General features: G+C 36.7%; 118 protein-coding genes, 2 pseudogenes, 4 riboswitches and 1 other annotated feature (2 of these 125 cut by a window edge). Of the genes and pseudogenes, 96 read left to right on the forward strand and 24 right to left on the reverse strand.

Annotation, left to right across the window (positions count from 1 at the left end):
• The 15 genes from leuB to QUF99_RS10325 all read left to right on the forward strand — a co-directional run.
• Positions 1 to 617, forward strand: partial view of a 3-isopropylmalate dehydrogenase gene (leuB, locus tag QUF99_RS10255; RefSeq protein WP_289369868.1) — the 3' portion only. 448 nt of this gene lie to the left of the window's left edge; the window shows 617 of its 1065 coding nt (coding positions 449–1065); its start codon lies beyond the left edge, outside the window; its stop codon occupies positions 615 to 617.
• Entirely contained in the window at positions 617 to 2011 is a 1395-nt protein-coding gene (gene leuC, locus QUF99_RS10260) for a 3-isopropylmalate dehydratase large subunit (RefSeq protein WP_289369870.1), read from the forward strand. The genes leuB and leuC overlap by 1 nt, the downstream gene beginning before the upstream one ends.
• Positions 1989 to 2567, forward strand: a complete 579-nt coding sequence (leuD, locus tag QUF99_RS10265; RefSeq protein WP_289369871.1) for a 3-isopropylmalate dehydratase small subunit — start codon at positions 1989 to 1991, stop codon at positions 2565 to 2567. Before leuC ends, leuD begins: the two co-directional genes overlap by 23 nt.
• Positions 2568 to 2922: 355 nt before the next feature.
• Positions 2923 to 4185: an ATP phosphoribosyltransferase regulatory subunit gene (hisZ, locus tag QUF99_RS10270; protein ID WP_289369873.1), complete on the forward strand. Its 1263-nt coding sequence runs from the start codon at positions 2923 to 2925 to the stop codon at positions 4183 to 4185.
• On the forward strand, positions 4161 to 4796 hold the full coding sequence (gene hisG / locus QUF99_RS10275) for an ATP phosphoribosyltransferase (protein ID WP_289369875.1): 636 nt from the start codon (positions 4161 to 4163) through the stop codon (positions 4794 to 4796). The genes hisZ and hisG overlap by 25 nt, the downstream gene beginning before the upstream one ends.
• A gap of 13 nt (positions 4797 to 4809) precedes the next feature.
• Entirely contained in the window at positions 4810 to 6099 is a 1290-nt protein-coding gene (hisD, locus tag QUF99_RS10280) for a histidinol dehydrogenase (RefSeq protein ID WP_289369876.1), read from the forward strand.
• Entirely contained in the window at positions 6099 to 6683 is a 585-nt protein-coding gene (gene hisB / locus QUF99_RS10285; protein WP_289369877.1) for an imidazoleglycerol-phosphate dehydratase HisB, read from the forward strand. The genes hisD and hisB overlap by 1 nt, the downstream gene beginning before the upstream one ends.
• Positions 6684 to 7313 (forward strand): imidazole glycerol phosphate synthase subunit HisH, encoded by a 630-nt coding sequence (gene hisH, locus QUF99_RS10290; protein WP_289369878.1) that lies wholly within the window; start codon positions 6684 to 6686, stop codon positions 7311 to 7313.
• Complete coding sequence (hisA, locus tag QUF99_RS10295; protein ID WP_289369879.1) at positions 7286 to 8005, forward strand: 1-(5-phosphoribosyl)-5-[(5-phosphoribosylamino)methylideneamino]imidazole-4-carboxamide isomerase; 720 nt, start codon at positions 7286 to 7288, stop codon at positions 8003 to 8005. Before hisH ends, hisA begins: the two co-directional genes overlap by 28 nt.
• Positions 7999 to 8757, forward strand: coding sequence for an imidazole glycerol phosphate synthase subunit HisF (gene hisF / locus QUF99_RS10300; protein ID WP_289369881.1), 759 nt, complete (start codon positions 7999 to 8001; stop codon positions 8755 to 8757). Before hisA ends, hisF begins: the two co-directional genes overlap by 7 nt.
• Positions 8754 to 9059 carry a phosphoribosyl-AMP cyclohydrolase gene (gene hisI, locus QUF99_RS10305; protein WP_289369884.1) on the forward strand — a complete coding sequence of 102 codons (306 nt, stop codon included), beginning with the start codon at positions 8754 to 8756 and terminating at the stop codon, positions 9057 to 9059. The genes hisF and hisI overlap by 4 nt, the downstream gene beginning before the upstream one ends.
• Before the next feature lie 12 nt (positions 9060 to 9071).
• Positions 9072 to 9395 carry a phosphoribosyl-ATP diphosphatase gene (gene hisE / locus QUF99_RS10310; RefSeq protein WP_289369885.1) on the forward strand — a complete coding sequence of 108 codons (324 nt, stop codon included), beginning with the start codon at positions 9072 to 9074 and terminating at the stop codon, positions 9393 to 9395.
• A gap of 87 nt (positions 9396 to 9482) precedes the next feature.
• The gene (locus tag QUF99_RS10315) at positions 9483 to 10505 is read left to right on the forward strand and encodes a histidinol phosphate phosphatase domain-containing protein (RefSeq protein WP_289369886.1); all 1023 of its coding nucleotides are present in this window, start codon (positions 9483 to 9485) and stop codon (positions 10503 to 10505) included.
• A 71-nt stretch (positions 10506 to 10576) separates the two neighbouring features.
• A complete protein-coding gene (locus tag QUF99_RS10320) occupies positions 10577 to 10741 on the forward strand; it encodes a DUF4025 domain-containing protein (RefSeq protein WP_289369887.1) in 165 nt (54 codons plus the stop codon).
• 162 nt (positions 10742 to 10903) lie between these two features.
• The gene (locus tag QUF99_RS10325) at positions 10904 to 11875 is read left to right on the forward strand and encodes an NAD(P)-dependent oxidoreductase (protein ID WP_289369889.1); all 972 of its coding nucleotides are present in this window, start codon (positions 10904 to 10906) and stop codon (positions 11873 to 11875) included.
• Between the two features lie 100 nt (positions 11876 to 11975).
• On the opposite strand, the gene pssA is transcribed toward QUF99_RS10325, so the two are convergent.
• Together pssA and QUF99_RS10335 are read right to left on the reverse strand one after the other, a co-directional pair.
• Positions 11976 to 12683 carry a CDP-diacylglycerol--serine O-phosphatidyltransferase gene (gene pssA / locus QUF99_RS10330; protein ID WP_289369891.1) on the reverse strand — a complete coding sequence of 236 codons (708 nt, stop codon included), beginning with the start codon at positions 12681 to 12683 and terminating at the stop codon, positions 11976 to 11978.
• 354 nt (positions 12684 to 13037) lie between these two features.
• Positions 13038 to 14924 carry an LTA synthase family protein gene (locus QUF99_RS10335; RefSeq protein ID WP_289369893.1) on the reverse strand — a complete coding sequence of 629 codons (1887 nt, stop codon included), beginning with the start codon at positions 14922 to 14924 and terminating at the stop codon, positions 13038 to 13040.
• 376 nt (positions 14925 to 15300) lie between these two features.
• Here QUF99_RS10335 and QUF99_RS10340 point away from each other — a divergent pair, with 376 nt between their 5' ends.
• The 12 genes from QUF99_RS10340 to QUF99_RS10395 all read left to right on the forward strand — a co-directional run bounded on the left by QUF99_RS10340 (position 15301) and on the right by QUF99_RS10395 (position 26926).
• Positions 15301 to 15696: a DUF3888 domain-containing protein gene (locus QUF99_RS10340; protein ID WP_289369894.1), complete on the forward strand. Its 396-nt coding sequence runs from the start codon at positions 15301 to 15303 to the stop codon at positions 15694 to 15696.
• An 88-nt stretch (positions 15697 to 15784) separates the two neighbouring features.
• Positions 15785 to 15966: riboswitch (Lysine riboswitch) on the forward strand.
• 177 nt (positions 15967 to 16143) lie between these two features.
• Positions 16144 to 17460: a diaminopimelate decarboxylase gene (gene lysA / locus QUF99_RS10345; protein ID WP_289369895.1), complete on the forward strand. Its 1317-nt coding sequence runs from the start codon at positions 16144 to 16146 to the stop codon at positions 17458 to 17460.
• Positions 17461 to 17580: 120 nt separating this feature from the next.
• Positions 17581 to 17688: riboswitch (SAM riboswitch) on the forward strand.
• A gap of 70 nt (positions 17689 to 17758) precedes the next feature.
• Complete coding sequence (locus QUF99_RS10350; protein WP_003196202.1) at positions 17759 to 17902, forward strand: YezD family protein; 144 nt, start codon at positions 17759 to 17761, stop codon at positions 17900 to 17902.
• Between the two features lie 83 nt (positions 17903 to 17985).
• A complete protein-coding gene (locus QUF99_RS10355; protein WP_289369898.1) occupies positions 17986 to 18687 on the forward strand; it encodes a phosphoadenylyl-sulfate reductase in 702 nt (233 codons plus the stop codon).
• A gap of 45 nt (positions 18688 to 18732) precedes the next feature.
• A complete protein-coding gene (sat, locus tag QUF99_RS10360) occupies positions 18733 to 19869 on the forward strand; it encodes a sulfate adenylyltransferase (protein WP_289369900.1) in 1137 nt (378 codons plus the stop codon).
• A gap of 12 nt (positions 19870 to 19881) precedes the next feature.
• Complete coding sequence (gene cysC, locus QUF99_RS10365; RefSeq protein WP_289369901.1) at positions 19882 to 20481, forward strand: adenylyl-sulfate kinase; 600 nt, start codon at positions 19882 to 19884, stop codon at positions 20479 to 20481.
• A 157-nt stretch (positions 20482 to 20638) separates the two neighbouring features.
• Positions 20639 to 22261 carry a nitrite/sulfite reductase gene (locus tag QUF99_RS10370; RefSeq protein ID WP_289369902.1) on the forward strand — a complete coding sequence of 541 codons (1623 nt, stop codon included), beginning with the start codon at positions 20639 to 20641 and terminating at the stop codon, positions 22259 to 22261.
• Between the two features lie 12 nt (positions 22262 to 22273).
• Positions 22274 to 22486: a DUF3906 family protein gene (locus QUF99_RS10375; RefSeq protein ID WP_289369903.1), complete on the forward strand. Its 213-nt coding sequence runs from the start codon at positions 22274 to 22276 to the stop codon at positions 22484 to 22486.
• Positions 22487 to 22570: 84 nt separating this feature from the next.
• Positions 22571 to 23347 (forward strand): uroporphyrinogen-III C-methyltransferase, encoded by a 777-nt coding sequence (gene cobA, locus QUF99_RS10380; protein WP_289369905.1) that lies wholly within the window; start codon positions 22571 to 22573, stop codon positions 23345 to 23347.
• 1 nt (position 23348) lies between these two features.
• Positions 23349 to 24101 (forward strand): sirohydrochlorin chelatase, encoded by a 753-nt coding sequence (locus tag QUF99_RS10385; protein ID WP_289369907.1) that lies wholly within the window; start codon positions 23349 to 23351, stop codon positions 24099 to 24101.
• Positions 24076 to 24690, forward strand: coding sequence for an NAD(P)-binding protein (locus QUF99_RS10390; protein WP_289369908.1), 615 nt, complete (start codon positions 24076 to 24078; stop codon positions 24688 to 24690). Before QUF99_RS10385 ends, QUF99_RS10390 begins: the two co-directional genes overlap by 26 nt.
• Before the next feature lie 518 nt (positions 24691 to 25208).
• Positions 25209 to 25457: a binding site (T-box leader), on the forward strand.
• Positions 25458 to 25567: 110 nt separating this feature from the next.
• Entirely contained in the window at positions 25568 to 26926 is a 1359-nt protein-coding gene (locus QUF99_RS10395; RefSeq protein ID WP_289369909.1) for a sodium-dependent transporter, read from the forward strand.
• 101 nt (positions 26927 to 27027) lie between these two features.
• Here QUF99_RS10395 and QUF99_RS10400 read toward each other — a convergent pair whose 3' ends face one another.
• Both QUF99_RS10400 and QUF99_RS10405 read right to left on the reverse strand, forming a co-directional pair.
• Positions 27028 to 27192, reverse strand: coding sequence for a hypothetical protein (locus tag QUF99_RS10400; RefSeq protein ID WP_289369911.1), 165 nt, complete (start codon positions 27190 to 27192; stop codon positions 27028 to 27030).
• A gap of 129 nt (positions 27193 to 27321) precedes the next feature.
• Positions 27322 to 28596, reverse strand: a complete 1275-nt coding sequence (locus QUF99_RS10405) for a murein hydrolase activator EnvC family protein (RefSeq protein ID WP_289369912.1) — start codon at positions 28594 to 28596, stop codon at positions 27322 to 27324.
• A 423-nt stretch (positions 28597 to 29019) separates the two neighbouring features.
• On the opposite strand from QUF99_RS10405, the gene gltP reads away from it, so the two are divergent.
• The 3 genes from gltP to QUF99_RS10420 all read left to right on the forward strand — a co-directional run bounded on the left by gltP (position 29020) and on the right by QUF99_RS10420 (position 32543).
• Positions 29020 to 30291: a glutamate/aspartate:proton symporter GltP gene (gltP, locus tag QUF99_RS10410; RefSeq protein WP_289369914.1), complete on the forward strand. Its 1272-nt coding sequence runs from the start codon at positions 29020 to 29022 to the stop codon at positions 30289 to 30291.
• Between the two features lie 64 nt (positions 30292 to 30355).
• The gene (locus QUF99_RS10415) at positions 30356 to 30883 is read left to right on the forward strand and encodes a ribonuclease FAU-1 family protein (protein WP_289369916.1); all 528 of its coding nucleotides are present in this window, start codon (positions 30356 to 30358) and stop codon (positions 30881 to 30883) included.
• Between the two features lie 143 nt (positions 30884 to 31026).
• Positions 31027 to 31131, forward strand: a riboswitch (SAM riboswitch).
• Positions 31132 to 31226: 95 nt separating this feature from the next.
• On the forward strand, positions 31227 to 32543 hold the full coding sequence (locus QUF99_RS10420; protein WP_289369918.1) for a Na+/H+ antiporter NhaC family protein: 1317 nt from the start codon (positions 31227 to 31229) through the stop codon (positions 32541 to 32543).
• A gap of 77 nt (positions 32544 to 32620) precedes the next feature.
• Here the strand turns inward: QUF99_RS10420 and QUF99_RS10425 are convergent, their stop codons facing one another.
• Positions 32621 to 33043 carry a GNAT family N-acetyltransferase gene (locus tag QUF99_RS10425; protein ID WP_289369919.1) on the reverse strand — a complete coding sequence of 141 codons (423 nt, stop codon included), beginning with the start codon at positions 33041 to 33043 and terminating at the stop codon, positions 32621 to 32623.
• Positions 33044 to 33391: 348 nt separating this feature from the next.
• On the opposite strand from QUF99_RS10425, the gene QUF99_RS10430 reads away from it, so the two are divergent.
• From QUF99_RS10430 to QUF99_RS10455, 6 genes are all read left to right on the forward strand, one after another.
• Entirely contained in the window at positions 33392 to 33751 is a 360-nt protein-coding gene (locus QUF99_RS10430; protein ID WP_286124183.1) for a lmo0954 family membrane protein, read from the forward strand.
• Between the two features lie 42 nt (positions 33752 to 33793).
• Entirely contained in the window at positions 33794 to 34456 is a 663-nt protein-coding gene (locus tag QUF99_RS10435) for a PspA/IM30 family protein (protein WP_289369921.1), read from the forward strand.
• Positions 34457 to 34562: 106 nt separating this feature from the next.
• The gene (liaF, locus tag QUF99_RS10440; protein ID WP_289369923.1) at positions 34563 to 35303 is read left to right on the forward strand and encodes a cell wall-active antibiotics response protein LiaF; all 741 of its coding nucleotides are present in this window, start codon (positions 34563 to 34565) and stop codon (positions 35301 to 35303) included.
• Positions 35303 to 36343: a sensor histidine kinase gene (locus QUF99_RS10445; RefSeq protein ID WP_289369924.1), complete on the forward strand. Its 1041-nt coding sequence runs from the start codon at positions 35303 to 35305 to the stop codon at positions 36341 to 36343. Before liaF ends, QUF99_RS10445 begins: the two co-directional genes overlap by 1 nt.
• A 257-nt stretch (positions 36344 to 36600) precedes the next feature.
• Positions 36601 to 37233, forward strand: a complete 633-nt coding sequence (locus tag QUF99_RS10450; protein ID WP_289369925.1) for a response regulator — start codon at positions 36601 to 36603, stop codon at positions 37231 to 37233.
• A 264-nt stretch (positions 37234 to 37497) separates the two neighbouring features.
• Positions 37498 to 37761 carry a DUF3992 domain-containing protein gene (locus QUF99_RS10455; RefSeq protein ID WP_289369927.1) on the forward strand — a complete coding sequence of 88 codons (264 nt, stop codon included), beginning with the start codon at positions 37498 to 37500 and terminating at the stop codon, positions 37759 to 37761.
• Between the two features lie 30 nt (positions 37762 to 37791).
• On the opposite strand, the pseudogene QUF99_RS10460 reads toward QUF99_RS10455, so the two are convergent.
• Positions 37792 to 38129 (reverse strand): annotated as a pseudogene (locus QUF99_RS10460) (branched-chain amino acid transport system II carrier protein); the annotation flags it as partial.
• 132 nt (positions 38130 to 38261) lie between these two features.
• The gene (locus QUF99_RS10465) at positions 38262 to 39764 is read right to left on the reverse strand and encodes a bifunctional metallophosphatase/5'-nucleotidase (RefSeq protein ID WP_483298624.1); all 1503 of its coding nucleotides are present in this window, start codon (positions 39762 to 39764) and stop codon (positions 38262 to 38264) included.
• A 279-nt stretch (positions 39765 to 40043) separates the two neighbouring features.
• On the opposite strand from QUF99_RS10465, the gene QUF99_RS10470 reads away from it, so the two are divergent.
• Complete coding sequence (locus QUF99_RS10470) at positions 40044 to 40253, forward strand: hypothetical protein (protein ID WP_286124191.1); 210 nt, start codon at positions 40044 to 40046, stop codon at positions 40251 to 40253.
• A gap of 35 nt (positions 40254 to 40288) precedes the next feature.
• Here the strand turns inward: QUF99_RS10470 and QUF99_RS10475 are convergent, their stop codons facing one another.
• Positions 40289 to 41065 (reverse strand): class I SAM-dependent methyltransferase, encoded by a 777-nt coding sequence (locus QUF99_RS10475; protein ID WP_289369930.1) that lies wholly within the window; start codon positions 41063 to 41065, stop codon positions 40289 to 40291.
• A gap of 112 nt (positions 41066 to 41177) precedes the next feature.
• Between QUF99_RS10475 and QUF99_RS10480 the strand changes: the two genes are divergently transcribed.
• Positions 41178 to 42035, forward strand: a complete 858-nt coding sequence (locus tag QUF99_RS10480) for a YhfM domain-containing protein (protein ID WP_289369931.1) — start codon at positions 41178 to 41180, stop codon at positions 42033 to 42035.
• Positions 42036 to 42088: 53 nt separating this feature from the next.
• On the opposite strand, the gene QUF99_RS10485 is transcribed toward QUF99_RS10480, so the two are convergent.
• Complete coding sequence (locus QUF99_RS10485) at positions 42089 to 42286, reverse strand: hypothetical protein (protein ID WP_289369932.1); 198 nt, start codon at positions 42284 to 42286, stop codon at positions 42089 to 42091.
• Between the two features lie 116 nt (positions 42287 to 42402).
• On the opposite strand from QUF99_RS10485, the gene QUF99_RS10490 reads away from it, so the two are divergent.
• The 3 genes from QUF99_RS10490 (at position 42403) to hmpA (ending at position 45528) form a co-directional block, all read left to right on the forward strand.
• Positions 42403 to 43500, forward strand: a complete 1098-nt coding sequence (locus QUF99_RS10490; RefSeq protein ID WP_289369933.1) for a site-2 protease family protein — start codon at positions 42403 to 42405, stop codon at positions 43498 to 43500.
• A gap of 123 nt (positions 43501 to 43623) precedes the next feature.
• Positions 43624 to 44142, forward strand: coding sequence for a hypothetical protein (locus QUF99_RS10495; protein WP_289369935.1), 519 nt, complete (start codon positions 43624 to 43626; stop codon positions 44140 to 44142).
• A 180-nt stretch (positions 44143 to 44322) separates the two neighbouring features.
• Positions 44323 to 45528, forward strand: coding sequence for an NO-inducible flavohemoprotein (gene hmpA, locus QUF99_RS10500; protein ID WP_289369937.1), 1206 nt, complete (start codon positions 44323 to 44325; stop codon positions 45526 to 45528).
• A 103-nt stretch (positions 45529 to 45631) separates the two neighbouring features.
• On the opposite strand, the gene QUF99_RS10505 is transcribed toward hmpA, so the two are convergent.
• A complete protein-coding gene (locus QUF99_RS10505; protein ID WP_289369939.1) occupies positions 45632 to 46144 on the reverse strand; it encodes a Crp/Fnr family transcriptional regulator in 513 nt (170 codons plus the stop codon).
• 541 nt (positions 46145 to 46685) lie between these two features.
• Here QUF99_RS10505 and QUF99_RS10510 point away from each other — a divergent pair.
• Positions 46686 to 46910, forward strand: coding sequence for a hypothetical protein (locus QUF99_RS10510; protein ID WP_286124199.1), 225 nt, complete (start codon positions 46686 to 46688; stop codon positions 46908 to 46910).
• A 291-nt stretch (positions 46911 to 47201) separates the two neighbouring features.
• Here QUF99_RS10510 and QUF99_RS10515 read toward each other — a convergent pair whose 3' ends face one another.
• The 3 genes from QUF99_RS10515 to QUF99_RS10525 all read right to left on the reverse strand — a co-directional run bounded on the left by QUF99_RS10515 (position 47202) and on the right by QUF99_RS10525 (position 49750).
• The gene (locus tag QUF99_RS10515) at positions 47202 to 48002 is read right to left on the reverse strand and encodes a sulfite exporter TauE/SafE family protein (RefSeq protein WP_289369940.1); all 801 of its coding nucleotides are present in this window, start codon (positions 48000 to 48002) and stop codon (positions 47202 to 47204) included.
• A 117-nt stretch (positions 48003 to 48119) separates the two neighbouring features.
• Positions 48120 to 49118, reverse strand: coding sequence for an inorganic phosphate transporter (locus QUF99_RS10520; protein WP_289369941.1), 999 nt, complete (start codon positions 49116 to 49118; stop codon positions 48120 to 48122).
• Between the two features lie 11 nt (positions 49119 to 49129).
• Positions 49130 to 49750, reverse strand: a complete 621-nt coding sequence (locus QUF99_RS10525; protein WP_289369943.1) for a DUF47 domain-containing protein — start codon at positions 49748 to 49750, stop codon at positions 49130 to 49132.
• A 313-nt stretch (positions 49751 to 50063) separates the two neighbouring features.
• Here QUF99_RS10525 and QUF99_RS10530 point away from each other — a divergent pair, with 313 nt between their 5' ends.
• On the forward strand, positions 50064 to 52082 hold the full coding sequence (locus tag QUF99_RS10530) for a transglycosylase domain-containing protein (RefSeq protein ID WP_289369945.1): 2019 nt from the start codon (positions 50064 to 50066) through the stop codon (positions 52080 to 52082).
• Positions 52083 to 52184: 102 nt separating this feature from the next.
• Here the strand turns inward: QUF99_RS10530 and QUF99_RS10535 are convergent, their stop codons facing one another.
• Together QUF99_RS10535 and QUF99_RS10540 are read right to left on the reverse strand one after the other, a co-directional pair.
• Positions 52185 to 52622 (reverse strand): hypothetical protein, encoded by a 438-nt coding sequence (locus QUF99_RS10535; protein ID WP_289369946.1) that lies wholly within the window; start codon positions 52620 to 52622, stop codon positions 52185 to 52187.
• A gap of 145 nt (positions 52623 to 52767) precedes the next feature.
• Positions 52768 to 54024 carry an ATP-binding protein gene (locus QUF99_RS10540; RefSeq protein WP_289369948.1) on the reverse strand — a complete coding sequence of 419 codons (1257 nt, stop codon included), beginning with the start codon at positions 54022 to 54024 and terminating at the stop codon, positions 52768 to 52770.
• A gap of 151 nt (positions 54025 to 54175) precedes the next feature.
• Between QUF99_RS10540 and QUF99_RS10545 the strand changes: the two genes are divergently transcribed.
• From QUF99_RS10545 to QUF99_RS10555, 3 genes are all read left to right on the forward strand, one after another.
• A complete protein-coding gene (locus tag QUF99_RS10545) occupies positions 54176 to 55021 on the forward strand; it encodes a DUF72 domain-containing protein (RefSeq protein ID WP_289369949.1) in 846 nt (281 codons plus the stop codon).
• A 266-nt stretch (positions 55022 to 55287) separates the two neighbouring features.
• The gene (locus QUF99_RS10550; protein ID WP_289369950.1) at positions 55288 to 57348 is read left to right on the forward strand and encodes a hypothetical protein; all 2061 of its coding nucleotides are present in this window, start codon (positions 55288 to 55290) and stop codon (positions 57346 to 57348) included.
• A 230-nt stretch (positions 57349 to 57578) separates the two neighbouring features.
• Positions 57579 to 59537, forward strand: coding sequence for a beta-propeller fold lactonase family protein (locus QUF99_RS10555; RefSeq protein ID WP_289369952.1), 1959 nt, complete (start codon positions 57579 to 57581; stop codon positions 59535 to 59537).
• A gap of 14 nt (positions 59538 to 59551) precedes the next feature.
• Here the strand turns inward: QUF99_RS10555 and QUF99_RS10560 are convergent, their stop codons facing one another.
• From QUF99_RS10560 to deoD, 4 genes are all read right to left on the reverse strand, one after another.
• A complete protein-coding gene (locus tag QUF99_RS10560) occupies positions 59552 to 59746 on the reverse strand; it encodes a DUF3924 family protein (protein ID WP_289369953.1) in 195 nt (64 codons plus the stop codon).
• Between the two features lie 291 nt (positions 59747 to 60037).
• On the reverse strand, positions 60038 to 60568 hold the full coding sequence (locus QUF99_RS10565) for a tyrosine-type recombinase/integrase (protein ID WP_289369954.1): 531 nt from the start codon (positions 60566 to 60568) through the stop codon (positions 60038 to 60040).
• Positions 60569 to 60675: 107 nt separating this feature from the next.
• Positions 60676 to 62493 carry a HAMP domain-containing sensor histidine kinase gene (locus tag QUF99_RS10570; protein WP_289369955.1) on the reverse strand — a complete coding sequence of 606 codons (1818 nt, stop codon included), beginning with the start codon at positions 62491 to 62493 and terminating at the stop codon, positions 60676 to 60678.
• Between the two features lie 225 nt (positions 62494 to 62718).
• Positions 62719 to 63426 (reverse strand): purine-nucleoside phosphorylase, encoded by a 708-nt coding sequence (deoD, locus tag QUF99_RS10575; RefSeq protein ID WP_289369957.1) that lies wholly within the window; start codon positions 63424 to 63426, stop codon positions 62719 to 62721.
• A 304-nt stretch (positions 63427 to 63730) separates the two neighbouring features.
• On the opposite strand from deoD, the gene QUF99_RS10580 reads away from it, so the two are divergent.
• On the forward strand, positions 63731 to 64516 hold the full coding sequence (locus QUF99_RS10580) for a hypothetical protein (RefSeq protein ID WP_289369959.1): 786 nt from the start codon (positions 63731 to 63733) through the stop codon (positions 64514 to 64516).
• Positions 64517 to 64521: 5 nt separating this feature from the next.
• On the opposite strand, the gene mprF is transcribed toward QUF99_RS10580, so the two are convergent.
• Positions 64522 to 67101 (reverse strand): bifunctional lysylphosphatidylglycerol flippase/synthetase MprF, encoded by a 2580-nt coding sequence (gene mprF / locus QUF99_RS10585; protein ID WP_289369961.1) that lies wholly within the window; start codon positions 67099 to 67101, stop codon positions 64522 to 64524.
• Between the two features lie 221 nt (positions 67102 to 67322).
• On the opposite strand from mprF, the gene QUF99_RS10590 reads away from it, so the two are divergent.
• From QUF99_RS10590 to QUF99_RS10650, 13 genes are all read left to right on the forward strand, one after another.
• Positions 67323 to 67712: a hypothetical protein gene (locus QUF99_RS10590; protein WP_286124214.1), complete on the forward strand. Its 390-nt coding sequence runs from the start codon at positions 67323 to 67325 to the stop codon at positions 67710 to 67712.
• A gap of 23 nt (positions 67713 to 67735) precedes the next feature.
• Positions 67736 to 68227 (forward strand): DUF3907 family protein, encoded by a 492-nt coding sequence (locus tag QUF99_RS10595; protein ID WP_286124215.1) that lies wholly within the window; start codon positions 67736 to 67738, stop codon positions 68225 to 68227.
• Positions 68228 to 68387: 160 nt separating this feature from the next.
• Entirely contained in the window at positions 68388 to 69302 is a 915-nt protein-coding gene (locus QUF99_RS10600) for a superoxide dismutase (protein ID WP_289369962.1), read from the forward strand.
• 727 nt (positions 69303 to 70029) lie between these two features.
• Entirely contained in the window at positions 70030 to 71151 is a 1122-nt protein-coding gene (locus tag QUF99_RS10605) for a D-alanyl-D-alanine carboxypeptidase family protein (protein WP_289369963.1), read from the forward strand.
• Positions 71144 to 71740 carry a spore maturation protein SpmA gene (gene spmA, locus QUF99_RS10610; RefSeq protein ID WP_289369964.1) on the forward strand — a complete coding sequence of 199 codons (597 nt, stop codon included), beginning with the start codon at positions 71144 to 71146 and terminating at the stop codon, positions 71738 to 71740. The genes QUF99_RS10605 and spmA overlap by 8 nt, the downstream gene beginning before the upstream one ends.
• Entirely contained in the window at positions 71737 to 72267 is a 531-nt protein-coding gene (gene spmB, locus QUF99_RS10615; RefSeq protein WP_289369965.1) for a spore maturation protein SpmB, read from the forward strand. Before spmA ends, spmB begins: the two co-directional genes overlap by 4 nt.
• A gap of 288 nt (positions 72268 to 72555) precedes the next feature.
• Complete coding sequence (gene rluB / locus QUF99_RS10620) at positions 72556 to 73284, forward strand: 23S rRNA pseudouridine(2605) synthase RluB (RefSeq protein ID WP_289369966.1); 729 nt, start codon at positions 72556 to 72558, stop codon at positions 73282 to 73284.
• A gap of 212 nt (positions 73285 to 73496) precedes the next feature.
• The gene (resA, locus tag QUF99_RS10625; RefSeq protein ID WP_289369968.1) at positions 73497 to 74018 is read left to right on the forward strand and encodes a thiol-disulfide oxidoreductase ResA; all 522 of its coding nucleotides are present in this window, start codon (positions 73497 to 73499) and stop codon (positions 74016 to 74018) included.
• A 150-nt stretch (positions 74019 to 74168) separates the two neighbouring features.
• Positions 74169 to 75809, forward strand: a complete 1641-nt coding sequence (locus QUF99_RS10630) for a cytochrome c biogenesis ResB family protein (protein WP_289369970.1) — start codon at positions 74169 to 74171, stop codon at positions 75807 to 75809.
• A 14-nt stretch (positions 75810 to 75823) separates the two neighbouring features.
• Positions 75824 to 76981, forward strand: a complete 1158-nt coding sequence (ccsB, locus tag QUF99_RS10635; protein ID WP_289369972.1) for a c-type cytochrome biogenesis protein CcsB — start codon at positions 75824 to 75826, stop codon at positions 76979 to 76981.
• A 374-nt stretch (positions 76982 to 77355) separates the two neighbouring features.
• Positions 77356 to 78072 (forward strand): response regulator transcription factor, encoded by a 717-nt coding sequence (locus tag QUF99_RS10640; RefSeq protein ID WP_289374616.1) that lies wholly within the window; start codon positions 77356 to 77358, stop codon positions 78070 to 78072.
• Entirely contained in the window at positions 78072 to 79847 is a 1776-nt protein-coding gene (locus QUF99_RS10645) for an ATP-binding protein (RefSeq protein WP_289369974.1), read from the forward strand. Before QUF99_RS10640 ends, QUF99_RS10645 begins: the two co-directional genes overlap by 1 nt.
• 183 nt (positions 79848 to 80030) lie before the next feature.
• Complete coding sequence (locus tag QUF99_RS10650) at positions 80031 to 80645, forward strand: peptidoglycan DD-metalloendopeptidase family protein (protein ID WP_289369975.1); 615 nt, start codon at positions 80031 to 80033, stop codon at positions 80643 to 80645.
• 34 nt (positions 80646 to 80679) lie between these two features.
• Here QUF99_RS10650 and QUF99_RS10655 read toward each other — a convergent pair whose 3' ends face one another.
• Positions 80680 to 81363 (reverse strand): hypothetical protein, encoded by a 684-nt coding sequence (locus tag QUF99_RS10655; protein WP_289369976.1) that lies wholly within the window; start codon positions 81361 to 81363, stop codon positions 80680 to 80682.
• Between the two features lie 338 nt (positions 81364 to 81701).
• A riboswitch (FMN riboswitch) is annotated at positions 81702 to 81838 on the forward strand.
• Between the two features lie 164 nt (positions 81839 to 82002).
• Here QUF99_RS10655 and QUF99_RS10660 point away from each other — a divergent pair.
• Positions 82003 to 82581, forward strand: coding sequence for an ECF transporter S component (locus QUF99_RS10660; protein ID WP_289369978.1), 579 nt, complete (start codon positions 82003 to 82005; stop codon positions 82579 to 82581).
• 342 nt (positions 82582 to 82923) lie between these two features.
• On the opposite strand, the gene QUF99_RS10665 is transcribed toward QUF99_RS10660, so the two are convergent.
• A complete protein-coding gene (locus tag QUF99_RS10665; protein WP_286124228.1) occupies positions 82924 to 83172 on the reverse strand; it encodes a ferredoxin in 249 nt (82 codons plus the stop codon).
• Between the two features lie 229 nt (positions 83173 to 83401).
• Between QUF99_RS10665 and QUF99_RS10670 the strand changes: the two genes are divergently transcribed.
• From QUF99_RS10670 to QUF99_RS10725, 12 genes are all read left to right on the forward strand, one after another.
• Positions 83402 to 84463, forward strand: coding sequence for a YpbB family protein (locus QUF99_RS10670; RefSeq protein ID WP_289369980.1), 1062 nt, complete (start codon positions 83402 to 83404; stop codon positions 84461 to 84463).
• The gene (locus tag QUF99_RS10675) at positions 84453 to 86000 is read left to right on the forward strand and encodes a RecQ family ATP-dependent DNA helicase (RefSeq protein ID WP_289369982.1); all 1548 of its coding nucleotides are present in this window, start codon (positions 84453 to 84455) and stop codon (positions 85998 to 86000) included. Before QUF99_RS10670 ends, QUF99_RS10675 begins: the two co-directional genes overlap by 11 nt.
• Positions 85981 to 86544, forward strand: coding sequence for a CPBP family intramembrane glutamic endopeptidase (locus QUF99_RS10680; protein WP_289369983.1), 564 nt, complete (start codon positions 85981 to 85983; stop codon positions 86542 to 86544). Before QUF99_RS10675 ends, QUF99_RS10680 begins: the two co-directional genes overlap by 20 nt.
• 22 nt (positions 86545 to 86566) lie before the next feature.
• Positions 86567 to 87061, forward strand: coding sequence for a LysM peptidoglycan-binding domain-containing protein (locus QUF99_RS10685; RefSeq protein ID WP_289369985.1), 495 nt, complete (start codon positions 86567 to 86569; stop codon positions 87059 to 87061).
• Positions 87062 to 87358: 297 nt separating this feature from the next.
• Positions 87359 to 88135, forward strand: coding sequence for a metallophosphoesterase (locus QUF99_RS10690; protein WP_289369987.1), 777 nt, complete (start codon positions 87359 to 87361; stop codon positions 88133 to 88135).
• Between the two features lie 29 nt (positions 88136 to 88164).
• Positions 88165 to 89070, forward strand: coding sequence for a MerR family transcriptional regulator (locus QUF99_RS10695; RefSeq protein ID WP_289369988.1), 906 nt, complete (start codon positions 88165 to 88167; stop codon positions 89068 to 89070).
• 76 nt (positions 89071 to 89146) lie between these two features.
• On the forward strand, positions 89147 to 89749 hold the full coding sequence (locus QUF99_RS10700) for a genetic competence negative regulator (protein ID WP_289369989.1): 603 nt from the start codon (positions 89147 to 89149) through the stop codon (positions 89747 to 89749).
• Positions 89750 to 90189: 440 nt separating this feature from the next.
• Positions 90190 to 91473, forward strand: coding sequence for an NAD-specific glutamate dehydrogenase (gene gudB / locus QUF99_RS10705; RefSeq protein ID WP_286124236.1), 1284 nt, complete (start codon positions 90190 to 90192; stop codon positions 91471 to 91473).
• Between the two features lie 100 nt (positions 91474 to 91573).
• The gene (locus tag QUF99_RS10710) at positions 91574 to 91795 is read left to right on the forward strand and encodes a hypothetical protein (RefSeq protein WP_289369991.1); all 222 of its coding nucleotides are present in this window, start codon (positions 91574 to 91576) and stop codon (positions 91793 to 91795) included.
• A gap of 141 nt (positions 91796 to 91936) precedes the next feature.
• A complete protein-coding gene (locus QUF99_RS10715; RefSeq protein ID WP_289374617.1) occupies positions 91937 to 92173 on the forward strand; it encodes a DUF3961 domain-containing protein in 237 nt (78 codons plus the stop codon).
• Between the two features lie 78 nt (positions 92174 to 92251).
• On the forward strand, positions 92252 to 92782 hold the full coding sequence (locus QUF99_RS10720) for a peptidoglycan recognition protein family protein (protein ID WP_289369992.1): 531 nt from the start codon (positions 92252 to 92254) through the stop codon (positions 92780 to 92782).
• Between the two features lie 112 nt (positions 92783 to 92894).
• Positions 92895 to 93878: a YpdA family putative bacillithiol disulfide reductase gene (locus QUF99_RS10725; protein WP_289369994.1), complete on the forward strand. Its 984-nt coding sequence runs from the start codon at positions 92895 to 92897 to the stop codon at positions 93876 to 93878.
• Between the two features lie 36 nt (positions 93879 to 93914).
• Here QUF99_RS10725 and QUF99_RS10730 read toward each other — a convergent pair whose 3' ends face one another.
• Entirely contained in the window at positions 93915 to 94889 is a 975-nt protein-coding gene (locus QUF99_RS10730; protein ID WP_289369997.1) for an asparaginase, read from the reverse strand.
• Positions 94890 to 95122: 233 nt separating this feature from the next.
• Here QUF99_RS10730 and QUF99_RS10735 point away from each other — a divergent pair, with 233 nt between their 5' ends.
• The 4 genes from QUF99_RS10735 (at position 95123) to fni (ending at position 98853) form a co-directional block, all read left to right on the forward strand.
• Positions 95123 to 95296 carry a YpfB family protein gene (locus QUF99_RS10735; protein WP_286124242.1) on the forward strand — a complete coding sequence of 58 codons (174 nt, stop codon included), beginning with the start codon at positions 95123 to 95125 and terminating at the stop codon, positions 95294 to 95296.
• Positions 95297 to 95585: 289 nt separating this feature from the next.
• The gene (gene cmk / locus QUF99_RS10740; protein WP_289369998.1) at positions 95586 to 96263 is read left to right on the forward strand and encodes a (d)CMP kinase; all 678 of its coding nucleotides are present in this window, start codon (positions 95586 to 95588) and stop codon (positions 96261 to 96263) included.
• A gap of 379 nt (positions 96264 to 96642) precedes the next feature.
• A complete protein-coding gene (gene rpsA / locus QUF99_RS10745) occupies positions 96643 to 97791 on the forward strand; it encodes a 30S ribosomal protein S1 (protein ID WP_289370000.1) in 1149 nt (382 codons plus the stop codon).
• 12 nt (positions 97792 to 97803) lie between these two features.
• Entirely contained in the window at positions 97804 to 98853 is a 1050-nt protein-coding gene (fni, locus tag QUF99_RS10750) for a type 2 isopentenyl-diphosphate Delta-isomerase (RefSeq protein ID WP_289370002.1), read from the forward strand.
• A 261-nt stretch (positions 98854 to 99114) separates the two neighbouring features.
• Here the strand turns inward: fni and QUF99_RS10755 are convergent, their stop codons facing one another.
• Complete coding sequence (locus QUF99_RS10755) at positions 99115 to 99249, reverse strand: YpzI family protein (protein WP_003206535.1); 135 nt, start codon at positions 99247 to 99249, stop codon at positions 99115 to 99117.
• Positions 99250 to 99364: 115 nt separating this feature from the next.
• Between QUF99_RS10755 and QUF99_RS10760 the strand changes: the two are divergent.
• The 19 genes and pseudogenes from QUF99_RS10760 to hisC form a co-directional block, all read left to right on the forward strand.
• Positions 99365 to 99975 (forward strand): annotated as a pseudogene (locus tag QUF99_RS10760) (YphA family membrane protein).
• Positions 99968 to 100861 (forward strand): YIEGIA family protein, encoded by an 894-nt coding sequence (locus QUF99_RS10765; RefSeq protein ID WP_289370005.1) that lies wholly within the window; start codon positions 99968 to 99970, stop codon positions 100859 to 100861. Before QUF99_RS10760 ends, QUF99_RS10765 begins: the two are co-directional and overlap by 8 nt.
• Positions 100858 to 101043: a capping complex subunit for YIEGIA gene (locus QUF99_RS10770; RefSeq protein ID WP_289370006.1), complete on the forward strand. Its 186-nt coding sequence runs from the start codon at positions 100858 to 100860 to the stop codon at positions 101041 to 101043. Before QUF99_RS10765 ends, QUF99_RS10770 begins: the two co-directional genes overlap by 4 nt.
• A gap of 125 nt (positions 101044 to 101168) precedes the next feature.
• Complete coding sequence (gene der / locus QUF99_RS10775) at positions 101169 to 102479, forward strand: ribosome biogenesis GTPase Der (RefSeq protein ID WP_289370007.1); 1311 nt, start codon at positions 101169 to 101171, stop codon at positions 102477 to 102479.
• Between the two features lie 18 nt (positions 102480 to 102497).
• Positions 102498 to 103520 (forward strand): NAD(P)H-dependent glycerol-3-phosphate dehydrogenase, encoded by a 1023-nt coding sequence (locus tag QUF99_RS10780; protein WP_289370008.1) that lies wholly within the window; start codon positions 102498 to 102500, stop codon positions 103518 to 103520.
• Positions 103521 to 103794: 274 nt separating this feature from the next.
• Positions 103795 to 104046, forward strand: coding sequence for a stage VI sporulation protein F (locus tag QUF99_RS10785; RefSeq protein WP_286124250.1), 252 nt, complete (start codon positions 103795 to 103797; stop codon positions 104044 to 104046).
• A gap of 337 nt (positions 104047 to 104383) precedes the next feature.
• Positions 104384 to 104587, forward strand: a complete 204-nt coding sequence (locus tag QUF99_RS10790) for a DUF2768 domain-containing protein (RefSeq protein WP_286124251.1) — start codon at positions 104384 to 104386, stop codon at positions 104585 to 104587.
• 111 nt (positions 104588 to 104698) lie between these two features.
• Positions 104699 to 105409, forward strand: coding sequence for a hypothetical protein (locus tag QUF99_RS10795; protein WP_289370010.1), 711 nt, complete (start codon positions 104699 to 104701; stop codon positions 105407 to 105409).
• A 260-nt stretch (positions 105410 to 105669) separates the two neighbouring features.
• The gene (gene spoIVA / locus QUF99_RS10800; RefSeq protein ID WP_286124253.1) at positions 105670 to 107148 is read left to right on the forward strand and encodes a stage IV sporulation protein A; all 1479 of its coding nucleotides are present in this window, start codon (positions 105670 to 105672) and stop codon (positions 107146 to 107148) included.
• A 353-nt stretch (positions 107149 to 107501) separates the two neighbouring features.
• The gene (locus tag QUF99_RS10805; protein ID WP_286124254.1) at positions 107502 to 107774 is read left to right on the forward strand and encodes an HU family DNA-binding protein; all 273 of its coding nucleotides are present in this window, start codon (positions 107502 to 107504) and stop codon (positions 107772 to 107774) included.
• A 121-nt stretch (positions 107775 to 107895) separates the two neighbouring features.
• Positions 107896 to 108465 (forward strand): GTP cyclohydrolase I FolE, encoded by a 570-nt coding sequence (gene folE, locus QUF99_RS10810; protein ID WP_286124255.1) that lies wholly within the window; start codon positions 107896 to 107898, stop codon positions 108463 to 108465.
• A gap of 322 nt (positions 108466 to 108787) precedes the next feature.
• Entirely contained in the window at positions 108788 to 109540 is a 753-nt protein-coding gene (locus QUF99_RS10815) for a heptaprenyl diphosphate synthase component 1 (RefSeq protein ID WP_289370012.1), read from the forward strand.
• A 30-nt stretch (positions 109541 to 109570) separates the two neighbouring features.
• Complete coding sequence (locus QUF99_RS10820; protein WP_289370013.1) at positions 109571 to 110284, forward strand: demethylmenaquinone methyltransferase; 714 nt, start codon at positions 109571 to 109573, stop codon at positions 110282 to 110284.
• Positions 110285 to 110315: 31 nt separating this feature from the next.
• On the forward strand, positions 110316 to 111278 hold the full coding sequence (hepT, locus tag QUF99_RS10825; protein ID WP_289370014.1) for a heptaprenyl diphosphate synthase component II: 963 nt from the start codon (positions 110316 to 110318) through the stop codon (positions 111276 to 111278).
• 123 nt (positions 111279 to 111401) lie between these two features.
• Entirely contained in the window at positions 111402 to 111848 is a 447-nt protein-coding gene (gene ndk / locus QUF99_RS10830) for a nucleoside-diphosphate kinase (protein ID WP_289370015.1), read from the forward strand.
• A gap of 168 nt (positions 111849 to 112016) precedes the next feature.
• The gene (aroC, locus tag QUF99_RS10835; RefSeq protein WP_289370016.1) at positions 112017 to 113189 is read left to right on the forward strand and encodes a chorismate synthase; all 1173 of its coding nucleotides are present in this window, start codon (positions 112017 to 112019) and stop codon (positions 113187 to 113189) included.
• Positions 113189 to 114280 carry a 3-dehydroquinate synthase gene (gene aroB, locus QUF99_RS10840; protein WP_289370018.1) on the forward strand — a complete coding sequence of 364 codons (1092 nt, stop codon included), beginning with the start codon at positions 113189 to 113191 and terminating at the stop codon, positions 114278 to 114280. Before aroC ends, aroB begins: the two co-directional genes overlap by 1 nt.
• Positions 114277 to 114639 carry a chorismate mutase gene (aroH, locus tag QUF99_RS10845; protein WP_289370019.1) on the forward strand — a complete coding sequence of 121 codons (363 nt, stop codon included), beginning with the start codon at positions 114277 to 114279 and terminating at the stop codon, positions 114637 to 114639. The genes aroB and aroH overlap by 4 nt, the downstream gene beginning before the upstream one ends.
• Positions 114640 to 114653: 14 nt before the next feature.
• A protein-coding gene (gene hisC / locus QUF99_RS10850; RefSeq protein ID WP_289370021.1) for a histidinol-phosphate transaminase crosses the window boundary here: on the forward strand, positions 114654 to 115343 show its 5' portion. Its footprint extends 423 nt past the window's final position; 690 of the gene's 1113 nt are visible here — the first part of the coding sequence; it begins with the start codon at positions 114654 to 114656; its stop codon lies beyond the right edge, outside the window.

A 115343-nucleotide genomic window follows, 5' to 3' on the forward strand; every position in this document is an offset into this window, starting at 1 on the left:
CGGATACGCTCACCTATCATCGCCATGAAATTGAGCGAATCGTTTCTTACGCATTTCAATTGGCAAGTAAACGTTGTAAAAAAGTCACTTCTATTGATAAAGCAAATGTTTTAGAGTCAAGTAAACTTTGGAGAGAAGTAACAGAAGAAATAGCACTGCGCTATCCAGCTGTTGAACTTGAACATCTTTTAGTAGATGCAGCAGCAATGGAATTGATTTGTAATCCAGGTCGATTTGATGTCATTGTGACGGAAAATTTATTTGGTGATATTTTAAGTGATGAAGCATCTGTACTAGCAGGTTCGTTAGGTATGTTGCCATCAGCGAGTCATGCAGAGAACGGTCCTTCATTGTATGAACCTATTCATGGATCGGCACCAGATATTGCAGGGAAAAATAAAGTGAACCCAATTGCGATGATGCGTTCGGTTGCGATGATGCTTGGGCAGTCATTTGAATTAAGAAAAGAAGGAGAAGCGATTGAAGAAGCAATTTCTGCAGTTCTTCGCTCCGGAAAATGTACAGCAGATATAGGTGGGAATGAAACGACATCTTCGTTTACAAAATGTGTTTTGCAAGAAATGGAAGAGCAGGCGTTAGTAGGGAGAGGGAGATAATGAAGAAAAGGTTACTAGATAAACTGTGGGAACGACATGTTGTTGCAACAAACGAGAATGGATTAGACCTGCTATATATCGATCTTCATCTCGTACATGAAGTTACATCACCGCAAGCCTTTGAAGGCTTGCGGCTTGCCAATCGAAATGTACGAAGACCTAACTTAACGTTTGCAACGATGGATCATAATATTCCAACAAAGGATGTTTGGAATATTACAGATCGTATCGCAAAACAGCAGCTAGACACGCTTCGTGCAAATTGTAAGCAATTCGAAGTCCCATTAGCAGATATAGGTGATGAATCACAAGGAATTGTGCATGTAATTGGTCCAGAGCTTGGACTTACGCAACCAGGAAAGACAATTGTATGTGGTGATAGCCATACGGCAACACATGGAGCGTTTGGAGCACTTGCATTTGGAATTGGAACGAGTGAGGTTGAGCATGTGTTAGCGACCCAAACACTATGGCAGCGAAAACCAAAAGCGATGGGCATCGAATTGAAAGGGAAATTACCAAAAGGTGTATATGCAAAAGATATTATTTTACATTTGCTAGCTACACATGGGGTAGCAATGGGAACAGGATATGTGATGGAGTTTTATGGAGAAACAATTATAGAAATGGAAATGGAAGAGCGTATGACACTCTGTAATATGGCGATTGAAGGTGGAGCAAAAGCTGGAATTATCGCACCAGACGAGAAGACGTTTGCTTATGTAAAAGGGCGTCAATATGCACCGAAAGATTTTGATCTGGCGGTAGCGAAATGGAGTGAACTTTATACAGATCAGGATGCAATATACGATACTGTTTATTCTATAGATGTTGCCACGTTAGCACCTTATGTAACGTGGGGAACCAATCCTAGTATGGGAATGCGCATTGATGAACGCTTACCGGTCATACGAAATCAAAATGATGAACGAGCTCTTACATATATGGGGCTTCAGCCAGGACAAAGTGTATTTGAAATTCCAGTTCAGCATGTATTTATCGGTTCATGTACAAATTCTCGTTTATCAGATTTGGAAATTGCAGCAGCTGTTGTAAAAGGGAAAAAGGTAAAAGAAGGTGTGCGGGCACTCGTTGTACCAGGATCAAAACGAGTGAGGGAAGCAGCGATGAAAAAAGGGCTGCACTATATTTTTGAAGAAGCCGGATTTGAATGGAGAGAGCCAGGGTGTTCCATGTGTCTTGGAATGAACCCAGATCAAGTACCAGAAGGAGAACATTGTGCATCCACTTCCAATCGTAATTTTGAAGGGAGACAAGGGAAGGGTGCGAGAACTCATCTTGTGAGTCCAGCGATGGCAGCAGCAGCTGCACTATATGGTCATTTTGTTGATGTGAGAAAGGAGAGTTATGATGGAGCCATTTCGTATTCATAAGGGTACTGTTGCTGCATTAATGAACGATAATATTGATACAGATCAAATTATCCCAAAACAATATTTAAAGCGGATTGAACGAACTGGTTTTGGACAGTTTTTATTTGATGAATGGCGCTATCAGAACGATCGTCAAGAAAATCCAGATTTCCCGCTAAATGCGCCGGAACGAAAAGGCGCAAGTATTTTGATTACAGGTGAGAATTTTGGTTGTGGTTCTTCGAGAGAACATGCCCCGTGGGCTCTTGCTGATTATGGATTTCGTGCTATTATTGCTGGGAGCTTTGCTGACATTTTTTATATGAATTGTACGAAAAATGCGATGCTTCCTATCGTAATGGAAAAAGAAATACGTGAGAAGTTAGCTGCGGTAGGTCCAAGAGAAATCATAGAAGTAGATTTGGAAAATGAAGTAATAACAACCGAGGCAGATCGCTTTCATTTTACGATTGAAAAAATGTGGAAAGATAAACTATTGAGTGGTTTAGATGACATCGGAATTACCCTTCAATATGAACAAAAAATTCAAGAGTATGAACTAGAAACAGCTCGCTAAACAAATTTGGCGAGCTGTAATTTTAAAAGTAAATATAATAATTTTAATTTTGTTTACATTCTGAATTTAATGGTATATACTATGTGAAAACAAGAGGAGAAAGGGAGTAATGACAATGTTTACATTACAATCAGTCACTTTACTTACACAACTACATCATCATACATAACCCTTGAACCTAGCGTGAACAACGTGTAGGTACAAGGGTTATTCCCATTGTACCTACACTCTTACTAAGAGCCTTGTAGGTATTTTTTCTACAAGGCTCTTTTTATTTTGTTCGTGGTCGCGATCAAGGGCATACATTAGAAAGGAAGAGTTTGAATGATTGAAGTTGAAAGGAGAGTGAAACTGCGTGACGAAGTGGAAGCGAGCAAATCCAAATGGAACAAGGGATTATGTATTTGAAGAATGTACGTTAATAGAAGAGGTTGAACAAAAGTTACGACGAACGTTTTTAGAAAGAGGCTATGAGGAAATACGAACACCGACGATTGAGTTTTATGATGTCTTTTCTTTTCGTAATCGGCCGATAGATGAAGAGAAAATGTATAAGTTCTTTGACCAGCAAGGGCGTATTATCGTGTTAAGACCGGATATGACAATTCCGCTTGCAAGGGTGATGGGAACGCATGGCGGGAGAGCACCTGTGAAATTAACATACAGCGGGAATGTATTTCGGGCAAATGAATCGTTATCTGGAAAATATAATGAAATCATTCAAACAGGTATTGAGATTATCGGTATTGATAATATACGTGCTGAAATTGAATGCATCGTAAGTGCGATACAAGCACTTCTGGGAGTAGGAATTCAGTCCTTTACAATTGAACTGGGGCAAGTTCAATTGTATAAATGTATCGTTAAAAAGCTAGCACTTGAAGAAGACGATGAGTCAACGTTGCGCACGCATATTGAAAGTAAAAATGATGCTGCGTTATCCCATTTTTTAAAAGAGAAGAAATTAGATCGAAATGATAGGGCGGTACAGTTACTCGAACGATTGCCGCGGTTATTTGGAAAGTTAGAAGTCATTGAGGAAGCTGAAAAACTTGCCTCAAACAATGAAATGAAGGAAGCAATCGCAAGGGTAAAAGAAATCTATGAAACAATTGAAAGATTGGGCTATGGTTCCTATATTTCGATTGATTTTGGGATGATTCAACATCTTCATTATTATACGGGAGTTATTTTTAGGGGATATATATGTGATGTTGGAGAAGAAATTGTCAGTGGTGGCAGATATGATGAGTTAATTGGAAATTTTGGAGAGCCAATGCCGGCAGTTGGGTTAGCTGTACAAGTAAATCAAATTGTACGTACGTTGCAAGAACATCAAGCGGTTGACGATAGAAAGAAATTAGATATACTTATCCATTATTCACTCCATATGGTTGCGGAAGCAGAAAGATTATGTGGTTTGCTTCGGAAAGATGGCCGTAAAGTAGAATTATCTATGTTTGAAACATTGCAAGATACATTTCAGTTTGCGAGGGAAAATGAGATTAGGGCAGTAGTTGAAGCATCTCGGGAAACGTTAGTAGAGTACGTGTGGGACGAAAAATGGATTAAGCAGAAAGAAGGGGAAACCTCATGCGTAACATTCAAATTGCGTTAACGAAAGGAAGGTTGGAGAAGCATGTTATTCCACTTTTTGAAAAGATTGGAATTGATTGTTCAGAGCTAAAGGATAAAGGAAGAAGGCTTGTTTTTCAAAGTACAAATGCCAATATTTCATTCATTCTTGTTAAAGCGGTTGACGTTGCAACTTATGTAGAACATGGTATTGCTGATATTGGAATTGTTGGGAAAGATATTTTACTTGAATATGAGAAAGATATATATGAAATGGTTGATTTAGAAGTAGGTTGTTGTAAGTTTTGTGTTGCTTCTATTCCGACATATAACCCGAAAAGTTATCGAAAAAAGAGAATTGCTACAAAATATCCACATATTACTTCCGCGTATTTTCGTGATAAGGGAGAAGATGTAGAGATTATTAAAATAGAAGGTTCTGTCGAGATTGCTCCGCTTCTCGGATTAGCAGATGCAATTGTTGATATTGTAGAGACGGGCACAACATTAAAAGAAAATGGATTACGTGTATTTGAAGAAATGTATACAATATCTGCACGAATGATCGTCAATAAAGCTGCCTTAAAAACAAAAAAAGACGAAATATTCAATATTATAAATAAGATGGAGCGTGCAATCGCTGCAGGTAAATAAAGGGGAGAGTGTAATGGAGGTTATGTATGAAAACTACGCGCAAGCACTGCGGAGAATAAAGCAGTTAAGAGAACAGGCTAATATAATAGAAGAAACTGTGCAATTACGTGTAAGAGAAATTGTTGAACAAGTGAGGGAAAGGAAAGATGAAGCGTTAATTTCTTATACAAAAGCTTTTGATGGCGTAGAAGTAACAAAGTTCTGTGTTACAAAGGAAGAAATAAAAAAAGCAAGCGGATATGTGGAAGCTTCATTTCTAGAAGCGCTGCAAGAAGCAAAGAAAAATATTTTATCATACCATGAAAGGCAACAAAGACAATCATTTTTGGATTGTGAAAAGGAAGGCGTGATTCGTGGACAGCTGATTCGGCCACTTCAAACGGTTGGTGTATATGTACCGGGAGGAACTGCGTCGTATCCTTCATCTGTATTGATGAATGTACTACCTGCCAAAATTGCAGGCGTTCAGAAAGTTGTGATGGTTACACCGCCAGGAAGAGAGGGAATCGATCCGCATATTCTAGCTGCAGCTGAAATTGCTGGTGTAGATGAAATATATACAGTAGGCGGAGCCCAAGCCATTGCGGCATTAGCGTACGGGACGGAATCGATACCAAAAGTTGATAAAATTGTTGGTCCTGGAAATATATATGTGGCTTTTGCAAAACGTGAGGTATTTGGAGCAGTTCATATCGATATGATTGCTGGACCATCTGAAATTGTTGTAATTGCTGATAAAACGGGGAAGGCATCTTTTATTGCTGCCGATTTATTGTCTCAAGCAGAGCATGATGTTAGAACAACAGCTATTTGTATTACAACTTGTGTAGAACTTGCGAAAGAAATAGAAAGAGAACTAAAGCAGCAACTTGTAACATTGCCAAGAAGTGAAATAGCGCGTGAATCGATAGAGAGAAATGGAGCCATTCTCGTTGTTCCTTCGTTAGAGCACGCGTTTCAATTGTCAAACGAAATCGCACCGGAGCATTTAGAATTACATATACATGAACCGATGAATGCTTTGTCATTTATTCAGCATGCGGGTTCAATCTTCATTGGTCCGTATGCACCAGAGCCGCTCGGAGATTATTTTGCAGGACCGAACCATGTACTCCCAACAAGTGGAACGGCACGTTTCTTTTCACCATTATCTGTGGATGATTTTGTGAAAAAATCGAGCTTCGTATCGTATACGAAAGAGGCGTTGCAAAACGTACAACATCATATTACAACGCTCGCGGATAAAGAAGGATTGCATGCACATGCCAGGGCTATTCAAATTCGGTTTGAGGAGGGGAAATAATGCGTAAGGCAAGTCAAACGAGGAGAACAGCCGAAACAAAAATCGAACTTTGTTTACAGTTAGATGAAAGTGAAAATATTTCGATTCAAACAGGTGTTGGTTTTTTTGATCATATGCTTACTTTGTTTGCAAAGCATGGCCGATTTGGTTTGCAAATTGAAGCGGAAGGTGATGTTTTCATTGATGCGCATCATACAGTTGAGGATGTCGGTATTGTACTCGGTAATTGTTTAAAAGAAGCACTGCAAAATAAAGAGGGGATTAACCGTTATGGATCGGCATATGTACCGATGGATGAAGCACTTGGTTTTGTAGCCATTGATATAAGTGGAAGGTCTTATCTCGTTTTTCAAGGTGAATGGACAAATCCGAAGTTAGGAGATTTTGATACAGAACTGACAGAAGAGTTTTTCAGAGCAGTTGCTCATGCGGCGAATATAACGTTACATGCTCGCGTTTTATATGGAAGTAATACACATCACAAGATTGAAGCACTATTTAAAGCATTTGGCCGTGCATTACGCGAAGCAGTAGATAAAAATGACAAAATTGTCGGTGTAAACTCTACGAAGGGAATGTTGTAATTGATTGCAATTGTAGATTATGGGATGGGGAACATTCGTAGTGTGGAACAAGCGTTAACACGCATTGGAGCAGAGCATATTGTAACGGATGATAGAGAGAGAATATTACGAAGTGATGGCGTGATTTTACCAGGAGTAGGTGCTTTTCCGAAAGCAATAGATGCTTTACAGGAAAAAAAACTTATTTCAGTACTTCAAGAAACGACGGTACAAGGAAAACCATTCTTGGGGATTTGTTTAGGGATGCAGCTTTTATTTGAAAAAAGTGAAGAGATACAGAGTACAAAAGGGCTATGTTTATTACCGGGAGTCATTCGAAAACTCAAAGTACCTTATAAAATACCACATATGGGTTGGAATCCATTAAAGAAGAAACAGGAAATCCCATTATGGAATGATGTGGGAGAAGGTTCATTTGTGTATTATGTTCATTCTTATTATGCGGATTGTCCAAGTGATATTGTATGCGGTGTGAGTGATTATGGTATTGATATTCCAGGTCTTGTTGCAAAAGAAAATATATTTGGGGCACAGTTTCATCCCGAAAAAAGCGGTGATATCGGGATACAAATGTTAAGAAATTTTAAAGGAGTGGTAGAAGCATGGAGATCTTCCCAGCTATCGATTTAAAACAAGGACGTTGTGTTCGGCTGTATCAAGGAGAATTTCAAAAAGAAACGGTTATGAATGAAAATCCAGTTGCCCAGGCATTATTATTTGAAAAGTTAGGAGCACGAAAGTTGCACATTGTTGATTTGGACGGAGCGGTTTCCGGTCAATCAATGAACCTTTCTGTAATTGAAGCTATATGTAAAGCAGTTCGTATTCCAGTCCAAGTGGGCGGAGGGATACGCTCTCTCGAAACTATTGAAATGTTACTGTCTGTAGGCGTAGAAAAAGTCATTTTAGGTACGGCAGCATTGTATGATCGTTCTTTTTTAGAACATGCAGTTCGCTTATATGGAGAAAAGATTATCGTTGGCATTGATGCGAAAAATGGCTACGTGGCAACGAGAGGTTGGTTGGATATATCTGAAGTTTCTTACATTAATCTTGCGAAGAAGATGGAAAGCGTCGGCGTACAAACAATCATTTTTACGGATATTGCAAAAGACGGTACGCTTGCGGGGCCGAATTTTGAACAATTACAGTCACTGCAAGAGGCGGTGGCACTCCGTATTGTTGCATCAGGCGGAGTATGTTCGCTTCAAGATGTACAGAGGCTGAACGATATGAATGTGTATGGCGTTATTATTGGAAAAGCGCTATATGAAAAAACAATTGATTTAGAAGAGGTATTGCAGGTGACAAAGATATGTTAACGAAGCGAATCATTCCTTGCTTAGATGTGAAAGCAGGCAGGGTTGTAAAAGGTGTGAATTTTGCCCAGTTACAAGATGTTGGTGATCCTGTTGCAATTGCATCATTGTACGATAAAGCCGGTGCTGATGAACTTGTTTTTTTAGATATTACAGCGACGCATGAAGGAAGAAAAACAATTTTGGACGTTGTGGAACGAACAGCATCACAAGTTTTTATTCCACTTACAGTAGGAGGTGGTATCTCATCTGTTCAAGATATGTATGCATTGCTGAGGGCTGGTGCAGATAAAGTATCCCTCAATTCTGCTGCAGTTCAGAATCCAGATGTAATTCGAGAAGGGGCAGAACACTTTGGTTCGCAATGTATGGTTGTAGCAATTGACGCAAGAAAAGTAGCGGAAAAGAAGTGGCATGTATATGTAAATGGTGGGCGGATTGATACGGGAATCGATGTTATCGAATGGGCAAAACGTGCGGAACAGTTAGGTGCCGGTGAAATTTTACTTACAAGTATGGATGCAGATGGAACAAAGGATGGTTATGAACTTTCGTTAACAGAAACGATGTCGCACGCTGTTTCTATTCCGGTCATTGCTTCAGGTGGCTGCGGCAGTGCAGAGCATATTGTAGAAGTGTTTCAAAAAACATCGGCAAGTGCGGCATTGGCGGCTTCCATTTTCCATTATGGTGAAACGACCGTGCAGAAGGTAAAACAAAAGTTACAAGCAGCGGAAATTGAGGTGAGATTATGACGCCGGATTTTTCAAAGGGATTGTTGCCAGCTGTTATTGTAGAAGAAGATACAAAAGAAATTTTGATGTTAGCATATATGAATGAAGAGGCGTATCAAAAAACGTTAGAGACGAAGAAAACATGGTTTTACTCGCGCTCTAGGCAAGCGTTATGGAATAAAGGAGAAACATCCGGCCACGTACAGTATGTTCAATCACTATATTTAGATTGTGACCAAGATTCGATTGTTATCGTTGTAAAACAGGTAGGACCTGCGTGTCATACAGGAGAAAAAACATGCTTTCATTACAAAATTATGTAGGGGGAATAAGTGATGGAGAGCGTTCTTCGGTCTTTATATGAAACGATTCAGCAGCGTAAAGAAAATCCGCTTTCAGAATCCTATACAAATTATTTATTTGCAAAAGGAGAAGATAAAATTTTAAAGAAAATAGGAGAGGAGTGTACAGAAGTTGTAATTGCTGCAAAAAATGATCACAAAGAAGAGCTTGTAAAAGAAATGGTTGATGTCATATATCACTGCTTCGTTCTACTTGCTGAAAAAAATATTCCGTTAGAAGATGTGTTAGAAGAAGTAAAGGAGCGGCAAGGAAAGCTATCAAAAACAGGGGACCGAAAAGAAATTGATACGTTATAAGAGCTTGTTCAAAAAGGAGGATAAAGAAATACGACAGTTATCTTTACCGGACTTTTTGAACATCTTCTATAAGGGGGAGGTAGGAGAATGAAAGTAGATTATCATCTTCATTTAGAGGAAGGACCATATTCGATGCGCTGGTTGGCAAGAACGAATGAAGCGCTAGAACATTATATACCGCTCCAAGAGGAACGACATTCTGTAGAATGGATGATGAAAACACAAGAACGTCTGCAAAAGCGAGTAAAGGAAGGACCTTTTACAGCAGACTGGATTGATTTATATTTAGAGGAAGCAGTGCGAAAAGGAATAAAAGAAGTGGGAATTGTTGACCATTTATACCGTTTTCATGAGGCGAAGGCGTATTATGAGAAGTATGTAGATATTGGAAACACACAACTTGGACGCTTGCAAAAAGAATGGTTAGATCAAGTACGAGTCACATCTATTCATAACTTTACTAGAGCCATCCAAGAAGCGAAAGAACGCTGGGCAAAACAAGGAGTTATATTACGGCTGGGCATTGAAGCTGATTATTTTATTGGCGGAGAACGAGAACTGCAAGAATTATTAGCATTGGGCGACTGGGATTATGTAATTGGTTCTGTGCATTTTATCGATGGATGGGGTTTTGATAATCCAGATACGAAAGCGTATTTTGAAGAACATCAGTTACATACGTTGTATCATACATTTTTTACAACAGTTGAAAAGGCAGTTCGTTCTAAATTATTTGATATTGTAGCTCATCTTGATAATATAAAAGTATTTAATTATCGTTTAGATGAGAATATACAGCTCCCTTATTACGAAACAATTGCAAGAGCATTAGTGGAAACAAATACAGCAACAGAAATAAACGCGGGGTTATATTACCGTTATCCTGTGCAAGAGATGTGTCCAAGTCCACTTTATTTACATGTATTAGCACAGTATCAAGTGCCAATTACACTTTCATCAGATGCTCATTATCCAAATGACTTAGGAAACTATGTAGAGGACAACGTGGAAATATTACGTAATCATAGTGTTTCTCATGTTGCTACATTTGAAAAACGGATTAGAAAAATGCAATTACTTGAACAGGTGTCAACAATTGTTTCGAAGTAGAGGAATGATTTTGTGATGAAAACTTTTCTTTTTGCTCAAAATAAGGAGGAGTGAAAAAAGGAGGGTTTAAAATGATAAAACAACAACATAAAGAAAATGCGAAAATAACGAATCAAAGTAATGTAACGCAGAAACAAGATGAAAATCAGTCTGTAACACAGGAGCAAATTAGCGATACGGTAGCAGAAGGAACGATCGATGTAAAGTTAGAACAACAATCTATCGAAGAACAATAAAAAAGGACGAGATGAACGTGTTCATCTCGTTCTTTTTTATTGGAAAGAAGTGCCGATTTTCAAAACTGTAATCAAATATCTTGGCTTTTTGGGCGTGGATTTTTTACAATAAAGCGTAAGGAAGTTCTCATTTTTAGATAGAAGATGAAAGGGTGCTTGTTCATGGCGAAAATATTAGTAGCAGGAAACATTCCAGAAATCGGATTACAATCATTACAAAATCATGATGTAGAGATGTATGACAAAGAAGAATTAATTAGCACAGAAGAATTAGCCCAGTGTGTAAAGGATAAAGATGCTCTTTTAAGTTTACTTTCTACAAAGGTAACAAAAGAAGTAATCGATGCAGCACCTCATTTGAAAATTATTGCAAATTATGGTGCAGGTTACGATAATATTGATTATGCATATGCAGCAGAAAAAGGAATTGTTGTTACAAATACCCCGAAAGTTTCAACAGAAGCAACGGCAGAATTAACGTTTGCGATCTTACTAGCAGCCGCAAGAAGAGTTCCTGAAGGAGACACATTGTGTCGTACAGTTGGCTTTAATGGCTGGGCACCGCTCTTTTTCCTTGGACGAGAAGTATACGGAAAAACAATTGGAATCATTGGTCTTGGAGAAATTGGAAAAGCGGTGGCAAAACGTGCAAAAGCGTTTGGTATGAATATTGTATATACAGGACCAAGCCGTAAGCTTGAGGCAGAGCACGAATTAGAAGCATCCTATGTAACATTAGAAGAGCTATTACAAACAGCCGATTTTATTACAATTAACTGTGCGTATAACTCAAGTCTTCATCATATGATTGATGAAGAACAATTTAAAATGATGAAAGAAACAGCTTATATTGTAAATGCGGCACGCGGTCCTATTATGAATGAAGAAGCACTTGCTCATGCACTAGAGACAAATCAAATCGAAGGAGCAGCTCTTGATGTATTTGAGTTCGAACCGAAAATTACAGAGCGACTAAAAGGATTAAAAAATGTTGTCATGACTCCGCATATTGGAAATGCAACATTTGAGACACGAGATGCAATGGCAGAAATGGCAGTGCGTAATATTTTATCTGTATTAGAAAGCGAAGAGCCATTAACGCCTGTGAATAAAAAAGAATTGGTAACAAAATAAAGTAAAACTTTCATAAGTGAGGTATATGGATTTGTTTCCAAAAACTATGTTTTACTTATTATTAGCAAAAAGAAACCTTCCTGCGTAGGAAGGTTTCTTTTTATTCTTCTTTATTTGCTCGTTTTTTGTGAGAGGGTCTTTGTCTAATAAACTGAGATAACATATACAAAATATAAAGCGGGATGGCAATAAACAGAAATTCAGAAATGTTGCCAAAGCTTGTTTTATACAGTGTATAAATAACTCCAATTAAAAATAGTGTAATAATAATACTATACCGTGGAATTGGTACATCTTTTAAACTTGGAATACGAACGCGGCTTACCATCAAAAATGCAAACGTTACAAATATTGTAATCAGAACAATTTTTGGAATGGTGTGTGAAAATAATGTTAAGAAGGCAACGAGTCCTCCTGCCGCGGTAATGGGAACGCCAGTAAAATATTTCATGGAAGTAGATGAAGGCGTCACATTGAAGCGTGCTAAGCGATATGCCCCGAAAAGCGGGAATAGTCCTGCGATATATAGTCCAATAATTCCGTAATTAGAAAAAGATGTATAGTACATTAAAACTGCAGGAGCAGCACCGAATGTGACAACATCCGCCAATGAGTCAAGTTCTTTTCCCATTTGTGAATCGACACGTAGTAAGCGAGCAACTCGACCATCGAGACTATCTAGCATCATCCCGATTAGTACTAAAATGGCAGCTGACTTATAATAACCTAAAGATGCATAGCCGATTGATAAAAAACCACTATATAAATTTCCGAGCGTAAATAAGTTTGGAATTGCTGCTCTGTACAAAATCTGATCCCTTGCTTTCTGTTATAAATTCTTAATTAGTGTATGAAAGTTTATGTATTTTATCATAACATAAATTTCCTCCTCCCGTACGAAAAAATTCCCATTTTGTGAAAGATTTCATAGGCTAGTTTGGAAAGAAAATCGATATAAGTGTTTGTTCAAAAAGGAGGATAAAGTGAGCCAAGTAGTTCGAGGCGCGAAAGCTAGGAGGATACGAAGTGTAGATTGAACTACATGAGTACCGGAGTGGTGACGTAACGAAGAAATAGGGCAGCTATCTTTACCGGGATTTTTGGACAGCCTCTATAAGAAAAAAGAACCTCGAATGATTATCATTCGAGGTTCTTGGTTATATTATTCAAATTTTGTTATCATCGTTCCCGTTTTATATTTATTGTGTGAATCAAAACGTAATAAATCACCATAGATGAGCTTGTCAGAGTAATTTAATTCCGTTTTGGCTTTTTCTATATACGGCTGGCAAATCGTTGTATCGATAGGTTCGCCTTTGCTTTTGTTGTAACACATATTCTTTGTATAAATGTAATCGTTTGTTACGAAACTACCATCACGCATAATCATGAGCGGATTATCATTTTTCGTAAATAAGTCTGTACCAAATTCAATAGAATGATTTGTTTTAATGCCAAGTAAATGAAGCAATGTTGGCTTTAAATCAATTTGTCCAGATACTTTGGAAATGACTTCTCCTTCTTGACCTGGAACATGAATAATGAGTGGTACCCGTTGTAATTGCATGGAATCGAATGGAGTTATGGATTCTTTGCCGAGAAATTGTGCCATAGCAGCATTATGATTTTCAGAAATTCCATAATGATCTCCATAAATAACAATAATTGAATTGTCGTATAATCCTTCTTCTTTCAAACGATTGATAAACTGTTTGAGTGCTTCATCTGTATAACGTACAGTTGGGAAATAGCGATTTAGGACTTCGCTATCGGAATTATATTCATCGATATATTGATCTTCTGGATTTAAAAGAAATGGGAAATGATTCGTTAACGTAATAAATTTAGTATAGAATGGCTGCGGTAAAGATTTTAGTTTTGAAATAGATTGATCAAAGAACTCTTTATCTTTTAAGCCCCAGCCGACAGACATTTGTTCAGTACCTGTATAATCTTGTAAATTAAAATAGCGATCGTATCCGAGTGCCGGATACATCAAATCACGATTCCAAAACGTTTTATCGTTAGAATGAAAGACCGCAGAATAATAGCCATACTTTTTCAGTTGTTCGGGTGTCGCAGTATACTCATTGTCTGCATGAGTAAAGAATACAGAGCCACGGTCCAATGGATATAATGAATTTTCAACAATGAATTCTGCATCGGATGTTTTTCCTTGTCCAGTTTGATGATAGAAGTTATCAAAGTAATAGCTATCTTTTATAAACTGATTTAAAAAAGGTGTGATTTCTTTTCCATTTATCTTTTTGTTTATAACAAAATTTTGTGTTGACTCCATTGAAATTAAAATCACATTTTTTCCTTTTGCAGCACCAAATAAATCTTTGTTACTTTTTTTATCTTTTGTTTGTACATAATTTTCAATTTCAGTAAAGCTATCTCCACTTGCGAAAACACGTTGCGCGGAAGATTTGGACTGCAGCGCAATATCGTATAGATGATACGTGTATAAACCTAAATTTTTCACAACTGTTTGGCGATCAAAAGAATGTGAAAACATCTGTGGCTTATGAATGACCGAAACGATAATTTGTAATGCTAATAGAGCTGTTATACCGCCAAAGAATGTCCGTTTTTCTGAGCGAGATAATGGTGTATTATCACAAAAAATTGGAAATTTACGTGAAATAAACATTAAAATAATCGCATCTGCAAATAGAAGCAACGTCTTATACGTAAATAATTCTTTAATACTTGTTCCTAAATCTGCCATGTTATTTGTTTGGAATAAAACCGGGAACGTGACAAAGTCATTATAAAATCCGTAAAACATCGCATTTCCAAATAAAATAAATGATAGAACAAAGCTGACTCCAATAATAATTCGATTTCGATATTTGGAAGCCAATAGAGCTAGGCCAAAAAATAAAAGTAACGAAGCGAGTGGATTAAATAATAGCATGATTTCTTCGGAAATGTTATCAATTTTGATATCGAAGGCTAGCTTGTACACAATATATGTTTTTATCCATAATAAAACGACTGCAACAAGTGCAAATCGCAGTTTTGGAAATAAATGTTGTAGCATAATAGACTCCTCTCCTACTAAATGTGACGGTTCTAGTGACTTTATCCCGCTATTTGCGGGCAGCAATACCTCCACTTCAAAATTCGGCAGAAAGTAAAGAAGTTAGGTGGGGAATAAACTGCCCGTAAAAGCCCGATTGGTGAAGGTTAATGATCAGTGGAGGATGAAAAAACACCCACTGATCAAAGTTTCACTTTATTTCTACTGATAGAAGTCTCACTTTATATATACGAACTGTCGTGTATCTTTATGATTATTATACTATGTGTACTATTATACGAAAACAAAACAGAGTTGTGGACGGTTTTTATAAGAATGGGTTAGAAAAATTGAAAAAGGAGACAATAACAATATCGTATTAGATACGGAGGTTATGATGAAAAAGTTATTTTGTTTCATATGTAGCGGTTTCTTTTTATTTTCTACTCCTACAGTTTTGGCTGCACAATATACTCCGCCATTATTGGAAGATGCTCTTTATTCTGTGTTGTTTCCACAAATAAACGCAGCGATTCAAAAGCAATATGGGAAACAAAAACCATATGATTGTCCAAAGATTATTAGTATGAAAAAATTGTATAGCGGTACATATTTATTTCGAACAGTAATTGAAGTAACGAAATATGAATCAGGTACAGGGGGGAAGATACTCCCGCCATTTGAAAAAGTAAGTATTACATTTGAAAATGATGAGGGAGAGTGGACCGTAAAAAAAATAGATGTAAAACGCTTACCAAACGATACGAAGTTAAAGTGCAAAAAAGTAATTTGAAAAATTGTTTGACAAATAATTTATTCGTTTGGTATTCTTAAAAGCAACAAAAGATGTTTGAAAATTAAATAGACTTACCTCATCTACTCTCAAAGGTAGAGGCCGCAATAGGAAAGAGTATGCTATAGGAGATTCAGTGGAATCCATGATCATAGTTTGAAAGGGACTATTGCCGAAATATATGGGTGACCACATCATTCATATATTGGGACTATGTTGAATAAATGTAGTACTGTCATAAGGTTAATCTTATGGAGAGCTATTTGGAGATGTTGATGCGGTTTCTTATTTGAGAAGATGACAACTCGTTTATTTTTTCATAATTATTCCTAATAAGAAACGCGTGTGAACATTGTTCCGCGCGTTTTTTGTTTATCTAAAAGCGTGCTGCAATGATAGAAGAAGATTGGGGTAATAAGTTTTTGAGGAAATAAGGGAGGAATTTAAATGTATTTACACGGCACAAGTCGAATCAATGAGCAAGGACACTTAGAAATTGGGGGATGTGACACGACACAGTTAGCAAAAACATATGGGACACCACTTTATGTATACGATGAGGTTTCCATTCGTGAAAAATGTCGTGCATTTCACCGCGCTTTCCAGGAAAGCGGGTTCTCTTACCAAGTAGCATATGCAAGTAAGGCGTTCTTGTGCATGGAGATGTGCCGAGTAGCTCATGAAGAAAAAATGTCGCTAGATGTTGTTTCTGGAGGAGAGTTATATACTGCATTGCAAGCTGGTTTTCCAGCAGCACGCATTCATTTTCATGGCAATAATAAAACAGAAGAAGAAATGGTTATGGCTTTGCAAGCAAATATTGGTTGTTTTGTTGTAGATAATTTCTTGGAATTAGAAATTTTACATGATTTAGCGGAGCAGCATGGGAAAACCGTAAATATATTAATTCGTGTTACACCAGGAGTGGAAGCACATACACATGAATACATTACAACGGGGCAAGATGATTCGAAATTTGGTTTTGGTGTTTCAACAGGTCAAGCTTGGCAAGCGATCAAAATGGCACTAGAAAAATCAAATTATAACGTGTTAGGTATTCATTCGCATATTGGCTCGCAAATTTTTGAAACAGCAGGGTTTGTTCGTGCAATTGAAGTATTGCGTAGTTTCCTAGAAGAACTAAGAGAACAAACTGGCTATACGGTGAATGTATTAAATGTTGGTGGCGGTTTTGGTATTCGATATACGGAAGGAGATACACCACTTACACTTGAGACGTATGTGCGAGCTGTAACAAATGCGGTGCGAGAACAATTTACTGCATGTGAGTATCCGCTGCCTGAAATTTGGGTTGAGCCAGGACGTAGCATTGTTGGGGATGCAGGAACGACGCTTTATACAGTAGGGGCGGTAAAAGATATTCCGGGAATTCGTAAATATGTGTCAGTCGATGGTGGAATGACAGATAATTTACGACCTGCTTTATATGGTGCACGTTATGAGGCAATGCTCGCAAATCGAGGAAAAGAAGAAGATGAAGAGGTTGTTTCGATTGCTGGAAAGTGTTGTGAGAGCGGAGATATGCTCATTTGGGATATAGAATTACCGAAAGTTGCTTCAGCGGATTTGTTAGCAATATCTTGTACGGGAGCATATGGATATTCAATGGCTAATAATTATAACCGAATCTGTCGTCCAGCCGTAGTCTTTGCAAAAGGTGGGAAATCACAAGTTGTCGTTGACCGTGAAACATATGAAAATATAATTGGAAACGATCGCATACGTATTAAAGAACTTGTATAATGGGAAAAAGGAGCTGTTTAAAGTGAACAGCTCCTTAAAAAAAATAAAAAAATATAAAATATATCGGAAAACTAGGAATGAAAAAAATCTGAATTATGATAAAATACAAATACAAAGAATAGCTTATCAAGAGAAGCGGAGGGAACTGGCCCAACGAAGCTCGGCAACCTGCTTATAGAAGCAAGGTGCTAATTCCAGCAAAATGGCATCCATTTTGAAAGATAAGGTAAATATATTACCGAACAGTCTTTTCGAAATGGAAAAGATTTTTTTTATGAATGAAAAAGGGGGGCTGTTCGTGGGAGTGCGTGGACATTTTGACGAAGTAGCTGAGAAAATTCAAACAATGCTTGCGGATATGAAATATGGCTCAATTACAATTGTTGTGCAAGATGGCAAAGTGATTCAACTTGAGAAAAGTGAAAAAGTACGCTTAAAATAAAAGCGCTGACTAGAAAAACTAGAGGCGGTTTTAACCTATTACATAGGTTAAAACCGTCTTTTTGCGTTACAGGGGGAAAAACAATGTTAACGTACGAAGCATGGAAAGAAGATTTCATTTCTTTTTCTGAGGAAGACGAAACAAAAGGCGCATTACAAGTATTACGTTGGGCGTATGAACAGTATGGAGAGGAAATCGTGTATGCGTGCAGCTTTGGAGTGGAAGGGATGGTGCTGTTACACCTTATAAACCAAGTAAATCCATCTGCGAAAGTTGTATTTTTAGATACGAACGTTCATTTTCAAGAAACGTACGATTTAATTCAGCGAGTGAGAGAAAGATTTCCTGATTTGAAAATTATTGAAAAGCAACCTGCTTCTACACTTGAGGAACAAGCAAAAGAGCATGGAGAAAAGTTGTGGGAGCGCAATCCGAATCTTTGCTGTAAATTAAGAAAAATTTTACCGCTAGAAGAATCCTTAAAGGGGGGAAAAGCGTGGATATCAGGATTAAGAAGAGAGCAATCTGAAACGCGTAAACATACACAATTTATAAACCAAGATCATCGCTTTCAATCTATTAAAATATGTCCGCTTATTCATTGGACATGGAAGGAAGTATGGCGCTATGTATATAAGCATAGTTTGCCATATAATCCGTTACACGATGTTGGATATCCAAGTATTGGGTGTGAAACATGCACATTACCTGTGGGAGCGGGAGGAGATTCAAGGGAAGGTCGATGGTCTGGACAGATGAAAATGGAATGTGGCCTTCATGATTAATAAGGCTATGAACGTTCCTAATATAATAAGAAGGAGTACAGAAAAATGAGTGATACAAAGGGATTAGTAAATCGAGTTGATGAAACATATGAAACAGGACATATTGTAAAGGAAATTGAATTAGACAAAATTTCTTTAAGTGATTTAAACCTTCTTGCAACAGGTGGTTATACTCCGCTCGTAGGGTTTTTAGGAAAAAATGATTACCAATCTGTTGTAGAAAAGATGCGTTTGACAAGCGGTGATGTATGGAGTATCCCCATTACACTGCCAGTAACAGAGGAAAAAGCAAAAGAATTACAAACTGGGGAAGAAGTTCGCCTTGTAAAAGAAGGACTCACATATGGTGTGATTCAAATAGAAGATATTTTTGTTCCAAATAAAGAGAAGGAAGCGTTGCTTGTCTATAAAACAACTGACACTGCACATCCAGGAGTAAAAAAATTATATGACCGTCCGAATGTTTATGTTGGAGGAACAATTATACTTGTGAAGCGTTTCAAAACTGGGAAATTCGCTTCTTATCATTTAGATCCAAGTGAAACACATGCAGAATTTGCAAAGCGTGGTTGGAAAACAGTAGTCGGCTTCCAAACAAGAAATCCGGTTCATCGTGCACATGAATATATCCAAAAATCAGCGCTTGAGATTGTAGATGGACTCTTTTTAAATCCACTTGTTGGTGAAACGAAATCAGATGATATTCCAGCTGATGTTCGTATGGAAAGCTATGAAGTACTTTTGAAAAATTATTATCCAAATGATCGTGTCTTTTTGAGTGTTTTTCCAGCCGCGATGCGCTATGCCGGGCCACGTGAAGCAATATTTCACGCGCTGGTCAGAAAAAATTTCGGTTGTACACACTTTATCGTTGGTCGTGATCACGCCGGGGTAGGTGATTATTACGGTACGTATGAAGCGCAGGAAATCTTTGCGAATTTTACAGTAGAAGAGTTAGGGATTACACCGCTCTTTTTTGAACATAGCTTTTATTGTACGAAGTGTGAAGCGATGGCTTCAACGAAAACATGTCCGCATAGAAAAGAAGATCATGTCATTTTATCAGGTACGAAGGTGCGAGAATTATTAAGAAATGGTGAGATTCCACCAAGTACATTTAGCCGGAAAGAAGTAGTGGAAGTACTAATTCGCGGTTTACAAAAAGAAACTGTTACAAAGTAGGGAGAGAATAGAATGGATTCAAATATTACTTGGCACACTGCATCCGTTTCAAAGGAAGAGCGTAGGAAACAAAATGGGCATTATAGTTTTGTCCTTTGGTTTACAGGATTATCAGCTTCTGGAAAATCAACGGTAGCAAATGGAGTTGCCCGAAAATTGTTTGAAAGAAATATTGGGAATTATGTACTGGACGGTGATAATATTCGTCACGGTTTAAATAAAGATTTAGGATTTTCCGAAAGTGATCGTACAGAAAATATTCGCCGCATTGGTGAAGTGGCAAAATTATTTGTAGATCAAGGAACGATTGTATTAACAGCATTTATTTCACCATTTCGAGAGGATCGCGGGCAAGTGCGAGATGTTCTTGAACAAGGCGAATTTATAGAAGTATTTGTAAAGTGTCCAATAGAAGAATGTGAGAAGCGTGATCCGAAAGGTCTTTATAAAAAAGCGAGACAAGGAGATATTAAGCAATTTACCGGTATAGATTCGCCTTATGAAGAACCTATTCAAGCGGAAATCATTGTAGAAACGCATCTTCATTCCATCGAGCAATGTGCGGAACAAATTATCAGTTACTTACAAGAACGTAGCTTTATCCCGCTCTAACGGGCAGTAAGACTCCCACCTTAAGATTCTGCGGAATTAAAGAAGATAGGTGGGAGGTAACTGCCCGTAAGAGCCCGATTCGTTCAACTAACCATCAGTGGGGAATGAAGAGACCCCCACTGATGGAAGTTTCACTTTATATAGGGGGGAATAAACGATGAGTTATGAAAAAGTATGGGCAAACAATGAAAAAATAAATACAACAGAGAAAAAGAAGTTGGCAAAAGATGGTTTAGAAATTTTTAAAGATATTCCGTATTATGCTGAAAATGGATTCGACTCCATTCCGAAAGAAGAATGGGATTCGTTTAAATGGGCAGGGCTATATTTACAGCGGCCGAAAGAGGCAGGGTATTTTATGATGCGTGTTAATATTCCTTCTGGTATTTTAACGAATGAACAAGTGGAAGTATTAGCTTCTATTGCGGAAGATTATGGTCGTGATGTTCTTGATATTACCACAAGACAGGCTATTCAATTCCATTGGCTTGAAATTGGTCAAATACCAGATATTTTTAACCGCTTAGAAAAAGTGGGATTATCATCAGCGGGAGCTTGTGGCGACATTACAAGAAATATTATTGGAAACCCTCTCGCTGGTATTGATGGTGATGAACTATTTGATACAGCACCAATTGTCAAAGAGGTATATGAGTTCTTCCAACATAATGAAGAATTTTCGAATTTGCCTCGAAAGTTTAAAATGTCAATTAGCACAAACGTATATAATGCAGCAAATGCTGAGATTAACTGTGCTGCTTTTATTCCTGCTATAAAAGAAATGGATGGGAGGTTAGTGGAAGGCTTCCATTTACGAGTAGGCGGGGGACTATCTGCCCGTCCGTATTTAGCGCAAGAGCTAGATTTATTCATACTTCCTAAGCAAGTAAAATCGGTCGCAATCGCAATTGCTACAGTCTTTCGTGATTTTGGATATCGTGAAAAACGACATTTAGCACGTTTGAAATTCTTAGTTGCCGATTGGGGTCCGGAAAAATTTAAAGAAAAATTATTAGAATATACAGGGTCTTTACATGATAAAGGAAAGGATGCTTTAAAAGGATGGAATGCAGGTTATTTCTACGGTGTTCATAAACAAAAGCAAGGTGATTTATCATACGTTGGTTTTAACGTACCTGTTGGTCGTTTGCACTCTCAGGAGTTCTTTGAAATTGCTAGAATTGCGAAACAGTACGGAAATGGGGAAATTCGTACATGTAACTCACAAAACTTCATTATTCCGAATGTTCCGGAAATAAACGTAGAATCTCTGTTAAAAGAACCTTTATTTGAATCTATTTCTGCAAGCCCAAAATCTTTCATAGGATATGCAGTATCATGCACAGGTATTGAGTATTGTAATCTTGCGTTAGTAGAAACGAAAGAAAGACTGCGCAATATCGCGGATTATTTAGATACACAGCTTGTTCTAGACGTTCCTGTTCGTATTCATATGGTAGGATGCCCAAACTCATGTGGCCAACGTCAAATTGCTGACATTGGCTTACAGGGAGTGAAATTGAAAACAAAAGAAAAAGGAATTGTTGAAGCGTTTGAGATCTATGTAGGTGGGACCCTCTTAGATGGCGGAGCGTATAATCAAAAATTAAAAGGGAAAATTGATGGGGCAGATTTGCCGAATGTTCTTACATCGTTTTTAACGTACTTTAAAGAGAATAAACTTCCAGCAGAAACATTTTATGAGTTTGCTGGACGTGTGGGTATTGAAAGCTTACAAGCGGTATTAAACACAATTTTAGAAGAAGTGATTGCATCATAGGGAGGGAACAATATGGATATATATCGTTTTGAAGCTGTGTTAGAAAATGCTGTTGTTCCTGTAGTGGTAGTTGCACAAAGTGAAGAACAAGCATTTAGGCTTGTGGAAGTCGAATTAGAGAAATATTTTTTACCGTTGCCAGAAGTGAAAGAAATCTCTCTATATGAAAAAAAGAAGATTCGAAAAGGTGCGGCATTTGTCATTCATGAACAGGAGACATTGTAATACGAAATGATGCTGGTTTGAATATTAACTTCCATTCGTAATATGAATGGAAGTTTCACTTTATCGTAGAAATGAGGAGAGATGATGGGAAAAGTATATATTGTTGGGGCGGGGCCAGGGGATCCGGATTTAATTTCTGTAAAAGGAGTAAAGTGTATTCAGCAAGCTGATGTCATTTTATATGACCGTCTTGTCAATAAAGAGCTGCTTGCGTACGCAAAACCAGAAGCAGATTTAATTTATTGCGGAAAACTACCAAATTATCACACGATGAAACAAGAAACAATTCACGCTTTTCTAGTGAAATATGCAAAAAAAGGAAAAGTTGTTACAAGGTTAAAAGGCGGGGATCCATTTGTGTTTGGTAGAGGCGGTGAAGAAGCAGAAGTGTTAGCAAATCAAGGCATTCCTTTTGAAATTGTGCCTGGTATTACAGCGGGAATAGCCGCTTCAGCATATGCGGGAATCCCTGTAACCCACCGAGATGCGAGCGCGAGTTTTGCTGTTGTGACAGGGCATCGTAAAGAAGGTGCTGAAGAAGAGGTGAAATGGGAAAATTTAGCGAAAGGTGTGGATACACTTGCTGTTTATATGGGAGTAAGCAATCTTCCTTACATATGTGAGCAGCTTTTGAAATATGGAAAAGGAGAAGAAACACCAGTTGCTATTGTTGAGTGGGGTACTACCTCATCTCAGCGAACAATTACAGGAACGCTAGGAACAATTGTTGCGATTTCTGGAAAAGAGAACATTCAAAATCCGAGTATGATTGTAATTGGGGAAGTTGTCCGTTTTCGTGAAAAAATTCATTGGTTTGAACAAAAGATTGAAAATACGTATCCAGTAAGTGGAGTACTATAAAATGAAGGCAGTGTTATATATATGCCATGGAAGTAGGTTGCGAGCGGCGAAAGAGGAAGCGGTAACTTTTGTATCTTCTTGTATGAAACAGGTATCAGCTCCTATTCAAGAACTATGTTTTTTAGAGTTAGCAAAGCCTTCTATTAGTGAAGGCCTTGCTGCTTGCATCAGAGGAGGAGCAACAGAAGTTATTGTTGTTCCTGTCTTTTTATTAGCAGCAGGTCATGTGAAAGAGGACATACCGCAAGAGTTAAAAAGATTCCAAAGCAGTTATCCTCATATTTCTATTACATATGGAAACCCATTTGGTGTGTCACAATCACTTGTGTCGGCTACGTATGAAGGAAGTGGTATCAACGAGTTTGAAAATGGAGTGGCCCTCCTGCTCGTTGCGAGAGGAAGTAGTGATCCACAAACGTTACAGGATATGCAGCATATTGCTTCACTGTTTGAAAAAGAAGAGAAAATTAAAAGGGTAGAAGTATGTTATTTAGCGGCGGCAGAGCCAAGGTTTGAGGAAAAGTTAAAAGAAGTTGTAGAACGAAAAGAGGAGAATGTTGTCGTTCTACCTTATTTATTATTTACAGGGTTATTAATGAAACATATTGAAAAGGAAGTGCGCGGATATCAGTCTGCGAATATAAATATAGGTCCTTATTTAGGAGAAAACTATGTATTTCAAGAGATGTTAATTCAGAAAACAGAAGAAATATTAAGGGGAGATGAGCGTGTATCCACTTACAGTACGAATTGAAAATAAACATGTCGTTGTAATTGGCGGTGGTCGAGTCGCGGCGTTTAAAATAGCTCCTTTATTAAAAGAAGGAGCGAATATAGTTGTAGTGAGTCGTGAACTAGATGCAAGTTTAGTAAAGCTTTTCGAAGCGAAACAGATTAGTTGGTTTCAAAAAGAGTATGCAAAAAGTGACTTAGAAAGCGCATTTTTAGTAGTGGCAGCTACAAGCGATCCATTATTAAATGAACGTATCGCACAAGAGGCATCGTCAAATCAGCTCGTCAATGTAATTACCAATCCAGAAAGCGGGAATGTGCATTTTCCTGCGGCTATCCATCGCGGAAAGCTAAATGTAGCAGTTTCTACAGGTGGTGCAAGTCCCAAGCTTGCAAAAAAAATCCGTGATGATATCGCGACAAAATATGATGAGGCATATGAAGAATACCTTGATTTTTTATATGAAGTAGGAATGAAAGTGAAGCAATTGTCTCTAGAAAAAAGCCAACAGAATATTTTATTACAAGAAGTTTTGAAGTATGAGTATATCCAAAATCAGCAAAAAAGAGAAACTTTTTTACGCCAATTAGATGAAAGAATTATCGTATAATAGAAGGATGTTACATGTATATGATATTTGATGCATTAAAAATGTACACTTGTTTATGTATTTAAATGCAAATTAAAAAACCGACATAAAACCCTTCTTTTTAGGTGGGAGAGAGCATCTGGCCATGCATAGAAGCGGTCAGATCCTTTTCCTGCCCCAGACACAGTGAAAACAAAGAGAGAAAACGAGTGCAGGTCACCGTTTGTTATCCATAGCCGCGGTTTATATGTAGAAAAATCAAAATGGATTTATATATATAAATGCAAATTAAAAAACCGACATAAAACCCTTCTTTTTAGGTGGGAGAGAGCATCTGGCCATGCATAGAAGTGGTCAGATCCTTTTCCTGCCCCAGACACAGTGAAAACAAAGAGAGAAAACGAGTGCAGGTCACCTTTTGTTATCCATAGCCGCGGCTATATGTAGAAAAATCAAAATGGATTTATATAGGAAATATAAATGAAATTCTTCTTTACAAATATAACAATCTACTCTATAATCACAAGTAACTTCAATACATGAAATCGATGAGCAAGAAAAGTACGTATATTGGATGCGTTCAGAGAGCTGGGATAAGGTGTGAGCCCGGTACGATAAAATATACTGAATGGGCTTGCGAGAGGTATGCTGAACTGTTTAGTAGGCAACCCGGGTTCCGCCGTTAAAAGGATAGGGTATCGGACTTTTTCCCGTACCTGAAAAAGTGGGATTATTTTTATCCAATTGAGGTGGTACCACGGTATTATATTACATATATCGTCCTCTACATGCAGAAATGCGTGTAGGGGACTTTTTTATTTTTAAAGGAGGTGGGCGAGTATGAAATGAAAGTGTATAATTGTGAAAAGTGGAAAAATTCAGAAAAGGAGAATGAACAATGAAAGAAACACAGCAATGGACGTCGAAAATTGGTTTTGTACTCGCAGCAGCCGGAGCCGCAGTAGGACTTGGTGCAATATGGAAGTTTCCATATGTTGCAGGTAATGGTGGAGGGGGAGCGTTTTTTCTAGTCTTTTTATTATTAACTTTATTTATCGGTATGCCCCTTCTTTTAGCAGAGTTTGTCATTGGCCGTAGTACGCAGAAAGAAGCAGTTACTGCATATAAAATGTTAGTACCGAATAGCAAATTATATCCATGGATTGGTCGTATGGGTGTTGTAACCTGCTTTAGTGTATTATCATTTTATAGTGTTGTTGGTGGTTGGATCTTATTATATTTATATTATAGCGTGACAGGTAATTTCTGGAGTGGAACAGTTGAATATGGAAAATTGTTTGAGCAAACCATTTCAAATCCGGTTAGTGCAGTAGGGGCGCAACTGATCTTTATGCTTTGTACTATCTTTGTTGTAAGTAAAGGTGTAGAAAAGGGAATTGAAAAAGCTAGTAAGTATATGATGCCGCTCTTATTTATTTTATTTATTGCGATCATTATTCGTGCCCTAACATTAGAGGGGGCATGGGCCGGAGTTGAGTTTTTCTTAAAACCTGATTTTACGAAGTTAACAGCTGATACTATTTTGTATGCGATGGGACAATCCTTCTTCTCACTGACGGTGGGAGCTTCGGTAATGGTAACATATAGTTCGTATTTAAAGAAAGAAGAGCATTTAGCAAAATCTGCAACATCTATTGTAAGTTTAACAGTGTTTATTACAGTGCTTGCAGGATTAGCAATCTTCCCAGCTATTTTTGCTCTAGGTGTGAAGCCGACAGAAGGGCCTGGTTTACTATTTATTGTTCTTCCGGCTGTGTTTGCAAAAATTCCATTTGGACAATTTTTCTTTATTATGTTTTTAATTTTATTCTTCTTTGCAACATTAACTTCTGCAATTTCTATGCTTGAAATTGTTGTAGCTTCTGTAGCGAAAGATAATGAGAAGAAACGTCCTTCTGCATCATTTATCATTGGATTACTTATTTTCGCTGTTGGAATTCCGGCTGCATTATCCTTTGGTGTGATGAGTGATGTAAAAGTATTCGGAAAAACATTTTTTGACTTAGTAGATTTTACGGTGAGTAATGTATTGCTTCCACTAGGCGTATTAGCAATTTCGTTATTTGTACCGAATAAAATGAGTAAAACATTATTAATGAAGGAATTAGAAGTTACAGAAACGAAGGGAAAAACATTATTTAACATTTGGTTTTTCTTACTACGTTATATTATTCCGATAACAGTAGTCATTGTATTTTTAAATGCGATTGGTATATTTAAGATTTTCGCAAAATAAAAAGGCGAGGGGGATTCCCTGCCTTTTTATTTTATCCCGCTATTCGCGAGGGCTAATAATCAGTGGGGTATGAAGAAATTCCAACTGATTAAAGTTTCACTTTATTGTGATGTAGGTGTTTTTAATAAACGATTATATGTTTTATAAGCTGTAACAACTGCGATAAAGGAACCGATTAAAAATATAGCTGAACCACTAAACGTAAATAGTCGGCCGATATATGTTTCTCTTGCCTCTTCTATTATTTCTTGTAGTTCTGTATTCATGTGTCTCCCTCCCAGATGAATAGGCATTTTGTTTTAGTCTATGTAAAATGCCTACAAAGTGTTAAAAAATGATGGGGGTTGAAAACTTTGGTGCAAATAAAAAAACTCGGTGTGCACCGAGTTTTTTATTTATAATCCGATATAAGGAGAAGGATCAACTGCGTTTGTTTTACCTACATTCCATTCTCCGATATGAAGTTCAAAATGCAAATGTTGTCCGAAAGATTGACCAGTATTCCCCATAAACCCTAATTGCTGACCTTGTTTCACGGTTTGTCCATTAGATACAGAGCGGCTACTCATATGAGCATATACCGTTGTGTAAGTTTTACCATTTACACGATGCGATAAGTATACAACATTTCCGTAACTGGATGATAACTCAGAGCGAATGACAACGCCATCGGCAGCCGCCATAATTGGAACTGTTCCAGGAGCAGCGATATCAATACCTTTATGATTATCTAAAGAACGAGCGCCGAATCCAGACGTTTTTTGACCAGCTGCTGGTTTGATAAATCCGCTTTTGTTTGTATCTTGCGGTGCTGGAGCAGCTTGTACGACTTCTTTAGCGGAGGCAGTAGCTTGCTTTTGTGCTTCTTCTGCTTTGCGCGCCTCTTCTGCTTTACGAGCTTCTTCCACGCGTTTTTCTTCTTCAATTGCTTTTTGAACGGCTTGACGTTGATTTTCTAAAATGTCTTTTGATTCTTCTAAACCTTCAATCTCAGAATCTACTTTTAATACTTTGGCGTGCAAATCGTTAATTAGTGTTTGTTGTTGTTGTTGATTTGTTTGTAGTTCTTGTTGTTTTTGTTGTAATTTTTGTTCGGATTCTTTCAGTTGTTGTTCTTTCTTTTCAACAGCTTCTTTTTCTGTTTTTACAGTCTCTTGATCATCTGCTTGTTTTTTTACAATGTCTGTATCGTTATTTAAAATTAAACTGACAGAATACATATTTTCAATGAGGTCTGCGAAGTTATTTGAGTTTATCAATACTTCTGTCACGATATTTGTACGTGGCTTTTCTTGCATGGATTGTAAGCGTTGTTTGATTACATCTTGACGTGTTTCGATTTGTGTTTGTAATTGCTCGATATGTTTCTTTTTCTCGGCAATTGTTTCCTGTGTTTTACTAATTTCTTTTTTTGTAGCGTTCAAATCCGCTTCATTTTTATTAATAGAATTTGTTAATTCGTCAATTTGTTTCTGTAATTCTTGTATTTCTTTTTCGATCTGTTCTTTCTCTGCTGATTTAGTATGTAATTCTTGTTGATTGCCCTCTAATTCGGTTTGAATGTTCGATAATTTATCTTGACTTGTTTCTGCGTATGCTGGTGAAAGCAATGGAGAAACAAGAAGAGTTCCTGCTGCCAATACACTAAAAGCTGCAAATTTCTTTTTCATAGGTGTCTAGCTCCTTTCCCTATGATGTATATATCATAAGAAGAAGAACGATGTCTATTGTTGTAATAATAATGTAAAGAAAACTTTATAAATATACTGTGAATTGTTGGAATTACGGTTATTTCCGCATATTGTGTTGATTGCTGTGTTAGAATTGAATGGATGAAAAAAAGTTGATATATAACACATGGAACCGTTCTCATGTTAGGTTTTCTGACATGAGGTTTATCTTTGTCAAGAAAATTATTTGTATTCAGACAAACTTATTTTGTTGTCAGATTTCATTTTTTGATTTATCATTTTTAACAGGGGAGAAAATGTAGGGAATTGTCGAATAATATACAATACTCTTATTTTCTTTATTTCATAATATCTTTAAAAAATATAGAGATATAAACATCTGAGAAGGGGGTTGCTGCAAGTATGAAAAGAATTGGACTTGCGTGGCAAATTTTAATAGGGCTTGCACTTGGTATTGCAGTGGGAGCAATCTTTTATGGCAATGACACAGTTGCAGGGTATTTACAACCAATTGGTGACATCTTCATTCGTTTAATTAAAATGATTGTTGTACCGATTGTGGTAGCTAGTATCGTTGTTGGTGTAGCTGGCGTAGGTGATGTAAAGAAACTTGGTCGATTAGGTGGAAAAACGATCCTTTATTTTGAAATTATTACAACAATTGCCATCGCTCTTGGTTTATTGATAGCGAATATTTTCCAACCAGGAAAAGGCGTGAATATGGATGAATTAACAAAGACTGATATTTCTAAATATACAGCGACAACAGAGCAAGTGCAGAGTCATTCATTTGCAGATACATTTGTGAATATTGTCCCAACGAATATTATGAAGTCGTTAGCAGACGGTGATATGCTTGCTATTATTTTCTTCTCCGTATTATTTGGTTTAGGAGTTGCAGCGATTGGGGAAAGAGGAAAACCAGTTCTTCAATTTTTCCAAGGTGTAGCTGATTCGATGTTTTATGTTACAAACCAAGTGATGAAATTTGCACCGTTTGGTGTATTTGCGTTAATTGGTGTAACGGTTTCTAAGTTTGGTATAACATCATTAATTCCACTTGGAAAGTTAGTTATTGTGGTGTATGGATCAATGATTTTCTTCGTTGTTGTTGTATTAGGGCTGACAGCGAAACTATTTGGAATTAATATTTTCCAATTCTTTAAGATTTTAAAAGACGAGCTTATTTTAGCATATTCTACAGCAAGCTCAGAGACGGTTTTGCCGAAGATTATGGAAAAGATGGAGAAATTCGGTTGTCCGAAAGCCGTAGCATCTTTCGTTATTCCAACAGGTTATTCATTTAACTTAGACGGATCAACATTATATCAAGCAATTGCGGCTATTTTCTTAGCGCAAATGTATGGCATTGATTTGTCCATTACAGAGCAAATTACATTAATGCTTGTGTTAATGGTAACATCTAAAGGAATTGCGGGTGTACCGGGTGTATCGTTCGTTGTATTATTGGCAACGCTTGGTACAGTAGGTATTCCAGCAGAAGGTTTAGCATTTATCGCTGGTATTGACCGTATTCTCGATATGGCACGTACAGCAGTTAACGTAGTTGGTAACTCATTAGCAGCTGTTGTTATGTCTAAGTGGGAAGGTCAATATGATGAAGCAAAAGGACAAGCTTATTTAAAAGAAATTTCAGAGAAGCAAGCAGCTTAATGAACGATAAAGCCCTCACGTAATACGTGGGGGCTTTTCTGTATAGAAAAGGGGTTGTAGCGTGATGAAAAGGAAATATGGAGACGGATCTTCATGGGAACGGTTAATAGATAAAACATATTCGGTGAAACAGGTACAAGAGGGTATGTTAGGTATACTACATATGAATGAAGTGAAAGCTCCTAGCTATAAGCAATATAATGATCGGAAGCTTTGTATTGTAGATGCAGGTTATACTTGGATGCAGTATTTTATAAACGGGAAAAATTTTGCGATTACAGCGATGTTGAATGAAAAAAAAGAGCTTGTGCAGTATTATATTGATGTTGCAAAAGAGTATCAAATCGATGAAAGGGGAATGCCTTATTTCGATGATTTATATTTAGATGTTGTGTTATTGCCAAATGGTGATATATATTTACTTGATGAAGATGAGTTAGAGGAAGCATATAGGAATGAAGATGTTTCCAGAGAAGAATATGAGGTAGCTTGGACTACGGCAAAATGGCTGATGGAAACGATTGGAAAGGAAAAGCTTTCCTGGTTTGCGATTTTAGAAAAAGAAATTCAAAAAGTGAAATGTAGAGTTTAATTCTTTGAAATGCTTGATGTATTCGTATTTTTGTATAAATATCAAAAAATACCAACTATTTTTATGGAAATAATAATTGACTTTTAATTTGTAAACGAGTAAAGTTAGGAAAGAATTCTTTACAAAAAATAAAATATGAAACCTTCTTATAAAGAGAGGCGGAGGGACTGGCCCTACGATGCCTCGGCAGCGGACTCATCATAGAGTGCTGTGCCAAATCCAGCAAGTGTATGCTTGAAAGATGAGGAGAGTGTTTCTTATAGATGTATAAGACCTCTTCTCTTCGGAAGAGGTCTTTTGTTATTAAAAAGAAAAGGTTTAGAAATAGGGAGAGGATGTTATTTTGAAACAAACGAGAGGAAATGGGTGGGCATTATTACCACTTGGGATATTTTTAGCGCTGTTTATTGGCTCTGGAATTATTACTGGTGATTTTTATAAATTACCAATACTTGTAGCAATTTTAATTGCTGTAGCGGCTGCACTAGCGATGAACCGAAAAGAAAGCTTTACAACAAAAGTAGAGCGGTTTGCCAAAGGAGCAGGTAATCCAGATATTATGATTATGGTGTTAATCTTTGTACTTGCTGGCGCATTTTCTGAAACAGCAAAAGGAATGGGCGGCGTAGAATCGACGGTAAATCTAGCACTTTCTGTTTTACCGCAAGGGTTTATTGTTGCCGGAATCTTTATTATTGGGGCGTTTATCTCACTAGCGATGGGAACATCGATGGGAACAATTGCTGCGTTAGCGCCAATTGCAGTCGGGGTAAGTGGGCAAACGGATATTTCGTTGGCACTCGCGATGGCAACAGTTGTTGGTGGAGCGATGTTTGGTGACAATCTTTCATTTATTTCAGATACAACGATTGCTGCTGTTCGTTCACAAGGAACGGAAATGAAAGATAAGTTTAAAACAAACTTTTTAATTGTATTACCAGCTGCGATTATTACGATTGTACTGTTGGTTGTTTTAACAATTGGAAATAATACAGAAATAAAAGCTCATGCATTCGATTGGGTAAAAATTTTACCGTATGCAGGTGTACTGATAACAGCGTTACTTGGTTGGAATGTACTTATTGTATTAACGGGTGGAACAGTTTTATCAGGTATTATCGGTCTTATTGATGGTAGCTACACATTGGCAAGCTTCTTTAAAAGTGTAACAACGGGAATTAATGGCATGATGGAGCTCGTTTTATTAGCAATCCTAATTGGCGGAATGGTAGAGATTATTCAATATAACGGTGGCATTCAGTTCTTAATGAATACATTAACACGTAATATTCGTTCGAAAAAAGGTGCTGAATTTGGAATTGCTGGCTTAGTTAGTATGACGAATATGTGTACAGCAAATAATACAATCTCTATTATTTTCACTGGACCTCTTGCTAAAAATATTGCGAATCAATATGAAATTGATCCGCGAAAATCAGCGAGTGTATTAGACCTATTTTCATGTTGTATTCAAGGATTAATTCCATATGGAGCTCAAATGTTAACGGCAGCAGGATTTGCGGCGTTGTCTCCAATTGAATTGTTGCCATATTCGTTTTATCCAATCTTAGTTGGAGTGTGTGGTATAGTTTCAATCTTAATAGGTTTTCCACGGTTTTCAAAGGTAGCGGAAAAAAAGCAGTATCATAAAACAGCTTGATTTCAACATAAATAGTTAGATTTTACTATAAGTAGAATGAAAAACGCTCAGAGAATAAACACTGAGCGTTTTTTTACTTATAAATCCTTTTTTAAATAGTAGTGTTTATAATTTCTTCCTACATTCTCAAGGATACCAAACTCTTTATAGCCGCGTTTTTTATAGAAGTCTAGTGCTTGAAAGCTTAAAGTATCAACTTTTATAAAATTGCAATTTTTCTCTAAAGCGATTTTTTCCACTTCTAACAATAATTTAGATCCGTATCCTAATTTACGGATGTCTTCATCAATCATAAGAGTATGAATCTCTAACCAATTCCAGCAAACTTCACCTAATAATCCCCCGAGAGCTTTTCCATTTTCATCTTTAAGAAATAAATGAATCTCTGAGTACCTTCCTCTTAAATCTGGTGGGAAATGCTTTAAATTATATTCATAAAGCTGATTGTTTATATAGTTTTTATCAGTGGTATTGATTTCTTTCGTAATATGTAAATTCATGATATAGGTCTCCCTTTATTTGAATATAGCCTTCTAATTCATTTCAACATAATTTTCTTAATAGTCACTTTTCGTTTAGCGACTATTATTTATTGAAGACCTGTATGGATGTTTTTTTATCTTTTTCAGTTCCAGTTTTTTTGAACTTTTAGATCGAACATGATCATTCAGAGTGATATGAGAATGCTGTGTTTCTATATAGCGCCTTTGCACATATAGACGAAATCTACAAAAGTCTGAATACTACTCAGCCTTAAGTCTGAGATGAAAACGGTTCTTAAGCTCGTTATGGAAAGTTAAAAAAATAGTTAAGATAAGAGTATCAAATCGAAGGGAGGCAAGCACAAGATGAAACAATTTCTAGCGTTTATCGCAGCCGGTATTTTGGCTTTAATTGCTCTTGGTAGTCTTGCTGGTATTGTAGGATTCGCAATTGGAGCAGGGATTGTGTACTGGAGCTATAAATCATTTGTGCGAGCACAATCATTTTTTGGAAAGTTAGCTTGGGGTATTGTCGGTTTAGTTGGCTTGTCAATTGCCTTATCTCATTCCCCAGCATTAATCGGTATCGCAGCATTAGTAGTTTTATACTACGGATACCGTGAGTGGAAAAAAGGAAAAGATACAGTAGTAAATTCTACTTCAGAAGGTTCTAAACCATATAGCAACTTTGAAGACGAGTGGAACAAATTAATGAAAAATAACTAATATCAAATAACTAATAATATAGTAGAAGAGAGGAAGATTATAATGAAACAATCTTTATTCGGACGTGTACGCGATGCCATACTTGCAGATTTTCACAATGTGTTAGATGAAAAAGAGAGAAAAAATCCAATTGCGATGCTAAATCAATATTTACGCGATAGTGAGCGTGAAGTAACGAAAATTGAAAAGTTAATCGAGCGACATAAAACTTTAAAATCTAACTTTGCTCGTGAGCTTGAGCAGGCTCGTTATTTCGTAAATAAAAGATCAAAGCAAGCTGTAATTGCACAAGAAGCAGGGGAAATTCAATTGTATGAACGTGCACTAGAAGAAGTAGCATACTATGAGGGGCAAGTTGCTCGCTTAGAAGAAATGTATGCAGGGGTTGTGGAGCAAATTGATGAATTAGAGCGCAGACTGTTTGAAATGAAAAATAAATTAAAAGAAATGAATGCGAAACGTATGGAGTTAATGGCGCGCGAAAATATGGCGCATGCAAACCGCCGTATGAATTCAGCACTTCATAAAATGGATGAGAATAATCCATTCTTACGATTTGAGGAAATTGAAGATCATATTCGTGACCTAGAGCTTCGCATGAATGGAGAGCATGAACGTGATACATTTGATATGAAAATTGCAAAGCTTGAGCGTGAAATGAAAGAAAATGCTGAAGTATCTTTAACAAAAGAAGTGATAAAATAATTGTAGTACATTATAAAATGAGCTTATGATATAGTGATAGAAGAAAAGGTGTTGGAAAGCAATACCTTTTTCTTCTATGTAAAGTGATGAAGAAGGGGGAGCTGCAATGAAGAAACAATTTTCAAAAACACAATTAGTGGGGATGCTCCTCATCATATTTGGATTTGGTCTTTTTCTTGATATGATTCTCGGACGTTTTGAACCGGGTGCCCTTATTTTTGCATTTTTTATGATTATGTTTGGAAGACATTATCGAAAAAAGAACCGATATGTGAGAGGGAATGTATTTTTATTTGTCGGAGGAATTATTTTCTTATTCTTTCTGTTTTCATCAGCAGCCTTCGTTCTCGTTTTATTTGCTTGTTTAGCTTTCATTGGTTATGAGCTTATTCAAGGTCAGCAGAAGCCAAAAACTGTACAGGTGGAGATTAAAGAAAAGGGATATATAGATGAAGAAAAACAAATCTATCGAACAGAACCGTATCTTAAGAATATGATGGTTGGTAACGTACGAGTGATGGATCATATTTATGAGTTAGAAGATATTAATGTCCAGTACGGGGCCTGTGACGTTGAAATTGATTTGACGACGGCAATGGTTCCGGAAGGAGAAACCGTTATTATCATTCGAGGTGTTATTGGTAATATTCGTTTGTATGTTCCGTATGATATTGAACTATCTTTAAATCATTCTGTTATTATTGGGAGAGTTTTGCTTCCTGGTCATGAAGAAACAGGCTTTAACCGCAATGTGACGTTTAAAACAGCACAGTATAAAGAAGCGCCTCGCCGCATTAAAATTATTTCTTCGCTTATCGTAGGCGATACGGAAGTGAGGAAAGTATAATGAAAAAGCAAAAGAGTATTTCATGGATGTATATTCGCTACTCTATGTTATCTTCTGTTAGCATTGCACTCATTTGTACCATTATATATGTATGGAAAAGCGGGCAGCATGTATATGATTTGTTATGGAAAGAATCCATTGCTTCTGTTCCAATTGGCTTGTTTATTATAAGTACGAGTCTTCTCATTGGGGGAATTGTTGGGTATGCAATCGGCTATTATATGCAGCAGCGTATTCAAGGTTTAACCACCTTTTTATTTGAAGTAGAACGAGGGAATTTCCCAAAGGATGTTTCTTTTACGTCAGAAGATGAATTTCATGAAGTAGAGCGAAAGGTGATTGTGCTTGCTAGGCGATTAGAGGAGCAAGCGGGATTATTTCAAAAGGTAACGAACGAACGAGCACATTGGAATGAAGAGATGAGACAAGAGGCCATTTCTCAAGAGCGACATAGATTAGCTAGAGAGCTTCATGATTCAGTCAGTCAACAGCTTTTTGCAATGTCTATGATGATGTCAGCTATTAATGAGCAGAGGGTCCATATACCAGAAACAACGCAAAAACAATTGCAACTTGTTGAAAATATGGTCGTAAATGCGCAATCAGAAATGAGGGCATTGTTGCTGCATCTACGCCCGGTACAATTAGAAGGCAAAAAATTAACAGAAGGTATCGAAGAATTATTAACAGAGCTTTCAAGAAAACAACATATGAAAATTGAATGGTTAATTGAGCCAATTCAATTGAAAAAAGGTGTAGAGGATCACTTATTCCGTATTGTACAAGAAGCGTTGTCCAATACATTACGACATGCGAAAGCGAAGAAAACAGAAGTGCGGCTACGCCAAATTGATAAATATGCGATTTTAAAAATTATTGATGATGGCGTTGGGTTTGAAGTAGGTGTCAATAAGGCTGGATCATATGGTCTTCAGTCTATGCAAGAGCGCGTCCATGAAATTGGTGGAACTTTAAAAGTACTAAGTTTCCCGAATAAAGGAACGCAAATTGAGGTCAAAGTACCATTTATCCCGCATTAACGGGTATATAAATCCATTTTGATTTTTCGACATATAAGCCGGGGGTATGGATAACAAAAGGTGATCTGCACTCGTTTTCTCTCATTGTTTTCACTGTGTCTGGGGCAGGAAAAGGAACTGACCGCTTCTATGCATGGCCGGATGCTCTCTCCCACCTAAAAAGAAGGGTTTTATGTCGGTTTTTTAATTTGCATTTATATAGTAAGATCCAAAATTATTAACGTTTTACTTTATGATAGAAAGAGAGGGGGAATAACATGATTAAAGTATTGCTTGTTGATGATCATGAGATGGTTCGTATGGGTGTATCCGCTTATTTATCAACGCAGCCGGATATTGAAGTTGTAGGAGAAGCGGAGAACGGGAGAAAAGGTTCAGAATTAGCATTAGCATTAAAACCAGATATTATTTTAATGGACCTTGTCATGGATGATATGGATGGTGTTGAGGCGACGCGTGCGATTATTCAAGAGTGGCCGGAAGCAAAAATTGTTGTTGTGACAAGCTTTTTAGATGATGAAAAACTATACCCAGTCATTGAAGCAGGTGCAACCAGTTATTTATTAAAAACATCAAGAGCAAGCGATATAGCTGATGCGGTGCGGGCAACATACGACGGAGAAACAGTGCTAGAGCCGAAAGTTACCGGAAAAATGATGTCACGTATGCGTCAAAAGAAAGAGCAGCCTCTACACGAAGATTTAACAGAACGAGAGTCTGAGATTTTATTATTAATTGCAGAAGGAAAGAGCAACCAAGAAATTGCAGATGAGTTATTTATTGCATTAAAAACGGTGAAGACACATGTAAGCAACATTTTAAATAAATTAAACGTAAGTGATCGTACACAGGCGGTTATTTATGCATTTCGTCATCAGTTAACGAAGTGAGGCAAAACTTCCATCGAATGTCTATGTACGGGTGGAAGTTTTTTTATCCCGCATTAACGGGCTGTAAAACTCCCACCTCAAAACTTGAGGATTACAAAGAAGTTTAGGTGGGAGATAAACAGCCCGTAAAAGCCCGATTGGTAGGGGCTAATAATCAGTGGGGATGAAGAAAACCCCCACTGATTAAAGTTTCACTTTATTGACGCACCCTTTTGAAAGCGTTATCATTTAATTGAAAGCAGTACATACAAAGGGGGAAATTGTATGTTAGTTCAAACAATATTTGAAACGAGTAAAAAAGAAACGTTAGGAAATTATGTGAACGTGTTGCAAGCACTTAAGAAGCAATATGATGTAGAGACAGATTGTATTGCAATTATTGAAGCAACAGAAGAGCATTATTTATTTCTAGTAAAACAAACGGATGGCTATGATGTTGTAAAGGTAGAAATGGTTGATACAAATCTAGAGTATTATACAAAGGCATATAAAGTAGGCAGTTTTACGAATAGTTCCTATCAAATATAAAAAAACTCCCGAACTCGGGAGTTTTTTATATTAAGAAGCCTTGAATTTAGAAGCTTCTTCCGTCAAGGGGATTGGTTTTGCACCCGTTACTTTTGCAATTGAAAAACCGATTACTGCTCCACCTAGTGCTGGTAAAAGCCAGCCAATACCTTCATTATAAAATGGGATAGATTCAAAGTAAGAAGTAACGAATGCTACTGGTAAATTTGCTTGTTTTAAGTCATCAAACACACTGGTTACTGCTACACCAATTAAAGCTAAACAGAGCGATAACCACTAAAGTATTTATGCAGTAGTGATAATAGTACAAGTACGATAGCAATTGGATAGATAACAAGTAAAATTGGAACAGAGATTACGATGATTTTCGGTTCCGCACTGAACGTTGGCTTTCAGCAAAGCGTCAACTCTCTGGGGAACAGCTTTATAACGTACTCGTTCACGTCAATAAATTTTGTTTAAGTATTTTGACAAAAATTACACATGTTTTTTTACGAAAGTTAATAGATTTTTTGAATATAATTTTGAGGAAGTGTATCTATTCGTGAAATGGAGCGAATGAAATTTGCGAATGCTTCTTGATCTGTTGGGCCTTCAGTACGATTTCTCCCGGTTTTAAAAGTCATAAATTTATCTCCTCCATTTGCTAAAAAAGAATTGACTGTAACAGAATATATTCGATCTTCTTGGAGAGGCGTCCCATCTTCTAATGAAATGGATTGGATTATTTTATTTTTCCAAGTATAGCGGATTCCAGAAATTTGTAGCATACGCGTTTCTTCTTTCCATTGTTCTTGCAGGATATTTCGAATCTCCTTTCCAGACAGGTCCATTTTAATTAATGTATTTCCGAATGGTTGAATCAGGAATGTATCCTCCCATGTAATCAGACCTTTTTTTAAGTTGTGACGAATGCTCCCTGGATTTACAAAAGCAATATCAGTTTTCATAATTTGACGCTGAGCGATAGCTAGAAGCGTACCTAACTTTGTTTCTCCATCGTCATTTTGATCTCGTGTTAACGTATGTTCCGTTTCTCCTAACGTTTCTTCCGTAGTAGAGCGAATTTTTGAAGCGTAAGACTCCATCCATGTTTGTATGTGAGAATCAGGAAGGATTGCATCTTGATAGATGGGAACGATGTTTGTTTCTTTTTTTGTAATCTCTTTCGTTTTTCGATTCAAGGTAACGGTAACATTGGAAAAAGCCTTTCCGTATGAATAAGCTTGAACAAGTAGCTTACCGTTAACGTTCCCGTTCATATAAGAGTGAGAATGGCCACCGAAAATAATATCGACGTCATCATCTAACTGACGTGCTAAATCAGCTAAGGGTCCGTTTGTTTCCATATGGTTTGTTGTACCGCCAAGATGTGCAAGAACAACAATTGCATGAATGCCTTGCTTTTGTAGCTGTCGTACATATGTATGAATAGAAGAGACCTCATCTAAAAAAAGAACGGATGACATGTTGCTTTGCATTGTAAGAAAAGGAGTATCTTTTGTGACAACACCAATAAAAGCGATGGGAACACCATCTACCCATTTAATGGTATAGGGAGGGAAGAGGAGTTGTTTTGTTTTTGAATCAATTACATTTGCACATACGTAAGGAAAAGAGCTACCAGAAAACATCGTTGTTTGTGTGATTGAATCACCACCGATTAATTGTTGTAGTGTGGCAGGCCCTTTATCAAATTCATGATTTCCAACTGTTCCAACATCAAACTTGAGATAGTTCAAAAATTCCATCGTTGGTTCATCATGAAAAAGTGCCGAAATTGGCGGACTTCCGCCGATCATATCACCTGTATGAACAAGCAGTGTATTAGGTTGTTTTTCACGATACAATTGAATATAGGCAGCTACATAATCAGCACGTCCCACCGCTTTTCCATGCAACTTTGACGTTGTATTTAGCTGACCATGGAAATCATTAAGACCAATTATTTGTACTTGTACTTCGGTAGATGGGGAAGGGGAAAAAAGAACGGAAATGACCATATAAACAAGCAAAATGATAAATGAGAAACGATATGGCATATTGTCACTCCTCTATTTCATAAATTTAGGTTAAAGAGATTTTTTATTTATGATGTCATGTTCATTGTATGAGGAGGACAACTTATTCTTTTGTAAAGAGTACGTAAAGAGTATGTGATGATGATTTTAATTTTTTGATAAATATGACAATTTGCGCAAAAAAGCAGGGATTTCTGTTCACTTTAGAGAATAAGACAACAATCCACTTGCTGGAATAACAAACCAAAAGAGGTGACGGAAATGCTTGCGATGGGTGTATTGTTTGGAATTATGGCTATTTGTGGCTTTATATGGTTATATTATTCTCGTTCGTTTAAACAAGCAGAAGTGTTACTCTTTCATAAAGGTAGTTTGTTGACAAGTAAATCTAGATTTCTAGTATGTTCAAAGTGTGGAAGTGCACAGGCTAGAAGTGGAGGCTATCAAGAGTGTTGTAAAGTTAGATTATGAGACAAGGAAGCCTCACGATATAATGTGAGGCTTCCTTACTCTTTTATAGCTGTCCAAATGGTCCAGCGATCTTTCTCGGCAATAGGACCTGTTGTTGTAAGCTTAGAGCGAATGTGATGTAAAAGAGAAGAAAGTTCATTGTCGGATAATTCGTGTAGAATAGATCGGCCCGTCCGTGGGGATAAATCTTGTAATAGTGCTTCAATGGAATCGTGAATTTTTCGAACTTCCCACATCGTTTGAACCGGAAGTGGTTGCAGCCCGATTTGCTCTAATAACAGCTGTATATGTTCCATTTTTGGTCTTCGTTTTTCTTCTGTATGAATAAGCTGCGGATAGATGGAAAAGAAATACCCACGAATATGTTCTGGGCTTCCTGGAATCGTACAATCTTCAATTGTACGGTCTTGGAGAATAAGCAACCCCTCTTTCTTTAAGATGCGAGAGGCTTCTTGCAAAAAAATTGGGATGTTTTGTAAATGATGAATAACAGCGCGAGAAATGACAACATCGAATGTCTCATTCTTAAAATTAATATGCTGGGCATCGCCGTGAATAAAAGAAATGTTTTGTAGTGTTGCACAATTTTCTTCTGCTACTTGTAGCATTTCTTTCGAAAAATCAAGCCCAACGACTTTCTGAGCTCCCATAAGTGCGAGTTCTTTTGTATAAATACCGCCACCGCAGCCAATATCAATTATATTTTTACCGTTCATATCAATTATTGCTTGAATTATTGTACGCCAAGATGGATCCGCCTTACGCGATGCATACGTATACTTATTGTTGGCATCATGAAAATTAATAGGCATGTGAAAAGCCTCCTTTCATATGTAGTATATCTCATTACAACATGGATTACGTTTTTGTTTTTTTTGAAAGACCAATAAGGTTTTCTTATTGGTAGATAGGAGGAAAAAAGAAATGAAAAAAAAGTGGCTCCTTTTCTTGTTGCTTTTTGTATTGGCATCGTGTAACCAAGTAGGAAAGGAAAAAGAACAACCGAAAAAACAAGTAAAAGAGACGGTGAGTGTAATGGAAGAAGATTTACAAGTAAGTATATGGAAAAAGGGAAAAGTAGAAAAAGTATTAAAAAATGAAGAAGCGAAAACGGTGGTAGAGCTAATAAAGAAAGCTGAAAAGCAAAATGTGACAGGAAGTTTTGGCGAACCAGAATATGAAATTCAAATTCAGCAAAATGGAAAGAAGGAAATGTATCGAGCATGGCTGCGCGGAGAATCTCGTCAAGGATGGTTACAGGACGAAAATGGGATGTATATGTTGACGAAGTCAGATACGGAAAAAATACTTTCTTTCCTTCCACTAGTTTCTCCAGAGTCAAGTGATGATGAAAAAGTTATGCCTTTAACAGAAGTTACAAAAAAAGACCTTCAAATCACTCGTTTTCATATTAAAACAAATGAAAATAAGCTGAGTTACACCGTATTTTATACCATTTCGGATCTTTTATATAAAACATTAGAAAAAGAAGAAGCGTATTATTTTCAATTAACCTTTCCTTCGAAAGTACAAAAGATGATTGGAAAGGAAAAAAGTGAGCTTATACGTGGCGAACCAGTAAAAGAGGGGTATAAACAATATGAAGTGAATATTGTTGTGCCTGTAAGTGATGCATCCACTTCACAAATAAAAGCACTAGAAACCTATTATGATGAATATGATTTAAAAGTATTCAATCAGAAAAGGGAAGAAGTAGGGGCGTTTCGAAATATAATCCAGATTGTAAAAGATTACGGTGAAAAAATGAATTTGCAGCGATAGTCAAACTTTTTCCTCGGAAATGAAAAATAGAGTGAACCAAAAGGTTCACTCTATTATTTTGTTTTTGCAGACGGTTCACTCATCGATTTTCGTGTAATAAGATAGGAAATCATAAGAGCAGAAAGAACAATAAGACCGATAAACATATGATTTGGTAACCAATCTACTAGCAATACGTAGCCAACTGTATAAAAAATCAGTGTAGAAGCTAGAAATGAAAGGGCACCGATCATGAAAGATTGTAATGTCATTGTTTGCACCTCCTTTCACAGTTAGTTTTGGCTGAAATTGGATAAAATAAACATCATTTCCAATAAACTAAAAAAATATGGCATAATAGAAGAAAAGATAATATGGGGAGATGAACATGAAAAAAAACACAAAAGGGTTATGGGGAATATTAGCAGCAGTTGGAGTCTTCCTGCTTTCAAAATTAAAATGGGTGTTTGCTATTTTTAAACTAGCGAAATTTTCCATGGTCTTTAGTATGCTACTTTCACTAGGAGCGTACGCTGTAATATATGGATGGAAATTTGGCGTAGCGCTTATCTATTTGCTTTTTATACATGAAATGGGACATTTATGGGCGGCGAAACGAAAAGGGATTCCAACGTCTCCTGCAATTTTCATTCCGTTTATGGGAGCTGTTATTGGAATGAAAGAGATGCCAAAAAATGCAAAGGATGAGGCTTTTATTGCCTATATGGGTCCTCTATTTGGACTGCTTTCATTCCTGCCAGCCATTCCACTTTACATCATGACAAATGAACCGTTTTGGGCTCTTGTGATTTTACTTGGAAGCATGTTGAACTTTTTCAATTTAATCCCGGTTTCTCCGCTCGATGGAGGTCGAATTGTTGCAGTGGTTAGTACAAAACTTTGGGCAGTTGGTCTTGCGATATTACTTGGCTATTCAATTATATTTAAGAGTATTTTTGGTGGATTTATCTTTATAATAGGCTGTATGCAGTTGTATAGTGTTATCAAAAGAAGTAAACCAATTGAAGAACTAGGATGGAAAGTGGAGGCAGCAAAAGGGTACCTTGCTAAATTTCGTGAAGAGTTACAAGAAACAGGAGCTGTTCACCGAACAATTTATATGATCCATCATGAAATGAATATGCTAAAGCAGAAAGAACGAGAAAACACTTTAGAAAAAGGAGAGCGGCAGAAGGGAGAAGTATTAGAATACTTACTTCCAAAATTTGAACCGCTTGATTATGTACCATACGAAGAAGAAAAAGAAGAACAGTTGATGCGCATAAAGGAAGCTTTGGAAGTATCAGAAAGAAAAGTGCAGGAGTGGGATAAAGAAAAGAAACAGCAAGAAGATTATTATAAAGCTGATGCAAAAGCAAGATGGACAGTATTTGCTTGTTACATTGGATTACTTGCAATACTTGGTTATGCTGCATATGAAGGCTATGCGATTTTGCAGGATCAACTGCCACAGCGAAATGTGTAGAAAAACAGTGTCGAAATGATAAGAAGTATGTATACAGGAATTCTTTTTCTATAAGAGAATGTTACAAATATAATGGTATATAGAAATAAATGTAACATCGACCGTAGAAAAGGAGTTCGGTATATGAAAAAAGTGTGGACGATCCTTGGAGTTCTTATTGTGATGGGTATTACGAGTTATGGATTAATGAAAGTGTTTGTACACTATGCAAGTAAACCTGTTGGAGTATCTGCAATACCAAAAATAGAAGAGGTGGAAGAAAAGAAAGAAGTATTACATTTCATCCGCACGACACACGAAAGCTATAATAATTTCTTAAATTACGGTAAGGCTGAGAAATACACGGATGGTGATTGGAATCATCTCATACAATGGTTTCAAAAACAAGAACCGGCATTAAAAGATGTACATACAAAAGTGAAAGATGAGAAGATGAAGCGGGATGTAAAACGAAGTTATGAGATTATGAAAAAGGGCATAGAGGTTCGGAATATAGAATATGTAGTGTATGCCCATCGTGTGTATCATGATCTGGATGTTGTTGTAAACAAATATACAGGTGAAACAAATATTTGGGGATATACAGAGTTTGGAAATGGGAAAGATGTAAAAGTGATTGAACAAGCTTTACACTCTCGGTAAGAAGCTGACCAATATTTTGGTTAGCTTTTTTGCTTATTGGGAAAGATATAACGGTCTATAAAAGCTAGTGTTCATATATTTTTCACAAAAACACTGTGTTTATAGTGATTAGAATCACACCCTTCAATTATTATTTCGTTTACACTAATAACAGTTAAGGAAATAAAGGAGTGAGATATAATGTTAAGTGCAAAAACAATTGAAATAGTAAAATCAACAGTACCATTATTACAAGAAAAAGGTGTAGATATTACGACTCGCTTTTATCAAATTATGTTCTCGGAACACCCTGAGTTATTGAATATCTTTAATCATGCAAATCAGAAACAAGGAAAACAGCAACATGCGCTGGCAAATACTGTTTATGCCGCAGCGATGTATATTGATAATTTAGAAGCTATCATTCCGGTTGTAAAACAAATCGCTCATAAACATAGAAGTTTAGGTATTAAAGCAGATCAGTATCCAATTGTAGGGAAATGTTTATTACAAGCAATCGAAGAGGTTGTAGGGGCACCAGAGGAAGTGTTAACCGCTTGGGGAGAAGCGTACGGTGTAATCGCTGATGCATTCATTAGTATAGAGGCAGAAATGTATGAAGAGGCAGCGGGAAAAGAGGGAGGCTGGAAAGACTTCCGTAACTTTATCGTTGCGAAAAAAGAGAAGGAAAGTGACGTTATTACGTCGTTTTATTTAAAACCAGAAGATGGTGGAGAAGTGTCTTCATTCTTACCTGGACAATATATAGGCTTAAAGATAAATATTCCAGGAGAAAAAAATATACATAATCGTCAATATAGTTTATCAGATGCTTCTGGCAAAGGATATTACCGTATTAGTGTGAAACGAGAAACAAGTAAAGAGGCACCAGATGGCGTCGTGTCTAATTATTTACATGATCACGTACAAGAAGGTGATGTGTTATCACTAAGTGCACCAGCTGGAGATTTTGTTTTAAACACGGATTCAAATTTACCGGTTGTGTTAATTAGTGGCGGAGTTGGTATTACACCGATGATGAGTATGCTAAATACATTAATTGAGCAATCCTCTAACCGAGATGTATACTTTATTCATGCTGCATTAAATAGTAATGTGCATGCAATGAAAGAGCACGTAAACCAAGTGGTAGAAGAAAATAAACAGGTGAAAGCGTACACTTGCTACTCTGCACCAACAGAACAAGATTTACAAACAAAGAATTTTGATAAAGAAGGATTCGTTGATTTAGAGTGGTTACAATCTATTATTCCTGGGGCTGAAGCGGAATTTTATTTCTGTGGTCCAGTACCATTTATGAAGGGTATCAATGCAGCATTAGTAGAGTGGGGCGTTGCACCTGAGCACATTAACTTTGAATTCTTTGGACCGAAAGCAAGCTTGTAATAAAGTAAAACTTTCATCTCCACCTAACTTCTTTGCTTTCTCTATGAATTTTGAAGTTGGGGTATTACAGCCTGTTTATGCGAGATAATGAAAAAACGAGGTGTTAGTTCACCTCGTTTTTTATTTGTTCTCGTAGTAATCGATTTACTGTTTCACGGCGTATGCCGATAAGTTGACCAATTTCTGTTTGTGTTAATATTTCATAGATTGGAATTTCTCCTAAATATAGCGCAAACCATTCTTGCAAGCGATGAAGACGCTCTTTTGGAGAAACGGTTGTTAATTGATCAATTCGTTGTTGCATCATTCGTAATTTTGCCTGAAGTTGCATGGCGATATCTACGTATGATTCTGGATTGACATGTAATTGTTCGTACCATTGGTGATTTGAAACTAGTTCAACCTCTGTTTTAATTAAAGCGATTGTCGTACCATGGTATTCCTTTGGTGAAATTAATGAATGGTGAGGAATTGTTTCACCTGGAACGATGATATTAAATAAAAATGGTGTGCCATCTTCTTGCAATCGAATGACTTTTAAAAGCCCACTTTTAACAAAATATAGAGGACCTTCTTCTCCTTGACGAAATAATATGTCTCCTTTATGTAAAATCAATGTTAGCACCTCGCTATTTAGTTCTGATGATCAGTATGGTAAAGGGAAAATTTTATCCCGCTATTCGCGGACAGTAAGACCTCCCACCTCAAGATTCAGAGAGAAACAAAGAAGATAGGTGGGGGATAACTGCTCGTAAAAGCCCGATTGGTTCAACTAAGGATTAGTAAAACAAAAAAGTTGATCGTTAGTTGACGCTATATATTTTTTATTATAGAAGAGTTAGTTGGAAAAGACTATAAGCTGACAAACAGTAATTTTGTTGACGAAGTATACACTATTACAGTAGTATACTATTTAGTGTGTAATAGCACTATATAAATACAAATTAAAAAACCGACATAAAACCCTTCTTTTTAGGTGGGAGAGAGCATCTGGCCATGCATAGAAGCGGTCAGATCCTTTTCCTGCCCCATGCCAAGTGAAAACAAAGAGAGAAAACGAGTGTAGGTCACCTTTTGTTATCCATAGCCGCGGCTATATGTCGAAAAATCAAAATGGATTTATATAGCAATGAATACGCTGTAGGGGGTTTAGTATATTGTTAGATGCGAAGATGACTGATATGAAAATTCCAGCTAATGCAGTAATACATGTGGAAGAGATGAAGGGTGGAGTTGTTCTATCAGTTGAAATAGAGGGTCAAATTATTTATACAATGGCTTATGATGAAGAAACGGATAGCTATGCTGAATTGTATGATAGAAATGATAAACGAGCACGTCAAGTACATGAAGATTTTATGGGGTGGTCACTCCTTCACTAAAAGATGTCAATATGACATCTTTTTTTATTGAATCGATAGATTATACAAATAGATGTAATAAATGGGTTAAATTTGTAATAATTGCTTTTGTATTGTTAGCGCTTTGTAACGGCAACGTGTCTGTTTTTTCGTTATGATAAGTATAACAGTCGCAGCTATAGGAGTGATCAACTTGGACAAATTACATATTTCGAATTGTATGTTGTTGTGTGTGTGTGCGGTAGTATGTTTTATTTTAGGGATGTTTTTATATTCTTGTGTATGAAAAAAACGCATTCTAAAAAGAACACGTTACAGAAAAGTACTAATAATTAGTCTAGTTCCGAGAATAATTAATGTGATACGTAACAAATTAATGATGGCATTGCCACTCAATTTTGTATTAATGTAAGCTCCAATTTTTCCACCAACCCATGCACCTGGTATGAGGATCAATGCATATATCCAGCTGACATTTCCGAGAGAAATGTGAGTTAAAGAACTCACGATTGCTGATAAAAAGACGATAAACATGGAAGTCGCCACAGCAATTTGTGCTGGAAAAGCAAATAGAAGCATCATCGCTGGAACGAGGAGGGCACCGCCACCAATTCCAAATAATCCAGATATGAAGCCAACTACAAATGCGATAATAATAGCAAGAAACGGTGGGAATTGATAAAGAATGGTCTCACCTTCAGCATTTGTAAAAGAACGTTTAATGACAGTAGCATTTGATAGGGAAAGAGGTTTCAGTTTATCCCGTAACATAAGAAGGATTGATACAAAAATAAGAAAAATCCCGAAGTATAAAGAGAAAGTATCAGGATTTAAAAATTTGTTTGCCCACGATCCAATAATGCCACCTGGACCGCTCCCAATGAATAAAATAAGTCCGCTTTTATAATCTACTCGCTTATGTTTCATATATGTAAGAGTAGAGGATAGACCGGTGAAAACAACGGTCACAATCGAAGTCCCAACTGCTAATTGTGGTGACAAACTATGCAGCCCAATCAGTAAAGGGACAATAATAATTCCCCCGCCAAGCCCTATTAGACTTCCGACTGTTCCCGCAATTAATCCGATGAAAAGTAACATGATGTATTCCAAAATTGCACACTCCTCTGCATAACTAATACAACATTCATTATACACACTTTTTGAATAGAAACAGGGTTGTTCACAAAAAAGTCGTCTTCCTAGAAAGAAAAGGAAGACGACTTTTTATTAGAAGATTAACTGTAATAGGTAAAAGAATAAAGCAGCTAATGAAGCTGAAATAGGAAGTGTAATAACCCATGTAATTAACATACGCTTTGCAGTTCCCCATTTTACACCTTTGACGCGGTGTGAAGCACCTACTCCTAAAATAGAAGAAGAGATAACATGCGTTGTACTAACTGGTAAATGAATAAATGTTGCCCCGAAAATAACAAGTGATGATGATAGATCCGCAGCCACACCATTTACAGGACGAATTTTCATAATTTGTCCACCGACAGTTTTGATAATTTTCCATCCACCAACAGAAGTACCAAGTCCCATTGAAAGAGCACATGAGAATTGGACCCATAAAGGAATATCTCCGGAAGTATGAAGACCATTTGTCATTAATGCCATTGTAATAATTCCCATTGCTTTTTGTGCATCATTTGTTCCATGCGTGTAAGCTTGTAATGCAGCTGTGAAAATTTGGAACAAACGGAAATTTTTATTTGTTTTCGTTAGATTAAAGTTTTTAAAGACAACTTTAAAAATACTATATACGATAAAACCAATAACAAAAGCGACGATTGGTGAAATAATTAAAGCCTCAATAATTTTAATAAATCCTTTATAATTTAATGAATTTACACCAGCAGCAGCAATTGCAGCGCCTGCGATTGCACCAATGATTGCATGCGAAGAACTACTTGGAATACCGTAGTACCAAGTGATTAAGTTCCAAACAATGGCAGCAAGCAGAGCAGCTAAAATAACATATGATCCATTGTTTAAAGCGAATGGGTCAACTATGTCTTTTGTAATTGTTTTTGCTACTCCTGTAAATGTCATTGCACCTAAAAAGTTCATAATAGCTGCCATAATAATTGCATGTCTTGGCTTCAAAGCTTTCGTTGAAACTGCTGTTGCAATGGCGTTCGCTGTATCATGAAATCCATTAATAAAATCGAAAGCTAGAGCGCAGATGACAATTAAAATAGTTAAAAACAAGAGTGTATTCATGATCAAACTCCTTATGCATTCTTCATAATAATTGTTTCTAACACATTTGCGACGCTTTGACAGCTATCAGCTATTTCTTCTAGCTCTTCGTAAATCTCTTTATACTGAATAATCTTAATTGGATCTTTTTCACGAGAGAACAAATGCTTAATCGCATGACGACGGATATCATCACACTGTGATTCATAATCCTTAATTTTGATTGCATTTGTACGAATGTCTACTAACTTTTTGTTCGACATAAGCTCAACAGAATTTGCGATTTCAATTGCACATTGATTAATCGCATCTACGAATTTAATCATGTATTCATCTGCTTCTGTAATAGAGTACATCTCAAATAGAGCAGCACTATGATCTAACCCGTCTAAAACATCATCCATACTCATTGCAAGCTGTAGGATGTCTTCACGTTCAATAGGAGTGATAAACGCTTTGTTTAGCTCCATAATAATCTCGTGAATGTATGAGTCACCCTTTGACTCATATTCTTTCATGCGCATAGAAAACTCTTTTAAATCGCTAGCATTTTTAATTTTATACTCCACGAAAAATTGAGCGCCTTCTTTTAAATTTTCAGAAATATTCATTAGCATTTCAGAAAATTTATCTTTCTTAGATTTAAAGACCATTATTGTTACCCCCACAAAAAAGTAATATATGTAAAATATATTTGGCTAGTCAATTCTAACAAAAAACTGTCGGTTTTTAAAACATTTTATCGAAAAGTTTACAAAAACTTAACATAATACACATTGATGCATTAATAATGTTAATTATTGATAATAAATATCTTACTTGTAGAATGTCCTTTTCTTGTGAAATATATAATAAGAAAGAAATGCTTTACACTTGACGAATTATTACGTTATCATAAAGAATTTAAAAGGGGGAAATTTCTTCCTTTTCCTAATGAGATTGTAAACAAATAAAGGAAGTGGATAAATGAAATTGAACAACACTCATTTACAAAGGATGCTTGAGTGGTTCAACAAGAAAAAGAAACTGCGCAATGTGTTATTCATTATTGGTGGTTTGTTCATCACTCTGCTTATTGCTGTAAATATTATAATTTCCATTCAAGACATATCTGCATTAAAGCAAGCTGTCCCACAGCCAACTCTCATTTATGACGCTAATAAAGAAGTAGCAGCAAAGCTATCTTCTTCGAAAACAGAAGGGATTAAACGAAAAGATATTCCTGATATTATGATTCAGGCAATTGTTGCAGTAGAGGACAAAGAATTTTATAGCCATCATGGTATTTACTATAGTGGGATTATGAGTGCGGTTTTGAAAAATATTACCGCTGGGGAAGTTGTTGCTGGTGGAAGCACGATTACCCAACAACTTGCAAAAAATGTATTCTTGACACAAGAGCGCACATTTTCACGTAAGTTTAAAGAGTACTTTCTTACGAAAAAAATAGAACGTACGTATACGAAAGATGAAATTATTGAAATGTATATGAATCAAATTTATTTTGGTGAAGGTGCTTGGGGGATTAAAAAAGCGGCGAAATCATATTTTGATAAAGAAGTAAAAGATTTAACAATATCAGAAGCTGCTACAATAGCAGGGTTAATTAAGGCACCGTCAACGTACTCACCTTATAAAAACTTTAATAAATCGATTGAAAGACGTAACGTTGTTCTATCGCTTATGAAAGAACAAGGATATATTACAGGGGAGCAATATAACAAAGAGAAAGAAACTGGTCTCGTATTACGCCGAGGTGTTGATGATAAGTATAAAGGGAAATATTCGCAATATGTGGATTATATTGTTCGAGAGGCAATGGAGAAATATGAATTAACACAAAATGAAATTTTAGCTGGTGGCTATCGTATTTATACAGAGCTGGATCCGAAAAAACAACAGGCGGTAGAAGATGTTGTAAATAATGATAATTATTTTAAGGGGAGTAGTTCTGATCAGCTTATGCAAACAGGGATTGTACTTATGGATCCGAAAACTGGGGGTGTCCCAGCATTAGTTGGTGGTAGGGGGACGTATCAATTTTTGCAATTTAATCATGCGACGCAATTAAAAAGACAACCAGGATCAACACTAAAGCCTCTTGCGGTGTACGTACCGGCGTTAGAACAAGGGTATGAAGTATATGATGTGCTAAAAGATGAACCGCTTAATATAAAAGATTATACACCCCAAAATAGCGATCATACTTTTCATGGGGATGTCACAATGTATGAAGCGGTTGCAAAGTCTTACAATGTCCCAGCGGTGTGGTTGTTAGAACAAATTGGATTAGAAAAAGGTTTGAAATCATTAGAACGATTTGGTATTCCGTTACAAGAGGAAGATCGCGCTTATCATATCGCGTTAGGGGGAATGTATACAGGAACTTCACCATTCATAATGGCTCAAGCTTATGCAACATTTGCAAATGATGGAGTACAAATTGAAGGACATGCAATCCGGGAAATACAGAATGCTGAAGGAGAAATAGTTGGGAAATGGTACAAAAAAGAAACCCGAGTAACGAGCGAGAAAATTGCTCAAAAAATAACATACCTATTAAAAGGTGTTGTTGAAAAAGGAACGGGTGAAAAAGCAAAGGTGAAAAATATTGATACTGCTGGTAAAACAGGGACAACTCAACTTGTAGATGGTCCCAGCAGCGGGGCGAAAGATTCATGGTTTGTTGGCTATACGCCAGATTTAGTTGGTGCAATTTGGGTAGGGTATGATAAAACAGATAGCGAGCATTATGTGCCAGGTGGTAGCCAAATTACAACAACAATGTTTCGAGATATTATGAAAAAAGCTGACGCAAATCCTACTCAAAAAGCATTTCAATTATCACTTATATCAGAAGTCGATTATACAAAACAGTTAAAAACAGTTGAAGAAGAAAAAAGAAGAAAAGAAGAAGAACAACAAAGAAAAAAGCAGCAGAAAGAATGGATAGATAAAGTAAAAGAATGGATCCCGTTCTTTTAAAGATAAAAAGAGGCGAATCACTTTATATTCGTCTCTTTTCTCATATAAAGTGAAACTTTGATCGGTAGGGGTATTACTGCCCGAGAATAGCGGGATAAACAATTATAGTCGATTGTTAAGATGAACAATTACATGTGAAGAGGATGGTGAGTGATAAGTAATAGAAATCGTTCCTTTACTAATTGGCTCATAGGGAAGTTCTTCTTCATACTGTCCGTTATTTTTATTATGAACGGACAGTTCAACAGCATCAATTTTCTTTTTTGCATACTGTTCTTTAAGTTGCTTTGCAATTTGATTAAGCTCATTATAGGAAGAAGCCTTAGTAATGACCATTCCTTTGACAACTACTTTTTCTTTTTGGGAGGGAGAAGAGAGAGGTATAGTATTTTGTGTTGCATATAATAGTTCATATGACGGAGCATCAAGGGTTGCGGCTGCTTTAGATGTACTATATTCTCCAACTAAAAAGAGTGCAGAACATAAAATAACACATGACATAAGAGCTTGCCAAAAGCGTATTGATGACAATACTTTCATTTTCATCCCTCTTTCATATAAATGTCTTCATTACTTATCATACAAAATAAGCATTAAGCTAAAGTAAATTTGAGGTAAAGAAACGTAAAAAAAGAGCGAACGTTCGCTCTTTTTTTACGTTTGGCCTTAATGGAAGTTATGAATTTTATAAGCCAGTTGTTTTTTGTTTTAATGGAATCGAGATGGTAAAGGTTGTGCCATTCTCAGTGCTAGAAACTTTTAAAGTTCCATTATGATTTTGGATGATTTTTCTTGTAACCGATAAACCAAGTCCTGTTCCTGCATCTTTTGTAGAAAAGAATGGGTCAAATATATATTCTTGAATGGCTGCTGGAATGCCCGTTCCATTGTCTTGAAAAGTAATTCGAGCAAAATTGTCCAAACGATGACTTGTAATTTTGATGGCTAAAGGTTTGTCACTCTTTGCATCAACAGCGTTTTGAAATAAGTTCAAAAAGACTTGTACAAGCTCATGGCGATCAATATTTACGAGTACGCTTTCTAACTCGGGAGACAAGTCATATTGGATTGAAATGTTATGTAAAAATACTTCGCTAGCTAATAACTGTTGAATGTAACCACGTAAAAACGTATTAATAGGGAATGGCTCTCTTTTAAATTCATGCTCTTTTGTAATAGATAAAAATTTAGTAATAATATTGTTCGCACGATCTAATTCTGGGATGAGAAGGTTTTTAAAGAGCTCTTTATTGGAAGCAGAAACGCTGTCTTGTAAAAATTGCAAATACCCTCGTACTGTCGTAAGTGGATTTCGAACTTCATGGGCAATACCTGCCGCAATTCGACCAGCTAATGCTAGCTTTTCGGCATCACGCTCTGTATTTAAGTAATGAAATACACTGATAACTCGGAAAATCTCTCCATTGTGATCACGCATAATGCGATTGTTACAAATGCCGTAGTTTTGGTCTAATACTTCCTCGTTATAAATTTCTTTTCCAGAATACAATGTTTCTAATGCTTTAATTTTTTCTTTTGGTAGGTTTAATAAGTCTTGAATTGATTTACCTATTATATCATTTCTCTCAATACCAAAATCGTCTGCAGCTGCTTGATTACATAACGTAATACAACCTTCTTTGTTGATAAAAGTAACATGATGTGAAAATGCATCAAAAATATGAATAAAATGTTTTTCCAGCTGTTCAAATAGAAAGAGGGAATCACAAGTGAGCAAAAAACTTGGATTTTCATCTTCTTTCGGTATATTACTTATGGCATGAGAAGAATCTCCTTGTTTTTGTAATCGCAAACCAAGCTGTGAATTTTCATATATAAAATGATGTGGTAATTGATCAATTAGTTGCTCATAAAAACGAACTTTGTTTTCTAATTCCTGAATTTGATTTTCATGAGATAAAGTAGTATCCTCTTGAAACATAAATAAATAACCCCTTAATTTAAAAATCATTCCATTTAGTATATCATAATTTTATACAAATGCTTTTGTATAAAATTGAAACTTTTACCAATGCGAGTTTGTTTCATGATGAAACGGGAATAAAAGTAAAGAAGTGAAGGGAGGAGGAAATTTGATTTCCATTGGATTAACAGGTTGGGGAGACCATCATTCTTTATATACAAATTCCTACGAAAACAGAAATAAATTACGAACATATAGTGAGCATTTTCCAATTGTTGAAGTGGATAGCTCTTTTTACGCAATGCAACCGGCTCGAAATTATACAAAATGGGCCGGAGAAACGCCAAACGATTTTTCATTTGTTGTCAAAGCGTATCAAGGGATGACGGGGCATATGCAGGAAGAAATTCCATTTTCAAATGTTAATGAGATGTTTGAAACGTTTAAACAATCGATTCTTCCGCTCCAAGAAGCACAAAAACTGAGGGTGATTTTATTTCAATATCCACCATGGTTCGATTGTAAAAAGAAAAATGTAGATCTACTTCGTTATACAAAAGAAAAGATGAAAGGCTTACCGTGTGCATTAGAATTTCGAAATCAAACTTGGTTTTACCCAAATATACACGATAAGACGTTACAGTTTCTAGAACAGGAAAACTGGATTCATACCATTTGCGATGAGCCACAAGCGGGAATAGGATCCGTTCCACTCATATTAGAAGCGACACATTCTGAAATGGCACTGATTCGTTTTCATGGCCGTAATGTTCATGGCTGGCTTGATAAAGGAGAAAATTGGCGAGCTGTCCGCTGTTTATACCGCTATAATACAAAAGAGTTAGAAGAATGGGTAGATAGGCTACAGACATTGCAGAAAAAAACAAAAAATATATATGTATTATTTAATAATAATTCGGGCGGAGATGCTGCGGATAATGCGAAGCAACTAATGAATATGCTAGGCATTACATATGGAAAACCGAAACCCGAGCAACTAAATTTATTCGAATGATGTAAAAACGAACAACACTGTACAAACAGGGGGAATGTACAGTGTTGTTCGTTATGAAAAAGAGGGGTAACAATGTTACTGAGCGTTTGGTTTATTCATCAATTGTTGGCTTCATAATAAATGATAATGGTTATCATTATCGTTGTCAATACTTTTCCTATTATTTTTTTCGAAAAAAATAAAGTTTACAAAAAAAAAATTTAATAATATAATGAAAGCGTTTATTTGATAACAATTATCAATATTAATTAAGGGAGCGGGAATGAATGAAAAAACCATGGAAAGTTATGACGACAGTTGCTGTTGTTTCTTCACTTCTACTATCAGTAGGGTGTGCGGGGAAAAAAGAAGAAACGTCAAAAGAAAAAAATACATATCGTGTACCGGTAACTAATTATTCTTTTGATACAGCAGCAAATATGTTTGCATATACAGAGTTTGAATTATCTGGGGAGCCATTAGCGGAAGGGCTTGGATTAGACTTAGATATTTTAGATGCACAAAAACGAAATAAACCAACGAAATTTGATTATATGGCCGGAATTGAATCTTATGAGTACTCAGAAGAAGCAATGTATGAAGTTGTAGAAAAATCAGGTCTTGGATTGCATTTACTTCATGCACCAATTGCCCAAAAAATGACAAAGGAAGCTAATAAAGACGTTCCCGCTTGGCTAGAGGATAGATTTTATACATTAGCAGACAGTGTAGGATATCCACGTAAAGAAATATTTGCTAATATGTACCCGACATTTATGGAGTATGCTGGCGGTGATCCACACTATACGCAAAAAGTAGATACATCAGTCTATGCAGAAAATGATGACAAAACATATGTACCAGCGTTCCAAACGGATTTCAAAACATTGCGCTGGGATCGTGCGAAAATGAATAAAACGTTAACACCAGCAGCATATGGTTCAGCGTTCTTAAAACAATCATTATGGGCAGGAGACTTCTTGGGCGGTTTCCATACAGTAGATAAAGATGAAGAATTAGAAGCGACATCAAGTACACAGGATCAAGATGCAAATATTCGTCTTGGAAAAAGTAGTGCAGATGGTATGCAAGGTGTAATTTTGACAGAAGAAATTTGGAATAAGCTTGCATATATTCGTGATGGATTATTTTATGATGCGAATGCAAAACAATTAACGAGCGGAATTGGAAGTAAATATAATCCAGAAAACGGTCTTGTTTACTTACCACATGAGATTAAAGTAAATGAGGAGGAAAAAAGCGGAATTGCAAAGGCTGGTGGGTTAGAAGTCAAGGATACACGTAGTATGCTTCGTGATCAGTGGATGATGTTATGGCCAACGGCAGAATTTTTCGGAATGACTGATCAACGTCCGGATAATAAAAATGTGAATCCAGCTTTCCAAGCGGCATTTGACGGTGCACCGTTTGCAAAAGCGGCAACTGAAAATACAGATCTTGATGTGGCAAATGATGTAAAGGCAGATGATCCATACTCTTTAAATCGTGATGTAATGCTACATGTATTTAAAAATATTGAAGCGATGCACTATAACAAAGAAACAGGAGCGTTTGTTACAGAGCATAGTGGAACAGAACAAGGTAAGCGGATTGATACGTTTGATGCAAGTTATATGGTAGAAGCACTTCGCATGTTCCAACGTGCAATTGATGGTATGCCAGTTGGATATGCAAGTGGAGCAGAGGCACAAGGGTTGCAAACAGAAGAAGGAAAACGCGCGCTTAATATGATTAAGACACAAGCGGACTTCTTATTGAAAAATATGAAAACAAAGGATGGTTTCATCGCAAATGGCTATACGATTGGTAAAGGGGCAGATGAGGAACCGGTAACACTAGAAGCGCAGCTTGGAGCAATTCGTGGGTTAACGGCAGCCTTTTTAGCAACGAAAGATGAAATGTATCGTGAAGAAGCACGTAAACTATATGATTTAGTTGATCGTAAAATGTGGAATAAAGAAGCACGTGCATATGAAACGAAAAAAGGTGAAATGAAATATACACCATATACAGCGGGTAGTGTATCAGCAGCCTTACGCGTTGCACTGCAAAATTTAAGTAACACGGATGCAGATAAAACGAAATATGATTCATTAGAACAAAAAGTAATTACTTCTCGTTATGTTGATTTTTATGATCAAGTTATCAATGGGCCATCACTAAAAGAAGGAATGCAAACAAGTGAGTTCTGGGATACAGGAGATGTTTATATAAAAGAGAAGCTTGGAAATACCGATAAGGATAATGTACCGCAAGTTCAAGCTGGTCATGGGAAGAATGGGATTGCTCCAGTTCTTGTAGACGTGGAAGTGAAAAAAGGGAAATAGGACAAACCAATTTATGATAGTAGTAAGACCGAACAAGTTTATAAGCTTGTTCGGTTTTTGTGAAATAAGGATGTAATAAAAAGGTGTATTCATCAACAAGTATTGTGTCTCTCGTTGATGGGGTATTGGACCAATTGCGCTTTTAGTGGTAGTTTTCCTTGACGATTCTTTAGAATGTAAGGATGCGAGGCTTATTACCTAGAGTAAGGGAAAGAGAGAAGGGTTAGATGATGAAGCGATTGTTGATGGCGTTCGTGCTGCTCCTATGTATAAGTGTGCTTGCTAGTTGCGGAATGAAAATGAATGGAAAAGAAGAGAAACGTAGCGATGCTGTTCACAGTAATAATATTATAGCGAGTAAAGATGGAAAATGGATTTACACAGCAAATATTGATGTTAATACAGTAACAGTTACGGATACAAAAAGTAGAAAAGTAGTGTCAGAGATTCCCGTTGGAAAAGAGCCAAGACAATTAACAATAAGTCCGGATGAAACGAAATTATATGTTTCTTGTATGTATGATAATAAGGTAGATGTTGTATCGTTAGAAAAGAAAAAAGTGGTAGATCGAATTGCAACAGAGATGGAACCTTTTGGTATTGTCACAAATCCAAATGGGACAAAGTTATACGTATCCAATTTTCGTTCGGAGAATGTTTCAGTTATAGACATTGAAAAGAAAAAAACAATCGAAAAGATTAAAATTGGTGACCGTCCACGAACATTAGCAATGACGAAAGACGGAAAAAAATTATATGTGCCGCATTATTTAGAGGGGAAAATTAGTGTTGTAGATACAGAGAGTAATAAAGTAAAGAAAGTAATTACGCTTGCTCCTTCTCCAGACAGAGAAGACCGTAAAAAGAGTCAAGGAATTCCAAATACATTAGAGCAATTTGTCATTGCACCAGATGGTAAAACAGCATGGGTACCACATATGCTTACGAATATAGATACGCCGATTCAGTTTGAAGAAACAGTGTTTCCGGCAGTTTCGATTATTGATTTAGAAAAAGATGAAGAAGTTACAAAACAACGTAAGCAACTTTTTGAAGCGATGAATGTGAAGGATACAAAAAATGAAACAATGATTGTATCTAATCCATACGATGTGGTTTTTAATGAAAAGGGGACGAAAGTATTTGTTGTTATGTCAGGCAGTGAAGATCTTGTCATGTTTGATTTAACTCGCGGTGGCAATGCGACGCAAATTGTAAGGCGCATTCCGGGAAGTAATCCGCGCGGTATTACTGTTCTTCCGAAAGAAAATACGTTAGCTGTTCACAATGCGATGAGTCATGATCTTGCTTTTTTAGAAACGGGTGGTGATGATTCATACGCAAAAGTGAAAGCTGATAAAAAGACGGTTAAATTAATTGAAAAAGATTCTTTATCAAAACTTGTACGTGAAGGGAAAGAGATTTTCTATAGTGCAAATAGTGATAAATATGCGACGTCAATAACTGGTAATAACTGGATGAGTTGTGTGACGTGTCATAGTGATGGAGAAATAAATGGCCTGTCATTATTGACACCAAAAGGAAAACGAAATGTTCCGAGTAACGTTTTAACTACAAAAACAGGTTTATTTATGTGGGATGGCTCACGTGATGATTTTACAGATTATATTCATACTGTACAAGGTGAAATGGGTGGTATGATGGAACTAGATCCGGGAAAGGAGGTTCCAAAAGATGTTCAGCATATGTATGATGCTTTGCAAGCATTTTTAGATGATCCTAATTCATTTCCGGTTCCAAAGAGCCCAAATCGTCAAGCTGATGGTTCATTAACCCCTACGGCTAAAGACGGTGAGAAGTTGTTTAAAGGAAAGGCAAGTTGTTTAACATGCCACGGAGGAGATAATTTTACAAACAGCACAAAAGCAATGGATGGAAATGGAAAATTGACGACGGATAATACAAATTTCCTTTATAACATTGGTACTGCAAATGAAACAGATACAGGATATGATGGTGATGCACGCGGTGGTTTCCAAAATAAGCGACAAAAAGGTTTTTTTGATCCACCAACACTTCGTGGTGTATGGACAACAGCTCCATACTTACATGATGGTAGTGCGAACACAATTGAAGAAGCAGTAGAGAAGCATCAATATGTAGAAAAGCCACAGCTATCCGAACAAGAAGTTCATGCGATTGCAGAATATGTAAAATCGATTCAATAGAAAAAGAACAGCGCTTAGCGCTGTTCTTTTTGAGTTGCATATTGTTGTAAATCAAACGGAGTAATCTCTTGAATAAACTCTCTTGAAATAAGAGATTGAATGAGTGTACTTTCAGAAATAGAAGCACCTGTTTTCTTTTGATAAGCCTGTTTTAATAAGCCGAGTTTTTCTGCTGTTTCTTTCGGTAATTCAATTGTTAATGTGTTCATAATTTCTCCCCCTTATTACTAGAGTACCACTACAAAATGATAGAAACAAGGATAGGGAATATGAAACATAAAAAAGGTTACCAGTTTTAAAGTTGGTAACCTTTTTTATGTATAAGAAGCTATTCAAAAAATCCGGTAAAGATAGCTGCCCTATTTCTTCGTTACGTCGCCAATTCGGTACTCATGTAGTTCGATCTACACTCCGTATTCTCCTGGCTTCCGCGCCTCGAACTACTCGGCTCTCTTTATCCTCTTTTTTGAACAAGTACTATAAGAACGATGTTCATTGTTTTAAGCAATACCGATATATTTTAAAGTTTTTGATGGGGTACTATGATCAAAGAAGTGTTGTAAAAATGCTATATCGACACCAGATTTATAGGCACAATATCCCCAAGTTTTTCGAAGTGTATGTGAGCTAATCCCTTCTAAACCAACTTCTTTTGCTGCTTTGTTTAAAATATACCATGCATGCTGTCTCGTAATGGATTTCGTTCCTTTTTGAGATTTTAGCAACGGTTCATTTCGTTTCCAAGTTTTTCGTTCTTTCATGTAATCTTCGATTGCATGTTGTAATTCTTCGTTTACAGCGAACCATTTATGTTTTTTTACTTTTTCGTTGTAAAACAAAATGGAGTGGCGAACATTTTCATTTTCATCGATTACATCGCCAACTTTTAATTGTAAAATTTCGCTCACTTTTAAACCAGAATTAACAGCTAGTACGAATAATAATCCATCACGTTTCGAAGATTGTAAAAGTATATTTTTGATTTTTTCTAATTGTTGTCCATTTTGAATAGGTTGTCCTGCTTGTTTCATTTCACGCACTCTCCTCATTTATATGTGTAAAGGAAAGGATTAACTTAGTTACTACTATAAAGGGAGGGTGTGAATTTCATGTGAACTCCTCGTGAAATTAAGACAAATTATTTGACTTCTTTTACTTTTTGTAAATCAAAGTAAAAGACAACACTATCATCGGTATTGTATACACCGTATTCGGCATGATGTAGTTCTAAAATATTTTTTACAATCGATAGTCCAAGTCCCGTACCGCCAGTATGACGGCTACGTGAAGCATCTAGACGGTAGAAGCGATCCCATATTTTTTCTAAACTCTCATTGGGAATGGGGTTTCCAGTATTTTCAATTTCCACTTTAACTTTTTCGTCATTTTCTATTACACGAATACGGATTTCTCTACTATCTGGTGTATAGCGAATCGCATTGCTCAGTAAATTGATAACAACTTGCTCAATACGATTGCGGTTCGCTTCTACATAAATAGAAGGATTTGCATCGATTTCTACGTGTAAATGTTTTTCTTCCATACTAAATAGAAGTTTTGTATAGACTTGCTGAACAAGTTCACCAAGTGAAAAAGTATTCATTTCTAATTTGTATGTGCCAGATTCTAGTTTTGCTAACTCTAACATTTCAACGATGAGTCGGTTCATGTTTTCTGTTTCTTCTAAAATAACATCTGTATAGTAGTTGTTGTCTTTACTGACACCATCTTTAATGCCTTCTGTAAAGCTTCGAATGACACTTAATGGTGTTTTTAATTCATGAGATACGCCAGAAATAAATTCTTTTCGTGTTTTTTCTAATTGACGTTCTCGTTCGATATCTTGTTGTAATTTCGTATTTGCCACGTTCAATCGATCAATTCGGTCTTTTAAATTAACAGATAATGTATTAATACTACTAGATAAACCGCCAATCTCATCGTCCGCTGACACAGGTAATTTTTCGGTGAAATCAAAGTTAGCCATTTTTTTTGTAACTCGATTCATTTTGATAAGCGGCTTGACAATAATTTTCGAATAATAAAATGATAGTAAAATAATAATGAAGAAGACAATAATCAGTGCATAGACGTAATAATCTTTTAAAACAAGCATCGCCTCATCAACGGGTTGCAAGGAAGTCATTGCAAAAGCAAATTCCTTAAGTTTACCGTTTTCTAAAACCGGTTTTACGAAAATTTGGCTTTTAACTTCATTCTCCCCACCAATAGTATATGTCGTCAATTCGTTTGCATTCGCCTTACCTAGTAATACCGATACGCTCCAATGCTGAATCCCTTGAAATAATGTATCTACATTGTTTGCAAGGCGGATGTCATTTTTGGAAGGAAGGTGAATTTTAGATACAATGCCTTCAAAACGCTGAATACCGAGTCTTGTATCTTTTGCATATTTGTTATTTTTTGTGTTTGTCCAATCGATATCAAATAACTTAAAGTCAGAAATGATGTTATCATTTTTCCATGAATTATAACGAGTTGTAATTTCAACAGGGATAATGGTATCTTTTTTTGGAATTCCATCAATGAGAATAACATCATTATTTTTCAACTGTAAATTCATAAATTTTGTGTATTCATCGTTCGTTAAAATATTATTGAGCGGGATCGAGTATGTTTTATTTGATTTATCCACAATTTCAATATAGAAATTATTTTCATCTTTTATAATTCCATTTGGATCTAACAAAACGAGTTCAGCATTTGTTTTTTCGTGAAATTCTTGTTTGAGTTTTGTAACTTCCTCAAATGTTCCACCGCTTTTCTCATAATTTGTTATGAATTTTTCAAAAGAAGTTTGGACAGTATGGATTTTTTTATTGATATAAAACTTTTCTAAAAACAACGATTGTCCAAGGAAAAAAAGGAGAAAGGTAACAGTAAATAATGTTGATGTTAATAGGAATAGTTTAAAAACAATACTTCTTTTTTTCACTTCTTCACCTCATAAAAGAATACTTACGTAAATATTTTCTTTATTATAGCAAACGATTAAAGAAAGTAGGAAATGAAAATCTGTCGTTTTTAGGAGTAGTTTTTTATAAAAAGTCATATAACATAATACAATGATAATTGATAGAATCATGTGATGTGTTTGTTATACATATATACAAAATAAGAAAAGAACTTGCCAGACATGTATGACAAGTTCTTTTGTATTTTATTGTTGAATAGCTGCATCTAAAGCGATTTCAATCATTTCGTTAAATGTTGTTTGACGTTCTTCTGCAGATGTTTCTTCTCCAGTAAAGATGTGATCACTTACTGTTAATACAGATAATGCATTTACACCGTATTTTGCTGCTAATGTATAAAGAGCAGTTGTTTCCATTTCAACAGCTAATACACCGTATTCGCCAAGTTTCTTTACCATATCCATGCTTTCACGATAGAATACATCCGCTGTTAAAACATTACCAACGCGAACTTGTAATCCTTTTTCTGTTCCAGCATCATATGCTTTCTTTAAAAGATCGAAGTTTGCAGCTGGTGCAAAATCAAATCCTGGGAATGTTAAACGATTCATGTTAGAGTCTGTACAAGCTGTCATCGCAATAATAACGTCACGAACTTTTACATCTTTTTGAATAGCACCGCATGTTCCAACGCGAATTAAATTCTTTACACCGTAACTTTGAATGAGTTCGTTTACATAAATAGAAATAGAAGGAACACCCATACCAGTACCTTGAACAGAAACTCGTTTTCCTTTATAAGTACCAGTGAATCCTAACATACCACGTACATTGTTATAGCAAGTTACATCTTCTAGAAATGTTTCTGCAATATATTTTGCGCGTAATGGATCACCAGGTAGTAAAATAGATTCAGCAATTTCACCTTGTTTTGCTTCAATATGAACGCTCATAAAAATCCTCCTTGTTATATATATGTATAATCAACATCATTTGCATTATACAATAGGAATCATGCTGATTAAAGTGTTTTCTCCCGCACTAATAGGCAGTAATACCTCCACTGAAAAAGGTTTCACTTTATCATTTGTAGTATGTACGAGAAAGAACGTTTTCAATAGTTGAATCAATCCTTCTTAATCTCAATGATGCTCTTGCATAAGCAAGAGCTAATTCTGTTCAATCTGGAGAAAATAATAATATTTCATTTTTTATAGAACAAAATGTCAGAATTGTGTTATAATTCACGAAAAAAGTGTGGCAGGTGAGTGCATGAAAAATCTTGTCATAGGACTGATTGCTTTATTATTTATTGTACTTGGTGGATTCTACATGCAAAAGTATAAAGGAACAACGGAAACAGCAGGGGCCATACAAGAAGTGAAATGGGATGTGAAAAACAGAGAGGGAAATGGAAAAGTAGACATTGAATTTCAACTGTTTAATAAAAGGAATAGTGAAATTCGTGGTGTTAACGATAACATTAGAGCTGTTATTGTGGACGAGCAGTTAAAGGGTGTCCAGCAAATCAATCCTTCATTTTCTGGAAACGGCTCTTATAAACTATCTACAAAAGTGACAAAAGAAAGCATACAAACAATTTTTTTGTATGAAGATCATGGTAAAACAGCACAATCCTTTGCACGGAAACATTTAGGGGAAGAAGAGAAAGATAAGAAAAAACAAAAGCAGTTACCTGTAGATCCGGTATTAACAAAAAAAATTGGTGATTATCAAATGTCGCTCTTATTTGGTGCCTTACATCCAAATGAAGCAGTTACTCTGACATTTCAATTTCAAACAAAAAAGGGAGAAAGTTTAAAACTTCGCTCGAATAGTGGAGAACATGCGGCTCTTTATATTGTTGATGAGAAAAAAGAGCATTTTTTATATGCGCTTCCTGTCAATGAAGAAGAACAACTTCAATATCGTATTACGTTTCCAGAAGAAGGAAGTTATAAACTATGGGGTGTTTTTTATATAAATGGGCAAAAGCATGAAAAAGAGTTTGTATTACAAGTTCAAAAACGAAAAAGCAGCTAGTGTTGTTAGCTGCTTTTTCGTTTTCCTATTAATTTTGTTACGGCAAGCATTGTGATTGGTAAAGAGTGGTTTTTTCGAAATGCTAAATATTTACCGCTCCAGGTTGGTTTATATTTTTCCTTAAAATGTCGCAAGCCACTAAAACTATACGTATAACGAACGTTGTTAAAAATAGCTGCTGCGACGCGTTCGGACCAAAATGATTGCGCGGATAAACCAACATTAGAAAGTGGAGCCATTCCAATGTTAAAGGAATGATATTCGTTTTCTTTCGCCCATTGGAATAAGTGGATAAAGATCGCATCCATAATTCCTCCTGGTGCATCTGGATAATAGCGCATTAAATCAATCGACAGTTCACCGCTTTGATAGACGGGCATAAATGTTGTAAATGCGATGATCTTTCCGTCGGCATCAGAGAGCGTTGCGATAGGCGCACGGCTTATATAATCACGATCAAAATAGCCTAGAGAAAAGCTTTTTTCTTTTTTTCGTCCAAGCCAAGCATCTGATACTTCCTTCAATTCCTCATATAGTTCGTCAGAAAATGGTGGTTGATGAATTGAAAAGGTATAGCCTTCACGTTCAAAACGGTTAAAGGTAGCACGAAGTCCAGCACGTTTTTTCCCTGATATGGTAAACGTATGTAAATCAACAACTGCTTCTTCACCGAGTTTAAAGAAGTTATAACCAAAGTCATGATATAAGCTCATCCATTTACTTTCAATTTGGTAAAATACGCAAATATAGCCAAAGCGATCTGCTTCTGCTAAAAATTCTTGTAGTACTTTACGGAACGAAGAAGGATCGCCAATTGGATCACCGAGTACAATGAGTCGTTTTCCTGCAGGTGAAAATAGAAGGAGTGCTTTTCCGTCACTGCTGAAAAAGAATTGTTTATCTCCTAAAAATCCTAAATGACTCAATACATTTCCGCCGTGTTCATCTAAAAAGTTTTGCAGTCGTTTGTCATTAGCGAATTGTCCGGGAAATAAACTACGATAACGATTCGCTATAATTGAACCAATGAGTAAAAAAGTTGGAACGAAGAAGGCGGCGGCGAGTGCACTTCGTTTTACTTGTGTAATGTTGCGAACAACGAAATCAGGCTTGAGAGCTTCTTTTGCTCCTGCAAATAAGATTCCAAGATTTTTATACAGGTATAGTGTGATAAGTAAAAATATAAATACTTTTATTCCATCTGAAAATGAAACTTCTATTTTTTCACGTACAAATCGTGTGCGAAGCATATATAGTACAGCGAGCACAATCAGTAGAATGAAAGTTTCCTCCACATCGATTCCTTTTAGCGTGTTAAAAATGGCTGCTCCAATTAAAGAAATAATCGTCATATAGTAGGAGCGTTTTGTTCCGTAATAAATGCCTCGAGATAGGACAACAAGTAAAATCCCAAATGTTAACGATAAGCTAAAAGAAAGTTGAATAAGATGTTTTGGAGCTAAAATATGTAATGCATGAGCACGGTTAATGCTTGTTGGTAAAATTGTTGATAAGATGACCATTAATCCAGCAAAAGCTGTTAGAGCAGCTGAAGCCCATGAACCTAATTTCCCTATAAAGTCACGTTGGAGTGTCCAAATGACACCAGTCGTTTCTAAGGCTGGTGCGATAAATGGTTTATCTTCAATTTTTTTCAAAGCAGCTCCAGTCATTTCAAAAGCTGCAAAAATTAAACCGAGGCAAAACGGTAAAATGTAGTAGACAAGACGGTATAACAACATCGCAGGTAATAATACACCTGTATCGATCCCGTATTGCCCCATCCCAGTTAAAAAGACGAGATCGAATGAACCAAGTCCACCTGGCACGAGGCTGACAATCCCAGCTAATGCCGCAATGACATAGACACCTAAAAATTTACGGAAATCGATATCAATCCCAAATAAAAGTAAGATGACATACATTACGATACCAGCAGAGAGCCATTCCACTAATGAAACGAGTGAATAGAGAATGGTTGGGTTTTTCTCTTCTACTTGTTGCTCATCTACTTGCTGTTGTTTACGATTTTTAATTTTGGAAAAACCGACATATAACGGTACAAAAAGGGCGAAAAAGATGAGGACAGGCCATAGCCAAGGCTTTTCGTGCAAAATAAATCTTGTGTCTAATATTCCTATGAGACCGAGAAACGAGAGAAGAGCTAATCCATTAATAAAAGCAGTTGTCATCCAAGCGATGCTTTTTATGAGTTTGCCACTCTCTTTCACATGCGGACGATATAGCATTGTACGTATGCCCGCTCCTACAAGTCCGCCGAAACCGATAAATCCATTTAAAGAATTGGCAATCCAAGAAACACGAAAAATCTTTTGTACCGGTATATCTGCTTTTAAGTAGCGAAGCATGACAAAGTCGTAAAAGAACATTGTCGAAACAGCAAATGCACCGAGCGTAATTGCTAAAAAGACTCCGCCGGTTGGAATGTGTTTAATTGTTTCAATCGCCTCTCTAAACGAAATACCAGACAACTCTTTTCGAGCTTGAAAGAACACAATTGTTAAGACACCAAATGGAAAAATAATTTTTCCGATTTGTAAGAAACGTTTCCACGAAAACGACATAAATACAACTCTCCTTGTGTAAGAAAACTGAGACAATAGTCTTATTATGACAAACTTCATGAAAAATAAAAAGATAAATTGCAGGATATAAAAGCTATTTTTTATATAAAATTGGAAAAGTCACATTTTCTTCGCACAGATCTTACTGGTTTTTTTGTTTTGTTTATTCTGAAAAATAAGTTAAAATAAAATAAAGGAAGGAAGAAAGAGAGGGAAGAAAAATGGTTATTACAGGTTACGCAGGCTATGAGCTAGAAAAAGCACAACCTAATACATCAGAAGATTTCTTTAACCGATCTGAAGTGACATATATTCTTGAAGGGCAAGAAAAAACATTTTCTGTTTTGTATGTCCGTTATTTTGAAGAAATTTTACAAGAAATTACGCCTTTTGAAGGAAATCCAGTTTTTCAAATCGAAGAACAAGACATATATTTACGAGATATTGTTGCTCTCGTGTGTTTCATAAAAAATGAAGAATTTCGTGGGCAAAAGCGTATGTATATTAATATAATAGAAGATTTTCAAAAATATTTTGATACTGAAACAGTGGGGAGAGTACAAGACATAATAGTAGAACTACATAAGAATAAAGAAGTGGAAATTGTTTAAAATGGCAAAGGAGAGAAAAGGATATGTCTAATTCGATGGTTGAAAATCAAACACAGCAGGTTTCTGTATTTTTACAAGAAGTCATTACATTAATGACTGATTATGTAAATTATCATACATTACCTTCCTTATTGGAAGAGTCACCAGAAGGCAATCGGGATTATTATGAAGGGCTGTTATCATCATTGCGACGGTTGCTTGTATTTTGTGAAGAAGGATTAGATGCATGCCTTGTATTACTGAGTAGTCAGCCATTTCGAAAGAAAGCTGCCGAGACAACACTATATAAAATTTATCATCAAGTTATTGCTGAATTTTTTTCACCAAAAAGTGATCAGTGGTATGAAAATAGCCGCTCTGCATATACGGGTAAAAATTCTATTGCTTTTCAACAGGTGCCACCTCGCTCAATTGAGAAAGTGATGCAAGAGCTAGAGGGTAAGTTTCAGATGACGCGTGAAGAGCTTGAATATTATGAAACAGACTACCAAACAAAGATGTTACACAAATATTAACGATAAAGCGAAGGATATACATGTATTGTTGATATATTGCATAGGTGCTAGAAAAAAGCAAAAGAAGCTAGATTCCTCTAGCTTCTTTTGCTTTTTTCTACGGTATATACGATGTGTACTTTGAATATATTTAAAGTGGATAGCATCGAGGAGGTGTCGTATGAACCAGCAAGGTGTATTGACAGATTACTTCCATGAAGTAGAAAGCTGGTGCGAAAGTGTTCTTCATGTATTAGATAATCGGGCAACTGAAGTTTATGATGTCCATATGCTTGCATATAAAATTCAAATGCTACTAGAGCGTATGAAGGAAAATGAGTATGAAACAGATACTGAATTTATGTATGAGATAAGTGATGATGTGGAACATATTCAACATCACTTACAAGAAGTATTTATGTTAGAAAACGAACAAGATGACTTATATGAAAGAACATACGCCGAGCGCTCTGTTCCAATTGGAGGGCACACGCTTCCACCATTACCTTATCCCTACAATGCATTGGAACCGTATATTTCTCGAGAAATTATGATGTTGCATCATGATAAACATCATCGTAGTTATGTAGAGGGGCTCAATAAAGCAGAGAAAATGATGGAGGAAGCAAGAAAGACGAACGAATTTGATTTATTAAAGCATTGGGAAAGAGAAGCAGCTTTTCATGGATCAGGACATTATTTGCACACGATATTTTGGAATAATATGAAAAAAGATGGAGGCGGGAGTCCACGGGGCGAATTATCTCGAGAAATTGAGAAGGACTTTGGTAGCTTTTTACGTTTTCAAAAGCATTTTACAGAAGCCGCATCAAAAGTGGAAGGTTCCGGTTGGGCCATTCTCGTATGGGTACCTCGCTCAGGACGATTAGAAATTTTACAAAGTACTCTTCATCAACTTTTCACACAGTGGGATACGATTCCATTGCTTGTCCTTGACGTATGGGAACATGCTTATTATTTACAATATCAAAATCGTAAGGAAGAATACATTAAAAATTGGTGGAATATTGTCAATTGGCCCGATGTAGAAAAAAGGTTTGAAAGTGCGAAGCAACTAGAATGGATACCGTATTAGACGCATAATTGTGCGTCTTTTTTCAATGATAGAGGAAGTTCAAAAAGTCCGGTAAAGGTAGCTGTCGCATTTCTTCGTTGCATTGCCAGTCCGGTACTCGTGTAGTGTCACCTACACTCCGTATCCTCCTGGCTTCTGCGCCTCGAACTGCTCGGCTCTCTGTATCCTCCTTTTTGAACACGAACTAGAGGAAGTTCAAAAAGTCCGGTAAAGATAGCTATCGCATTTCTTTGTTACGTCGCCGCTCTGGTACTCATGTAGTTCATCTACTCCGTATCCTCCTGGCTTCTGCGCCTCGAACTGCTCGGCTCTCTGTATCCTCCTTTTTGAACACGAACTAGAGGAAGTTCAAAAAGTCCGGTAAAGATAGCTATCGCATTTCTTTGTTACGTCGCCGCTCTGGTACTCATGTAGTTCATCTACTCCGTATCCTCCTGGCTTCTGCGCCTCGAACTGCTCGGCTCTCTGTATCCTCCTTTTTGAACACGAACTAGAGGAAGTTCAAAAAGTCCGGTAAAGATAGCTATCGCATTTCTTTGTTACGTCGCCGCTCTGGTACTCATGTAGTTCATCTACTCCGTATCCTTCTGGCTTCTGCGCCTCGAACTGCTCGGCTCTCTGTATCCTCCTTTTTGAACAGGCACTTGTAGGGAAAAGAATCTTTCGTTCATATTTTAAAGGTCCAAGCATACACTTGTACAAAAAGTGTCAAAAGGACGTGGGGGATATGAGACGAATTTGGATTGTGATTGCATTTATTATAATATGTGCAAGTGTAATACCGACGAATACATATGCACAAATGAATGATGTGAGTGCTCGTAACGCTATATTAATGGAAGAGCATTCCGGGCGTGTTTTATATGGAAAGTCAGAACATGAATCACAAAAAATCGCGAGTATTACAAAAATCATGACCGCCCTGTTAGCTGCTGAATCAGGGAAAATGAAGGAAGCAGTGCCCATTAGCAATGAAGCGGTTCGCGTAGAGGGATCAGCAATTTATTTAAAACCTGGACAAAAAGTACCGCTAGAAGATTTAGTATACGGTTTAATGCTTCGTTCTGGTAACGATGCAGCACAAGCTATTGCTGAAAATGTCGGGGGAAGTATAGAGGGATTTGTTTATTTAATGAATGAAAAAGCAAAGGAAATTGGAATGAAAGATACACATTTTTCAAATCCACACGGCTTAGATGGTGATGGAACACATTATTCGTCTGCATACGATATGGCACTATTAACGCGATACGCGATAGGAAATGAAATATTCCGGAAAATTTTTGGTACGAAAACATATCAGTCCAAGGCGTGGGATTATCCTTGGAAAAATAAACATAAACTTGTGACGTCCTATTATGAATATGCAACAGGAGGAAAGACCGGATTCACAAAAAAGGCTGGACGTACACTTGTCACAACGGCTTCGAAAGATGGATTAGATCTAATTGTAGTTACACTGAATGCGTCAAGTGATTGGGATGATCATATGTATTTATTTGATCAAGGATTTAAGCAATACAAACTAACAAAGGTTTTACAAAAAGGAGCACTTTCCGGTGTACAGGAAAAGAAATATGCCAATCATGTTTACACAAAATATGATTTATCTGTACCGTTAACAAACGAGGAAAAAAATCAGGTTACGTTAAAGATAGAACTAGATAAAGGAGCCAAATTAGTGGGGGGAGAAAAAGTAGGACGGACGATTGCTTATGTAAATGAAAAAGAAGTAGGAGAGCGTAATTTATTTTATAGTAAGCGAAAGTTGATTGCTACGACAGGAGTATATTGGAATGATGTGCAAGAAATATTTTCTCATATGCTAGGTGTTGGAACGGATGGTTAACCTCGTATGGGTGGCAATGGCGTTAATTGGTATTGTATATGCGATGGTCAATGGAACGATGGAGGAAGTAAATAAAGCTGTTTTTGAAGGATCAAAAGATGCAGTAACAATTTGTATTGGACTTATTAGCGTTTTAGTTTTTTGGCTCGGTTTAATGAAAATTGCGGAGGAAGCTGGTTTGCTAAAGAAATTAGTCGCGTTTTTTATGCCGGTTGTTAAAAGGCTGTTTCCAGAAGTGCCAAAGGACCATCCTTCCATGGGATTTATTTTATCTAATATGATGGCAAACTTTTTCGGGCTTGGAAATGCGGCGACACCACTTGGTATTAAGGCGATGGAGCAGTTGAAAGAATTAAATGGGGGGAAGGATTCAGCGAGCCGTTCTATGGTAACGTTCTTGGCTCTAAATACATCGGCAATTACACTAATTCCTACAACTGTTATTTCAATTCGTATGACATATGAATCGGCGAATCCGACTGAAATTGTTGGTGTCACGTTCATTGCACAATTGTTATCGATGATTGGGGCAATTTGGATTGACCGCTATTTTTACCGAAGAAGGAGTAGAAAGGGGCGGAAAAAATGAGCATTGTCAATACGATTTCATTATGGGTTATTCCCTGTGTAATTGGCTTTATTCTATTATATGGCACGATAAAAAAAGTTCCCACATATGAATCGTTTGTGGAAGGCGGGAAAGAAGGAATTCAAATTGCGATTTCTATTTTGCCATTCATGGTTGGAATGCTCGTTTCCATTTCCATTTTTCGAGCATCCGGAGCATTAGATGCTATGATTACTTTTATGAAGCCAATGTTAGATATGATTCATGTACCAGCAGAAATTGTGCCACTTGCACTTATCCGTCCCATTTCAGGATCGGCAGGTTTAAGTATTACAACAGATTTAATTGCGACGTATGGACCGGATTCATTTATTGGAAGATTGGCTTCTACGATGCAAGGAAGTACAGATACGACCTTTTATATTTTAACAGTGTATTTCGGAGCTGTTGGTATTCGGAAAATGGGAGATGCCTTAAAGGTAGGGTTATTTGCTGATTTAATTGGAATTATTTGCTCCATTGTGTTTGTTTCTTTACTGTTTCAGTAATCGCTATTCATTTTTTGAGCGAATTCGCTTATAATACGTATACAACCACTATTAAGGGGATGCTTAATAGTGGTTTTTTTGTGGAGTGTTTTTGACAAAATGATGAACTTTTATTGTGAACAAGTATGTGAAAGTAAATAATAATAAGGAATGAAACTGCATTCTTCCTTTGTAAGTTTATAACCATCGCTATATTGTTAATGATATATGTGGTAAACTGCCGTATGCTCCCGGCAGTTGCCAACTCCTTCTAATGAAGGTAAGATGAATTTGAGGTGAAAAAAGGAAATGGAACGACTACAAAAAGTAATTGCACAGGCAGGAATTGCATCAAGAAGGAAAGCAGAAGAGCTTATCCAGCAAGGGAAAGTAAAAGTCAACGGTAAAGTGGTAACAGAACTCGGAACGAAAGTAACTCCTCAAGATAAAGTTGAAGTGAACAACATTCCTCTTGAAAAAGAAGAACCTATTTACTTTTTACTATATAAACCAACTGGCGTAATTTCGAGTGTATCAGATGATAAAGGGAGAAACGTAGTAACGGACTTTTTCCCAGACATTTCACAACGTCTTTTCCCAGTCGGACGATTAGACTATGATACGTCTGGTGTTTTACTTATGACGAACGATGGAGATTTTGCAAACATATTAATGCATCCAAAATATAAGGTTGAGAAAACATATGTTGCAAAAGTAAAAGGTCCATTAACAGGTGAAAAAATTCGCATGTTAGAAAAAGGTGTTGTATTAGAAGATGGAAAAACAGCGCCAGCTTATGTGAAAATTACTACTTGGGATCGTCGTAAAGAGGTTGCGATTGTTCAATTGACAATCCATGAAGGACGTAATCGCCAAGTTCGCCGTATGTTTGAAGCGATTGGTTGTAAAGTGATGAAGCTAAAACGTGAACGCTATGCCTTTTTAGAAGTAGGCAACTTACGTCCTGGTGATGCAAGAGAGTTATCTCCTCATGAGGTAAAACAACTTCGAGCACTTGCTTCTACAAAACCGAGATAACGTGAAACATCCATTAGTGTGGGGGGGTATTCCCCACTGATGGTTGTTAAAGCAAATATTTTTCGGATGTTATGGTATATACATATATTAGTCCTTCCTTTAGGAAGCAAGTAAAGGCAAGATTGAAGGAAGAGACAAGCTAGCATGTACAAAAATTGTTTACATATAAATTGCATAGATTGTTTTTATTCATCAAAGAGAGGGGAGAGAGTATGAAGAAGAATCGCTTGTTGTTTCGCGTTCTCATTTTGCTTATTTTAAGTGGAGCAGTAGGATTCACATTCTATCAAGGGCTATTTGTCGATAAAGAAAAGATGCAAATTGGAAAACAGGCTCCTAACTTTGTTGTTTCAGATTTAGAAGATCAGAAGATTGAGCTAAAAGATCTGAAAGGAAAAGGTGTATTCTTGAATTTTTGGGGAACCTGGTGTGAACCGTGTGAAAAAGAAATGCCTTATATGAATGAATTATACCCAAAATATAAAGAAAAAGGCGTTGAAATCATAGCGCTAGATGCAGATGAAACAAAAATAGCTGTGAAAAATTTTGTGAATCAATATGGATTAAAGTTCCCGGTTGCAATTGATAAAGGACAAGAAATAATAGGTACATATGGTGTTGGTCCATTGCCTACAACGTTTTTAATAGATAAAGATGGAAAAGTCATCGAGCAAATTACAGGTACACAAACAAAAGAGCAAATGGAAGAGTATTTGAAGAAGATTACTCCTTAATGAAGAAAGCCTTTACATTTTTGACAATAATAAGTGTTTGGTAGATGAAGGTGCTTTGCTTCGTCTTAGCACCTCTTATAAAAATTCTGAGTATTGCGGTAACTCATATGTAGACAATACAATAATAGAAACAAACAAGAGGCGGTGAGAATGTTGGAACGTACAAAGTGTGAATGTGGGCATATAAATCCAATTGGCACAATTTTTTGTGAAGCTTGTGGGAAACCTTTTGAAAAAAATGAAGATACAAAATTATTGGATATGCGATATGAAGGGAGTGCTCGGCGTTCTCTTACACATACAAAAACAATAGTCGATAAAATTTGGAGCTTTTTTTCTTCTGTAAAAGTGGGGGTATGGCTGATTGTCATTACCCTTTTGGCATCGGCAGTTGGAACAATTTTTCCGCAAGAAATGTACATACCTCCGAGTGTTACACCAAGTGAATATTATGAACAAGAATACGGTTTTCTTGGACAATTATATTACCAGTTAGGATTCAATAAATTATATAGTTCTTGGTGGTATATGATCTTAATCGCATCGATTGGTGTGTCACTTGTGATATGCAGCTTAGATCGTGTGATACCCCTTTATAAGGCTTTGAAAAAGCAGGGGGTAAAAAGACACCCAAGCTTTTTAAAGAGACAAAGGCTGTATGGAACAGCAACTCCAAAAGAAGGAGACTTAGACCTTATACAGGCCAATTTAAAAAAGAAAAATTATAATGTGCGAGTGGAAGGGGAACATATTTTAGCAGAAAAAGGTCGATTCTCTCGCTGGGGTCCATATGTGAATCATATCGGTCTTATTATTGTTCTATTTGGAGCAATGCTACGTTTTCTTCCGAGCATGTATGTGGACGAAGCACTTTGGCTACGCGACGGTGAAACGAAAGAGATTCCAGGAACAGATGGGAAATACTATTTAAAAAATGAGAAATTTATAAAAGAAGTTTATGATAAAAAAAATAAAAAAGATGAAGTGTTTAATGATGCGATTGATCGTGTTGGAGACAAAATGATTGCAAAAAACTTTCAAACCAATGCCGTGTTATATAAAGCTGTAGGAGAAAATATAGCGGGACAAACGCCGAAGTTAGAGAAGGTAAAGGAAGCTGAGATTCGAGTAAATGAACCGCTGAAGTTTGACGATTTTGCTGTGTACCAAGTTGATTTTAAAGAGGGCGAATTTAAGAACATGTCGTTTACTTTGCAAAAGAAAGAAAACAATCAAAAGTGGGGTCCGATTACAGTTGATTTAGCTAACCCAAAGGAAACATATGATTTAGGAAATGGGTATTCTCTTACACTATTAAGCTATTTTCCAGATTTTTATTTTGATGAGAAGGGTAAACCGAATACAAAAACAAAACTCCCGAACAACCCAGCTTTCGTTTTTAAGATGTTTACACCAGAAACTCCGGAAGGGGAAGTGAGTTTTGTCGGGATACAACAAAACATAGAGCCGGAAGGGAACAATAAATATAAAATGTCGTTTGCGGGAGTAGAAATGCGAAATGCTACGGCTCTTACCGTACGAAAAGATTTGACGCTCTGGATTCTTGCAGTTGGCGGATTTATTTTCATGGTTGGTGTAATTCAAGGAATGTATTGGAATCATCGTCGCATCTGGATACAACGTGTTAAAGATGAATGGTGGATTGCTGGTCATACAAATAAAAACTGGTTTGGTTTACGGAAGGACATTGAAAAAGTACTTGAAGGAACAAAGATTCCACAACCATACGACAAAATAAATGATAAAGAAAATGATAAAAAAATTAGTTAAGGTGGGGAGAGTATATGGTACAAATAAGCAGTAATTTCTTGTTTGCTGCTTTCGTTCTGTATTTGCTTGCAACGCTTTTCTTCGGAGGAGCGATTAAAGAAAAAGGACGAAAGTGGGCAAACGTAGGGATCAGTATTACGATTTTAGGTTTCGTTGCCCAGTCAGTGTACTTTGTTACGAGATGGATAGCATCGGGACATGCGCCAGTAAGTAATTTTTTTGAATTCGGGACATTTTTTGGCATGATGCTTGTTGGTGCCTTTATTATTATTTACTTTATGTATCATGTAAGTATAGTAGGCTTATTTGCTCTACCAGTTGCTCTCTTATTGATTGCATATGCGAGCATGTTTCCAAGAGATATTTCACCGCTTATTCCATCATTACAAAGTAATTGGCTACATATTCATGTAACAACAGCAGCTGCTGGGCAAGCCATTTTAGGAATTAGTTTTATTACAGGAGTTATATACTTGCTTAAAAATGTGGATCAGTCAAAAAGAAGCAAGCGGACATTTTGGCTTGAAACTGTATTGTTTATGCTCGTTTGTACTGTTGGTTTTATAGCTGTGACAACAGCCTTTTCTAGTACGAAATATGAAGCAAAGTTTCAATGGGTGGATAAAAATGAGCAACAAGCAGAGATGAAATACAATCTTCCTGCGTTAGTTGGACCACATGAAGGGAAGTTAGTTACAGCCGGCAAATTTGAACCCGTTATAGAAACGCCTGCTATTATTAATGCGAAAAAATTAAACACAGTGATTTGGTCACTGTTTATCGGAACTGGGATTTACATCTTATTAAGATTAATTTTACGTAAACGAGTAGCTGCGGCGATTCAGCCAGTAGTTAAAAAAGTAAATAGTGATTTGCTGGATGAAATAGGATATCGCTCTGTTGCAATTGGATTTCCTGTTTTTACGTTAGGTGCATTGATCTTTGCAATGATTTGGGCACAAATTGCATGGACGCGTTTTTGGGGATGGGATCCAAAAGAGGTCTGGGCACTGATTACGTGGCTCTTTTATGCCGCATTTTTACACCTACGTTTATCTAAAGGATGGCATGGTGAAAAGTCAGCATGGCTTGCAGTAATTGGATTTGCCATTATTATGTTTAATTTTATAGCGGTGAACTTAGTGATTGCAGGATTGCATTCTTATGCATAAGAATTATAAGGGTATGTCTTTCTTTAGAACATGGAATTAGGGAGCGTATTGTTCATTCGTGCAGGATAAAATAGGAAGGTGGCTGTCACTTTTCTATTTTATTTTTGTCAATTTCTTTTCTTTTTTGAGAAAAACATGGCAAAGTACAGGTTGATTTTGTAAAATGATGTCGAGGCCTAAATGGCTTGTTCAAGAAAAATACATATTTTTGGAAGAAAGATGAACAAACTTTATTATTCTTGTGAAGCATAATATCCAAAGTGGGGAATCGACCATTACGGAGTTGCTTGTTATGAGATAAGAGTAGACGCAGTATTACATTATAGAAGGGTAGGTGTGAACCGTTGATGCATGTTTATGCACAGCGGGTAGCAATGGAGAATGAACCAAAGATTTTAATTGTGGATGATGAAGATCGTATTCGCCGTTTATTAAAGATGTATTTAGAGAGAGAGCAATATGCGATTGATGAGGCTGATAATGGTGATACAGCTTTAGAAAAAGCATTGCAAAATGATTATGATTTAATTTTGCTAGATATTATGATGCCTGGAAAAGATGGTATTGAGGTATGTAAAGGGATTCGTGAAAAAAAAGCAACACCTATTATTATGCTGACAGCGAAAGGAGAAGAAGTAAACAGAGTACAAGGATTTGAAGTTGGTTCGGATGATTATATCGTAAAACCATTTAGTCCGCGTGAAGTTGTTCTTCGTGTAAAAGCGGTGCTACGCCGTTCTGTGACAACAACTTTCTTTACACAAGATACGACAACAAAAGATATTATTGTATTCCCACATTTATCAATTGACAATGATGCACATCGTGTGACAGCTGATGGAGATGAAGTCAATTTAACACCGAAGGAATATGAACTGCTACTATTTTTAGCGAAGGCGCCTGACAAAGTGTTTGACCGTGAGCAATTGTTAAAAGAAGTATGGCAATATGAATTCTTCGGAGATTTACGTACAGTAGATACGCATGTAAAACGTTTGCGTGAAAAATTAAGTAAAAAATCACCAAATGCAGCGAAGATGATTGTAACTGTATGGGGTGTTGGATACAAGTTTGAGGTTGTGACCGACTGATGCTTTGGAGAAGTGTAGTAGGAAAGCTATGGATGACGATATTGCTTCTTGTTTCATTTGTTCTTGGCTTTGTTGCCATTTTACTTTCACAGTTTTTTGAAAACTATTATGTAGAAATGAGTGAAACAAGGCTTACGAAAGTAGCAACGAGCGTTTCGGAATTAATTGAAGAAGGCGCTGACGAAAAGACAATTGAGAATATCGCATATAAGTTTACGGACCCGCTCTCTCGAATTATTGTTGTCAAAGACGATAATGAAGTTTCTGCTTCTCCGAAACAAGAAGGATTGGTCAATCTTACAATAGCTGATTTGAAGAATGATAAAGATTTAGCAGCTGTTTTTACAGATAAAAAAGAAAATAAAGAGAAAATCAAAAAAGTGTCGGATGGGAAGACAAAGAAAAATTCCGAAAATGATATTATGATTGTGGGTAAACCGTTACAATCGGCAAATCATAGTGCGGTGTTTGTATATCAATCATTGCAGGTTCCGATACAAGGTATGGAAAAAGCGACAGACTTTATTTTTCTATCAGCGGGAATTGCAATTATTTTAACAACATTCTTTGCCTTTTTCTTATCGACACGAATTACAGCACCGCTTCGTAAAATGCGTGAAGTAGCCTTTGAAGTAGCGCGCGGGAAATTTGATACGAAAGCACCAATGGTTTCGCAAGACGAAATAGGAGAGCTTGCAACGGCGTTAAATCAAATGGGAAAACAATTGAAGTTCAATATTAATGCGCTGCAGCAAGAAAAAGAACAACTTTCTAGCATTTTAAGTAGTATGGCAGATGGTGTTGTGACGTTGAATCAAGAGGGCGAGGTTGTTGTCATCAATCCGCCGGCTGAGCACTTTTTACAAGTGTGGCAGGAAGAAAAAGAATTAGAGTTAAGTATGAATTTACCACCTGAGCTTGTTGAATTGTTTCACCTTGTCGTGAAAAGCGAGCAACAGCAAGTGATTGAAATTAATTTACAAAAGGGTAACTATGTAGTGTTGATGACACCGCTGTATAATCAAACGAAAATTCGTGGCGCTGTTGCAGTACTGCGTGATATGACGGAAGAACGTCGTCTTGAGAAGATGCGTAAAGACTTTATTGCGAATGTTTCACATGAATTGCGTACACCGATGGTTATGCTACAAGGATATAGTGAAGCAATCTTAGATGATATTGTGCAAACGAAAGAAGAAGTAAATGAATTTGTACAAATTATTTATGATGAATCTGTTCGCTTAGGTCGTCTTGTAAATGAGCTATTAGACTTAGCACGCATGGAGAGCGGTCATGTAGAGTTACATATATTCGAAGTGGATATTCATCCGTTTGTAGAGAAGATTGGTCGTAAGTTTCAAGGAATTGCAAAGGAAAAAGGTGTACAGCTAGCGGTCGATTTCCGTACACCGATTGAGCAACATCCGTTTGATCCAGATCGTATGGAACAAGTGTTGACAAACTTAATTGATAATGCAATCCGTCATACGAATGCGGGTGGCAATGTAGCGCTTGTAATCGATAAGAAAAATAATGGACTTGTTTTTGAAGTGCAAGATTCGGGGGCAGGTATTCCTGAAGAAGATATTCCATTCTTGTTTGATCGTTTTTATAAAGCTGATAAAGCAAGAACACGTGGGAAAACGGGTGGTACTGGTTTAGGACTTGCAATTGCTAAAAATATTGTTCAAGGTCACGATGGAAAAGTTTCTATATCAAGTGTGGTTGGGGAAGGTACGACATTTTCTGTATATTTACCAGATCAGCCACTGTAAGGTTTTTGCAAAGTGGCACTGCCATGAGGTGAAACACGTTGAATAGGAACGAAGTGCAATTGTTTTTCTTGATAAAGAAGAAAAGAAAGAGGAGTAATCCTCTTTCTTTTTTTGTATACTTTTTTCCGTAATATACCACAATAGAGAAAGTGCAACGGTTATTTAAAAAACGGAGGACATTCAATGAAAGTTTTAAATATTGGGATAATTGTCTTCGGATTATTTTTTATTTCCCAAGTGAATGCTTATGCTGGAGAACAACAATGGACATGGCCTGTTGATGGGAGAATTAGCGACTATTTTGGAACGAGGAATGGAAAGCATTACGGGATTGATATAGCTGCTCCAATTGGTACGCCGGTTGCTGCCATTCAAGACGGTACCGTAACAAGGTCGTATATCTCAGATAGTTATGGTCATGTTGTGTTTGTGAGACACGGAGAATACGAGGCTGTGTATGCTCATTTGAATAAACGCCATGTTTTTCAAGGAGATCACATTGTAAGAGGAGAAGTGCTTGGTGAAGTTGGAAATACAGGAGAATCATACGGTGCTCATTTACATTTAGAAATTCATAAGGGAGCTTGGACAATTGGGAAAAGAAATGCGATGAACCCATTGTTTGTTATGAAAGAAGATAGGCATGAAGTGGCATCAGTTTCTGTATATGTCGTACAAAAAGGAGACACACTAGTCGGTATTGCACGTAGATTTGACATGACAGTTCATGAATTAAAAGCGAAAAATGCATTGCGCCAAGATCAAATTTATCCAGATCAAAAATTATATATTAACTAAAAAAAGAGCTAGTTTGACTAGCTCTTTTTTTTCTTTACCAAAAAATAAAGACACATATAAATCCGGAAATGGCTAAATAACTATAATAATAAAAGACCTTTGCCCTCGTTTTTTCATTCGTTCGAAATAGCACAATGGTTGGTTCGATTAAACCGATAGTCAAGAATAATAAACCGAGAAGCATACAACCGATAGAAAATGAATACAGGGCAATTTGTACTTGAAATGGAATAATCCATTTTAATAAAAAAGCAATAAGTGCTGTATAACAAATGCTGCCTATGTATTTATTTAAAATTGTGTTAGAACGAAATCCGGGAAGTTTCTTCAAAAAGGGGCGAGAAACAACTTCAGTTTGTAAAGGAGTGTGTTCCTCAATTATTTTTTGCGCTTCTTTCCCTTTATGAAATAGAGAAAGAATCCAATTTCGTTTTCCTTGAAAAACAAAATGTGATGATGTTAAATAATGATCGATTTTTACTTTTTTCCAACTTTTCCAGGTGTGGCGCTCACATAGCTTAAGTTTACTTTCCGTTGCTTTCTCATATTGATAAATACTGATGCCCTCTTTATCAAAAGTGGCATAGTATGTATCTCTTGAGAATGTGCCTAAATCGATTGGACAGAAGAAAAGTAATTCTTTTTTCAAGTAAAAGTATTCTTTTCTTAAGTTTTTTTTCATCGTTTCTTGAATAGACTGTCTTTTCTCTTTCTTCATGACATTTCCTCCATATTAAGAAAATGCTCTTATCTTAACAATTCAACATCTTATCACTTTTCTGTATGGATGACTAGGGAATTGCATAGGAAAAAAGTCGAATTGTAAAAAAATAGCTCGTTTTGTCAAATAATTGGAAAGTCTCTATTTTCATTGTATCCTGTCCGAAAAGAAAATAATAATCCTATTAATGGAAGTTATTTAGTGTAAAATAGAGTGTTCAGGATCTCGGTTATAAGAAAACCATGAAAAAATGTCGTATAGGATAATATGTGAGAAGCATTTTTATTCACAACTGTTTCAAGTTGTTGTATAATGATGGAGAAAATAGAATATCGGTCTATCTTCGGGGCAGGGTGAAAATCCCGACCGGCGGTGATGAACAGCTTTATTCGTTCTAAGCCCGCGAGCCGTTAAGGCAGGATTTGGTGTGATTCCAAAGCCGACAGTACAGTCTGGATGGGAGAAGATGGAGGTTCAAGCGTTCAAAAAAGATAGATCTTTGGACGTCTGTTTGATGTGCCTGAAATTCTCCCTTTGTGTAATACACAAAGGGTTTTTTCGTGTCATGAATATATTTAGGCATAGCAGAACCTTTCCACTTTCCATGAGACGATCGATGGAAAAGGAGAGAGAACGATGAAACAAAAGAAAAGTGTAGTACAAATGGTGAGCGTAGCGATGCTGAGTAGCATTGCGTATTTACTTATGATGCTTGATTTTCCATTTCCAGGACTTCCACCATTTTTGAAAATTGATTTTAGTGATGTACCAGCTTTAATAGCGGCAATTATTTTTAGTCCAATTGCAGGTGTGATTGTAGAAGGGATTAAAAATGTTCTTCACTACGGTATTCAAGGGAGTTTGACGGGAGTTCCGGTTGGAGAAGTGGCAAACTTTATTGCGGGATGTATCTTTATTGCTCCTGCAGCCTTCTTGTTCCGTAAACATCGCACAGTAAAAAGTTTAACGACAGGGCTGATGTTAGGAACGATTAGTATGACATTGATTATGAGTGTGTTAAATTATTTCATCATTTTACCAGCTTACACTTGGTTTTTAAATTCCCCTGCTATGTCTAGCGGTGTGATGCGACAAACAATTGTAACAGCGATTTTACCATTTAATTTAATTAAAGGAATTGTAGTAACAGTTGTTTTTGTTGCACTATTTTCTCGATTGAAAGTATGGGTATTTACAAAAATGAAAAATGCATAAGATAAAGTGAAACTTTAATCAGTGAGGAGTCTTCATTCCACGCTGATTATTAGTTGAATAAATCGGGATTTAATAGGCAGTTTAGCCTCCAATTTCTTTGCTTCTTGTAGAATTTTGAGGTAGGGGTATTACTGCTCATTAGTGCGGGATAAATAGGAACCATCAGGAATATGAATATTCCTGATGTTTTTTTATGGAACGATCATTCCTTAGAGAATTGTTATTCATTAGTGCGGAAGAAAGTGAAGTTTCTTGCTGAGAGAAAGTGGTTACTTGTAAGAATAGAAACAAAAAATCCCCCTCATCGGAATGAAGGGGATTTTTTGAAGTTAACAAGAAAGACTATTCGAATTTTAATGCGTCGCCTTCGAATGATTCGTCTGCAACTTTAATTGAGTCAGTAGGACAACCTTCGAATGCATCCATCATGTCATCAATTAATACATCTGGAATTTCAACGATACCTTGGTTATCATCTAATGTTACGAATGCAATACCTTCATCATCATAGTCATAAATATCTGGTGCAGCAGCCCCGCAAGCTCCACATGCAATACAAGTGTCTTTATCAACGATTGTATACTTTGCCATTTTTATTTTCCCTCCTGTAATATGTATGTAAAAACATTCATTATAAAAATTATAATCCTATTGTAAAACGGTTCTTCGAACTTTTCAATATAAAATTATAATGATAATGCTTATCAATTGGTGGTGTCAACTTATTTCTTATTTATTTCACAAGATTTTCAAAATGTCTAAATGGTATACAGTTTGATACAATAGTAAATATAGATGAAAGTGAAAGGCGGAAATGGTGTTGCAGTTACAATATACTTTATTGTATTGTTTAAAACAATTAAATGGTGAACGAACCGTTTCTTCCATTTATCACCTTTTAAAAGGGAAACGTTCTTCACAAACCTTACAAGATGGAAGTATGTTTCAAATTTCTTTTCTTTTTGGAATGTATAAACCATTAAAACGTCATGATTATGATCAGGAAATTGAACATTTATTAAACGAAAAGTGGATTCAATGTGTACATGAAAATACGTATATCTTATCAGATGATGGAGAAAGAAAATTAAGTATCTGGAAAGAGATACTTTCATTTCCACAGTACTTACATGGCTTGCACTATGGTGATCTTGGTACAACCTTTTGGAAGAGAATTTCATTAATTATTCAAACTGTGTCGAATTTACAAAAGCAAAATGTTAAATTTATTCCAATTCAACAAGATACAGAAGTAACGATGTGGGTTAAACAGTTTCTCATCGAGACACCGTATGTGCGAAGTGAATTGGCAGCTAATTTATGGAAAGAAATGCATATGCTTTTAAAAGATACTTCGCCGATAGAAGCAACGGTTATTACATATCGCTTAACAGGTTATAAACGAATTGGGTACACACTGGAACAACTTGCTGAGATTACAAAACAAGATGTATTTCGCGTGCATCTTTTATTTTGGGGAACTATTCATTTCTTTATACAGTTTGTTCGATCAAATGAAAAGGACTTTCCTTTACTAACAGCAATTATTTCTTATCCGAATGAAAGAGCCGATTTATTTAGTTTATCAACGCAGAAAACATATCAGCTTTGGAAGCAAGGTCGTTCTTTAGATGAAATTGCAACGATTAGAAGTTTAAAGGTTGCGACGATTGAAGATCATTTTGTAGAAATTGCTTTACGGGAGAGAGATTTTTCGATTGAAATGTTTATGGAAAAGAACAAGATAGAGCAAGTACAACATATTATTGAAACATTACAAACACGCAAATTGCGTGTGTTAAAGCAAGTGGTAGGAGAAACGGTTTCTTATTTTGAAATTCGTCTTGTGTTAGCACGGATGGGGGTTGTAAATGAGACTTGAGGATTATTTATATAAGTGGTTTGGTTATAACGTATTTCGTCAAGGACAGAAAGATGTCATTGTTGATTTATTACAAGGAAAAAATGTTGTAGCGATGCTCCCAACTGGAGGAGGGAAGTCGCTTTGTTATCAGCTTCCAGGTCTCATGCAAGATGGAACAGTACTTATTGTTTCACCGTTATTATCCTTAATGGAAGATCAGGTTACACAGTTGAAATACATTGTGAAAAATCGTGTGATTGCTTTTAATAGTTTTCGTACATTAACAGAAAAAAGAAAAGCAATGAAACGATTATCTTCCTATAAATTTGTTTTTGTTTCGCCTGAAATGTTGCAATCGGAGTTATTGGTAAGGGAACTAAAAAAAATTCATATTTCACTATTTGTTGTAGATGAAGCGCACTGCATTTCACAATGGGGCTATGATTTTCGGACAGATTATAAAAAGTTAGATGGAGTGATTGCGAAAATCGGACATCCCCCAGTATTGGCATTAACTGCTACTGCAACAAAAGAGGTGTTGCAAGATATTGTGGAAAGCTTAAAGCTTACAAATGTAAAGCAGCATCTCTATTCGATTGATCGACCTAATATTGCGATGCAAGTACAATTTGTACAAACAATAGAAGAAAAAAAGGAAGCACTCCTCACACATGTAACATACCTACAAGGGCCAGGAATTATTTATTGCTCAAGCAGGGCGTGGACCGAGCGTTTGACGGAGTATTTAAGAAGTAAGGGAATAATAGACGTTGCATATTATCACGGCGGGATGGAGCATGAGGAACGGATGCTAATTCAGCAGCAATTTATGAATGATCAGCTGCGGCTTGTCATATGCACAAGTGCATTTGGTATGGGGGTCAACAAACCGAATACACGTTATATTGTTCATTTTCATTATCCTGCAAATGTTGCGTCCTATTTACAAGAGATTGGCCGAGCAGGGCGGGATGGAGAAGCAAGTATTGCAATTTTACTATGCAGTCCATTGGATCATGATTTACCAGTTTCTATTATTGAAGATGAATTGCCAAATAAACAACAAATTCAATTTTTATTTTCTTTATTACATGAAAGAATGTTTCAAACGAAAGTATTACCAATAGAAGATGTAGAAGAAATTTGTTATAATGCAGCAAGGTTTAGCGAGCAACATTGGCGTTTTGTACGTTATCACTTAGAAAAGATGGAAATCATACAACAGAGGGAACTCATGATGGAATCCTTGTCAGATGAAGTGATGCAAAAGTTAATGTTAGAAGTAGAAGGACGTCTGTATAATAAATACTCTCAATTAGAGAATATGAAATCATGGCTACAATTCACAGGGTGTAGACGGGAAAAATTGTTACTTCAATTTGGTTATACGAAAGAAAATGAGATGAAAAATTGTTGTGACTATTGCGGTATTGCAAAAGAAGAGTATAAAAAAAGGCAAGCAAGACAAGTGGTTTTCGACTATAATTGGGAAGCGGAGTTACAATTGCTCTTTGGGATAGGAGGACGGAGGACTGATGGACATTCAAAGGCGTAGTATTGAAGACATGAGTCCGAAAGAAATACGGCTTAACCTCTATGTGACACAATTGATAATTATAGGTGTTGGCCTTGTACTATCCTATATATTATTTCCAAATATGAACGAATTTTATGACTTGTGGAAATGGGAGCCTGTTTCCATTCTTATAATAGGTAGTGGAGTTGCGTGTAGTATTGTCTTACTTGACTATATTGCAATGCGTGTGTTTCCTGAATCATGGTTTGATGATGGGGGAATTAATGATCGGATGTTTCAAGGGATTTCAGTACCCCGCCTACTGCTCATTACGTTGGTTATTGGGGCAGCGGAAGAATTTTTATTTCGAGGTGTACTGCAAACTCATTTTGGACTTATCATTGCGAGTTTTATTTTTGCTATTTTACATATCAGATATGTGATGAAGCCATTTTTATTTTGTTTTGTCTGTATGATTAGTTTTGTATTTGGATATGTGTTTCAATGGACAGGTAATTTGTTTATAACAATCTTTGCACACTTTCTTGTTGATTTTATAATGGGACTTCAGTTGAGAAAATAAATGGAAGGTGGTGGTGAACAACATGAGAAAACAAGCTGCTAAGTTTGAAGAAGAGATGGAAGAAATAGAGCAAACAGAAGAAGGTTTACCGCCGCGTAGTGAAGTTCATCGAAATAAAGAAAAGAAAAAATCTAAATTTAAGATTAACCATTTTTTTGTTCGGATTTTAACATTTTTATTTATTTTATTACCAATCTGTGTACTGTGGTATACAGATAAGTATATCGAGGTAAAAAGTAGAGAAGAAAATGACGCCCCTAAAAAAAGTGCATTTGAAGTGATCTTTTTTGATTCAAATAAACAAGCAGGAGGGGAACAGAAGCTGTCACAGTCTGGAACATTTCAAACTCATATTGTAAAAGAGGGTGAAACGTTCGAAAGTATTGGAAAGCAATATTTTCCGAATGAAGATGGAGCTGAAATCATTAAAAAATATAACAATCTACAAGATGAACAACTAAAGGTGGGGAAAGAGTTAAAAATCCCTGTTAAAGCAGAGAAAGAACAGAAGCAGTAAAAAAGATGGTGAACTGACAAAACACCAACGATAAATAACGTCCTTGAAAGGGTTTTACTTTATTCCGCTATTCGAAGTCAGTAAGACCCCTACCTCAAGATTCAGAGAGAACAAAGAAGGTAGGTGGGGAATAACTTCCCGTAAAAGCCCGATTGGTGAGGGCTAATTCTCAGTGGGAGATGAAGAAAACATCCACTGAGAAAAGTTTCACTTTATTGCAAAGGGTTTTATTCATGTCTTACAGTAATACGATATGGTGTGATTACATTCTGTTAAGAGGGAAGTTGAAAAGAACATATGGTATGGATTGGATTAGGTTGTACGTTCATATGTATTGTCGTCGTGTGCCTTTTTATGATGTACAGAGAAGCAATGCGTGATACATTGCTAGAACACACTTTATCATTTGTAAATTTTCCGATGAGCTTTGGAAAAGTACAAATCTTTTTTATTTCAGATGTTCATAGAAGAACTATCTCTCGTTCTTTAATCGAAAAGGTAAAAGGGAAAGCAGATCTCGTTATTATTGGTGGGGATCTAGCGGAGAAAGGTGTATCGTTGTCACGGATTGCTGATAATATTCAAAGCTTAAGTGAGATTGGCCCTATATATTTTGTGTGGGGTAACAACGATTATGAAATTGAATATCACGAGTTAGATGCATTGTTACTAGAGCAAGGTGTGAAAATTTTAGATAATACAAGGGTACTATTTGAATCAGAATGTGGCGAGAATCTTTGTTTATTAGGTGTGGATGATGTGGGATTAGAGCGGGACCGTTTAGATTTAGCATTGGCAGATTGTCAAGAAAATGGTTTTCGCATTCTAATTAGTCATAATCCAGATATCGTGAAAAAAATGACTGGACAAGAACAAATTTCACTCGTTTTAAGCGGGCATACACATGGTGGGCAAATTCGGTTGTTTCATGCTGAACGATATCTAAAAGGTGGGGTATATGAGCATCCGAATATGACTTTGTTTGTCAGTAATGGATACGGAACGACACTTATACCGCTGCGTTTTCGTGCTCCGTCTCAAACGCATTTGATTACTTTACAAAGAGAATCTTAAGTGAACTCAGTTTAAAGATGGGGGGAAATATGCCAACTTTAAAAGGGAAATATAATATAAAAGCAGTTTCAAATATGCTTGGAATTCACCCGAGTACACTGCGAGCTTGGGAGAGACGATATCACATGATCGCTCCAAAACGCAATGATGCAGGGCACCGTTTATATACAGAAGAGCACGTCAAAATTTTAAAATGGCTCATGGACAAAGTAAATGAAGGATTTACGATTGGTCAAGCAGTTCGATTATTAGAGAGTAATCAATTGCAAAATCATTATTTACCAGAAATGGAATACAATAAGGAAGTACTTTTAGTAGACGAGATCCTCCATTCTTTGTTAAAATTTGATGAAATACAAGCTAATGAATTATTAAACGAAGCATTTGCTATTTATTCAATAGAAAGAGTCATAGCTAATATATTTGTCCAGATTATTGATAGATTAGGAAATATGCGGTGGAATGATGCAATTACAACTGTGCAAGAGCGATACGTAGATTCATTTTTATGTTCACGCATTGGAATGGTTTATCATAATTCATCTATGCATTCTGTATTGCCGAAACCGAAAGCTTTGGCTATATGTGGTCCAGGAGAAACGAATGCATTAAACCTTTTTGTTTTTACAACATATTTACGCCAGAAAGGTTATCAAGCAATGTATCTTGGGACAAGTGTAGAAGAAGTGGATTTAAATGTAGTTATAACACAAGTGGCACCAAAATATGTATTTTTATCGTGTTCACAGGAACGGAATTTGAAAGCTACTATTCAATTAATTACAAGGCTGCAAAGTAAATATCCAGAAATTCACATAGGCCTTATCGGATTTGCTTGCCAATTTGTTTCAGATGAAGAAAAATCTGAACTTCGTACGGTATTTATTGGTGATGCAAAAGAAAACTGGGATGAATGGTTAAAAATGTCAGAATAGTTGTTCGAAAAGAACCATCTATTTTCTATTTCATATAATAAAAATCAGAGCAACGGTTACGTAAGGAGGTTACAAGATGAGGCTGGAACGTTTGAATTATAATAAAATTAAAATTTTCCTAACGTTTGATGATTTATCGGAACGTGGGCTGACGAAGGAAGATTTATGGAAAAATGCTCCGAAAGTACAGCAGTTATTTCGAGACATGATGCAAGAGGCGAATAAAGAGCTCGGATTTGAAGCAGATGGTCCAATTGCAGTTGAAGTGTTTTCTTTACAAGCGCAAGGTATGGTTGTTATTGTAACAAAAGAAAAATCTGAAGCGGATGTAGAAGATGACTTTCGGGATGAGTTTATTGAGATGCAGGTAACTCTTGATGAGAGTGAACATATATTGTATGAATTTGCAATATTTGAAGATGTAATTACTTTGGCGAATCGTTTGTATAACCTTGGTGTAACTGATGGGAAACTTTATGCATGGGATGGACGTTTCTACCTATGGTTGGAAGATGAAACCCCGTTACTAAAGGCGGATATTATCGCCATTTTAGCGGAATTTGGTAACTCTTCTACAGTGACGATTTATCGAATTATGGAATATGGAAAAGAACTAATGGATTCTCAAGCAATCCGGCAAATATATCATTATTTTGTTTCAAAACAAAACCTCAGCTAATACGATATAGCCTGGGGTTTTGTTTTCGTTTTACGATATGTATAGATTTTATCAGCGAGGGCAACCTTTGAATTGCTGGAGAGTTTCACTTTATAAAGTGAAACTTTAATCAGTGGGGAGTTCTTCATCCCCACTGATTATTAGCCCTGACCAATCGGGCTTTTACGGGCAGTTTATCCCCCGCCTATCTTCTTTGGTTTTCTTAGAATCTTGAGGTGGGGGTATTACTGCCCGTTAATGCGGGATAAAAAACATTTAAATATTTAAGTATTTTACTTTTCTAAAAGCAATAAAAGGATTATAATGATAGTGAAAACGCTTGCAATAAAAAATAGTTTGTATATATTTGTTAGCGTTTTCTATTGCATTCCTATTTTAAGGGTGTATACTAGGCAATGAAGGTTTACTAAACAAGTGAAATTACAGGGGGTTTACTTACTATGGTAGCCGAAAAGGGAGCTCAAACACAAACACAACAAAGGGAACAACACTTTGAATTGTTGAATTCAACACAAATTGTTATTAACGAAGCCTTAGAAAAATTGGGTTATCCAAACGAGGTATATGAATTACTTAAAGAACCGATTCGTATGATGACAGTGAAAATTCCAGTTCGTATGGATGATGGGACTGTTAAAATATTTACAGGATATCGTGCACAGCATAATGATTCTGTTGGTCCAACGAAAGGTGGAATTCGTTTCCATCCGAATGTAACAGAAAATGAAGTGAAAGCACTTTCAATTTGGATGAGTTTAAAGTGTGGTATTGTTGATTTACCATATGGTGGAGGGAAAGGTGGTATCATTTGTGATCCTCGCGAAATGTCTTTCCGTGAATTAGAAAGATTAAGTCGTGGATATGTACGAGCAATTAGCCAAATTGTTGGTCCAACAAAGGATATTCCAGCTCCAGATGTATTTACAAACTCACAAATTATGGCATGGATGATGGATGAATATAGCCGTATTGATGAATTTAATTCACCTGGTTTTATTACAGGAAAACCGCTTGTGTTAGGCGGATCTCATGGGCGTGAAACTGCAACTGCTAAAGGTGTAACAATCTGCATTCGGGAAGCTGCGAAAAAACGTGGCATTGACATTAAAGGTGCACGTGTTGTTGTCCAAGGATTTGGTAATGCAGGTAGCTTCTTAGCGAAATTTATGCATGATGCTGGTGCAAAAGTAATTGCGATTTCTGATGCTTACGGTGCACTTCATGATCCAAACGGATTAGATATTGACTACTTATTGGATCGTCGTGATAGCTTTGGAACAGTAACGAAATTATTTAATAATACAATTTCAAACAAAGATCTTTTAGAATTAGACTGCGACATTTTAGTGCCTGCTGCAATTGAAAATCAAATTACAGAAGACAACGCAGCCGACATTAAAGCAAAAATTGTTGTAGAAGCGGCAAACGGTCCAACTACATTAGAAGCAACAAAAATTTTAACAGATCGTGGTATTCTACTCGTTCCTGATGTATTAGCAAGTGCTGGCGGTGTTACTGTATCTTACTTCGAATGGGTACAAAATAACCAAGGTTACTACTGGTCAGAAGAAGAAGTAGAACAACGTTTAGAAAAAGTAATGGTACGATCATTTGATTCTATTTATGAAACATCACAAGTTCGTAAAGTGAACATGCGCTTAGCAGCATATATGATTGGTGTACGTAAAATGGCAGAAGCTAGTCGTTTCAGAGGTTGGGTATAATACATTGAAACAAACAGAGAAAACGTGGTTTCCTTTCAAGGAAACCACGTTTTTTTGTTGAAATACATTGTAAAAACTATAGAGAAAGGAGGGGATTTTGTTGCAAACAGAAAATGATGCGATCAAGCGAGTTGAGGAATTGGAAAAGAGGGTTATACATTTAGAAGAAAAATTAAAGAGAAGTAGTTCTCGTGAACAGGTGAGTGTGATTCGCGCGTTTGGAGAAGGAATCAGGTCTTTATTATTTGGTTTACTTATTGTTGGTCCAGTTATAGCTGTCGCCTGGACGCTTGTGATACTACTTTTAAGTTGGATAGGATGAATATGTACTGTTAATGGGAAGTTAACTGTTAAAAATGGATGTTTTGTTATAAAAAATAAAAAAAGAACACTTGTTCTATAAGAACGTTCGTGCTATACTCTCCTTAGATAAACAAAACGGAAACAAGATAAGGGGAGATTAATAATGAAGGTGACTGCAGAACAAAGATTTATGATGCCAGCGGATGTAATGGAACGTGTAGAGGGTTTACGAAATAAACATGTGAAACGTGCATCATTCATACAATCAGTGCATGCATTTTTCGGTTTAGATACGAAAGAAGATCGTGTTTGGTTTTATGGATTTTATGGAACAGCGGCAAGTATTTTAATGTTCATGGTGTTGGCCTCTAACATTTTTGGTTTTCTCTTTTCATAATAAATGTGCCATAGGGACGCAACGTATGAATACATATATAAGGGAGAAAGGTAATTTTCGAGAGCGGAGATGATAGGAATGGCGATGTTCCCTATAGAGCGGAATTATATTGGATACGGAAACTCTCGGCCAGGAATTCCTCTTTCAAAGATAAGATTTATTGTAAGTCATGATACGGGGAATCCTGGTAGTAATGCGATAGGAAATCGCGATTACTTTAACGAAGTGCAACCGAAAGCATCAGCGCATACTTTCGTAGATGATAAAACGATATTAGAAATTATTCCGATTACTGAAGTGGCTTATCATGTTAGATATAATGTACCAACGGATAATGATTTATATGGCTATGATGCGAATCGTGCCGCTATTGGTGTTGAAATGTGCTATGGTGGAGATGTTAGCTTTTGGGATTCATACACACGTTTCACATGGTATCATGCCTATTTATGTCAAAATTTCGGTTTAAATCCTAAAACGGACATTGTGTCTCATAAAACGCTTGATCCTGCTCGAAAGATTGATCCGGAAAATGTATTTGGTCAACAAGGAATTAGATTTAGACAATTTTTAGCGGACGTCTATCGGATGTATGTATCGTTTAGATGACAAATATATGAAAAATGAATACAATAAAGATAGGTGCCTACTGCTGAAAGTAGGTTTTTTCTTGTTTTACAATTAATAGAGATTGAAGCAGAAGACTAGGAGTGAACCGAGAATGCAAAAAGAAACAGCGATTATTATTGGGGGCGGCCCATGTGGATTGGCAGCAGCAATTACAATGCAACAAGTTGGAATCGACCCGTTGGTAATTGAAAAAGGAAATATTGTGAATGCAATTTATCATTATCCAACTCATCAAACATTCTTTTCCTCTAGTGAAAAATTAGAAATTGGTGAAGTTGCTTTTATTACAGAGAACCGTAAACCAGTTCGCAATCAAGCATTATCGTATTATCGTGAAGTAGTAAAACGTAAGAGTGTGCGTGTGAATGCATTTGAACGTGTAGAACAGGTTCAAAAAGAAGCGAATTTATTTAGAGTAGATACAACAAAACGTGATGGAAGAAAAGAGACATATACTGCGAAGTACATTGTTGTGGCAACTGGTTACTATGATAATCCAAATTATATGAATGTTCCGGGAGAAAAATTGGAGAAAGTATCTCATTACTTTAAAGAGGCTCATCCATATTTTGATCGGGATGTTGTTGTAATAGGTGGAAAAAATTCTAGTGTAGATGCTGCATTGGAACTTGTGAAAGCAGGTGCACGTGTAACTGTATTATATCGTGGTGGAGAATACTCACAGAGTATTAAACCATGGATTTTACCTGAATTTGAGGCATTAGTTCGTAACGGCACGATTCAAATGCATTTTCATGCCCATGTAAAGGAAATCACAGAACATACGCTTACGTATACAATTGATGAAGAAGCATACACGATTCAAAATGATTTTGTGTTTGCGATGACTGGTTATCATCCAGATCATAATTTCTTAACGAAAATGGGAGTATCCATTGACCGCGAAACTGGTCGCCCGATGTATACGGAGGAAACGATGGAAACAAATGTCGAGAATATTTTTATTGCAGGCGTTATTGCAGCAGGAAATAATGCCAATGAAATCTTTATTGAAAACGGGCGATTTCATGGAGACGCTATTACGCAAACAATTGCATTACGGGAACAAAAATAAGCTGTCGATATCGACAGCTTATTTTTTAATTAATTTTTAATCATGCATAAACATTTTTTGAATTTCTTTTTGAGAATGAGCACCTTCTAAAGCGACAAGTAGCTTAATACGAGCTTTTTGAGCATTTAATCCGTAAGTGAAAACAATTCCCATATCTTTTAATTGTTTTCCTCCACCTTCATAGGAGTACACATCTTGGACAATTCCGTTAAAGCAGCGGGATACGAGAACAATAGGAATCTCTTTATTTATTAAGCGCTGCAGAGTAGGCAGTGTTCGTGGTGGTAAGTTCCCTTGTCCGAGGGCTTCAATAACGATGCCATCCACTGGTAGGTTTTCAATCGCTGCTAATAACGTATCATCCATGCCAGCGTATGCCTTTAACACAACAACATTTTTAGAAATTTGTCCGATTGCGTATGTTTCATGGTGTACTAAAGCATGATGAAAGACAACGCCACGTTTTGTCACCATACCAATTGGTCCGTATTGAGGACTTTGGAAGGTTGCTACATTACTTGTATGTGTTTTCGTTACATTTGTTGCACAGTGAATTTCGTCGTTTAAGACGACAAGAACACCTTTTCCTTTTGCTTCATTACTACTTGCAACTTTTACCGCAGATAAAAAGTTATATAAGCCGTCAGCGCCTAATTCATTGCTCGAGCGCATTGCGCCTGTTACAACAATTGGAATGTTGGCTTGGACAGTTAAATCCAGAAAATATGCGGTCTCTTCTAATGTATCAGTACCATGTGTAATGACTACACCATGAATATCTTCATGTTTCACTCTTTCATCGATGACGATTTGTAATTGTAACATCTCGCTTGGTGTTATATGAGGAGATGGAAGATGAAAGACATCTTCAACAATTAGGTCGATATCGTCTTCTAAATCAGGAATAAATTTTAAAAGAGGATTTTGCTTGCCTGGTTGCACAACCCCAGTTTCTTTATCTTCCTCCATCGCAATTGTTCCGCCAGTGTGTAAAACTAGGATTTTTTTCAATGCCTATACCCCTTTTCAGTCAAAAATACATTTAGAACATACCATGATTGTACAGGATTCGACAATGAAAATGTATAAAAGCTTAGGTAGGAAATGACAATAAAGTAAGATGATTTGTAAAGTTTTTCATACTGACGACTATGGAGAGCTACCAAATTTCAAAAACTGATTTGAAATTCTCTCCTCAATTAGCTATTGAAGCGAGCGAGAAACAATAAAAAGGAGAAATTTTTGTGAAAAATGTTGAGAAAATTTTAATTCGAATACTATTGATTCAGTCTATTTGTCTATGTATTGTTCAATTGCTTTTTATGCAAGAATCCACGGCGAAATATTTGTCGAAAATCGTTTATTATGAAGGTGTTATAAAAGAAAATGTAACGAATATTTTACAAGTGAATAAGTAGTTTTCATTTTCTTCTAAGAGGGATTATGCTACAATAATTGAGGATTTAATCGGTATGAAACAAACAGAAAGAAGCAGGGATTATACCTGCTTTTCGTTTTGGTTTATTAAGAAGATGTTCAAAAAGTCCGGTAAAGATAACTGTCGTATTGCTTCGTTACGCCGTCACTCCGGTACTCATGTAGTTCCACCTACACTCCGTATCCTCCTGGCTTCCGTGCCTCGAACTACGCGGCTCTCTTTATTCTCCTTTTTGAATAAGCACTATAAGTGAAAAATGAGGTGTTACAATGGAAAAACGAATTTCAATTGCGATAGATGGTCCAGCAGCTGCTGGAAAAAGTACAGTTGCAAAGGTTGTGGCGAAAAAACTTTCATATGTGTACATTGATACAGGTGCGATGTATCGTACATTGACACATGCTGCTCTTGCAAAAAATGTTGATATTGAAAATGAAGAAAAATTGATGGAAGTTTTAAAAGATGTACATATTGAGTTTCAACAAGGGGAAAATACACAACTTGTCTTTTTAAATGGAGAAGATGTATCTGAAGTGATTCGTACACCGGAAGTAACAAATCGCGTGTCTATTGTGGCAAAGCATCGCTTTGTTCGTGAAGAGATGGTGCGCCGTCAACAAGCTTTAGCAGAAAAGGGCGGCGTTGTGATGGATGGTCGTGATATCGGTACGCATGTACTACCTAATGCAGAAGTGAAGATTTTTATGTTGGCTTCTGTTGAAGAGAGGGCAGAACGAAGACATCTTGAAAATACGCAAAAAGGCTTTGCTTCTAGTTTAGAACAATTAAAAGAAGAGATTGCTAAGCGCGATAAATTGGATTCTGAGCGTGAAGTTTCTCCGTTAAAAAAAGCGGATGATGCACTGGAATTAGATACAACTTCTTTCTCAATTGAAGAAGTTGTACAAAAAATTATGGATATTGTTTCTAAAGTGTTCGCAAAATAAAGAAAGAGGTTATCCTCTTTCTTTATTTAATTTCTTCTAAAATATAGGTATACATGTGAACTGTGAGACGCTTTTCTTGACAAATCTGTCAATTTGTAAGAAGTTAGTAAAAGAGGGAATGAACTGTCAGAATATATTCGCTATTATATTTGAAAACATACTTTATTCAAAAGGATTTTGCTGTATACTATTTATATAGGTTAACAAAGAAAGAGGACGTACGTATCATTCTATCAAGTAAATTACAAAAAAACAGATTGTAATATGTATTTTCAGCGAGTATGTTCTAAATATTTCTCATAACATGCAAATGAAAACTTTTGTTTTCATTTCGTATATACATAAAAATGCTTTGTCAATTCTGTAGGGAGGTATTTCCATGGTAGAAAAAATGAATGAAGAAGTTGTGGATACAAAGGCTTTACAAGTGGGTGACGTTGTTACGGGATCCGTAACTAAGGTTGAAGAAAAGCAAGTTCTTGTAAATGTTGGATACAAAACAGATGGTGTTATTCCGATTAGCGAATTAGCCAACGTTCATATTGAAAAAGCAAGTGATGTTGTAGAATTAGGCCAAACTCTTGAATTAAAAGTCATTAAATTAGAAGAAGAGGATCTTGTATTATCTAAACGTGCTGTTGATGCAGAAAAAGCATGGGTTGAATTGCAAGAAAAATCCACTTCAGGTGAAGTGTTCGATGTTACAGTAAAAGATATTGTGAACGGCGGTTTAGTCGTGGACCTTGGTGTCCGTGGATTTATTCCAGCCTCACTTGTAGAAATGCACTATGTAGAAGATTTTGCTGATTACAAAGGTAAAACATTAGCAGTGAAAATCGTTGAATTAGATCGCGAAAAAAATCGTGTGATTCTTTCCCATAAAGCAGTTGTAGAACAAGAATTAGATTCAAAGAAAAAAGAAGCGATTTCTTCTTTAAAAGAAGGAGATGTTGTTGAGGGTACAGTTCAACGATTAACTGACTTTGGTGCTTTTGTGAATGTTGGTGGAGTAGATGGTTTAGTTCACATTTCACAAATTTCCCATGATCGCGTTGAACAGCCTTCTGATGTGTTAACACAAGGACAGACGGTAAAAGTAAAAGTTTTATCCGTTGATGCAGATACACAACGTATTTCTTTATCTATTAAAGCTGCTCAGCCAGGACCTTGGGAAAATGTTGCAGCGGAAATTAAATCAGGTGACGTGCGAGAAGGTAAGGTAAAACGAATTGTTACATTCGGTGCTTTCGTTGAAATTTTACCGGGTGTAGAAGGACTTGTGCATGTATCACAAATTGCAAACCGTCACGTGAAGAACCCGAGTGAAGTGCTAGAGATGGGACAAGAAGTGAAAGTGAAAGTGCTTGAAGTACACGCAGAAGAAAAACGTATTTCTTTAAGTATAAAAGAAGCTCTTGAAGAAAATAATGTAACAGAAGATTATAGTCAATATGAGCCAACTTCTGATTCTGCAACTTTCCAATTGAGTGATATTATCGGTGAACAGCTGAAAAAATTAAAGAAATAAAGAGGGGTACAAGTGGTAAGGGCAAAACGTAAATTAGAACATATTGCACACGCTCTTTCTACTGGACAGTCTCGTATAAATGGTTTTCATGACATTGCTTTTGTCCATCAAAGCTTGCCAAATACAAATTATGAAAGCATTACATTTGAAACGAAAATCGGCGAACTTTCACTAAGTTCGCCGATTTTTATCAACGCGATGACTGGCGGTGGGGGAGAGCACACGCTACATATTAATGAGCAGTTAGCTCACGTGGCAAAGCACCATAAGATTGCAATGGCAGTCGGTTCTCAAATGGCAGCATTAAAAGATGAAAAAGAAGCGTCCTCCTATCAAATTGTACGAAAAGTGAATCCAAATGGAATTATTTTTGCAAATTTAGGTAGTGAAGCAACCGTTGAACAGGCAAAACGTGCGATTGATATGATTGAAGCAAATGCTTTACAAATTCATTTGAATGTTATTCAAGAATTGACGATGCCAGAAGGTGATCGTGACTTTACAGGTGTACTAGGGCGAATTGAACAAATTGTCATACATTCACCTGTTCCTGTTGTAGTAAAAGAAGTCGGTTTTGGTATGAGTAAAGGAACAATAGAACAGTTAGCTAGTGTTGGAGTTTCGAATGTAGACATTGGTGGATATGGTGGTACAAATTTTGCGGCGGTTGAAAATGAACGAAGACAGCGGATCCTTTCTTATTTTAATGAATGGGGTATTCCGGCGGCGGTCTCTGTAATAGAAGCATCCTCAACAGATAAAAACCTCTCCCTTATTGCGTCAGGCGGTATACAAACAGCGCTTGATGTAGCGAAAGCAATCGCGCTTGGAGCATCAGCAACGGCTTTTGCTGGTTATTTTTTACGAATACTGATGAATGATGGTCTGGAAAAATTAATCGAAGAAATAGAACTTTTACATACGGACTTACAATTTATTATGACCGCTCTTGGGGCAAGGACAATTACTGAGCTTCAGCAAGTACCACTTGTTGTGAAAGGTGATACCTATCATTGGCTATCGCAGCGCGGGATTGATACAACGAGTTATAGTAAAAGATAATATAAAACCATTAGAACAAAAAAGAAATCAACCATTCGGTTGGTTTCTTTTATTTAATCCCGTATGAACGGGCAGTAATACCCCCACTTCAAAGCTCTGCAAGAGGCAAAGAAGTTAGGTAGGGGATGAAGAAAACCCTCACTGGTCAAAGTTTCGCTTTATTCGTTCTATGTAATGAGAAGGGAAAAATGTCTATGTAGATGTTTTTGCTTAGACAGCACTAAATGAAAAACAGCCAACGATATGTTGGCTGTTTTTCATTTAGTGCTGATTTTGTTTGCGTGCTTGCTCCGGTGTATCTAGCCCAGTTGCTCCTGGATATTGCAGTGATTGATCGCGGTCAGATTCTACGCGGCGTGACTGTTTTAGTTTCTTTTCTTGACGATCTTTTCCCATTATTTTTTACACCTCCTTATTAGAAAGTGTTGCTGTTATTAGAAAAACTATGCAAGAAGAAAAGGATTAGCTTTCATAAAAAGTTCCCATAATGGAAATGATAGGAGGTGTAAGTATGGATGGAAGTTATTTTTATTTTTTAGCGTGGCTAGGCTGGATTATTACAACATTCTTTTTGAAAAAAGAGGCATTTAGATGGAAAGTGAGCGCGATTTTATTAGTATTTATCATTTGTTCACAAATAACCGTATCGATTGCTTCTTTCCCTATAGCAGCAAATGCTCTATTACTAGGTACCATTTCATTTCTTGGTATCGCTTTTTATTCTATATGGAAAAAAATATACGCCTTACTTTCGGCACTTATCATTGCTATGTTATATGCGAGTTTTCATTTATTAGAGATGTACGATCCGATTTGGATTGTCATGGATCGGACATGGATGTTAAGCGGTATTCTTGTATATGCTTCTATTTTATTACATCGAGACCGGGTATTACGTCTATGCTCTTTATATGCGGGGGCATTACAAGGGGAGATATTAGTAACATTTATTTTTCGTACACTCCATTTTCCATATCAACTTGGTAGTTTGACATTTTTTGATATCATTGCTGTTGCTACGTTATTTTTTACGATTTTGTTTTACATCGTAAAAATGTCGGTATTTATGGGGCAATTGAAGAAAAAACATGTAAAGGAAAGGCAAGGATAACATATGACTGAATATACACCAGCCATTTTATGTGGCGTAATTGCGGGAACAGTAACGCGAATTTTGATGCTTCGTACAGATACAAGACAGTATCCGACGCGTTTACATGGAAAGATTATTCATGTTGCAATGGGGTTAATTGCAGCGGCTTTAGGAGCAATTGCAATACCGTCTATCTTGAAACAAGATTTTTCTGCTCTTACCTTTCTCACATTAGCCGCAACGCAATTTCGGGATGTACGCAACATGGAACGTAATACGTTGCAACAGTTAGATAGTTATGAGCTTGTACCACGAGGGAATACATACATAGAAGGAATTGCACTTGTATTTGAAAGTCGCAACTATTTAGCGATGTTAACAGCATTTGTTACAACGTTTGCGTACATCGGTTTTCATTCATGGATTGCAGGCGTTATAGCTGGAATTATTGGATTCTTCATTGCTAAAGTATTGATGTCTGGTAAACGATTACGTGACCTTGTCGACATTGAGCATGTTCCACTTCGGTTTGAAGGAGCGGGACTTTATATTGGTGATATTTACATTATGAACATCGGTTTGCCAGCAAGGCAAGAAGAGATCATGAAATATGGGATGGGATTTATTTTAAAACCAAAATCTGTTGATGCGCAGGTGACGATAGCGAATCTCGGACAGCGTCAAGCAATTTTGCATGATGTGTCCGTTGCATTAGGTGTGTACCGAGATTCTGGGACACCGGCGCTTGTTCCACTTGTTAAGCGCGATTTAGAGGACGGACGGATAGGTGTGTTTGTATTGCCTCAAGATCAAGATGTAGAGAAAGCCATTGGTGTTATCGGAAATGTGCCGACGTTAGAAAGTGCGGTTCATATGTCATCTGAAGCTCCGAAAGGAAGGGGAGACGCACGATGAAATTAGAAAGTTATATTCTTGCAGTTATTACAACAACCCCAGAAAAATTTGCTGGAGGAGCCCCGTTATTTGTATGTGAGTCAACGGAAGAAATGGAATTTGTCGCAAATAATTTAGAAGCAATTTTAGATGGTATCGCACACCGCTTACAAGAGAATGTATATATTATTGTGAAACATTAGGAACGTGTGTTATAATATGAGATGTTTTGATATGATGATAAATATTTCTGGAATGCAAATCCCTTCTTGCACAAAGAAGGGTTTTTTACATAATAAACAGAAGCAAGTTGAAAGGATGAAAATATATGCCGAAACCAGTAGTGGCGATAGTAGGACGTCCGAACGTAGGGAAATCTACTATTTTCAATAGAATTGTTGGAGAGAGAGTTTCAATTGTAGAAGATATCCCAGGTGTAACGAGAGATCGTATTTATAGTTCGGGAGAATGGTTAAATCATGAATTTAACATTATTGATACAGGCGGAATCGATATTGGAGACGAGCCATTTTTGACACAAATTCGTCAACAGGCTGAAGTTGCGATTGATGAAGCGGATGTTATCATTTTTATGACGAATGGTCGCGATGGTGTAACAGCAGCGGATGAAGAAGTTGCGAAAATTTTATATCGTTCGAACAAACCAGTAGTACTTGCGGTTAATAAGGTCGATAATCCAGAGATGCGCAGTGATATTTATGACTTTTATGCGTTAGGATTTGGCGAGCCATTTCCAATCTCGGGTACACATGGTTTAGGTTTAGGGGATTTATTAGACGAAGCAGCAAAGCACTTCCCGAAAGTTGAAGAGGAAGCATACGATGAAAAAACAATTAAATTCTCATTAATTGGACGTCCGAACGTAGGGAAATCATCAATGGTAAATGCACTCCTTGGTCAAGAACGTGTAATTGTTAGTAACATAGCTGGTACAACACGTGACGCAGTTGATACACCGTATAGTAAAGATGGTCAAGATTATGTCATCATTGATACAGCAGGGATGCGTAAAAAAGGTAAAGTATACGAGAGTACCGAAAAGTATAGTGTACTTCGTGCACTCCGAGCAATTGAACGATCTGACGTTGTTTTAGTTGTGTTAGATGGTGAAGAAGGTATTATTGAACAAGATAAAAAAATTGCTGGTTATGCACATGAATCAGGACGTGCTGTTATTATTGTTGTTAACAAGTGGGATGCAGTTGAAAAAGATGAAAAGACAATGAAAGCATTTGAAGAAAACATCCGTGCTCATTTCCAGTTTTTGGATTATGCGCCAATTGTATATTTATCTGCAAAAACAAGAAAACGTACGCATACATTACTTCCAGTTATTAATGAAGTAAATGAAAGTCATAGCATTCGTGTACAAACAAATGTATTAAACGATGTGATTATGGATGCGGTTGCGATGAATCCAACGCCAACACATAATGGTAGTCGTCTGAAAATTTTCTATGCAACACAAGTTGCAGTAAAACCACCAACATTTGTTGTATTTGTCAACGATCCAGAATTAATGCACTTTTCATATGAACGCTTCTTGAAAAACCGTTTGCGTGAAGCATTTGGTTTCGTAGGAACACCAATTAGAATCATTTCAAGAGCACGAGACTAATGGAGGGGATGTGATTTTATGAAAAAAATCACAGTAGTCGGAGCAGGTAGCTGGGGAACAGCGTTAGCGATGGTATTAGCTGACAATGGTCATGATGTACGTATTTGGGGAAATCGTTCAGAACTCATGGATGAAATCAATATGAAACATGAGAACAGTCGTTATCTTCCAGGGATTACATTGCCAAGCACAATCGTAGCCTACTCTTCTTTAGAAAAAGCACTAGTAGATGTAGACACAGTACTTTTAGTTGTACCAACAAAAGCGTACCGAGAAGTATTGCAAGATATGAAAGAAATTGTTTCAGAACCAATCACTTGGATTCATGCGAGTAAAGGGATTGAACCAGGTACTTCAAAGCGAATTTCAGAAGTGATTGAAGAAGAAATTCCAGCGCACCTCATTCGTGATGTTGTTGTCTTATCAGGGCCAAGTCATGCTGAAGAAGTAGGACTTCGTCAAGCGACAACTGTTACATCAGCTGCTAAGCGTATGGAAGCAGCTGAAGAGGTACAAGATTTGTTTATGAACAGTTACTTCCGTGTATATACGAATCCTGATATCATCGGTGTGGAACTTGGTGGAGCATTAAAAAATATTATTGCACTAGCTGCTGGGATTACAGATGGTCTTGGGTTAGGTGATAATGCGAAAGCGGCTCTTATGACGCGTGGTTTAACGGAAATTGCTCGTTTAGGAAGAAAGATGGGTGGGAATCCGTTAACCTTTGCTGGCCTAACCGGAATGGGTGACTTAATCGTAACTTGTACAAGTGTACACAGTCGAAATTGGCGTGCTGGTAATATGCTTGGAAAAGGCTATTCACTGGAAGAAGTATTAGATAGTATGGGCATGGTAGTCGAAGGTGTGCGAACAACGAAAGCAGCGTATGAAATGGCGCAGAAAATGGAAGTTGAAATGCCAATTACTGCGTCTTTATATGATGTATTATTCAATGGGAATAATGTGAAAGATGCAGTGGGCTCATTGATGGGGCGCGTTCGCAAACACGAAGTAGAAGCTGTACCCGATTTATTGTAAGTAAAAGCTGTGTAAGTGAAAAAGCACTTACACAGCTTTTTTGTTTTCTAGAGGAAGTTCAAAAAGTCCGGTAAAGATAGCTGTCACATTTCTTCGTTACGTCGCCACTCCGGTACTCATGTAGTTCCAGCTACACTCCGTATCCTCCTGGCTTCCGTGCCTCGAATTGCTCGGCTCTCTTTATCCTCCTTTTTGAATATATACTTCTAGGTCTTTTCACCATTTGTTTCTTTTTGCATACGATGAAATGTAACTTGAAGAGAGGGTGAAGGAAATGGATAATAACATTTTCAATAACATTGAGAAAGAAGCGAAAGTAAATAAAGATGATATTTTTAAATTAGCGTCATCTGTACAGAATGCAAACTTGCGCGATGAAAAAGTGCTCCGTCAATTGATTCATCAAGTTGCGATGATGGCTGGGCGAGAGGTGCCAAAAGAGCAAGAAGATCAAATTGTGAAAGCAATTATAAACAATAATATGCCAACAGATTTTAGTTCATTAAGCAAAATGTTTAAAAAGTAAAGTATGATAAACCTCTGTTTAATGGATTGCATATGATAGTTATGAAGGAATGAATGTGGAGCTGTTTGTGGGCATATTTGGTCGACCGAAGTGAAGAAGTTACATTCGCTTCGGTTTTATTTTGTTATATCTCACTTTTACGGGACCGTAAAAGCGGAAGTCCAACAGGTAGGTGGAGGACAATTGCTCCTAATTGGTGGGAGTTTTTCATCAGTGAAGAAGACAAATCTAATTGATGAAAGTGTTGCTTTATAATAAAAATAATGAATTCTATTTGTTTAAATGTTTTAATTTGTTAAAATAATAGAAAAACAATATTAAAGTAAGGAGTGTATATATGTCTGTTGGGCTGGTGAAAATGTGGTTTTCTTTAGGGGCAATGGGATTAATGTTTGTTGCAGTTCTGTCTATTTTATTAAGTCGGCATAAAATGAAGAATAAGATTTTGAAAGGGATTACAGCATTGCTTGCCTACACGCTTATGATTGTATCTGGAATTGTTATTTTTCTTGTTGTATTTAGTGGACCAGTTGAACAATAATGGCTACACGAATCGTAATCATATCTTATTTACAGATAGATTTGTAGGAGATAGGTGGGAATAAGAATATTGTATGAAGGAATTAGCAAGAAATTAAAGGATGGATTGTGTGTGAAAAAAATATGTGTGATTTTAATATTTTGTTGTATAAGCATGTTATCTGGCTGCATGTATCCGAAAGAGAACATAAAGCAAAATGCTGTCCCGTATGAAGATCAGCTGCAAGCTGTCCAAAAGGCGGTCAATACATATAAGGAACAAAATGGTGGTTTATTACCGATTCAAACGCGCGATATGGATACACCTATTTATCAAAAATATCCGATTGACTTTCAAAAAATTGCTCCGCGCTATTTACAAGAGGCGCCTGGAAATGCGTATGAAAGTGGTGGTGTGTATCAATATGTATTAGTAGATGTTGAAACAAATCCAACTGTTAAGTTGATTGATGTACGTATGGCGGAACAAATTCGCGATGTCAAGTTGAGGCTACAAATGTATCGGGATGAACACCAATATCCCCCATTTAAAAAAGTAATTGCTGATGGGGTATATGAGCTGGACTTTAAGAAAATCGGGTATAAAGAAGTGCCGCAAGTAACGAGTCCATATTCTGGAAAAAATTTACCGTTTGTAATCAATGAAAAAGGAGAGATTTTTGTCGATTATCGAATGGATTTATATGAAATATTACAAAAGGATGGAGGTAAAGTGCAAGAAGGAGAAGATATTCGTGGTTTGCTTGTAAAGGATGCGCCATTTGTACCTGCATACTCTTTGCCATATACGGTAAAAGACGGAGAACCAATTTTTTTTAAGTGATAAGTCATGAACCTTTCTTCTAGCGAATAAGTTCTAGAAGAAAGGTTTTTTAATTGTAAAAACAACTTGAGATGCAAACAAAAAGTTCTTTTTAAATAGTCATATGAGTTTAGGACAAAATCATATGATATATTGTCCGAACCTCAAGAATATCTATATGTTATATCGTATATTATGAAACATGTAATGAGACATCAGTGAGGACGATTGTTTGGAAGTACAATTATATTATTCCCAAAAATTTTGAGGGAGGGAATCACTTGGAAAAGGTTGACATTTTTAAGGATATCGCTGAGCGCACAGGCGGTGATATTTACTTAGGGGTTGTAGGGGCTGTTCGAACAGGGAAGTCAACATTTATCAAAAAATTTATGGAGCTTGTTGTTATTCCAAATATCGAGAATGAGTCAGATCGTCAGCGTGCACAAGATGAATTACCGCAAAGCGCTGCAGGGCGTACAATTATGACAACAGAGCCGAAATTTGTTCCAAACCAAGCGGTTTCTATCCAAGTGGATGACGGTCTTGATGTAAATATTCGATTAGTAGATTGTGTTGGTTATACGGTTCCGGGAGCAAAAGGTTATGAAGATGAGAATGGTCCGCGTATGATTAATACTCCTTGGTATGAAGAACCGATTCCATTTCATGAAGCGGCTGAAATTGGAACACGTAAAGTCATTCAAGAACACTCTACTATCGGGGTTGTTATTACCACTGACGGAACGATTGGAGAAATTCCAAGACGAGATTATATAGAAGCAGAAGAGCGTGTTGTAAATGAGCTCAAAGAAGTTGGAAAACCGTTCATTATGATTATTAATACCGTACAGCCGTATCATCCAGATACGGAGCAGTTGCGACAAAACTTATCTGAAGAGCATGATATTCCTGTATTGGCAATGAGTGTAGAAAGTTTAAGAGAAGCAGATATCTACAATATATTGCGGGAAGCGCTATTTGAGTTCCCAGTCTTAGAAGTAAACGTGAACCTCCCAAGCTGGGTAATGGTACTAAATGAAGGGCACTGGCTACGTCAAAGTTATCAAGAAGCTGTTCAAGAGACAGTAAAAGATATCAAGAGGCTTCGTGATGTAGATCGTGTTGTTTGGCAATTTAGCCAGTATGAGTTTATTGATCGTGCAAGTCTAGCAGGAATTGATATGGGTCAAGGTGTGGCGGAGATTGACTTATACGCACCAGATGAAATGTATGATCAAATTTTAAAAGAAGTTGTTGGTGTAGAAATTAGAGGGAAAGACCATTTGTTAAAACTTATGCTGGACTTTGCGCATGCAAAAACAGAATATGATCAAGTTGCAGATGCGTTAAGAATGGTAAAACAAACTGGTTATGGTGTAGCTGCTCCTGCTTTAGCTGATATGAGCTTAGATGAGCCGGAAATTATTCGTCACGGATCACGATTTGGTGTGAAATTAAAGGCGGTTGCCCCATCTATTCATATGATTAAAGTTGATGTTGAATCTACATTTGAACCAATTATCGGTACTGAAAAGCAAAGTGAAGAGCTTGTTCGTTACTTAATGCAAGATTTTGAAGATGATCCGCTTTCTATTTGGAATTCTGATATCTTTGGACGTTCGCTTAGTTCAATCGTTCGGGAAGGTATTCAAGCGAAGCTTTCTTTAATGCCAGAAAATGCACGGTATAAATTGAAAGAAACGTTAGAAAGAATTATTAACGAAGGATCTGGAGGATTAATTGCCATTATTTTATAGAAAAAGACCCCTGGAAGCAGGGGTCTTTTTTGCCTGTCGTAAAGGGTTTGATTGTTTTAATTCGCCTGTATAGAGGCTTTTTGATGTAAGTTTTACTAGGATTGGTATAGAAAATAAATAGCAATTATCTAATACTATGTAGCATATTGTCAAGTTTCATCAGTTTTTCACATTTTCAAGGTAACAATTTCTTTAAAGATATTGAATTATGCCAGAGAATCGTATAATATAGGCGTTGATAATGATTTATCTACATCTTTGTAGTATAGAATTTGTAAAAATTGCCTACAAATGAAAGTAAGACTCATTTTATGATCATTATACAGTCTTATCTTTGGGAGGAGGTGAATGGCATGAACAAGACAGATTTAATCAATGCTGTTGCAGAAACTAGTTCCCTTTCTAAAAAGGACGCAACAAAAGCAGTTGACGCTGTTTTTGATTCCATCTTAGAAGCTTTAAAACAAGGTGATAAAGTACAACTTATCGGATTCGGTAACTTCGAAGTTCGTGAGCGTGCGGCTCGTAAAGGACGTAACCCACAAACTGGTGAGGAAATTGAAATCGCTGCAAGTAAAGTACCTGCATTCAAACCTGGTAAAGCGTTAAAAGATGCGGTTAAATAATCCTTACATATTAACAGGAAAGAAGAGTTTCCTTTTTGGGAACTCTTCTTTTTGCATTTAAAATCATAAATATGCTAGAATGTGTTCGTATCACTTTTAGGTTTTTCGGGAGGGCTAGTGGATGGCAAAAGTTAACTTAGAACAAATCGAACATGCAGTGCGCCTTATTTTAGAAGCGATTGGAGACGATCCGAATCGTGAGGGAGTACTAGATACCCCAAAACGTGTTGCGAAAATGTACGCAGAAGTATTTTCAGGTATGCATGAAGATCCAAAGGAACACTTGCATAAAGTATTTGGGGAAGACTATGAAGAGCTTGTATTAGTAAAAGATATTCCTTTCTATTCGATGTGTGAGCATCATCTTGTTCCTTTTTATGGGGTTGCTCACGTCGCATATATTCCGCGTGGTGGAAAAGTAACAGGCTTAAGTAAACTGGCACGTACAGTAGATACAATTGCACGTCGTCCACAACTACAAGAACGTATTACATCAACAGTAGCTGATTCTATTATGGAAGTGCTAGAACCACATGGTGTGATGGTTGTTGTTGAAGCGGAACATATGTGTATGACAATGCGTGGGGTGAAAAAACCTGGTGCGAAAACTGTAACAACAGCAGTGCGTGGTGTATTAGAAAATGATGCAGCAGCACGTGGTGAAATTTTGTCTTTCATTAAGACAAAGTAAAGAAAAGCGGGAAACTGCTTTTCTTTTTTATTTACTTTTTTGATAAGTATTGGACCTCCACTACAAGTGTGTGTGGAAATTAGGTTATAGCCTTTAAGTGGTCGTATGTATACTTATACAGCGAAACTTTTCTTAGTTTGGGATTTTAATGCCTGACAATGCGGGATAAACTGATAGGTGAATGATGGTTGTCTTTAAAGGGAAGTTGTATGAATAGAAGGCTGATTTTGGGTTTGTTTTGTTTCACTAAGTTTTGGTTATAGAAAATAGAATGTATGTGTTATAATAGGTTTTATGAATTAGAAAACAAGGGTGATTTTTTGTGTGTGACATCTACGGAGGATATGCGGATATTAAGGAGAAATTGCTATCAAGGCTGCGCCATCCTTATTTTATAAACTATATTGAAGAACCATTTATTGATGAAGAGAAAGTAGTACTTTTATATGCAGCTTTAAAAAGTGCAGACTTACATAAGGAACAGATTGAACATTATGTGTTAACGATAATGCTTGTACAAATTGCTCTTGATACGCATGAAAAAGTATCAAACAAAGAAGAGGAAGAAACAAGTGAGTTTCATAAGCGCCGCCAGCTTACGGTACTAGCAGGTGACTACTATAGTGGGCTTTACTATTACTTGCTTTCGATGAATCGTGATGTTGTATTGATTCGTGCACTAGCTGAAGGGATTAAAGAAATTAACGAACATAAAATTATGTTGTATCAGAAAGCGTACGAAACAGTTGATGAAGTAATCGAAAGTGTCATGACGATCGAATCAGCACTTTTACAAAAAACATGTGATCATTTTCAGTTATCACACTGGAAACCATTTATATCAAGTGTACTCGGAAGTAATCGTCTTCAAAAAGAGTATCAATTGCATGCTGAAAAACAGAATGCACCTGTTTTTCAAGCAGTTCAAGCAATTCTATCAAATGATGATATGAAAGTAGAAAAGGCATACAAAAATTGGTTGGAAGAAATGAACAAACAAGAAGTTGCATTTCTGCAAAACCATCAAGAAATTTGTTCGTTAGTTTCTACTTTAAAAGATAAATTGAAAACATAAGCGATTTTATATTGGAAGAAGGGTAAGAGCATGCAACAATCAAAAGAAGAAAGAGTACATGACGTATTTGAGAAAATCTCTGGTAAATACGATGTAATGAATTCGGTTATTAGTTTTCAAAAGCATAAGGCATGGCGGAAAGAAACGATGCGGATCATGGATGTGCAGCCTGGAAGTATGGCATTAGATGTATGTTGCGGGACTGCTGATTGGACAATTGCACTTGCTGACGCTGTAGGAACTACTGGAAAAGTATACGGTTTAGACTTTAGTAAAAACATGTTATCTGTTGGTAAAGAAAAAGTAGAAGCTCTAGGGTTGAAACATGTGGAACTTATGCATGGAAATGCAATGGAACTGCCATTTGAAGATGATACGTTTGATTATGTAACAATCGGTTTTGGACTTCGCAATGTTCCTGATTATTTGCATGTATTAAAAGAAATGAACCGAGTTGTAAAACCAGGTGGGAAAGTTATTTGTTTAGAAACATCACAGCCAACGATGATTGGTTTTCGTCAGTTTTATGTTTTGTATTTTAAATACATTATGCCGTTATTCGGAAAAATGTTTGCGAAAAGCTACAAAGAATACTCTTGGCTGCAAGAGTCTGCAAGCACATTCCCTGGGATGAAAGAATTAGCAAAGATGTTTGAAGAAGCGGGATTAGATCATGTGCAAGTGAAACCATTTACGTTTGGTGTAGCAGCTATGCATTTAGGATTTAAGCCGAAATTAAAATAGAAAAAAGACGTTTTAGGTTAAGGTGAACAATATGAAGTTACAACTTATGTACTCTTTTTTACGATCGGATATTGATATAATTGAAAAAGAATTAAAAAAGATTGTTGCTTCTGAGCAGCAATTGGTGGAAGAGGCGGCACTGCAACTCATTGAAGCTGGTGGAAAGCGAATCCGTCCTGTATTTGTATTGCTTGCAGGGAAATTTGGGGAATATAAGCTGGATACAATAAAACATGTTGCAGTTGCTTTAGAGCTCATTCATATGGCTTCTCTTGTTCATGATGATGTAATTGATGCAGCGTTTTTACGAAGAAGTAGTGCAACGGTAAATGCGAAATGGGGCGATCGTATTGCAATGTATACAGGAGACTATTTATTTGCAAAGTCTTTGGAGTGCATTACAAATCTAGAAGTTCCAGAAGCTCATCAAGCATTATCATATACAATTTTGGAAGTATGTAAAGGTGAAATCGAGCAAATTAAGGACAAGTATGATTATAATCAGAATTTAAGGACGTATTTAAGACGAATTAAGCGAAAAACAGCATTATTAATTGCTGCTAGTTGTCAGTTGGGAGCAATCGCTGCTGGGGCTGATCGGGATACAGTGAATCGTTTATTTTGGTACGGTTATTTTGTAGGCATGTCGTATCAAATTATTGACGATATTTTAGATTTTGTCTCAACAGAAAAAAAGCTTGGAAAACCTGCTGGTGGCGATTTGTTACAAGGAAATGTGACACTTCCGGCTCTGTATGCCATGGAAGATCCAAGGCTTCGTGCGAAAATTGTATCGGTCCATGAGAATACACCTGCAAATGAGATGAAAGAGATTATCGATGACATTAAAGAGAGCCCGGCAATTGATCAGGCATTTGCATTTAGTGAACGTTATTTACATAAAGCTTTAGAAGTGATAAAACCGTTGCCTCGTGGACAAGCGAAATACGCATTGCAAAATGTTGCAAAGTATATCGGAAAACGAAAATTTTAATTGTTTTTTCTTAAAATAAAATAATCTCTCCATTTTAAAACTATTGCACAATTGTGATAAGGGTGTTACTATGTGTGTGGGGATATACAATTACATACATAATTCAGAAGTGGAGAGATTTTTATGGAAAAAACATTTCTAATGGTAAAACCAGACGGTGTACAACGTGCTTTCATTGGGGAAATTGTAGCTCGTTTTGAAAAAAAGGGCTTTCAATTAGTTGGTGCAAAGTTAATGCAAGTAACACCAGCAATCGCTGGCGAGCATTATGCTGAGCATAGAGAAAAACCTTTCTTTGGTGAATTAGTAGATTTCATTACATCTGGTCCTGTATTCGCTATGGTATGGCAAGGTGAAGGTGTAGTAGATACTGCTCGTAACATGATGGGGAAAACAAGACCAAATGAAGCGGCACCTGGTACAATTCGCGGTGATTTCGGCTTAACGGTTGCGAAAAACATTATTCATGGTTCTGATTCTCTAGAAAGTGCTGAACGTGAGATTGGTATTTTCTTCAAAGAAGAAGAGCTAGTAGATTACTCAAAATTAATCAACGAATGGGTTTACTAATTATTTTGAAATAATTTGTAAACGCTTTAATCACTGTGGTAACAGTGAAAAGCGCAAGGAGAGGGTTCATACTCTTCTTGCGCTTTTTTAGTTTCAAATAGTTACGAAGCCATGTTGGTTATGATATATTGATACATAAATAACTTTATGAAAAGGGGAGTAACCGAGATGCGATACATCACAGCTGGTGAATCTCATGGTCCGCAACTTACGACAATTTTAGAAGGTATCCCAGCAGGGTTATCTTTAGTAGCGGATGATATAAATGAAGAATTAGCAAGAAGACAGAAAGGTTATGGCCGTGGTCGACGCATGCAAATTGAAAAAGATCAAGTGCAAATTGTAAGTGGTGTCAGACATGGCTATACGCTTGGAGGGCCAATTGCACTCGTTGTAGAAAATCGTGATTTTACACATTGGACGAAAATCATGGGTGCGGGGCCGTTAACAGAACAAGAAACAAAAGAAATGAAACGACAAATTACAAGGCCAAGACCTGGTCATGCTGATTTAAATGGCGCGATTAAATACGGACATCGTGATATGAGAAATGTACTTGAGCGTTCTTCAGCACGTGAAACAACGGTTCGGGTTGCAGCAGGAGCTGTTGCAAAACGGATTTTGGCAGAATTAGGTGTGAAAGTTGCTGGTCATGTGATTGAAATCGGCGGTGTACAAGCAGAAAAACTTACATATGAATCTATAGAGAAATTGCAAGAGATTACAGAAGCATCCCCTGTTCGTTGTTTAGATGAAGAAGCGGGTCAAAAGATGATGAAGGCAATTGATGATGCGAAAACAAGTGGGGATTCCATCGGAGGAATTGTCGAAGTTGTCGTGGAGGGCATGCCAATTGGAGTGGGGAGCTATGTACACTATGATCGCAAACTGGATGCAAAATTAGCAGCCGCAGTGATGAGTATTAATGCTTTTAAAGGTGTGGAAATTGGTATTGGATTTGAAGCTGCACATCAGCCAGGTAGCCTTGTACACGATGAAATTCTTTGGGGTAAAGAAAAGGGCTATACGAGACGGACAAATCATGCAGGTGGTTTTGAAGGCGGTATGACAACGGGAATGCCGGTCGTTGTCCGCGGCGTTATGAAACCTATCCCAACACTATATAAGCCGCTTCAAAGTGTTGATATTGATACGAAAGAATCTTTTGCCGCAAGCATTGAGCGTTCTGATAGTTGTGCTGTACCAGCTGCTAGCGTAGTAGCGGAAGCTGTTGTTGCTTGGGAATTAGCGAAAGCTTTAGTAGAACAGTTTGGCACGGATCGTATAGATTGTATTCGTGAAAATATTGAGAAACATAATGAATATGCGAGGGGATTTTAATGGAGAACATACATATTCAAACGCAGTCTAAAGAATATGATGTATACGTTGGAAAAGATGCGTTGTCACAATTGACAACGCTTGTTCAAAATATGAAACCAGCTGTTTCTAATGTTATGGTGATTTCTGACGAAGCGGTTGCATCGTTTCATTTAGAAGAAGTTATGAATACGCTGCAAATAGAACAAAATGTTTTTTCATTTATTGTTCCGAGCGGAGAAAAAGAAAAATCATTTGAGAATTATTATGCGGCGCAAACATCAGCGCTTGAAAATGGAATGGATCGTCATTCTTTAATTATTGCGCTCGGCGGTGGAATGATTGGAGATTTAGCAGGTTTCGTTGCCGCGACATTTATGCGTGGTATTCGTTTTGTACAAGTTCCAACAACGTTACTTGCACATGATAGTGCTGTTGGAGGAAAAGTTGCAATCAATCATCCGCTAGGAAAAAATATGATTGGAGCGTTTCATCAGCCGGAAGCAGTTCTGTATCATACGCCATTTTTAAATTCCTTACCGGAAAAAGAGTGGCGCTCAGGATTTGCTGAAGCGATTAAGCACGCTCTTATCGGCGACGTTGAACTGTATCACTGGTTAAAGCGTGAAGTGAAAACGTTAGAAGAGTTAAGAGATGAAAAATTGATATATACACTGAAGCGAGCGATTCCTGTGAAAGCGAAAATTGTAGCACAGGATGAAACGGAACAAGGCGTACGTGCTCATTTGAATTTTGGACATACGCTAGGACACGCTCTTGAAAAAGAAATGGGTTACGGCAATATAACGCATGGTGATGGAGTGGCAATTGGCATGTTATTCGCTATATTTTTAAGTGAACAAATCTACAAAGTAGACCTTGGTTATAGAGAGATGAAGCGGTGGTTTGCTCAGTATGGTTATCCGAATATGCCAAGTCACTTGAACATAGAGCGCCTTGTACAAGTGATGAAACAAGATAAAAAGGCGAACGCTGGAATTATTCGTATGGTACTTATGCAGGAATTTGGGGTGGTGAATGTCGTATCTATTTCAGATGAGACCGTTCACGCTGCATTAGAAGCATTTCAAAGAGAGGGGGAATTTATTTGATTCGCGCAATTCGCGGCGCGATTACCGTTAAACATAATGAAACTGGGGAGATATTGACTGCAACAGAGCGTTTAGTGAAAGAAATAGTAAATGAAAATGGAATCTGTCCCACTGATATTGTATCGGTGTTAATTTCTACGACAGCTGATATAAATGCGTGCTTTCCAGCTGCGGCATTAAGACGTGTGGAAGGCTTTACTTATGTACCGGTTATGTGCGTAAAAGAAATAGAAGTACCGAATGCTTTGCAGAAATGTATTCGTGTAATGATGACGGTCATGACAAAGCAAATGCAGCATGAAGTGAAGCATGTATATTTAGAGAAGGCGACAGAGCTGCGGCCTGATCTATCAAAATGACAGGGGGAAGTAGAATGAGAGTAAAAGAGCAATTGCTAACTTTGAAAGCATATGTACCTGGACGAAACATTGAAGAAGTAAAGAGACAATATGGATTATCAAAAATTGTAAAATTAGCATCGAACGAAAATCCATTCGGATGTTCTAAGCGTGCGATAGAAGCGATAGGCTCATTAGCTTCACAATATGCTTTATATCCAGATGGAGCGGCTTTCGAGCTTCGTGAAAAGGTAGCAGCCCACCTTCATGTGAAACCACAGCAACTATTGTTTGGTAGTGGATTAGATGAAGTAATTCAAATGATTAGCCGTGCTTTGTTGCAAAAAGGTACAAATGTTGTGATGGCAAATCCGACATTTTCGCAATATCGTCATCATGCTGTGATTGAAGGGGCAGAAGTGCGCGAAGTACCATTAAAAGATGGAATTCATGATTTAGATGCAATGCTAAAGCAAATTGATGAAAGAACACAAATCGTTTGGATTTGTAACCCGAACAATCCAACAGGAACGTATGTAGAAAAGCAAAAGTTACTTTCATTCTTAGAGGCAGTGCCAAAGACAACGCTTGTTATTATGGACGAAGCGTACTATGAGTATGCAGGAGCAGAAGATTTCCCACAAACGTTACCGCTTCTTGAAAAATATGAAAATGTAATGGTATTACGCACATTTTCAAAAGCGTATGGATTAGCAGCTTTCCGA

This window comes from Bacillus sp. DX4.1 (genome assembly GCF_030348195.1).
GTDB lineage: Bacteria > Bacillota > Bacilli > Bacillales > Bacillaceae_G > Bacillus_A.

Bases quoted from the DNA above. Each gene is read 5' to 3' on its own strand.
- leuC (WP_289369870.1), top strand. From the start codon at position 617: ATGAAGAAAAGGTTACTAGATAAACTGTGGGAACGACATGTTGTTGCA.
- leuD (WP_289369871.1), top strand. From the start codon at position 1,989: ATGGAGCCATTTCGTATTCATAAGGGTACTGTTGCTGCATTAATGAAC.
- hisG (WP_289369875.1), top strand. From the start codon at position 4,161: ATGCGTAACATTCAAATTGCGTTAACGAAAGGAAGGTTGGAGAAGCAT.
- hisD (WP_289369876.1), top strand. From the start codon at position 4,810: ATGGAGGTTATGTATGAAAACTACGCGCAAGCACTGCGGAGAATAAAG.
- hisB (WP_289369877.1), top strand. From the start codon at position 6,099: ATGCGTAAGGCAAGTCAAACGAGGAGAACAGCCGAAACAAAAATCGAA.
- hisA (WP_289369879.1), top strand. From the start codon at position 7,286: ATGGAGATCTTCCCAGCTATCGATTTAAAACAAGGACGTTGTGTTCGG.
- hisF (WP_289369881.1), top strand. From the start codon at position 7,999: ATGTTAACGAAGCGAATCATTCCTTGCTTAGATGTGAAAGCAGGCAGG.
- hisI (WP_289369884.1), top strand. From the start codon at position 8,754: ATGACGCCGGATTTTTCAAAGGGATTGTTGCCAGCTGTTATTGTAGAA.
- hisE (WP_289369885.1), top strand. From the start codon at position 9,072: ATGGAGAGCGTTCTTCGGTCTTTATATGAAACGATTCAGCAGCGTAAA.
- QUF99_RS10315 (WP_289369886.1), top strand. From the start codon at position 9,483: ATGAAAGTAGATTATCATCTTCATTTAGAGGAAGGACCATATTCGATG.
- QUF99_RS10320 (WP_289369887.1), top strand. From the start codon at position 10,577: ATGATAAAACAACAACATAAAGAAAATGCGAAAATAACGAATCAAAGT.
- QUF99_RS10325 (WP_289369889.1), top strand. From the start codon at position 10,904: ATGGCGAAAATATTAGTAGCAGGAAACATTCCAGAAATCGGATTACAA.
- QUF99_RS10335 (WP_289369893.1), bottom strand. From the start codon at position 14,924: ATGCTACAACATTTATTTCCAAAACTGCGATTTGCACTTGTTGCAGTC.
- QUF99_RS10340 (WP_289369894.1), top strand. From the start codon at position 15,301: ATGAAAAAGTTATTTTGTTTCATATGTAGCGGTTTCTTTTTATTTTCT.
- lysA (WP_289369895.1), top strand. From the start codon at position 16,144: ATGTATTTACACGGCACAAGTCGAATCAATGAGCAAGGACACTTAGAA.
- QUF99_RS10355 (WP_289369898.1), top strand. From the start codon at position 17,986: ATGTTAACGTACGAAGCATGGAAAGAAGATTTCATTTCTTTTTCTGAG.
- sat (WP_289369900.1), top strand. From the start codon at position 18,733: ATGAGTGATACAAAGGGATTAGTAAATCGAGTTGATGAAACATATGAA.
- cysC (WP_289369901.1), top strand. From the start codon at position 19,882: ATGGATTCAAATATTACTTGGCACACTGCATCCGTTTCAAAGGAAGAG.
- QUF99_RS10370 (WP_289369902.1), top strand. From the start codon at position 20,639: ATGAGTTATGAAAAAGTATGGGCAAACAATGAAAAAATAAATACAACA.
- QUF99_RS10375 (WP_289369903.1), top strand. From the start codon at position 22,274: ATGGATATATATCGTTTTGAAGCTGTGTTAGAAAATGCTGTTGTTCCT.
- cobA (WP_289369905.1), top strand. From the start codon at position 22,571: ATGGGAAAAGTATATATTGTTGGGGCGGGGCCAGGGGATCCGGATTTA.
- QUF99_RS10385 (WP_289369907.1), top strand. From the start codon at position 23,349: ATGAAGGCAGTGTTATATATATGCCATGGAAGTAGGTTGCGAGCGGCG.
- QUF99_RS10395 (WP_289369909.1), top strand. From the start codon at position 25,568: ATGAAAGAAACACAGCAATGGACGTCGAAAATTGGTTTTGTACTCGCA.
- QUF99_RS10400 (WP_289369911.1), bottom strand. From the start codon at position 27,192: ATGAATACAGAACTACAAGAAATAATAGAAGAGGCAAGAGAAACATAT.
- QUF99_RS10405 (WP_289369912.1), bottom strand. From the start codon at position 28,596: ATGAAAAAGAAATTTGCAGCTTTTAGTGTATTGGCAGCAGGAACTCTT.
- gltP (WP_289369914.1), top strand. From the start codon at position 29,020: ATGAAAAGAATTGGACTTGCGTGGCAAATTTTAATAGGGCTTGCACTT.
- QUF99_RS10415 (WP_289369916.1), top strand. From the start codon at position 30,356: ATGAAAAGGAAATATGGAGACGGATCTTCATGGGAACGGTTAATAGAT.
- QUF99_RS10425 (WP_289369919.1), bottom strand. From the start codon at position 33,043: ATGAATTTACATATTACGAAAGAAATCAATACCACTGATAAAAACTAT.
- QUF99_RS10430 (WP_286124183.1), top strand. From the start codon at position 33,392: ATGAAACAATTTCTAGCGTTTATCGCAGCCGGTATTTTGGCTTTAATT.
- QUF99_RS10435 (WP_289369921.1), top strand. From the start codon at position 33,794: ATGAAACAATCTTTATTCGGACGTGTACGCGATGCCATACTTGCAGAT.
- liaF (WP_289369923.1), top strand. From the start codon at position 34,563: ATGAAGAAACAATTTTCAAAAACACAATTAGTGGGGATGCTCCTCATC.
- QUF99_RS10445 (WP_289369924.1), top strand. From the start codon at position 35,303: ATGAAAAAGCAAAAGAGTATTTCATGGATGTATATTCGCTACTCTATG.
- QUF99_RS10450 (WP_289369925.1), top strand. From the start codon at position 36,601: ATGATTAAAGTATTGCTTGTTGATGATCATGAGATGGTTCGTATGGGT.
- QUF99_RS10455 (WP_289369927.1), top strand. From the start codon at position 37,498: ATGTTAGTTCAAACAATATTTGAAACGAGTAAAAAAGAAACGTTAGGA.
- QUF99_RS10465 (WP_483298624.1), bottom strand. From the start codon at position 39,764: ATGGTCATTTCCGTTCTTTTTTCCCCTTCCCCATCTACCGAAGTACAA.
- QUF99_RS10470 (WP_286124191.1), top strand. From the start codon at position 40,044: ATGCTTGCGATGGGTGTATTGTTTGGAATTATGGCTATTTGTGGCTTT.
- QUF99_RS10475 (WP_289369930.1), bottom strand. From the start codon at position 41,065: ATGCCTATTAATTTTCATGATGCCAACAATAAGTATACGTATGCATCG.
- QUF99_RS10480 (WP_289369931.1), top strand. From the start codon at position 41,178: ATGAAAAAAAAGTGGCTCCTTTTCTTGTTGCTTTTTGTATTGGCATCG.
- QUF99_RS10485 (WP_289369932.1), bottom strand. From the start codon at position 42,286: ATGACATTACAATCTTTCATGATCGGTGCCCTTTCATTTCTAGCTTCT.
- QUF99_RS10490 (WP_289369933.1), top strand. From the start codon at position 42,403: ATGAAAAAAAACACAAAAGGGTTATGGGGAATATTAGCAGCAGTTGGA.
- QUF99_RS10495 (WP_289369935.1), top strand. From the start codon at position 43,624: ATGAAAAAAGTGTGGACGATCCTTGGAGTTCTTATTGTGATGGGTATT.
- hmpA (WP_289369937.1), top strand. From the start codon at position 44,323: ATGTTAAGTGCAAAAACAATTGAAATAGTAAAATCAACAGTACCATTA.
- QUF99_RS10520 (WP_289369941.1), bottom strand. From the start codon at position 49,118: ATGAATACACTCTTGTTTTTAACTATTTTAATTGTCATCTGCGCTCTA.
- QUF99_RS10525 (WP_289369943.1), bottom strand. From the start codon at position 49,750: ATGGTCTTTAAATCTAAGAAAGATAAATTTTCTGAAATGCTAATGAAT.
- QUF99_RS10530 (WP_289369945.1), top strand. From the start codon at position 50,064: ATGAAATTGAACAACACTCATTTACAAAGGATGCTTGAGTGGTTCAAC.
- QUF99_RS10535 (WP_289369946.1), bottom strand. From the start codon at position 52,622: ATGAAAGTATTGTCATCAATACGCTTTTGGCAAGCTCTTATGTCATGT.
- QUF99_RS10540 (WP_289369948.1), bottom strand. From the start codon at position 54,024: ATGTTTCAAGAGGATACTACTTTATCTCATGAAAATCAAATTCAGGAA.
- QUF99_RS10550 (WP_289369950.1), top strand. From the start codon at position 55,288: ATGAAAAAACCATGGAAAGTTATGACGACAGTTGCTGTTGTTTCTTCA.
- QUF99_RS10555 (WP_289369952.1), top strand. From the start codon at position 57,579: ATGAAGCGATTGTTGATGGCGTTCGTGCTGCTCCTATGTATAAGTGTG.
- QUF99_RS10560 (WP_289369953.1), bottom strand. From the start codon at position 59,746: ATGAACACATTAACAATTGAATTACCGAAAGAAACAGCAGAAAAACTC.
- QUF99_RS10565 (WP_289369954.1), bottom strand. From the start codon at position 60,568: ATGAAACAAGCAGGACAACCTATTCAAAATGGACAACAATTAGAAAAA.
- deoD (WP_289369957.1), bottom strand. From the start codon at position 63,426: ATGAGCGTTCATATTGAAGCAAAACAAGGTGAAATTGCTGAATCTATT.
- mprF (WP_289369961.1), bottom strand. From the start codon at position 67,101: ATGTCGTTTTCGTGGAAACGTTTCTTACAAATCGGAAAAATTATTTTT.
- QUF99_RS10590 (WP_286124214.1), top strand. From the start codon at position 67,323: ATGGTTATTACAGGTTACGCAGGCTATGAGCTAGAAAAAGCACAACCT.
- QUF99_RS10595 (WP_286124215.1), top strand. From the start codon at position 67,736: ATGTCTAATTCGATGGTTGAAAATCAAACACAGCAGGTTTCTGTATTT.
- QUF99_RS10600 (WP_289369962.1), top strand. From the start codon at position 68,388: ATGAACCAGCAAGGTGTATTGACAGATTACTTCCATGAAGTAGAAAGC.
- QUF99_RS10605 (WP_289369963.1), top strand. From the start codon at position 70,030: ATGAGACGAATTTGGATTGTGATTGCATTTATTATAATATGTGCAAGT.
- spmA (WP_289369964.1), top strand. From the start codon at position 71,144: ATGGTTAACCTCGTATGGGTGGCAATGGCGTTAATTGGTATTGTATAT.
- spmB (WP_289369965.1), top strand. From the start codon at position 71,737: ATGAGCATTGTCAATACGATTTCATTATGGGTTATTCCCTGTGTAATT.
- rluB (WP_289369966.1), top strand. From the start codon at position 72,556: ATGGAACGACTACAAAAAGTAATTGCACAGGCAGGAATTGCATCAAGA.
- resA (WP_289369968.1), top strand. From the start codon at position 73,497: ATGAAGAAGAATCGCTTGTTGTTTCGCGTTCTCATTTTGCTTATTTTA.
- QUF99_RS10630 (WP_289369970.1), top strand. From the start codon at position 74,169: ATGTTGGAACGTACAAAGTGTGAATGTGGGCATATAAATCCAATTGGC.
- ccsB (WP_289369972.1), top strand. From the start codon at position 75,824: ATGGTACAAATAAGCAGTAATTTCTTGTTTGCTGCTTTCGTTCTGTAT.
- QUF99_RS10640 (WP_289374616.1), top strand. From the start codon at position 77,356: ATGGAGAATGAACCAAAGATTTTAATTGTGGATGATGAAGATCGTATT.
- QUF99_RS10645 (WP_289369974.1), top strand. From the start codon at position 78,072: ATGCTTTGGAGAAGTGTAGTAGGAAAGCTATGGATGACGATATTGCTT.
- QUF99_RS10650 (WP_289369975.1), top strand. From the start codon at position 80,031: ATGAAAGTTTTAAATATTGGGATAATTGTCTTCGGATTATTTTTTATT.
- QUF99_RS10655 (WP_289369976.1), bottom strand. From the start codon at position 81,363: ATGAAGAAAGAGAAAAGACAGTCTATTCAAGAAACGATGAAAAAAAAC.
- QUF99_RS10660 (WP_289369978.1), top strand. From the start codon at position 82,003: ATGAAACAAAAGAAAAGTGTAGTACAAATGGTGAGCGTAGCGATGCTG.
- QUF99_RS10665 (WP_286124228.1), bottom strand. From the start codon at position 83,172: ATGGCAAAGTATACAATCGTTGATAAAGACACTTGTATTGCATGTGGA.
- QUF99_RS10675 (WP_289369982.1), top strand. From the start codon at position 84,453: ATGAGACTTGAGGATTATTTATATAAGTGGTTTGGTTATAACGTATTT.
- QUF99_RS10680 (WP_289369983.1), top strand. From the start codon at position 85,981: ATGGACATTCAAAGGCGTAGTATTGAAGACATGAGTCCGAAAGAAATA.
- QUF99_RS10685 (WP_289369985.1), top strand. From the start codon at position 86,567: ATGAGAAAACAAGCTGCTAAGTTTGAAGAAGAGATGGAAGAAATAGAG.
- QUF99_RS10690 (WP_289369987.1), top strand. From the start codon at position 87,359: ATGGTATGGATTGGATTAGGTTGTACGTTCATATGTATTGTCGTCGTG.
- QUF99_RS10695 (WP_289369988.1), top strand. From the start codon at position 88,165: ATGCCAACTTTAAAAGGGAAATATAATATAAAAGCAGTTTCAAATATG.
- QUF99_RS10700 (WP_289369989.1), top strand. From the start codon at position 89,147: ATGAGGCTGGAACGTTTGAATTATAATAAAATTAAAATTTTCCTAACG.
- gudB (WP_286124236.1), top strand. From the start codon at position 90,190: ATGGTAGCCGAAAAGGGAGCTCAAACACAAACACAACAAAGGGAACAA.
- QUF99_RS10720 (WP_289369992.1), top strand. From the start codon at position 92,252: ATGGCGATGTTCCCTATAGAGCGGAATTATATTGGATACGGAAACTCT.
- QUF99_RS10725 (WP_289369994.1), top strand. From the start codon at position 92,895: ATGCAAAAAGAAACAGCGATTATTATTGGGGGCGGCCCATGTGGATTG.
- cmk (WP_289369998.1), top strand. From the start codon at position 95,586: ATGGAAAAACGAATTTCAATTGCGATAGATGGTCCAGCAGCTGCTGGA.
- rpsA (WP_289370000.1), top strand. From the start codon at position 96,643: ATGGTAGAAAAAATGAATGAAGAAGTTGTGGATACAAAGGCTTTACAA.
- QUF99_RS10755 (WP_003206535.1), bottom strand. From the start codon at position 99,249: ATGGGAAAAGATCGTCAAGAAAAGAAACTAAAACAGTCACGCCGCGTA.
- QUF99_RS10765 (WP_289370005.1), top strand. From the start codon at position 99,968: ATGACTGAATATACACCAGCCATTTTATGTGGCGTAATTGCGGGAACA.
- QUF99_RS10770 (WP_289370006.1), top strand. From the start codon at position 100,858: ATGAAATTAGAAAGTTATATTCTTGCAGTTATTACAACAACCCCAGAA.
- der (WP_289370007.1), top strand. From the start codon at position 101,169: ATGCCGAAACCAGTAGTGGCGATAGTAGGACGTCCGAACGTAGGGAAA.
- QUF99_RS10780 (WP_289370008.1), top strand. From the start codon at position 102,498: ATGAAAAAAATCACAGTAGTCGGAGCAGGTAGCTGGGGAACAGCGTTA.
- QUF99_RS10785 (WP_286124250.1), top strand. From the start codon at position 103,795: ATGGATAATAACATTTTCAATAACATTGAGAAAGAAGCGAAAGTAAAT.
- QUF99_RS10790 (WP_286124251.1), top strand. From the start codon at position 104,384: ATGTCTGTTGGGCTGGTGAAAATGTGGTTTTCTTTAGGGGCAATGGGA.
- QUF99_RS10805 (WP_286124254.1), top strand. From the start codon at position 107,502: ATGAACAAGACAGATTTAATCAATGCTGTTGCAGAAACTAGTTCCCTT.
- folE (WP_286124255.1), top strand. From the start codon at position 107,896: ATGGCAAAAGTTAACTTAGAACAAATCGAACATGCAGTGCGCCTTATT.
- QUF99_RS10820 (WP_289370013.1), top strand. From the start codon at position 109,571: ATGCAACAATCAAAAGAAGAAAGAGTACATGACGTATTTGAGAAAATC.
- hepT (WP_289370014.1), top strand. From the start codon at position 110,316: ATGAAGTTACAACTTATGTACTCTTTTTTACGATCGGATATTGATATA.
- ndk (WP_289370015.1), top strand. From the start codon at position 111,402: ATGGAAAAAACATTTCTAATGGTAAAACCAGACGGTGTACAACGTGCT.
- aroC (WP_289370016.1), top strand. From the start codon at position 112,017: ATGCGATACATCACAGCTGGTGAATCTCATGGTCCGCAACTTACGACA.
- aroB (WP_289370018.1), top strand. From the start codon at position 113,189: ATGGAGAACATACATATTCAAACGCAGTCTAAAGAATATGATGTATAC.